The 115,343-nt window shown below is 42.9% G+C and carries 102 protein-coding genes and 1 riboswitch (2 of these 103 running past the window's edge); of the genes, 45 read left to right on the plus strand and 57 right to left on the minus strand.

Annotated elements, in window-relative coordinates; all coding sequences use genetic code 11:
- From ACA086_RS11650 to ACA086_RS11660, 3 genes are all read right to left on the minus strand, one after another.
- Positions 1-246: the 5' portion of a hypothetical protein gene (locus ACA086_RS11650; protein WP_371003491.1), read on the minus strand. Its footprint begins 222 nt before the window's first position; only the first 246 of its 468 coding nucleotides appear in the window; its start codon is at positions 244-246; its stop codon lies off the left edge, out of view.
- A 153-nt stretch (positions 247-399) separates the two neighbouring features.
- Positions 400-819 carry a DUF2141 domain-containing protein gene (locus tag ACA086_RS11655; protein ID WP_371003492.1) on the minus strand — a complete coding sequence of 140 codons (420 nt, stop codon included), beginning with the start codon at positions 817-819 and terminating at the stop codon, positions 400-402.
- A 101-nt stretch (positions 820-920) separates the two neighbouring features.
- Positions 921-2,270, minus strand: a complete 1,350-nt coding sequence (locus ACA086_RS11660) for an MFS transporter (protein ID WP_371003493.1) — start codon at positions 2,268-2,270, stop codon at positions 921-923.
- A gap of 383 nt (positions 2,271-2,653) precedes the next feature.
- Here ACA086_RS11660 and ACA086_RS11665 point away from each other — a divergent pair, with 383 nt between their 5' ends.
- The gene (locus ACA086_RS11665; protein WP_371003494.1) at positions 2,654-4,348 is read left to right on the plus strand and encodes a PorP/SprF family type IX secretion system membrane protein; all 1,695 of its coding nucleotides are present in this window, start codon (positions 2,654-2,656) and stop codon (positions 4,346-4,348) included.
- Positions 4,349-4,409: 61 nt separating this feature from the next.
- Here the strand turns inward: ACA086_RS11665 and ACA086_RS11670 are convergent, their stop codons facing one another.
- The 3 genes from ACA086_RS11670 to ACA086_RS11680 all read right to left on the minus strand — a co-directional run bounded on the left by ACA086_RS11670 (position 4,410) and on the right by ACA086_RS11680 (position 6,243).
- Positions 4,410-4,793: a hypothetical protein gene (locus ACA086_RS11670; protein ID WP_371003496.1), complete on the minus strand. Its 384-nt coding sequence runs from the start codon at positions 4,791-4,793 to the stop codon at positions 4,410-4,412.
- A gap of 122 nt (positions 4,794-4,915) precedes the next feature.
- Positions 4,916-5,686, minus strand: a complete 771-nt coding sequence (locus tag ACA086_RS11675) for a hypothetical protein (protein WP_371003497.1) — start codon at positions 5,684-5,686, stop codon at positions 4,916-4,918.
- Between the two features lie 44 nt (positions 5,687-5,730).
- Positions 5,731-6,243 (minus strand): ester cyclase, encoded by a 513-nt coding sequence (locus tag ACA086_RS11680; RefSeq protein ID WP_371003498.1) that lies wholly within the window; start codon positions 6,241-6,243, stop codon positions 5,731-5,733.
- A 202-nt stretch (positions 6,244-6,445) separates the two neighbouring features.
- Here ACA086_RS11680 and ACA086_RS11685 point away from each other — a divergent pair, with 202 nt between their 5' ends.
- Positions 6,446-8,407, plus strand: coding sequence for a histidine kinase dimerization/phosphoacceptor domain -containing protein (locus tag ACA086_RS11685; protein ID WP_371003499.1), 1,962 nt, complete (start codon positions 6,446-6,448; stop codon positions 8,405-8,407).
- Positions 8,408-8,409: 2 nt separating this feature from the next.
- Positions 8,410-9,144: a LytR/AlgR family response regulator transcription factor gene (locus ACA086_RS11690; protein WP_371003500.1), complete on the plus strand. Its 735-nt coding sequence runs from the start codon at positions 8,410-8,412 to the stop codon at positions 9,142-9,144.
- A gap of 14 nt (positions 9,145-9,158) precedes the next feature.
- Here the strand turns inward: ACA086_RS11690 and ACA086_RS11695 are convergent, their stop codons facing one another.
- Positions 9,159-9,791, minus strand: coding sequence for an FMN-binding negative transcriptional regulator (locus ACA086_RS11695; RefSeq protein WP_371003501.1), 633 nt, complete (start codon positions 9,789-9,791; stop codon positions 9,159-9,161).
- A 253-nt stretch (positions 9,792-10,044) separates the two neighbouring features.
- Here ACA086_RS11695 and ACA086_RS11700 point away from each other — a divergent pair, with 253 nt between their 5' ends.
- From ACA086_RS11700 to ACA086_RS11720, 5 genes are all read left to right on the plus strand, one after another.
- Positions 10,045-11,367, plus strand: a complete 1,323-nt coding sequence (locus tag ACA086_RS11700; RefSeq protein ID WP_371003502.1) for a 2TM domain-containing protein — start codon at positions 10,045-10,047, stop codon at positions 11,365-11,367.
- Between the two features lie 139 nt (positions 11,368-11,506).
- Positions 11,507-11,809, plus strand: coding sequence for a 2TM domain-containing protein (locus tag ACA086_RS11705; RefSeq protein WP_371003503.1), 303 nt, complete (start codon positions 11,507-11,509; stop codon positions 11,807-11,809).
- Between the two features lie 18 nt (positions 11,810-11,827).
- On the plus strand, positions 11,828-12,148 hold the full coding sequence (locus ACA086_RS11710) for a 2TM domain-containing protein (RefSeq protein ID WP_371003504.1): 321 nt from the start codon (positions 11,828-11,830) through the stop codon (positions 12,146-12,148).
- 2 nt (positions 12,149-12,150) lie between these two features.
- Entirely contained in the window at positions 12,151-12,501 is a 351-nt protein-coding gene (locus tag ACA086_RS11715; protein WP_371003505.1) for a 2TM domain-containing protein, read from the plus strand.
- Between the two features lie 46 nt (positions 12,502-12,547).
- Positions 12,548-13,306, plus strand: coding sequence for a LytR/AlgR family response regulator transcription factor (locus ACA086_RS11720; RefSeq protein ID WP_371003506.1), 759 nt, complete (start codon positions 12,548-12,550; stop codon positions 13,304-13,306).
- A gap of 39 nt (positions 13,307-13,345) precedes the next feature.
- On the opposite strand, the gene ACA086_RS11725 is transcribed toward ACA086_RS11720, so the two are convergent.
- Positions 13,346-14,575 (minus strand): LETM1-related biofilm-associated protein, encoded by a 1,230-nt coding sequence (locus ACA086_RS11725; RefSeq protein ID WP_371003507.1) that lies wholly within the window; start codon positions 14,573-14,575, stop codon positions 13,346-13,348.
- A 169-nt stretch (positions 14,576-14,744) separates the two neighbouring features.
- Here ACA086_RS11725 and ACA086_RS11730 point away from each other — a divergent pair, with 169 nt between their 5' ends.
- The 3 genes from ACA086_RS11730 to ACA086_RS11740 all read left to right on the plus strand — a co-directional run bounded on the left by ACA086_RS11730 (position 14,745) and on the right by ACA086_RS11740 (position 17,628).
- On the plus strand, positions 14,745-15,431 hold the full coding sequence (locus ACA086_RS11730) for a DUF4331 family protein (protein WP_371003508.1): 687 nt from the start codon (positions 14,745-14,747) through the stop codon (positions 15,429-15,431).
- Between the two features lie 24 nt (positions 15,432-15,455).
- Complete coding sequence (locus tag ACA086_RS11735) at positions 15,456-16,232, plus strand: hypothetical protein (RefSeq protein ID WP_371003509.1); 777 nt, start codon at positions 15,456-15,458, stop codon at positions 16,230-16,232.
- A 115-nt stretch (positions 16,233-16,347) separates the two neighbouring features.
- Entirely contained in the window at positions 16,348-17,628 is a 1,281-nt protein-coding gene (locus ACA086_RS11740) for a tetratricopeptide repeat protein (protein WP_371003510.1), read from the plus strand.
- A 500-nt stretch (positions 17,629-18,128) separates the two neighbouring features.
- Here the strand turns inward: ACA086_RS11740 and ACA086_RS11745 are convergent, their stop codons facing one another.
- From ACA086_RS11745 to ACA086_RS11800, 12 genes are all read right to left on the minus strand, one after another.
- Complete coding sequence (locus tag ACA086_RS11745; RefSeq protein ID WP_371003512.1) at positions 18,129-18,716, minus strand: superoxide dismutase family protein; 588 nt, start codon at positions 18,714-18,716, stop codon at positions 18,129-18,131.
- A 127-nt stretch (positions 18,717-18,843) separates the two neighbouring features.
- Positions 18,844-19,530 carry a DUF2490 domain-containing protein gene (locus ACA086_RS11750; protein ID WP_371003513.1) on the minus strand — a complete coding sequence of 229 codons (687 nt, stop codon included), beginning with the start codon at positions 19,528-19,530 and terminating at the stop codon, positions 18,844-18,846.
- A complete protein-coding gene (locus ACA086_RS11755; RefSeq protein WP_371003514.1) occupies positions 19,527-21,470 on the minus strand; it encodes an alpha/beta fold hydrolase in 1,944 nt (647 codons plus the stop codon). The genes ACA086_RS11750 and ACA086_RS11755 overlap by 4 nt, the downstream gene beginning before the upstream one ends.
- Positions 21,471-21,519: 49 nt before the next feature.
- The gene (locus ACA086_RS11760; RefSeq protein WP_371003515.1) at positions 21,520-24,732 is read right to left on the minus strand and encodes a WD40/YVTN/BNR-like repeat-containing protein; all 3,213 of its coding nucleotides are present in this window, start codon (positions 24,730-24,732) and stop codon (positions 21,520-21,522) included.
- 124 nt (positions 24,733-24,856) lie between these two features.
- Entirely contained in the window at positions 24,857-26,119 is a 1,263-nt protein-coding gene (locus ACA086_RS11765) for an amidohydrolase family protein (RefSeq protein WP_371003516.1), read from the minus strand.
- 37 nt (positions 26,120-26,156) lie between these two features.
- A complete protein-coding gene (locus tag ACA086_RS11770; RefSeq protein ID WP_371003517.1) occupies positions 26,157-27,533 on the minus strand; it encodes an amidohydrolase family protein in 1,377 nt (458 codons plus the stop codon).
- A gap of 103 nt (positions 27,534-27,636) precedes the next feature.
- Complete coding sequence (locus ACA086_RS11775) at positions 27,637-29,265, minus strand: M1 family metallopeptidase (RefSeq protein WP_371003518.1); 1,629 nt, start codon at positions 29,263-29,265, stop codon at positions 27,637-27,639.
- Between the two features lie 10 nt (positions 29,266-29,275).
- Positions 29,276-30,607, minus strand: coding sequence for a DUF2268 domain-containing putative Zn-dependent protease (locus tag ACA086_RS11780; protein ID WP_371003519.1), 1,332 nt, complete (start codon positions 30,605-30,607; stop codon positions 29,276-29,278).
- Positions 30,608-30,612: 5 nt separating this feature from the next.
- Positions 30,613-31,947: a M28 family peptidase gene (locus tag ACA086_RS11785; RefSeq protein ID WP_371003520.1), complete on the minus strand. Its 1,335-nt coding sequence runs from the start codon at positions 31,945-31,947 to the stop codon at positions 30,613-30,615.
- Positions 31,944-32,573 carry a TMEM175 family protein gene (locus ACA086_RS11790; protein ID WP_371003521.1) on the minus strand — a complete coding sequence of 210 codons (630 nt, stop codon included), beginning with the start codon at positions 32,571-32,573 and terminating at the stop codon, positions 31,944-31,946. The genes ACA086_RS11785 and ACA086_RS11790 overlap by 4 nt, the downstream gene beginning before the upstream one ends.
- Before the next feature lies 1 nt (position 32,574).
- A complete protein-coding gene (locus tag ACA086_RS11795) occupies positions 32,575-33,489 on the minus strand; it encodes a hypothetical protein (RefSeq protein ID WP_371003522.1) in 915 nt (304 codons plus the stop codon).
- The gene (locus ACA086_RS11800) at positions 33,452-35,662 is read right to left on the minus strand and encodes a bifunctional alpha,alpha-trehalose-phosphate synthase (UDP-forming)/trehalose-phosphatase (RefSeq protein WP_371003523.1); all 2,211 of its coding nucleotides are present in this window, start codon (positions 35,660-35,662) and stop codon (positions 33,452-33,454) included. The genes ACA086_RS11795 and ACA086_RS11800 overlap by 38 nt, the downstream gene beginning before the upstream one ends.
- 101 nt (positions 35,663-35,763) lie before the next feature.
- Here ACA086_RS11800 and ACA086_RS11805 point away from each other — a divergent pair, with 101 nt between their 5' ends.
- Positions 35,764-37,563, plus strand: coding sequence for a glycoside hydrolase family 15 protein (locus ACA086_RS11805; RefSeq protein ID WP_371003524.1), 1,800 nt, complete (start codon positions 35,764-35,766; stop codon positions 37,561-37,563).
- Here ACA086_RS11805 and ACA086_RS11810 read toward each other — a convergent pair.
- Entirely contained in the window at positions 37,553-38,989 is a 1,437-nt protein-coding gene (locus ACA086_RS11810; protein WP_371003525.1) for an aspartate aminotransferase family protein, read from the minus strand. The two genes, ACA086_RS11805 and ACA086_RS11810, sit on opposite strands and share 11 nt — an antisense overlap.
- A 160-nt stretch (positions 38,990-39,149) precedes the next feature.
- Here ACA086_RS11810 and ACA086_RS11815 point away from each other — a divergent pair, with 160 nt between their 5' ends.
- Positions 39,150-41,171, plus strand: coding sequence for a dihydrofolate reductase (locus ACA086_RS11815; RefSeq protein ID WP_371003526.1), 2,022 nt, complete (start codon positions 39,150-39,152; stop codon positions 41,169-41,171).
- A gap of 67 nt (positions 41,172-41,238) precedes the next feature.
- On the opposite strand, the gene ACA086_RS11820 is transcribed toward ACA086_RS11815, so the two are convergent.
- The 8 genes from ACA086_RS11820 to ACA086_RS11855 all read right to left on the minus strand — a co-directional run bounded on the left by ACA086_RS11820 (position 41,239) and on the right by ACA086_RS11855 (position 54,958).
- Positions 41,239-43,053: an acyl-CoA dehydrogenase family protein gene (locus ACA086_RS11820; RefSeq protein ID WP_371003527.1), complete on the minus strand. Its 1,815-nt coding sequence runs from the start codon at positions 43,051-43,053 to the stop codon at positions 41,239-41,241.
- Positions 43,054-43,077: 24 nt separating this feature from the next.
- A complete protein-coding gene (locus ACA086_RS11825) occupies positions 43,078-44,268 on the minus strand; it encodes an acetyl-CoA C-acyltransferase (protein ID WP_371003528.1) in 1,191 nt (396 codons plus the stop codon).
- A 2-nt stretch (positions 44,269-44,270) separates the two neighbouring features.
- Entirely contained in the window at positions 44,271-46,676 is a 2,406-nt protein-coding gene (locus ACA086_RS11830) for a 3-hydroxyacyl-CoA dehydrogenase NAD-binding domain-containing protein (protein ID WP_371003529.1), read from the minus strand.
- A 14-nt stretch (positions 46,677-46,690) separates the two neighbouring features.
- Complete coding sequence (locus ACA086_RS11835) at positions 46,691-47,143, minus strand: MarR family winged helix-turn-helix transcriptional regulator (protein WP_371003530.1); 453 nt, start codon at positions 47,141-47,143, stop codon at positions 46,691-46,693.
- Between the two features lie 165 nt (positions 47,144-47,308).
- Entirely contained in the window at positions 47,309-49,087 is a 1,779-nt protein-coding gene (locus tag ACA086_RS11840; protein WP_371003531.1) for a long-chain fatty acid--CoA ligase, read from the minus strand.
- A gap of 148 nt (positions 49,088-49,235) precedes the next feature.
- Positions 49,236-49,994, minus strand: a complete 759-nt coding sequence (locus ACA086_RS11845) for a hypothetical protein (RefSeq protein WP_371003533.1) — start codon at positions 49,992-49,994, stop codon at positions 49,236-49,238.
- A complete protein-coding gene (gene purL, locus ACA086_RS11850; RefSeq protein ID WP_371003534.1) occupies positions 49,963-53,619 on the minus strand; it encodes a phosphoribosylformylglycinamidine synthase in 3,657 nt (1,218 codons plus the stop codon). Before purL ends, ACA086_RS11845 begins: the two co-directional genes overlap by 32 nt.
- A gap of 127 nt (positions 53,620-53,746) precedes the next feature.
- Positions 53,747-54,958, minus strand: a complete 1,212-nt coding sequence (locus ACA086_RS11855) for an RsmB/NOP family class I SAM-dependent RNA methyltransferase (protein ID WP_371003535.1) — start codon at positions 54,956-54,958, stop codon at positions 53,747-53,749.
- Between the two features lie 70 nt (positions 54,959-55,028).
- Here ACA086_RS11855 and ACA086_RS11860 point away from each other — a divergent pair, with 70 nt between their 5' ends.
- Positions 55,029-56,057: a WD40/YVTN/BNR-like repeat-containing protein gene (locus tag ACA086_RS11860; protein ID WP_371003537.1), complete on the plus strand. Its 1,029-nt coding sequence runs from the start codon at positions 55,029-55,031 to the stop codon at positions 56,055-56,057.
- A gap of 73 nt (positions 56,058-56,130) precedes the next feature.
- Here the strand turns inward: ACA086_RS11860 and ACA086_RS11865 are convergent, their stop codons facing one another.
- The 8 genes from ACA086_RS11865 to ACA086_RS11900 all read right to left on the minus strand — a co-directional run bounded on the left by ACA086_RS11865 (position 56,131) and on the right by ACA086_RS11900 (position 63,326).
- Positions 56,131-56,484 carry a DUF6515 family protein gene (locus ACA086_RS11865; RefSeq protein ID WP_371003538.1) on the minus strand — a complete coding sequence of 118 codons (354 nt, stop codon included), beginning with the start codon at positions 56,482-56,484 and terminating at the stop codon, positions 56,131-56,133.
- A 105-nt stretch (positions 56,485-56,589) separates the two neighbouring features.
- The gene (locus ACA086_RS11870) at positions 56,590-57,030 is read right to left on the minus strand and encodes a hypothetical protein (protein ID WP_371003539.1); all 441 of its coding nucleotides are present in this window, start codon (positions 57,028-57,030) and stop codon (positions 56,590-56,592) included.
- Positions 57,017-57,538 (minus strand): hypothetical protein, encoded by a 522-nt coding sequence (locus tag ACA086_RS11875; protein ID WP_371003541.1) that lies wholly within the window; start codon positions 57,536-57,538, stop codon positions 57,017-57,019. Before ACA086_RS11875 ends, ACA086_RS11870 begins: the two co-directional genes overlap by 14 nt.
- A 31-nt stretch (positions 57,539-57,569) precedes the next feature.
- Positions 57,570-58,112: an RNA polymerase sigma factor gene (locus tag ACA086_RS11880; RefSeq protein ID WP_371003597.1), complete on the minus strand. Its 543-nt coding sequence runs from the start codon at positions 58,110-58,112 to the stop codon at positions 57,570-57,572.
- Between the two features lie 117 nt (positions 58,113-58,229).
- Entirely contained in the window at positions 58,230-60,053 is a 1,824-nt protein-coding gene (locus tag ACA086_RS11885; RefSeq protein WP_371003542.1) for an ABC transporter ATP-binding protein, read from the minus strand.
- Positions 60,053-61,762, minus strand: coding sequence for a phospho-sugar mutase (locus ACA086_RS11890; protein WP_371003543.1), 1,710 nt, complete (start codon positions 61,760-61,762; stop codon positions 60,053-60,055). Before ACA086_RS11890 ends, ACA086_RS11885 begins: the two co-directional genes overlap by 1 nt.
- 27 nt (positions 61,763-61,789) lie before the next feature.
- Positions 61,790-62,764, minus strand: coding sequence for a glycosyltransferase family 2 protein (locus ACA086_RS11895; RefSeq protein ID WP_371003544.1), 975 nt, complete (start codon positions 62,762-62,764; stop codon positions 61,790-61,792).
- Between the two features lie 46 nt (positions 62,765-62,810).
- A complete protein-coding gene (locus ACA086_RS11900) occupies positions 62,811-63,326 on the minus strand; it encodes a DUF4199 domain-containing protein (RefSeq protein ID WP_371003545.1) in 516 nt (171 codons plus the stop codon).
- A gap of 163 nt (positions 63,327-63,489) precedes the next feature.
- Between ACA086_RS11900 and ACA086_RS11905 the strand changes: the two genes are divergently transcribed.
- The 3 genes from ACA086_RS11905 to mtaB all read left to right on the plus strand — a co-directional run bounded on the left by ACA086_RS11905 (position 63,490) and on the right by mtaB (position 66,440).
- The gene (locus ACA086_RS11905) at positions 63,490-63,741 is read left to right on the plus strand and encodes a type B 50S ribosomal protein L31 (protein ID WP_369748537.1); all 252 of its coding nucleotides are present in this window, start codon (positions 63,490-63,492) and stop codon (positions 63,739-63,741) included.
- Positions 63,742-63,851: 110 nt separating this feature from the next.
- Positions 63,852-65,027, plus strand: coding sequence for a GlmU family protein (locus ACA086_RS11910; protein ID WP_371003546.1), 1,176 nt, complete (start codon positions 63,852-63,854; stop codon positions 65,025-65,027).
- Positions 65,028-65,111: 84 nt separating this feature from the next.
- On the plus strand, positions 65,112-66,440 hold the full coding sequence (gene mtaB, locus ACA086_RS11915; protein ID WP_371003547.1) for a tRNA (N(6)-L-threonylcarbamoyladenosine(37)-C(2))-methylthiotransferase MtaB: 1,329 nt from the start codon (positions 65,112-65,114) through the stop codon (positions 66,438-66,440).
- A gap of 43 nt (positions 66,441-66,483) precedes the next feature.
- Here mtaB and ACA086_RS11920 read toward each other — a convergent pair whose 3' ends face one another.
- Positions 66,484-66,777 carry a GNAT family N-acetyltransferase gene (locus ACA086_RS11920; protein WP_369748534.1) on the minus strand — a complete coding sequence of 98 codons (294 nt, stop codon included), beginning with the start codon at positions 66,775-66,777 and terminating at the stop codon, positions 66,484-66,486.
- Positions 66,778-66,953: 176 nt separating this feature from the next.
- On the opposite strand from ACA086_RS11920, the gene ACA086_RS11925 reads away from it, so the two are divergent.
- Together ACA086_RS11925 and ACA086_RS11930 are read left to right on the plus strand one after the other, a co-directional pair.
- Complete coding sequence (locus ACA086_RS11925) at positions 66,954-67,616, plus strand: alpha/beta hydrolase (protein WP_371003548.1); 663 nt, start codon at positions 66,954-66,956, stop codon at positions 67,614-67,616.
- 45 nt (positions 67,617-67,661) lie between these two features.
- A complete protein-coding gene (locus ACA086_RS11930; protein WP_371003550.1) occupies positions 67,662-68,621 on the plus strand; it encodes a lytic transglycosylase domain-containing protein in 960 nt (319 codons plus the stop codon).
- Positions 68,622-68,663: 42 nt separating this feature from the next.
- Here ACA086_RS11930 and ACA086_RS11935 read toward each other — a convergent pair whose 3' ends face one another.
- Positions 68,664-69,179: a DUF2892 domain-containing protein gene (locus ACA086_RS11935; protein ID WP_371003551.1), complete on the minus strand. Its 516-nt coding sequence runs from the start codon at positions 69,177-69,179 to the stop codon at positions 68,664-68,666.
- Positions 69,180-69,183: 4 nt separating this feature from the next.
- Positions 69,184-70,044, minus strand: a complete 861-nt coding sequence (locus tag ACA086_RS11940) for a DUF6263 family protein (protein ID WP_371003598.1) — start codon at positions 70,042-70,044, stop codon at positions 69,184-69,186.
- Between the two features lie 181 nt (positions 70,045-70,225).
- On the opposite strand from ACA086_RS11940, the gene rpmH reads away from it, so the two are divergent.
- Together rpmH and carB are read left to right on the plus strand one after the other, a co-directional pair.
- A complete protein-coding gene (rpmH, locus tag ACA086_RS11945) occupies positions 70,226-70,384 on the plus strand; it encodes a 50S ribosomal protein L34 (RefSeq protein ID WP_369748529.1) in 159 nt (52 codons plus the stop codon).
- Positions 70,385-70,484: 100 nt separating this feature from the next.
- Positions 70,485-73,337 carry a carbamoyl-phosphate synthase large subunit gene (gene carB, locus ACA086_RS11950; RefSeq protein WP_371003552.1) on the plus strand — a complete coding sequence of 951 codons (2,853 nt, stop codon included), beginning with the start codon at positions 70,485-70,487 and terminating at the stop codon, positions 73,335-73,337.
- Positions 73,338-73,368: 31 nt separating this feature from the next.
- On the opposite strand, the gene ACA086_RS11955 is transcribed toward carB, so the two are convergent.
- The gene (locus ACA086_RS11955; protein ID WP_371003553.1) at positions 73,369-73,920 is read right to left on the minus strand and encodes a YceI family protein; all 552 of its coding nucleotides are present in this window, start codon (positions 73,918-73,920) and stop codon (positions 73,369-73,371) included.
- Positions 73,917-74,288 (minus strand): hypothetical protein, encoded by a 372-nt coding sequence (locus tag ACA086_RS11960; protein WP_371003554.1) that lies wholly within the window; start codon positions 74,286-74,288, stop codon positions 73,917-73,919. The genes ACA086_RS11955 and ACA086_RS11960 overlap by 4 nt, the downstream gene beginning before the upstream one ends.
- A gap of 205 nt (positions 74,289-74,493) precedes the next feature.
- On the opposite strand from ACA086_RS11960, the gene ACA086_RS11965 reads away from it, so the two are divergent.
- Entirely contained in the window at positions 74,494-75,351 is an 858-nt protein-coding gene (locus ACA086_RS11965; protein ID WP_371003555.1) for a DUF5777 family beta-barrel protein, read from the plus strand.
- Positions 75,352-75,361: 10 nt separating this feature from the next.
- Here the strand turns inward: ACA086_RS11965 and gndA are convergent, their stop codons facing one another.
- Positions 75,362-76,774, minus strand: coding sequence for an NADP-dependent phosphogluconate dehydrogenase (gndA, locus tag ACA086_RS11970; RefSeq protein WP_371003556.1), 1,413 nt, complete (start codon positions 76,772-76,774; stop codon positions 75,362-75,364).
- 177 nt (positions 76,775-76,951) lie between these two features.
- Between gndA and zwf the strand changes: the two genes are divergently transcribed.
- On the plus strand, positions 76,952-78,484 hold the full coding sequence (gene zwf / locus ACA086_RS11975) for a glucose-6-phosphate dehydrogenase (RefSeq protein WP_371003557.1): 1,533 nt from the start codon (positions 76,952-76,954) through the stop codon (positions 78,482-78,484).
- 5 nt (positions 78,485-78,489) lie between these two features.
- A complete protein-coding gene (gene pgl, locus ACA086_RS11980; protein WP_371003559.1) occupies positions 78,490-79,221 on the plus strand; it encodes a 6-phosphogluconolactonase in 732 nt (243 codons plus the stop codon).
- Here pgl and rmuC read toward each other — a convergent pair.
- The 4 genes from rmuC to ACA086_RS12000 all read right to left on the minus strand — a co-directional run bounded on the left by rmuC (position 79,205) and on the right by ACA086_RS12000 (position 83,646).
- Entirely contained in the window at positions 79,205-80,557 is a 1,353-nt protein-coding gene (gene rmuC, locus ACA086_RS11985) for a DNA recombination protein RmuC (RefSeq protein ID WP_371003560.1), read from the minus strand. The two genes, pgl and rmuC, sit on opposite strands and share 17 nt — an antisense overlap.
- A 61-nt stretch (positions 80,558-80,618) precedes the next feature.
- A complete protein-coding gene (locus ACA086_RS11990; RefSeq protein ID WP_371003561.1) occupies positions 80,619-81,401 on the minus strand; it encodes an ABC transporter ATP-binding protein in 783 nt (260 codons plus the stop codon).
- A gap of 73 nt (positions 81,402-81,474) precedes the next feature.
- A complete protein-coding gene (locus ACA086_RS11995; RefSeq protein WP_371003562.1) occupies positions 81,475-82,494 on the minus strand; it encodes a FecCD family ABC transporter permease in 1,020 nt (339 codons plus the stop codon).
- Positions 82,495-83,646 carry an ABC transporter substrate-binding protein gene (locus ACA086_RS12000; RefSeq protein WP_371003563.1) on the minus strand — a complete coding sequence of 384 codons (1,152 nt, stop codon included), beginning with the start codon at positions 83,644-83,646 and terminating at the stop codon, positions 82,495-82,497. It lies immediately after the preceding gene.
- 69 nt (positions 83,647-83,715) lie between these two features.
- Positions 83,716-83,926, plus strand: a riboswitch (cobalamin riboswitch).
- Between the two features lie 68 nt (positions 83,927-83,994).
- Here ACA086_RS12000 and ACA086_RS12005 point away from each other — a divergent pair.
- Positions 83,995-85,860: a TonB-dependent receptor plug domain-containing protein gene (locus ACA086_RS12005; RefSeq protein ID WP_371003564.1), complete on the plus strand. Its 1,866-nt coding sequence runs from the start codon at positions 83,995-83,997 to the stop codon at positions 85,858-85,860.
- A gap of 24 nt (positions 85,861-85,884) precedes the next feature.
- On the opposite strand, the gene ACA086_RS12010 is transcribed toward ACA086_RS12005, so the two are convergent.
- A complete protein-coding gene (locus ACA086_RS12010) occupies positions 85,885-87,339 on the minus strand; it encodes a S41 family peptidase (RefSeq protein WP_371003565.1) in 1,455 nt (484 codons plus the stop codon).
- Between the two features lie 223 nt (positions 87,340-87,562).
- Between ACA086_RS12010 and ACA086_RS12015 the strand changes: the two genes are divergently transcribed.
- The 5 genes from ACA086_RS12015 (at position 87,563) to ACA086_RS12035 (ending at position 90,600) form a co-directional block, all read left to right on the plus strand.
- A complete protein-coding gene (locus ACA086_RS12015; protein ID WP_371003599.1) occupies positions 87,563-88,072 on the plus strand; it encodes an RNA polymerase sigma factor in 510 nt (169 codons plus the stop codon).
- Positions 88,059-88,478: a hypothetical protein gene (locus ACA086_RS12020; RefSeq protein WP_371003566.1), complete on the plus strand. Its 420-nt coding sequence runs from the start codon at positions 88,059-88,061 to the stop codon at positions 88,476-88,478. The genes ACA086_RS12015 and ACA086_RS12020 overlap by 14 nt, the downstream gene beginning before the upstream one ends.
- A gap of 11 nt (positions 88,479-88,489) precedes the next feature.
- Positions 88,490-89,038 (plus strand): DUF4252 domain-containing protein, encoded by a 549-nt coding sequence (locus ACA086_RS12025; protein ID WP_371003567.1) that lies wholly within the window; start codon positions 88,490-88,492, stop codon positions 89,036-89,038.
- A 73-nt stretch (positions 89,039-89,111) separates the two neighbouring features.
- Positions 89,112-89,651, plus strand: a complete 540-nt coding sequence (locus ACA086_RS12030) for a DUF4252 domain-containing protein (RefSeq protein ID WP_371003569.1) — start codon at positions 89,112-89,114, stop codon at positions 89,649-89,651.
- A gap of 133 nt (positions 89,652-89,784) precedes the next feature.
- A complete protein-coding gene (locus ACA086_RS12035; protein WP_371003570.1) occupies positions 89,785-90,600 on the plus strand; it encodes a mechanosensitive ion channel family protein in 816 nt (271 codons plus the stop codon).
- Between the two features lie 46 nt (positions 90,601-90,646).
- Here the strand turns inward: ACA086_RS12035 and purB are convergent, their stop codons facing one another.
- A complete protein-coding gene (gene purB / locus ACA086_RS12040) occupies positions 90,647-92,005 on the minus strand; it encodes an adenylosuccinate lyase (protein ID WP_371003571.1) in 1,359 nt (452 codons plus the stop codon).
- An 85-nt stretch (positions 92,006-92,090) separates the two neighbouring features.
- Entirely contained in the window at positions 92,091-92,777 is a 687-nt protein-coding gene (locus ACA086_RS12045) for an NAD-dependent deacylase (protein WP_371003572.1), read from the minus strand.
- Between the two features lie 44 nt (positions 92,778-92,821).
- Between ACA086_RS12045 and ACA086_RS12050 the strand changes: the two genes are divergently transcribed.
- The 3 genes from ACA086_RS12050 to ACA086_RS12060 are packed head-to-tail and all read left to right on the plus strand — an operon-like array spanning position 92,822 to position 94,440.
- Positions 92,822-93,478: a TrmH family RNA methyltransferase gene (locus ACA086_RS12050; protein WP_371003573.1), complete on the plus strand. Its 657-nt coding sequence runs from the start codon at positions 92,822-92,824 to the stop codon at positions 93,476-93,478.
- Positions 93,479-93,522: 44 nt separating this feature from the next.
- Positions 93,523-94,050 carry an SRPBCC family protein gene (locus ACA086_RS12055; RefSeq protein ID WP_371003574.1) on the plus strand — a complete coding sequence of 176 codons (528 nt, stop codon included), beginning with the start codon at positions 93,523-93,525 and terminating at the stop codon, positions 94,048-94,050.
- 9 nt (positions 94,051-94,059) lie between these two features.
- Positions 94,060-94,440, plus strand: coding sequence for a VOC family protein (locus ACA086_RS12060; RefSeq protein ID WP_371003575.1), 381 nt, complete (start codon positions 94,060-94,062; stop codon positions 94,438-94,440).
- Positions 94,441-94,542: 102 nt separating this feature from the next.
- Here ACA086_RS12060 and ACA086_RS12065 read toward each other — a convergent pair whose 3' ends face one another.
- The 4 genes from ACA086_RS12065 to ACA086_RS12080 all read right to left on the minus strand — a co-directional run bounded on the left by ACA086_RS12065 (position 94,543) and on the right by ACA086_RS12080 (position 99,772).
- Positions 94,543-96,231, minus strand: coding sequence for an alpha-amylase family glycosyl hydrolase (locus tag ACA086_RS12065; RefSeq protein ID WP_371003576.1), 1,689 nt, complete (start codon positions 96,229-96,231; stop codon positions 94,543-94,545).
- Between the two features lie 164 nt (positions 96,232-96,395).
- Positions 96,396-97,136, minus strand: coding sequence for a carboxypeptidase-like regulatory domain-containing protein (locus tag ACA086_RS12070; protein WP_371003600.1), 741 nt, complete (start codon positions 97,134-97,136; stop codon positions 96,396-96,398).
- Between the two features lie 110 nt (positions 97,137-97,246).
- Positions 97,247-99,013 (minus strand): DEAD/DEAH box helicase, encoded by a 1,767-nt coding sequence (locus ACA086_RS12075; protein ID WP_371003577.1) that lies wholly within the window; start codon positions 99,011-99,013, stop codon positions 97,247-97,249.
- Positions 99,014-99,193: 180 nt separating this feature from the next.
- Entirely contained in the window at positions 99,194-99,772 is a 579-nt protein-coding gene (locus tag ACA086_RS12080; protein ID WP_371003578.1) for a non-canonical purine NTP diphosphatase, read from the minus strand.
- Between the two features lie 75 nt (positions 99,773-99,847).
- Here ACA086_RS12080 and ACA086_RS12085 point away from each other — a divergent pair, with 75 nt between their 5' ends.
- The 3 genes from ACA086_RS12085 to ACA086_RS12095 all read left to right on the plus strand — a co-directional run bounded on the left by ACA086_RS12085 (position 99,848) and on the right by ACA086_RS12095 (position 101,718).
- Positions 99,848-100,300 (plus strand): isoprenylcysteine carboxylmethyltransferase family protein, encoded by a 453-nt coding sequence (locus ACA086_RS12085; protein ID WP_371003579.1) that lies wholly within the window; start codon positions 99,848-99,850, stop codon positions 100,298-100,300.
- A 108-nt stretch (positions 100,301-100,408) separates the two neighbouring features.
- On the plus strand, positions 100,409-101,017 hold the full coding sequence (locus tag ACA086_RS12090; protein ID WP_371003580.1) for a SatD family protein: 609 nt from the start codon (positions 100,409-100,411) through the stop codon (positions 101,015-101,017).
- The gene (locus ACA086_RS12095; protein WP_371003581.1) at positions 101,017-101,718 is read left to right on the plus strand and encodes a DUF3307 domain-containing protein; all 702 of its coding nucleotides are present in this window, start codon (positions 101,017-101,019) and stop codon (positions 101,716-101,718) included. Before ACA086_RS12090 ends, ACA086_RS12095 begins: the two co-directional genes overlap by 1 nt.
- 2 nt (positions 101,719-101,720) lie before the next feature.
- Here ACA086_RS12095 and ACA086_RS12100 read toward each other — a convergent pair whose 3' ends face one another.
- Positions 101,721-103,679, minus strand: coding sequence for a glycoside hydrolase family 3 N-terminal domain-containing protein (locus ACA086_RS12100; RefSeq protein WP_371003582.1), 1,959 nt, complete (start codon positions 103,677-103,679; stop codon positions 101,721-101,723).
- Between the two features lie 182 nt (positions 103,680-103,861).
- Between ACA086_RS12100 and serA the strand changes: the two genes are divergently transcribed.
- Positions 103,862-105,754: a phosphoglycerate dehydrogenase gene (gene serA, locus ACA086_RS12105; RefSeq protein WP_371003583.1), complete on the plus strand. Its 1,893-nt coding sequence runs from the start codon at positions 103,862-103,864 to the stop codon at positions 105,752-105,754.
- On the opposite strand, the gene rlmH is transcribed toward serA, so the two are convergent.
- On the minus strand, positions 105,748-106,221 hold the full coding sequence (gene rlmH / locus ACA086_RS12110) for a 23S rRNA (pseudouridine(1915)-N(3))-methyltransferase RlmH (RefSeq protein ID WP_371003584.1): 474 nt from the start codon (positions 106,219-106,221) through the stop codon (positions 105,748-105,750). The two genes, serA and rlmH, sit on opposite strands and share 7 nt — an antisense overlap.
- An 82-nt stretch (positions 106,222-106,303) precedes the next feature.
- Between rlmH and nadC the strand changes: the two genes are divergently transcribed.
- The 4 genes from nadC (at position 106,304) to priA (ending at position 110,914) form a co-directional block, all read left to right on the plus strand.
- Entirely contained in the window at positions 106,304-107,161 is an 858-nt protein-coding gene (nadC, locus tag ACA086_RS12115; RefSeq protein WP_371003585.1) for a carboxylating nicotinate-nucleotide diphosphorylase, read from the plus strand.
- On the plus strand, positions 107,162-108,139 hold the full coding sequence (locus ACA086_RS12120) for a YihY/virulence factor BrkB family protein (protein ID WP_371003586.1): 978 nt from the start codon (positions 107,162-107,164) through the stop codon (positions 108,137-108,139). It abuts the gene before it with no gap.
- The gene (locus tag ACA086_RS12125; protein WP_371003587.1) at positions 108,129-108,260 is read left to right on the plus strand and encodes a hypothetical protein; all 132 of its coding nucleotides are present in this window, start codon (positions 108,129-108,131) and stop codon (positions 108,258-108,260) included. Before ACA086_RS12120 ends, ACA086_RS12125 begins: the two co-directional genes overlap by 11 nt.
- A gap of 197 nt (positions 108,261-108,457) precedes the next feature.
- Positions 108,458-110,914: a primosomal protein N' gene (gene priA / locus ACA086_RS12130; RefSeq protein WP_371003588.1), complete on the plus strand. Its 2,457-nt coding sequence runs from the start codon at positions 108,458-108,460 to the stop codon at positions 110,912-110,914.
- On the opposite strand, the gene ACA086_RS12135 is transcribed toward priA, so the two are convergent.
- A complete protein-coding gene (locus ACA086_RS12135; protein ID WP_129604542.1) occupies positions 110,915-111,607 on the minus strand; it encodes a LytTR family DNA-binding domain-containing protein in 693 nt (230 codons plus the stop codon).
- A gap of 233 nt (positions 111,608-111,840) precedes the next feature.
- Between ACA086_RS12135 and rpsF the strand changes: the two genes are divergently transcribed.
- The 4 genes from rpsF to ACA086_RS12155 all read left to right on the plus strand — a co-directional run.
- The gene (gene rpsF / locus ACA086_RS12140) at positions 111,841-112,179 is read left to right on the plus strand and encodes a 30S ribosomal protein S6 (protein ID WP_369748495.1); all 339 of its coding nucleotides are present in this window, start codon (positions 111,841-111,843) and stop codon (positions 112,177-112,179) included.
- 4 nt (positions 112,180-112,183) lie between these two features.
- The gene (gene rpsR / locus ACA086_RS12145; protein ID WP_129604536.1) at positions 112,184-112,480 is read left to right on the plus strand and encodes a 30S ribosomal protein S18; all 297 of its coding nucleotides are present in this window, start codon (positions 112,184-112,186) and stop codon (positions 112,478-112,480) included.
- 13 nt (positions 112,481-112,493) lie between these two features.
- Positions 112,494-112,946 (plus strand): 50S ribosomal protein L9, encoded by a 453-nt coding sequence (rplI, locus tag ACA086_RS12150; protein ID WP_371003589.1) that lies wholly within the window; start codon positions 112,494-112,496, stop codon positions 112,944-112,946.
- 92 nt (positions 112,947-113,038) lie between these two features.
- A protein-coding gene (locus ACA086_RS12155) for a carboxypeptidase regulatory-like domain-containing protein (RefSeq protein ID WP_371003590.1) crosses the window boundary here: on the plus strand, positions 113,039-115,343 show its 5' portion. 872 nt of this gene lie beyond the right edge of the window; 2,305 of the gene's 3,177 nt are visible here — the first part of the coding sequence; it begins with the start codon at positions 113,039-113,041; the stop codon falls past the right edge of the window.

A 115,343-nucleotide genomic window follows, 5' to 3' on the forward strand; every position in this document is an offset into this window, starting at 1 on the left:
AGCGGTACTCAGGTTATTATTCCAAATAAACGAACGTGTGACTGAGCCGCTGTTTCCAACAAAGCTGGCATCTATGTCTCCATTAAAATCGGATACATCCTCAAACAGGACATCCCCGTTAACGGTTACCCGTGCAAATGAGTCATCATCATTGCTGCAGGCCATAAATAACACAAAAAATGGTAATAGCATCACCAATTTTATTTCACCTGAAAAGCCGAAATTTTTAAAGGCTTTGAATTTCATAATTTTTATCTTTTAGTTCTTATATACAACAAGTACAACGACCTGATTCCTGATTCATTGCCAAAAAATTATTTGGATTGAGCACATGAGATCATATTAAAGATAAGAGTTTATTGAAAGAAAAAGCCCACCAAAGTGGGCTTTTTCTTTAAGTTAAAATCTGATATTCAGCTCCAGATCTTCCCCCGTAACCTCAAACTTGGCTGCGTCAAAGGTAGGTGGGCCCATATGCATATCATTGCCCGACATGCCGTAGCTTTCTTGGGGCATACCATTGTTGTCGAAATCCATTTGGTTGTTGCCATTCAGGTCGTGCATCACCATAACAGCATAGGTTCCGGGTTTCACTCCTTTGAAATTCAAGCGAAGAGTCCCTTTTTTGCCTTCAGCTACATCAAAATCAATTCCGTTACTTTGCATAAAGGTTTCAGCGGTGTGCAATGCGGCATAAACCTGTCCTCCGTCTGTTAATACATTTTCAATGGTGACGACGATATTAGCGCCCTGAGTTTCCTGTGCAAAGCTGAATTGAGAGAGAAGTGCAAAAGCAAATACTAACGATAAATTTTTCATAATTCCGGGTTTATTGTTTAACATGCATCAAAGGTGTGCATACTCCCTGGCCCGGCTAAAAAAGACCTACTGAATTGTAAAAACTCCTGTCCGAATTGTAATTATTGGTCGCTTTTTTCGGTAGTAACGGCTACATCCCTGTCCTCAACGATCAGGCAAAGCAAGCCTGCGAGTATCATGGAAACCCCACCTATGATTAAGGCATAGATGGAAACATTTCCAAAGAAGGTCTTTAACATATAGCCCAGTATACCTGCTGCGACGATCTGGGGGATAACAATAAAGAAGTTAAACACTCCCATATAATACCCCATTTTATTGGCAGGCAGGATACTAGATAGCATGGCATAGGGCATAGACAGGATACTGGCCCATGCAATACCAACGCCTATCATGGCCACCAACAACATATTGGGATCTGTGATAAAATAAATAGATAACAAACTGATTCCTCCACAGACAAGAGCCAGCAAATGGGTAACGCGCCTGCTTACCTTTTTAGCGATGACGGGAAGCAGAAAGGCCACAAGGGCAGCAATCCCATTATAAATAGCAAAGCAAATTCCTACCCAGTCGGCGCCTTCATTGTAAAGCACCGAACTCGTATCTGATGTGCCATAGACGTGGCTGGTTACGGCTGAGGTGGTGTAAATCCACATGGCAAATAGCGAGAACCAGGAGAAGAATTGTACAAAAGCCAGTTGTACCATGGTCTTCGGCATTTTAAAAATCCCAAGAAAAGATTCCATCAAACCACCAAAAATTCCCTTACTGGCGTTCTCTGCCTTCAGTTGTTCCAGATCATCAGGAGGATATTCAGTGGTTTTCAATACCGTCCACATGACTGCGCAGAAATACGCAATACCTCCCAGATAGAAAGACCACTTTACCGAATCGGGTATTCCACCATCTGCAGCAATATTACTGATGCCGAACCAATTGGTAAAGATCCAGGGCAGGGCAGAAGCGATAATGGCCCCCAGACCGATAAAAAAGCTTTGCATGGCAAAGCCACTGGTTCGTTGCTCATTGGGGAGCATGTCACCCACAAATGCCCGAAAAGGTTCCATACTGATATTGATAGAGGCATCCAATAGCCACAGCATAATTACAGCCATCCAGAGCGCTGTGGAATTGGGCATGAGAAACAAGGCCAGGGTGGCCAGAATGGCCCCTATTGCAAAGAAAGGTCGTCGCCTTCCCCATTTTTTATGCCAGGTACGGTCGCTGTAGTACCCAATGATTGGTTGTACCAACAAACCTGTCACGGGCGCAGCGAGCCATAGGATGGGAAGTTCATCCTTGGAAGCACCCAGAGTTTCAAAAATTCGGCTGACATTGGCATTTTGCAGGGCAAATCCAAATTGTATCCCCAGAAAACCAAAGCTCATATTCCAAATCTGCCAAAATGATAGTCGCGGTTTTACCGAACTGATTGAGATATGTTCCATTTTTAAAATAAAATTGTTGATCCCGATAAATGTAGGCCTTTTTAGCGAAGTATCGCCGATATCCCTGATACAGGGCGATTAGAAGAACCTATGAAAAAATAACAGGGGTGTTTTAAGAAATTAAATATCAGATTCTCGATGAATAACCTCTTTCTTTAACAATTATGCAGTCGTTCATCGAATTCTTAATCAAAGCACTGCATTTTGCCGAAAAAAGTTGCCTAGTTATCGACCATTCTTCAACTTGGTAATCCAAATCTGTACGAAAATATTAACCTATGTACTAAAAATTACTCCTTCTTAATTTGAGTTTTTTATTCTTGGCTAAAGGTGTTCCCACCTTGTGAAAGGAGCTTTGATTTAGTGCAGATAATACTTGTGCCATGTTCTGCAATAATCTATCTATTTTCAAGGATTCTGTTAGTGTTGTCCATTTTAGGTTTTGGGCATTGATTATGTTGAGTCTTTCATTTTCGGGACACCTTTTTAGCCAGGAAGAAACCCCTTATGTTTCCTACAACGTACCTTTTCAAAATCTTTTAAAATTCAATCGATTTCTGATCAACCCTACATTTTCCACCGTCAGGGAAGACAAATCATATATCAACTTCTTTCACCGCAGCCAGTCGGCCTACTTTCAGGATAACTTCCAGAACTATTTTCTGAGTTACAGCGGGAGGATTAATGACCGTACGGGCTTGGGAATAAGTGTATATAATCAGCAGGAAGGTTTGGTCTCAAATATCGGCCTGCTCACCAATTATGCCTATGGGGTGCGTTTGTCACCAAAGAGTAACCTCACTTTCGGATTCAATATTCCCTATTACCGCAGCAGTTTTGACGAGAGCAGGGCTGTAACCAATGAGGAAGATCCCCTCTTGGCCACCTTTAATGAAAATTCTATTATCGCCTTCCAACCGGGACTTAATGTTTCCTTTGGAAGTTTTGACGTTGGGGTATTTGCAGAAAACCTCTTTGATTTTAACCTTAAAACGGGAGAGGCGCTTACCACTTTCAATGAAAAATCATTTTCTGCCCATTTGCAGTACACCAAAAATTTTGAATATGCCCAGGGCGTATTTACCCAGGGAAGGATAATGCCCTTAGCCCGGCTGAGAAAGGTTGGAGAAGAAAATCTGGTCTTTGGAGGAGGAATCATCCTTGATTTGCCCCGACTCGGTTGGCTTCAGGCAGGTTACGATAGTTTTTACGGAGGATCTGCAGGCGTGGGGTTCAATATAAATAAGCGAGTCTCCCTGGGGTATAATTTTGAAAAAGGCTTTGCCCAGGATATCGAAAATTTTGGGGTTACCCATGAGATCTCTGTGGCATATAATTTCATTCCTAATTTAACCGAAGACATGGTTCAAGTGGATGTGGATGATGAGAAGGCAACAGACTGGCTCGACAGGAAGCGTAGGATCAAAAAGAATAAAAATCCCTTATATCTGGAAATCGATAAATTACGCAGGCTGAATCGGGCAAATTACGCTGTTATCAATGAATTGGTTTATAAGGTAGATTCCTTGGAGAGCCATATCAATTCAGAAATGGAGCGTCGTTATGAGCTCGCCATAAGAAACACCCGAAGAGAACTCGATGCGATGAAGGATGCAATGGGATATGAGAAACCGGCCCTGGTAGCACAGAATGAAGAAAGTAGTACTCCGGTTCGCCTGAATGAATCGATCAAACTTCAGATGGAGAAAAACTTAGACTCCCTAAAACGACTAAGTCAGATGACCCTGGCACCAAATTATAAGGCAGACGAGACCATTTTGCTGGAGAATCTCGTAGGCGTTCCTGAAGGTCATTACGTCATTGCGAATGTCTTTGAAACCGAAGAGTATCTTAAATTATTCCTGGCCGCACTTGAGGAAAAAGGGATAGAAGCCGGTTATTTCACTAATCCGATCAATGGCCTTAATTATGTCTACCTGGCCCATTATGAAGACCAGGAGGAAGATCTGGAAGAGATAAAAACGGATTTCCGTTCCAAATACGGGAATGAACTATGGATTATGAGTGTGCAAAAAGCTTCGAACACCAGGATGGCTACGCTGAATTTCGATGACTAAAAATTATTAGCACTTTTAATAGTAAAAGACAAAGCCCGGGAATGATTACCCGGGCTTAACTTTAGCCCGGTATAATTTCCTTATCCCTTTTGTTGACGATCTCTATGATCCAGTAAATGAGTTGACCAATGCCATTGGCGAAAATAAACAGGAGTATCCACACCAGCAGCATATTATTTTCCCGTAGATTCGGATTATTAGCTGCGTGTACAATGTAGAAAACCAGACTTCCTATGGAGATTAAAACCGCCAGGAAGATGAATATCAAAAACACACTCAGGTTCCCCATAATCCATGCCGCGGAGTAGTTGCCAGAACTGTGATCGAGCTCATCCATATTGCTAAGGATGAAAAAGAGGAAGATAAAATATGCAATCATACCCAGGAACAGCATGGCAATTGGGCCTATTGCGAAAAGCGCCTGCCAGAATTTATTTCGTAACATAGTTTGTTGAAATTAAAGGTTGTCCCCTAAGTTAGCAGTTTTTCACAAGCTTCACAACGAAGAAAGACCCGAAGTTATTCGGGTCTTTCTGCAAGGTTGGATAGTTGAGAGTTTGCGCTGCTTTAATTCATTGGGCTAAATGCCATATCGGGTCTCATTCTCCCCGTATATTCTTCATAACTCAGGAGATCGGCAAAGAGATCCCACATAACTTTGTTGCCATCTTCCCCAATTAGCTGGTCGTTTGCCATGGCTTTCTGTGCATAATCTACTTCGTCTTTTGCAGCCACGGCCACCATATAGAACTCACCCCTGGTTCCGAATCCACTTCGATAAACACGATAGTGCATTTTAGACCCTTTACTGGCAAACATATTTTTAACCGCCATCATTTTCTCCTTTACCTTGGCCCGGTTGGCTGGGGTGACATAGAGATAGTGGAATTTTCGGTAATCTTCCCCTTCGGGTGTTTGATTAATTCCACCCGGTTGATAAGAAAGATTCATGTCTAAAGTAATAATGTAATCGTGTTCCACATCGTAGCACTTGTCCATTCTGTTGAATAGTGCGCCCATGGCTTCCTTCCCCATTTTTTCTGATAGGGATGCAAAAACAGGTTTATCGAGATCAGCCATATTCTCTACCGGACTCACATACAGATAGCGATTGTCGGTTGTATTGGTCACAATAAATGCAGCTTCCTCAATACTGTGTTTTTTCAAATTGCTAATCAATTCTTTACAGGTTGCCTCATATTCGGCAATCATTCCCGGTTTCACCACGTCTTCATGGACCCAGAAAGACTGTGTCGTTTTCGATTCCTGCGCCATTAGGGAGAAGGGTAAAAAGCTCAGTAAGACGATAATTAATAAATCTTTGAATTTTGTTTTCATGATTGTTTAGATTAGGTTTAGCTATAGATTCAAATTGATTATTCTTATTTTAAATTAGGCGGATTTAGAGTGAAACCCAATTGTTGTAGCAAATACAGTTCATTGTAATAAGTGTTTTCCTGGATCATTTTTCCTTCCGAATCAAAGGTGATTAGCGTCACTCCGTTTACAATGGCTTTTTTTCCCGTAGCGATAAATTCTGCAAATTCCCCTGTATTGGTTCCACTGAACGACCATTCTAGTATTACCTTATCATCTTTTTCAATGAATTTATTGACAGTGATTCGGAGGTTGGGAAACGCCCTTATATAATTTTGGATGTAAGCCTCGAGTTCCATGGGTCCATTAGCCACTTCCAGTCCATTCAGATTCCTGACAAATCCTTTACCTACAATACTGTCCAATGCGGAAAAATCTCCCGTATTCCAGCACGAATCGACATAGGTGATAACCACCTTCTCTACGTTTGAAGTGCTTTCGGGCCCTTTTTTTTCTACAGTTTGACAACCTATCAGTGCTATCGCTAGCAGGATTGTAAATGGGGTAGCACGTTTCATTCTCTTTGATTAGCATTTCAGATCAGGTGCTTATCGCCAAATCAGGATTTAATAAAAACAATTAAATGTAACTATGGGAGGTCCTGCGGACGAATACCCACAACGAGTGTCCGAACAACTGTCTTTTTTTACCCTCCGGGTGCTAATGGATTATTTTGTATCTTTCATTGCCTCATTTCCCCTCAGTGAGCCATAAATAGAAATGAGAACACTTTGTTTCAGAGTTGTTTGTACCGGCCTCTTCACAATAATAAGCGGATACCACGCTACGTCTCAGATTATTGACTTCAGCAAAGAAAACTCCTACAAACAGGTATTTCGGCAAACCGATAATTTTGGTTTGTCCTACCTCGATACACTTGAGGTTGGGTATAAAAGTGCACCTACCGATTCACTCAGGTTTACTATTTTAAATGATCTTGCTTACTACTGGCATACGCGCGATCTCGTAAAAGCCTATGAGTTTACCCAATTGGGATTAAAGGAGGCGCTGGTCAGTGGCCGGAATGAATGGGTGGGGAGATTTCAGATCACCCAGGGGGCAATCCTTTTGCGGGACGAAAAACTAGACAGTGCCAGAATTGTCCTCAGACAGGCAATCGGAGTCCTGGATCAAAAAGAACTCCCCTTCCTCTATACCCAGTTGGGCTATGTTCATGAGCGGGAAGGTGATCTTACCACTGCAGCTGAATACGCGATGCGATCACTGCGTCTTGGGGAACAATTCAATGATCTTCACGCACAGGCACTGGCTTACAGCGACCTGAGTAATTTATTCTGGAAACAGGAAAAATACGATAAGGGGCTGGAACATGGCCTGCAGGCCCTCCGTCTTTTTGAAGCTTATGGAATGAACGATCTCGATTACGATTTTACACTCTATGTGGTTGGGAACCAATATCTGGCATTGGAAGATCTCGACAATGCCTTAAAATATTATAATCATGCTATCTCCATAGGGGAGCGATATGGATTTTACAATAACCTGAGTGATATTTATATTTCCCTGGCCGATCTCTACGGTGGTTCGTTTCGCTACACAGAGGCAGAATCCGCAGCACTTAACGCTATTCAGTACAGTGAACGCCTTAACAATAATTTTATGCTGATGCGCTCATGGCTTTCCCTCGGAAAATTGCAAAATCTTCAGGGGAAATTCCTATCGGCAATTTCCAGCCTGGAAACAAGTATTAAAATTGCTACTGAGGATTTTGGTGATGCTTTTTTTCTCAGTGAAGCTTACCAAAATCTGGGAAAGGCTTATGCAGGTAGCCGTAATTATAAAGATGCCTATCATGCCTTCGAAGTATATGATCAATTGCAGAAAGAGGTTTTTACCGAAGAAGCGGCCGAACGCATGTCTCAGATTCAAACCGAATTGGAGGTGGCAGAAAAAGAAAGTACGATACAGCTTCAGGGAATCCAGCTAAAGAAGCAACGCATTATTCAGACTTTGGGGATGATCGTGATCCTTCTGCTCTTCCTCTATCTTCTTTTAATATTTAAATCAGTAAGAAGAAACAAGAGGAACAATGAGATGCTGCAGCTCCAGAATGAGGAAAAGGAATTTCTGCTGAAAGAAATACATCACAGGGTGAAGAACAATTTAGAGATAGTATCGAGTCTGCTCACCCTTCAGTCTGAACAAATCAGTGATGAAAAAGTCAGAAATGCCATGGTGAAGAGTCAGCAGCGTGTGCACAGTATGAGTATGATCCATCAGAAACTTTATCAGGGAAACAGCCTTTCCAATATTGAGATGAAGGACTACTTTAAAAATTTAGGGAATCATGTAATTAATTCATACGGCATGGAAGACAGGGTGGAACTCGAATGTTCTATGAAACCACTTTCCGTAGATATCGATCACGCTATCCCCATTGGCCTTATCGTTAATGAACTCCTTTCGAATGCTTTAAAATATGCATTTCCGGGAAATCGGAGAGGTATTATCCGTGTCTCCCTGGAGCAACACGAATCTGTTTTGCACCTGGAAGTTTCGGATAACGGGGTAGGGAAGGTAATGTCTGAAGAGCCCAATGGCACAGGCTTCGGCACCCAGCTTATCGAATTATTAACCACTCAGCTCGATGGCGAAATGAAGTTAGTGGTAGACAAAGGAACAAGCGTGTCATTTGATTTTCAACGTATAAAAGCCGCATAAGTATGGACAATAAAATCCGGGTTCTCATTGTGGAGGACGATATGATCATTGCTGCAAATATCTCACTGCAACTAACAAAAGCAGGGTATGAGATAACCGGGATCGAATCCAGGGGTGAGGAAGCCGTGATCCATTCCCGACTGAACACTCCTGATATCATCTTGATGGATATCAACTTAAAAGGCGCATTAAACGGCATAGATACGGTAAAGAAGATTCAGGAACTTTCCGATGTCCCTGTTATCTATATCACAGCCAACAATGATGAACCGACCTTTGAGGAGGCAAGACAGACCCATCCATTTGCCTTTATTGCGAAGCCTATTACCAAAAGTAATATGCTCAGATCCCTGGCATTGGCCACTGAACAGATAAAAAACAAAACTAAATCCACTCCCGCAGAAGAGGATTATATGGCCCTTCTCAATGATCGTATATTTATCAGGCATCACGGACAGATGGTGAAATTACTGCTCCAGGAAATACTTTATGTTGAGGCCGACCGAAACTACTGTCATGTTGTGACGCCCAAAAAGGAATACGTGCTCACCACTACCTTAAAAGACATGCAAAATAAATTACCCGCAGACATTTTCGTAAGAGTCCACCGGTCATTTCTAGTTAATATCTCCAAATTAGATGTAGTAGCCGAAAGTCATGTTGAGATCAACAGGAAGGCTATTCCTCTGAGCAAGTCGCACCGTGAAGGATTGCTGAGGCACCTGCAAACAATATAGGGAATGTCCAAGGGCTATTCTGATTTTTCTGAGTGACCGTCCTTCTTTTTTTTCATAATATCAGCTATATGCCTTCTTCCGGGCTCATCTTTCGCTTTCAACTCCCTGATAATCCGCTCATGGTCTTCCTCTCGTCCCTGAGAAAGTTTAAATGCGGCCTGTATCTCATCTATCTGAATACGAAATCCCACAACCCCTCTTACCTGTTTCAGGGTAGCCGGGGACATGTGTTCAAGGGAAACCGGATTTTTTTCCTCCTTTTCATAATGATCTACTAAACCGTGGAGCCATTGCAATACTTCTTGAGTACTCAAAACGGTCACCCTTCCATAAATATGCACCGCAATATAGTTCCAGGTGGGTACTTCTTCCTCTTTGTACCAGGAAGATGAGATGTAGGAATGCGGTCCGTGAAAGATGCATAGAACCCTGGGGTTGTTCTCAAATGCTTTCCATTGGGGGTTGGCCTTGGCTATATGGCCGATTAGGATATCCTTTCCCTCATCATCTTTTCCCAATTCCAGTGGAGTATGGGTGGCCCATGGTTTTCCTTCCGACTGATTTATCAGGATTGCAAAGGAGTGGGCCTTAATAAAGTCTCTTACCTCGGAAATGTTTTCGTTTTTATACTGTGGTGGAATATACATAAGGAGATAACTGAGGTTAAAAATAGATAAATTAAATCAGGTATTGGGGCTGCTCGGCTGACAACTGAGAAAGCGTATTTCACAATTCAGTCATACTTTTTTCCAAAGCAATAATCGTCATCTGATATTTGTAGAGAATAATTATTCCCTTAGAAACACATTTACAAACACAAGCAGATCTATTTACAAAATAGACTTTTTGCTACCTTTAAACAAAGGAATTCGAGTTCACGGAGCTTTAAGAAACACAAAAATGAAAGAATTTAATACCGTATTAAAGGTGTCGCTTATACTTACAATAGTGATTGTGCTATTGAATCTCCTTGTGAATTTTGGCGAACCTATCCTGATGATGGATTTGTTTGAAATGGCGGGGATATCTTTTATTTACTGTTTCGTCCTCACGGCCGTCGGATCTTCCTTTCACAATTATGCGAGCAGGAAATACAGCTGGGAAACACAAGCTGTAAAAAGGCTGTGGTTTGGGGCAATAGGCTCGGTTATTTTAACGGTAATAGCTTTTGGTTTGGTAAGATGGTTTATAAAAGTGATCATCTATAACAATACTTTTGAGGAGTTTGTTGAAAACGAAAGTGTGATCAACTATATCGTTGCCCTGGTCATTACCCTGGTCATTTCCCTGTTTATCCATGCCTTTTATTTCTGGAAAGCGCTTCAGGATACCAAGATCAAAGAGCAAAAGATTATTGCCGGGACGGCTTCGGCCAAATTCGACGCCCTAAAAAACCAGCTTGACCCACACTTTCTCTTTAACAGTCTCAATGTGCTTACAAGCCTGATAGAGGAGGATCCCCAGCAAGCCCAGCGCTTTACTACGGCCTTATCTAAGGTGTATAGATATGTGTTAGAGCAAAAGAACAAAGACCTGGTGCCTGTAAACGAGGAACTCGATTTTGCCAGGACCTATGTGAAGCTCCTGACTATGCGTTTCGAGGACGGGATAGCTTTCGAAATACCGGAAACCTCCAGTATTCCCGATGCTAAGATCGTGCCTCTTTCTTTACAACTCTTGCTTGAAAATGCAGTAAAACACAATGTGGTGACTTCTTCAAAGCCATTGAGAATTAAGGTATTTGAGAATAATGGAAAATTGGTTGTGCAGAACAACCTGCAGGAAAAACCTGTGGTAAAGAGAAGCAGTGGGGTAGGTCTGCGAAATATACAGCAGCGCTACTCTATCTTGTCAAATAAAGAAGTCAACATTATTAAAACGGCATCAGATTTTATGGTTCAACTACCGATGCTGACTAAACAAATTGGAAGTATGGAAACACAAAAAGCTTTTATAGAAGACAAGCGTTATGAAAAAGCAAAAGAAAGGGTGCAGGAAATCAAGGGGTTTTTTGGAAACCTGCTGGCCTACTGTATAGTGATCCCCTTTCTTGCCTGGCTAAATTACCGGACGACTGATTTCCCCTGGGTATTATTCCCTGCTTTGGGTTGGGGTATAGGTCTGATTACCCACGGAATGGAAGCCTATGGATACAATCCATTATGGGGAAAGCGCTGGGAAGAGCGTAAGATCAAGGAGTTTATGGAGCAGGACGACCTTTAAATTGTTTTTGTATAAGGTACTCTCCCTTTCCCCAGGGAGACAGTTCATCATTAAAAAATTACAATTGGGTTAAATGGTTTTTTAAATCAATGAATAAAAAAGGAAATTTGAAGTAATCAATAATATTTAAACACTAGTCATGGAAGATTTAAGTAAAGAGAATAAGTACCTCCGGGCCAAAGAACGCGTAGACCGATTAAAGAAATTTTATACAAACCTCACCTCATATGTGCTGGTAATATCAGCCCTGGCGTTGATCAATTATGCTACTAACGAATGGCGCTATATGTGGTTTTTGTGGGCAGCCTTTGGATGGGGTATAGGTATTCTGTTTCACGCCATTGGCACCTTCGACCTCAATCCTTTCTTTGGAAAAGGATGGGAGGAGAGGAAAATAAAGGAATTGATGCGTGATGATGATGAGTTAAAAAGATGGGAATAAGAAATAAACAGGAAAAAAATGGAAAAGGAATTTGAAAGCGAAAAATTAAAAAAAGCCAAAAAAAGAGTAGAAGAACTCAAGGGTTTTTATATCCACCTAAGTATATACATCGTAATCAATGCTTTTATTATGGTGAATATTTTGGTAAGAGCATTGGATGACGGAGATACTTTCTGGCAGTTTGGTACCTTCTTTACTCCTTTTTTCTGGGGAATTGGCCTGGCTTTTCACGCGGCCAAAGTGTTTCAGTTTAATCCTATTCTGGGAAAGAACTGGGAAGAAAGGCAGATCAGAAAATACATCGAAAAGGACAAACGCGACGCTGCTAAATTTAAATAGTCATGGACAACAAATCAATTAAGGCTTATAAGAGGGCTCAGGCAAGGGTAAAGAAGATAAAAGGATTCTACAGGCATCTTACCATTTATCTTGTGGTAAACGCTATTATCGTAATTGAAGGGCTGTGGGGAATCAATTTCATAGAAATGAATACAGCGAATATAGACCCTACATTTGTAGAATGGCTCATCTGGAACGTCTTAAGTGTCCCGATTCTGTGGGGAATAGGATTGTTTGTTCATGGTATCCGGGTATTCTCACCTCAAATCCCGATTATAAAGCAATGGGAAGAAAATCAAATCAGAAGATATATGGAACAGGAGGAGAATCAGAAGAATAATACGGTGGTGTAACTCAAATTCTATTTAATCCCCGTTCAAGTTAATGATCGTTGAAAATATGAATGTAATTATAATTGAAGATGAAAAACCGGCTGCAAGAAGATTGGCGAGGATGCTGTCAGAGCTCGGACTTGAGGCCAAAAAAACCCTGCACTCTGTTGAAGAATCGTTACAATGGTTTCAGAATAATCCCCATCCCGACCTGATTTTCCTTGATATCCAGCTGTCTGATGGTCTTTCTTTTGAGATTTTTGAACTACTTGAGATAAAAAGTTCGATCATCTTTACGACGGCATTTGACGAATACGCTTTGCAAGCATTTAAACTGAATAGTGTAGATTACCTCCTTAAGCCTATTGATGAGGAAGAATTGGAAAAAGCAGTTGCTCAGTACAAATCCCAGAACGCAGTCTCCAGTTCCAGGATGGCGGTCGACTTTGAAGATATCAAAAAATTATTGGTGAACCCGATCGACCGGGAATACAAAAAAAGATTTACTGTCAGGGTAGGGCAGCACCTCAAGATTATACATGCCGATGATGTGGAGTGTTTTTACAGTGAGAACAAAGGCACCTATGCGGCAACTACCGAAGGAAGAGCATACCTGCTCGACAATACTCTCGAGCAGTTAGAGTCTGAACTTACTCCTAAAATTTTTTTCAGGGTGAGCAGGAAATACGTAATCAATATCAACCATATCCGCGACATAATTTCCTATACAAATTCGAGGTTACAAATCAAGCTGAATAAGACTTCAGATCAGGAAATCATCGTCAGCAGGGAGCGCGTAAGAGATTTTAAGTTATGGTTGGAATAAGTTAATTCAAATATCTGAAATACAGATAGGTAATATCCACTATAGATTTTTCTTATAGTCGGTTTTCTGAGTATTTTCTTCCTTTTTTGCAACCCGGTTTTCGTCAAAGGAAGAAGGCAGCAAAGCGGGGATCAATTTTATGAATATGGGCAAGAGTACCGCCCCTCCGGGTAAGAGAAAAATGGCCAGGGAGGGAACACTTTTAAAGACGTCCACAAGCTGGTCCTGCACTTTTTTCTTTTCATCAGCACTAAGATCTTTTACGGCTCCTTTCGAAATAAGAAAAACCAGTTCCTTACTTTCGGCAAGTTCCTTTTGAAGGCGTTTACTATTTCTCAGTATCAGTTTGTTCACCACCCTCGACATGCTGTCATAGAACTGGACGGCCATATTGGTATCCTTTAAAAAGGAGATCTTTTTAATGTTCTTTTTAAAAAAGATGGTGATGTCTTCCAGGGATGTGGCAATCTGCTTATCGGTAAATCCCATGTCTTTTCCAATGCCATAAATGAATTGTGACTCTTTGTAATCAAGGGAATAATCTTCCCATACTGTAAGACAGGCTACATCCAGAAAATACTGATTCTCCCAGGGAGAACAATTGTTTAGTAAGATTTCCCGATAGGAGCCATCAAACCTTTCCTTATCCTCATCGATAAAAGTGAGAGAAGCGGCAAATAATTGGGACAATTTTTCGTCGGCCTTGTTTTTCTCTTTGGCATTCAGGGCGTGATAAGTAATGTTAATAGCTAAATACTCCAGTTTTTGCGCCTCCTTAACGATTTCCTTTCCGTCCCTTAAGAAGTACCTGAAAGTGAGGACATCAATAAACAACAGAGAATTCGTGATAATACTATTAAAGGTCCTGCTGATAACATTATCATCGAGGTAGACCCTTGATTCAATCAGTTTTTCGAGTTGTGCTGATGTTTTACTGCCAGTAAGGATTTTGTTTAATAAAGAGATCTGACTCACTTTGAGTTCCTTGTAAAACTCAAAGATAGTTTCCAGAAAATCATCAAAACTATGCTCCTGTCTTTCCAGGGCAAAGGTGAAGTACAAAGCCGTAAGCAGATTTATTTTTGCCCGTTCATCCTCAGACGGGGAATGTTCTATGCTTATATAAGAAGGTGTTTCCACATTCATCCCATAGACAAAGCCGTATTCTTTCAGGCTGGTGTACAAGGTTGAGAAGTCGGAATAAATCCCGGCCTTATTTCTTACAACCTCTCCAAATTTATTGATCCAGCCCGGTCCCGAGGGATTCATATCCTGAGAATTTGATTCTAAAGTACGGGAAAAATGACTTTTCTAAGAACACAATGCGTCATAATGAAAAAGAAATCATTTCTAATTAAGAAGAAATTAACATTTAAGACCAAACCCCGCCATTTACTTTCCGTAGGTAGGGTAACAATAATCTTTAAAATCATAAACAATGAGTAAAACAAAATTTTTCGCGGGAATTGCAGTACTGGCCTTTGCTGGTGCTTTTCTGATCGCTGCAGATCACCTAGACGCACCTTCATCAGGGGGTACAACGGCTGATATTGCAGATTTCTTTGCATTTGAACCCACATTGGGGTCAGACAACACCACTTTTGTGGTTGACCTCCAATCCAGTGTATTACCTGATCTGGCCTATGGGACATTTGATGAAGATGTACTTACTGAAATTAACATCGATACCGATGGAGACCTTGTTGAAGACTACGTAATTCAGGCGTATCCACAGGGAGGAATCATGTATTTCTTTGCCGGCACACCAATTCAGACAGGATTAAACAGTCAGATTTTGGTAGACAATCCACTTGGTGAAGTAGCTATTTCAGGATCAACGGCAGTAGTAGCTGAAGGAATGGGAGGCACAAAATTATTTGCCGGACCAAGACAGGATCCTTTCTTTTTCGATTTCTTTCAGTTCAATGCGGTAATCAATCCGGATGTGAATTCGGCACCTATGGGTTTTAAAACAGCCGCCGAAGCTGAGGATACCTTTGACGGGGCCAACACCATGTCAATTGTTGTGGAGATCCCAAATAGTATGCTGGGTACCACAACTGCAACTAATGCCTTAGGAATTCCGGTTTACAAGACCTGGGTAACTACAAATAGAAAACAATAATATTCAATCTAAAAACAAGAAAAGATGATATTCAAAAAATTTAAATATTCGATATTAACGCTCCTCGCCGCTACCGTACTTATGGCCTGTAACAATGACGACATGGATATGGAGCCAATGGCCATGGCTACCTGTAGTGACGGAATAATGAATGGGGATGAAGAAGGTGTAGACTGTGGAGGTTCAGTATGTGAGCCATGCGCAGACAGTACTGGTCCCGATTTTACAGGAACATTTGCCCAGGCAGACCATATGGGTAGGCCGGGGATCAATACGACCCTGAGTTTTGATATGGACGGAATGCCTAGTGTAAAGGACGCGCACAATGTAACCATACCTTCAGAAATGACTGCAAGTTTTCAGGCAGGATTTCAGGCTCGTTTAGAACAATACCACGACGTGTATGCCAACAAGCTTGGTCTGGACCCGATGGATGTGAATTATGAGAACAACATTCTGGGATTAGATGCAGCCACTTTGACTACAGTTCTTGCGGCGGATGCGCTTGATGTGGCACCGGATGCCCCAACCACCTATTTCGATCCCGGAACTGATGCCGATAATGACGGAAATATCCTGGTGCCTGATGGGGATGAAGTAGCCCTTACCGGCCGGGCCCTGCAAGACGACATCATAGATGTTTCATTAATCCTCTTTTTTGGAGGGATGAACGGAGATCGTTTTAGCGGACAGGATCTCGACAATGATGGAATGGCCGATTTACCCCGTCTCACTTCTGACGGAGTTGGACTAACGGCTACTATCAATTCGGAGTTTCCTTATCTCAGCGCACCTGAATAGGTTCAAGGACTCATGAATACTCCCTGGATTGGGAAAAGAATTGCTAATCAGTACGGAAGAGGGAGGATTTACCCTCCCTCTTCTTTGTTTATTCAACAACTAAAATTATCACAACATGAAACAATATATACTATGCGGTGTTTTGCTTTTTCTCCTCAATTCCTGTGAATTATGGGAGAATGGCAAGGTAACCGATCCGCAGGACTACAATGCGTACCTTCAAACAGGTCCATCAGAAACATCATCAAAATACTTCAGGCTCTGGAATTCCAAGATAAAACCCGATAGCCTTCAACTAACCAGTTTTGGCATTGTAGCAGGACAGTACAATTCATTCTTTCAGGCAACAGGAGAGATCACATATCTAAAAAAAGCAGAAACAGCCCTTAAGAAGGCCGTAGATATTGCTGCCATTGGTAAATCGGGTTATCTAAGGGCATTAGCCAGAAATTATATTTCCCAGCATCGCTTTAAAGAGGCCCTGCCTCTGGCTCTTGAAGCCAGGAAGTTAGGCAGCGGTTTACTTGAAACCCAATATTTACTTTTTGATCTGTATATGGAACTTGGGGAGTTTAACAAGGCCGAACAATACCTGGACAGTACCAGAAATATGTCTGCCTTTGGTTCTTTAATCCGACTTGCAAAATGGAATGATCACCAGGGGAATCTGGACACGACTATCCGACTTATGGAAAAGGCTGCAAAGAAAGCAGAACAAGCTACCAATCGAGCCACTATGCTCTGGTCTTACACCAATTTGGCCGATTATTATGGTCATGCAGGACGAATTGAATATTCTTATCAGTACTATCTGAAAGCCCTTTCGTTAGACCCTCAAAATGCCTATGCTAAAAAGGGGATTGCCTGGATCGCATACTCTCATGAAGGAGAAATCACGGAGGCCATGCGAATTCTCGAGAGTATAGACGACCATTACCAATCGCCCGACCTTTATCTGCTAAAAGCTGAGATTGCTGAATATTCTGGAGATACTGCAGAATATATAAAGAGCATGAACGCTTTCTTTAAAATGAGCGAAAATCCATTATACGGTGAGATGTACAATGCTTACAAAATTGAATTGTATTTAAATAGTACCATGCAGTATGACAAGGCAGTTGCCCTGGCATTAAGGGATGTGAAGAACCGTCCTACCCCCTCGGCATACGCCTTACTGGCCTATAGCTACTTCAAGGCAGGTGAAAAGGACACTGCTTATAAATTGGTAGAGGATTACGTTCTTGGTAAATCAGAGGAACCGCTGGTATTACTGCAACTCGCTGAGATCTTAAAAGACAGAGGTGACCTGGCCAGAGTAAAACAAATAAGGAATTCTTTGGAAGAGGCTGCATTTGAACTTGGACCATTGACCAGAATGCGGGTCGATGCCCTTTAAGAAATATCAGAAAATAATAAGATATCTATGGCATTTCGTCGAAAAGAGCTGTGCTATTGCTCGATTTTCCTACATTTCTTTAGGAAAACATAGACGAAATGCCTATTTTTATCGTTTAAGTTCATATTATAATGCCCCAAGTATTACAATAGAACGATAGTAAACTTAAAATTGAGTATTAACCGACCCCGAATCACCTACGTTATGGAATACTTCCTTTTTGTCAGCTGGACCGTAGCTATGCTCCTTGTGTTTATTAAAATTTGGATGGCTAACCGATCTTTGCAAAATCTGCTTCGCAAATAGTCTATTTCTACATCAACCTAAGTAACGTAATCCTGATTTTTTGGGATTCGTAATTCCATTTTTATACCCTAATCCGACAAAGTCATAGCGAGGATTTTGTAACTATGGATCGTTTAATGTGAATAAATCCATGGGTAAAGGCCACAAAAAAAGGCTACCTATGAGGCAGCCTGGTCTGTAATTATTTATAACTTTTATTTTATAATTCCCGTGCAGCTGATCCGGGCTCCTGCAGCACCACTTGGCTGGGAGGTAAAATCATCAACCCCCTGATGCACGATCACGGCCTTACCTACTATATTCTTAGTTTCATCCTCACAACTCAGGCACCAGAGATCGGTGGAAAACTCCACTGTTGCATTTCCATCGGCATCAGCTACAAAATTTCCAATGTCCCCTCTGTGATAGCCCGTATCATCTCCCCATTTCCCGTGAGGTTCTGCCGTTGGATTCCAGTGGCCTCCAGTTGAGGTTCCGTCGTCCGCCGAGCAGTCGGCTTTTTCATGAATGTGAATAGCATGCTCGCCCGGGGTAAGTCCGGAAAAACTGGCTTCCATGGTTACTTTTCCATCTTCCTCAGTAAATTTGACTTCCCCCGCCACATTGCTATCGCTTTTAGGTTCCATCTTAAAAGCAACGGCTTCTACCGTTATCTCTTCCTTTACCATTTCCATCTTCTCTTCCATTTCTTCTGCGGCCTCGCCGGCTTCCTTTTTAGCTTCTTTGCAACTAAAAGTTAGTGCAAGAAGAAGACTTAGGATTGATATTTTCGTAATTTTCATTTTTATATTTTTTTAAATTATCCCTAAAGTTACACAATAATCCGGGCGATGTCAATTTGATTTTACCCTATCTGAGGAGGTCATCTCTCCTGATTGTAAACTTTTGTACTTTTCAAGGATTGATATTTTAATCGGTTGCTTTCGACCTTTTCCGCAAATCGGGATTAAAGAAAATAGCCAGCTGAAACCGATCAAAATTGATCTGATTAAAATGGTTCTTCAGATAGCCCACCTGCAGGCTTGCATTCTCGGTAATATGAACCCCAAAGGCAAAGTACAATCGGTTTTGGCCGAAGATATCGTCCTGTAAATTCAGAAATACCTCGTCGTAGGCGTTCAGGAAAAAGGTGTCAGTTAGAGGCAGCGTTACTTGCAGCCGATACCTTGCCCTGTGCTGGGTATCTGTAAAGGAACCGAAATCGATAAAACGCTGTTCAAGCCGGTAGCGATGCTCAAAATTAAACTCCCCAACCTTATTTTTAAGGATGAATTGCTGGAATATCCTGTTCTCCTTAAAATTTACCTCATTTTCAAACTCCTCAAAGGTGTTGTCAGTATTGATATAAGCATATCCAAAAGTGGCTATGGCATTTGAGTTTATATGATAATTCAATCCGGTACGAAGTAATAGCTGGTTGAAATTACCCGCGGTTTCATAATAGCGAAATTGCGCTTCAGAATGAATACTGAATTTCTCAGCTATTTGGTTGGTGCCAAAATACATATACCAGGCTCCCCAGTCGTCTTCTCCGGTATCCTGGGCCTGAACCATTCCGAAGTGCATCAGGGCTAAAGCTAGAAATATTTTTCTCATTCAGTTTCTGTTTGAAGTTCCATTGTGCTCCCGTCCTGTATAGGTTCCCCTTTATCTTCTTTTAGATGTACATCCAGGAATTCGAGTATTTTACTATAAGCGGTGATCTGATTCTCTTTTTTGACAAAGCCATGGCCTTCATCCTCAAATAAGACGTATTCTACGGGGACACCATTTTTCCGAACTCCGGCGACGATCTCATCCGACTCTACCTGTAGTACTCTTGGATCTTTTGAGCCTTGAAGTACGATCAGAGGTTTGGTAACTTTATCTGTGTGAAACAAGGGAGAAATTGCGCGCAGTCTCAGTGAATCCTGACTGTTAGGATCTCCCAGTTCCTTGTAAAGTGCATCTTTAAAGGATTCCCACCAGGGTGGAATGCTGCGAAGGGTCCTGATCCAGTTGGTCACTCCAAAAAGATTAACTCCTACTGCAAATTCTTCAGGGGTGTAGGTGAGTGCAGCCATGGTCATATAGCCACCGTAAGAACCGCCGATAATACCTATTTTTTCCGAATCGATTTCCGGCTGAGAAGCAAGCCAGTTTTTGCCTTCTACGCAGTCTTTGAGATCTTTGTCGCCATGATTTAGATCATCCATCTGGTAGAATGTTTTTCCGTACCCACTGCTTCCCCTGTTATTTACGGCTAAAACTGCATATCCGTGATTCACCAGGTATTGAATAAAGGAACTAAAATTTTGCCTGCTTTGCCCACCTGGTCCTCCGTGAACCCATACCAGAGCCGGCACCTTGTTACTTTCAGATGCCTGATGAGGTTTGTAGTAGATCGCAGGGATCTCAAGGCCGTCAAATGATTGATACCGGATAACTTCTGCCTGTACCAGATCCTGAGCCTGGATTTCTTTATTTAAAACATCGGTCAGTTTTGTCTGCTCCCCACTAGCAATATCGTAAACATAGAGGTTGGAAGGAGTATGCGAACCACCTGCGTAAAATCTCATCAAACTGTCATCATCCGAAAAGGCCACACTGGTAATATCCATGTCCCCTATGGCAGGCAAGCTCATCATTTCGCCCGTATCAACCTCCACTACTTCAATGGTGTTCTTGGCATCTTCGTTAATATAACTTACCCGGTACTTCCCGGTTTCGGTGAAATACGTCCCCACAATATCCCAGTCGCGCTGCATCACTTTTTGCCTTGAACCATCTGCAATATTGAATTGCATCACATATGAAAATTCACTCCCGTCATCCGTAGTATACAGGAACCCGTTGCTGTCAGGAGTAAAATCCTGAGCACTGTTGGCACTTTGATTTTCATTTATCTGGGTAAGGGTGCCCTCATCCAGATTATAGAGAAACAGATCGCTGTCGTTGGTATTGATCGATTTGCTAAGGGCCAGTAATTTTTCATTATTTGAGATCGCTTCCAGATTGTACCCCTCATCGTTCTGATACACAAGGGTAGGGGTCAGGGTCGCAAGATCCATTTTATACAAATCGATATACCGATTATCGCGCTGATTTGAACCAAAGTAAAAACCTTTGTCATCTTTTGCCCAGCGATAGAAGAGTGATCTCGCTCCTTCATAGGGCGTTAAATCTTTATGGGTTCCATCATTATCCCTGAGGAAAATATGGTAGATCTCGTCACCGTTGTTATCCATCCGAAAGAGCATCCGCTCATCTTCAGGAAAATACGAGATCGCAAAGACCGAAGAACTGTCCGATTCGGAAATCGCTTGGAAAGCTCCCCCTTTGACTGGCACCGTGTACATGTTATAAATACCCGACCTGTTGCTGGTGACCAGCAATTTGGAAAGATCTGGAGAAAAACTTCCTCCCCCTACATTCTCATTGTCCATCATCTGCTCTATAGTGTAGGTTTTCAGATTTTCTGCGATGGTGTCTGTGGCTTCTTTTTCCTTGCAATTCCATAAAATTGCCAGGAATAACAGTAGTGCTACCTTTTTCATTTGTCTTTGAAATTTATCGGTTATCATTTTACTTCCATTCACTAGCGGGTTACTCCAGGCTAATGTCTGCTGTTTCTTTAAACATTGAAATACTAAGCGGTTCAATGGATTCCCTGTAAGATTTCCACTCCTCCTTAAAGAAGGTGTTTGTTTTGTCGAGGGCTTCTTTCAGATCTGCCTCAGCAAATTCCATAAGTCGGTTTTCAGTTGGTGTAATTCCCGATTTTCTGGAACGCACGTATTGGTACGCTGTACCGATTCTCCTCATCACAGTGAGTTCTGGATTTCGGGTAATACCCTGGCGTTTATCAACCTTCCCTACATAGATATCGATAAGGCTATCAATCTTTTTTGAGATTTCTTTCGAAGCCTTTATGGCCTCCTCGAATTTTTCCTTGTCCAGTTCTTTAAGATCTTTTTGATATCCATCGGCAATTTTTTTACTCTGCGCCAGCTGTTCTACGGCATCTGCAGCGGTTTGGGTAAACTTCTCAAGCTTTTTGCTCGCAGTGTAAACCTCGCCTATCGCTGGCTGAGGCACATTTAGTCTTGGATCTGAAGCGACCGTGATCATGGTCTCGTCCTCTTCTTCCCCATAGGAAACTACTACCCTATACATTCCCGGCTTCACGTCTACACCGCCTGGTTCCCTGTTTCTTTTCCGAATCGTTCTCGAAGGTCGGTCAGGTCCTTTTTCATCCATATTCCAATAGATCCGATGGAAACCGGCCTTTTCAGGTGTTTTGTATTTAAGGGTTCGAATCTGTTCCTGGCCCTTGAAGATTTTTACAAAGATCGAATCCTTGGTTATTTCTGATTTATCACTGCCATCTTCGTCCCCGGATTCATCGTTTTTCTCTTCGGAATCGCTTTTCTTCCCCTCCTTTTTATGTCCTTCTTTCAGATAATAGGTGATCATCGCCCCGTCTTCCCGGTTACTTGCATTGAACAGGGCATCTGCTCCAAACCGACTCCCCGTGGGCTGTTGATAGGCAGCCTGATAAGCTGTAGGAGGATCGAATACCGCAATAGGATTATTAAGGACTCCGGGATCTGCTGCCACTGCCCTTAAGGGTCTGATGTCGTCCAATACCCAGGCTGCGCGGCCGAATGTGCCGATAACCAAATCATTTTCTCGGGGATGGATGGTTAGATCCTTGGTAGAAACAGTGGGAAACCCTTCAGTCCATTTCTGCCACTTTCCTGCTCCGTCAAAGGAGACATATAAACCGTCATCAGTACCGAGGAATAGCAAATTCTGGTTTTCGGGATCCTCAACGATAGACAAGGTGTAACTCTTCACATCTGAGGCATCGACGATCCTTTCCCATGATTTACCATAATCTCTGGTTCTGTAAGCGTAGGGTGTATAGTTAAATCTTCGGTAATCATTAGCTATAAGAAGTGCTTCTCCACGGCTGCTGGGGGAGGCTTTAATTTGTGAGATCCAACTTCCTTTGGGGAGGCCTTTGATATTCTGCGTGACTTCCGTCCAGTTGGCTCCTCCGTTTTGTGTGATGTGCACCCTTCCATCGTCAGTACCCACCCATAACATATCTTTTTCCACAGCGGAAGGTTCAATCACCAGGATAGTACAATGGTTTTCTGCACCAGTCGCATCCATGGTAAGTCCGCCGCTCTCACTTTGCTTCAGCTTCTCAGGATCATTGGTTGTAAGGTCGGGGGAGATCACCTCCCAGGTCAGACCTTTGTCTGTACTTTTATGAACAAACTGACTGCCAAAATAGACTGTACCGTTATCAAAAGGATCCTGGCCAATCCCGGCATTCCAATTAAAACGAAGTTTTGTTTCCGCGTCAGGAGGCGTGGGTCGAACCGTATAATTGTTACCTGTGATGTGGTCATATCGGCGCACGTTCCCTTGCTGACTCATGGCGTAGCCAAAGCGGGAATCATCTTTATCCGGTACTACATCAAATCCGTCTCCAAAGGCGATTTCCTGCCAGTAGCTATTCCTGATCCCCTGTGCCTTCCATACATAGGCCGGGCCACGCCAGGAGCCATTGTCCTGCATTCCGCCATAGACATTGTAGGGAAATTCATTGTCAGTACTGATGTGATAGAACTGTCCTACAGGGAGATTTCCAATAAATCGCCAGCTCTCGCCCCGGTCTCTGGTAATATTCATTCCTCCATCATTCCCGTCAATCATAAAATTACCATCCTCCGGATGGATCCACCAGGCGTGATGATCGGGGTGTACCCCGTTGGGTACTCCATATGCCGGCATTAATTCGGAAAAGTTTTTTCCTCCGTCTTCCGAAACATTGACATAGGTAAAGACCGAATATACCCTGTTCTCATTCTGCGGATCTACATAGATCTCAGAGTAGTAAAAAGGTCGGTTTCCAATATCACTTTTATCGTTGATCTTTTTCCATTTAAAACCGCCGTCTTCTGATTTATACAAGGCATTTTTCTTGGCTTCCACCAGGGCGTAAACAATATTCGGCTTGCTCCTGGCTACCGCTATCCCAATTCTCCCCAATTCTCCTTTGGGCAGACCATCGTCTTCCGTAATCTGCTTCCAGTTGGCACCCCCATCATGTGTCATATACAAACCACTGCCGGGGCCTCCCGACTTAAAAAACCAGGGGTCTCTTTTGTGTTCCCACATCGCAACAAAGAGTTTATTGGGATTAGTGGGATCCATCACCATATCGGCTACTCCTGTACGATTGTTTGTAAACAGGATTTTACTCCAGGTCGTTCCTCCGTCTGTGGTTTTAAATACTCCGCGTTCGGGATGTTCTCCCCAGGGGGAACCAATTGCACCCACATACACCGTATTGGGATCAGTGGGGTCTATGATAATACGATGGATATGCCTCGTTTTTTCTAGTCCGACAGACATCCAGTTCTTCCCTCCATCCAGGGATTTATATACCCCGTATCCGCCATTTAGGCTGTTTCTCGGGTTTCCTTCGCCTGTACCTACCCAGATAACGGATGGATTGCTTTGTTGTATGGCAACGGCTCCTATCGATGCCGTTACTTCCTTGTCGAAGACAGGATTCCATTTTATTCCTCCCGAATTAGATTTCCAAAGTCCTCCTGAAGCTGTTCCCACAAACATCACATCGGGATCACTTTGCACCACATCAATAGCGGTTACCCTTCCGCTCATCCCTCCGGGACCAATGTTTCGCGGTTTAAGGTCCTGTATCAGGTCCATTTTAAATTCTTGAGAGAGCAGGGAAAAAGATGCGAAAAGCATCAGGGAGAGTAGTGTTTTTTTCATTAGGTGTTAGTTTCGTTAAGGTCAGCTAAATATACCAAAAAGGGTATGAGTATTTCTTAAAGAGTTGTTAATGCGATCTCCTCAAACCTATGTTCTTTGGGTCTTATTCAGGAAGAAAGTATAGCTATTGGTTTTTGTACACTACACCGTTCTGCATAACGAAAGCAACGTTTCTCATGACGCTGATGTCCTTTGTGGGATCACCTTCTACAGCGATCAGATCTGCCAGAAACCCTTTTTTAATTCGGCCCAGGTGGTTGAGGTGAAAGACCCTGGCATTTACACTGGTGGCAGCACTGAGTACTGCATTTGGAGTCATTCCGTAATCGACCATCAGTCCCATTTCCCTGTAGTTTTCTCCGTGCGGATAGACACCCACATCACCCCCAAAGACGATTGTCACACCGGTTTCCAGAGCCAATTTAAAAGAAGCTTTTTTACTGCGGATACGGTCGGTATCAGGCTCGCTACCCGGATCCCATCCCCGATAGCGCTCTATGGCATGGCCTGCTGCCAGGGTAGGGCATAGGGCTACATTTTTGGATTTCATCAATTGGAATACCTCCCGGGTTCCTCCGTCCCCATGTTCTATGGTTTCAACCCCGGCCAGGACCGCCCTGCGCATGCCTTCAGGTGTACTGGCATGGGCAACCACATAGCTCCCGGTACTGGTGGCAGCATCCACCATGTTTTTCAACTCTGAGGGAAGAAAAGTAGGTTGGGAAGCTGCTCCCGGTGTCCAGCGATAGTCGGCATATACCTTGACAAAATCTGCCCCCTTGCCCAATTGTCTGCGTACCACCTTGATTACTTCGTCCATTCCGCTTGCTTCTTCCGCACCCAAGGGAACTTCCACCTTGTCATGAAATCCTTTCGGACCATAAGCTCCTGTAGCCACAATGGCCGGGCCGGCCACCAGTAAGCGGGGTCCCGGAATGAGTCCGGATGATATCAACTCTTTTAAAGCAACATCGGCGTAGCCAGCTCCTTCGGATCCCAGATCACGCATGCTGGTAATTCCTGCCAAAAGGGATTTTTCGGCGTGTATGGCCCCTCTAATAGCCCGTTCTTCTGAGGATTCCTTTAATACCTGATCATTCCAGGAGGTTTCGTTATAAGGGTGCAGAAGCAGGTGGGAATGACCTTCGATAATTCCGGGTAACAATGTTTTCCCGGCTAAGTTTATAACCTCAGTCCCTTCCGGGATTTCCACATTCGAATCAGGGCCGGCATAAACGATCTGCTCCCCTTCAATCAAAACAACCCATCCCCGGTGAAGTGAATCTCCGTCAAAGACGCGTTCTGGTTTTAACAGAAGTTGAGCTAATCCCTGGTTATAAATTAATATGAGCAGGAGAATACAAAAGAAATGAAGACGTGAATTCACAGCTGGATGATTACTTGAGATAGTTGTAATTCTATGTTTATTGGTCTTTAACATGAGAGGCCAGAACCTTGAGCTTTTTATCGATGGTTTTTTTATCTAACCACTGGCCCCTCACCATAACACCTTTCAGCTGTTTTAAAGCATCCAGATCCTCAAGTGGATTTTCCCCGAGCAGCAACAGGTCTGCCGCCAAACCTTCCTTGATCTGGCCAAAGGAATCTTCCTCCCCAAAAAAGATAGCCGGGTTTATGGTGCCGCTTTGTAAAATGTCGAGATTATTCATCCCTGCCGCTTCCATTCCATCGATTTCATGGTGGATGGAAAAGCCAGGGACATTAAAGAGTTGAGGAGCATCCGATCCCAGGAGCATCCCATAGCCTCCTTCGTTTAAAGCCCTGATTAATTGTTGCCTGATCCTGTGAAATTGGTCCCACTGTGCTTCGTTAAAACCTGTTCCTTGTCCTGTGGACTGTTCTTTCCTGATCTTCCAGTTTGAGAGTGTGGTAACCGGCATGTAGGCCATTTCTGGTTCATTGAGCAGTCTGTCTGCGGAAACAGGGGCAAACCAGCGCTCAAACAGGCTTTGGGTGGGAACTATCCAAACCTTGTTTTTTCTGGCCTGTTCTACAAGGGCAGGAATCAAACTGGTGTCTGCCAGAGGTGTAAAATTATAACCAAAAAACCCATTGTTTCTGGGATCCACTTTCTTGTTTTCAGGTACCAAACCTTCCAGAAATCCATCGACATGGTCAATAGTGGCATATCCACTTTCCAGGGCATGATGAATTCCCACGTCTACCGGGACATGTCCGGCAAAAGGGATTTCCACTTCCCTGGCGGTTTCAACCAGGGCATCGAAAACCGGTCTTTGTATTCCTGGGTGTATTTTAAGGAAGTCGTACCCATCTTTTTGGTACTGCCTCACTTTGGATATGGCTTCCTCCGGGGTCCTCACCGTGCTTCCATTCAGGGATGGACTGGAGGTATAAATCCTCGGACTCAGGACTTCAGAGCGGGAAACGAGTTTTTTCAATTCGAGGTGTGAGGGATGGCCAAGCATGCCGCGAATGGTAGTAATTCCATTGGAGAGGTACAGGAAGAGGGTCTCTTCCAGGGATTCCTTTGATACAGGAGGGGAAGGGATATGGGCGTGCATTTCCGCCAGTCCAGGTAGTAGGTACATTCCTTTTCCATCGATAGTTGTTTTAAAAACGATGCCTTCGGGGATCTCTGATGAAATGCTACTGATTATTCCGGAATCAATTTTTACATACTGATTTTCCCTGAGCGTTCCGTTTACCACATCCACAATGGTGACATCTGCAATTAAAAAACTTTCTTTAGGCTGTGGCTCCTCTACTTGTTTGCAGCCCAGGGCCATGGTAGTCAGTAATAGAAGGAAGCTAAGTTTCATGCTCAGGATTTTGAAATTGAAGGCTCATTACTCAACAATGAAAACTAAAGATAAGGTAAAAAGAATTGAGTTTACCGATTCAAATTTTCACGAATAAGTGAGCTTATTCAACTATTGCCATGGGTAGCACATAGATATTCTGGTCGAAAACCAATTGATCAGCGTTTTCAAGTTTTTCTGTTTTCCAATTGTCTTTGGGAAAAAGCCAATGTTCCTGTTCCCCTATATAAATTCGAACGGGCATGTCGAAATCAGAAACAATATTGGTATACCTGTAAGTGATAGAGTCATCAGAAATCCGGTATTCTAAAACAGGTATTTGAGTAGTCCTGAGGTATTGTTCAAAAAACGCTGTCAGGTCAATTCCTGTTTTCTCACTCAGGTAATTCTCAATCTCGCCGGTAGTTACTGTTTGATGGTAAAACCTGCTGTTAAGGCCCCTTAGGATCTGTCTCCACTTTTCATCATCCTCCAATAATTGTCTGAGTGTATGGAGTATGTTGGCTCCTTTGTAATACATGTCAGAAGATCCTGCTTTATTTACCCCATAGGGTCCTATGATAGGTCGGTCGTTCTGTATTCTGCGCCTGGTTCCAAGCACGTATTCTTCTGAGGCTTTTGTCCCATAATTATAATCCAGATAAAGATTTTCGGAATAAGCGGTAAATCCTTCGTGAATCCACATATCAGCGATGTCTTTATAGGTGATATTATTGGCAAACCACTCGTGCCCGGATTCATGGATAATAATAAAATCGAATTTCAGGCCCCATCCAGTGCCGGAGAGATCAACACCCAGATACCCGTTTTGATATCCATTGCCATAGGTAATGGAACTTTGATGTTCCATCCCCAGGTAGGGGACTTCCACCAGTTTAAAGCTGTCTTCGTAAAAGGGATAAGGACCAAACCAGTGTTCAAAGGCATTCAGCATAGGCGGAACCTGTTCAAATTGCTTTTTAGCCTTTTCCACGTTATCGCGAAGAACATAGTAAGTTAGATCAAGTTCTCCTTTTTCACCCTGATAGGTATCCTCAAAAAGAACATAATCTCCAATATTGATATTTACACCATAATTGTTTATCGGATTGGTAACATACCAGTCGAAAGTTGTCGTAGTTGAGGTTTCTTCTTTATTTATTAACCTTCCGTTTGCCACGGCCACAAGATCTTTTGGCACCGTAACACGAATAGCCATACTGTCAACTTCATCGTACATATGGTCTTTATTGGGCCACCAGACACTTGCTCCGAGTCCCTGGCATGAAGTGGCGATAAAATGTTTTCCGTTTTTGTCTTTCTTCCACGAAAACCCTCCATCCCAGGGGGCATTGACAGCCTCTTTGGGAGTACCGGCATATGATATTTCAATTTCTCCAATTTCTCCAATGTGCTGTTTCTCTTTCAGCTCAATAAAATGGGCAAAGCCCTTAGAGGTAAATGAGAGGGGCTTCCCCTTTTGCTTAACACTGGTAATCCTGAGAGGCTCCTGCAGGTCGATCTGCATGAGTTGATTTTCATCTAACACCTTATACCTGATCAGATTGGTACCCTCAATATATTTTTCTTTGGGATTCACGCTTACATCCAGATCGTAAAAAAGCAAGTCCCACCATTCCCTTTCAGGAGTTATACTGCCCCTTAAGCTGTCCTGAAGGGTAAACGCCTGTTGTTGAGCGTACGATGCAGAGAGAAAAAGCAGGCATAATATTAAAGAGACAATACTTTTCATAAGTCAAGTTTTATAAATCAGGTTGTTTTTCCAGGATATAGCCGTATTCACTACCTTTTAAGATAGCAGTCATATCGTTTGTATTCAAAAGGTCTGCCAGGCATTGTTTTTTGTCGTTGCAATTGCGGTAATACGATTTGGTGATAAGATATCCCATGGCATAGCCGAGGTCGGCGGGTCTGTCTTCTATTGATCCTCCATTGTACATCCAGAGTGAAAGATCCTCAGTATAAAGGTCGCGTTTAAATTCCTTCAGGATGCTATCTAAATTGGAGTCATCATTCAAATATTCAAGTTGGGCTGATTCTATGGGTACACCTGAGGATAGTTCGCTAAGAAAATCGCACACCCCTTCCTCGATAACCTTATACAAGACGGTGTCTTCGTGCTCCCGGTCTGTATAATTCTGCTGAAAATGCATCAATTCGTGCAGGATTAGCTGAGGCAGGTCTTCCATATTCATAATGGCTCCTTTTTGCCAGTCGTTGAGTTCCTGCAGCGGCATGGCTGGGGATCTTCCGTACATATCCCCTCCTATAAAAAGTCCCATTTCCGTTGCAGTTCCCCCTGAATTCAACAGGCCGGGGACAATATAGACTTTGGGAAATACTGCATCGGGATACAGTGTTTTAAAAGTTTTCATGGCACTGGCGGCTTTATTTTTCAGGCCTTCCAGACTATCATTGCTCATATGAGACATTAAATAGGTGTAATATTCAGGCGCACCATTGATCATTTGCCCGTACATATTGTCGAGGTTATAGTAGCGAATTGCATAATAATCCCGGATTTCGGGAGGGCCTTCAAGAATATAATCCTTAAGAATTACACGCGCGCTGTCTGGATTTGCCTTTGCCTTTTTAAAATAGGGCCAAAACTGGTCCATGGCTCGTGTTTCCAGGGCAAAATTTGAGATTTTATGCAGGACTTGCTTCAAGGAATCGAGTCGGAGGTTTAATGGTTGTATCTGGGTGTTTTTAAGGTTCTCCAGGCCCGGGAATTTTCTCAGGATGGTTGGATTCGCCATCCCGTGATCTATCGCCTTATGGAGCAAGATTATAGCTGAATCATTTTTATTCGCCAAATGATATAAAGTGGCTGCTTCAACATATATTTGAGAAGATTGAAGGTCTGCGTTCACTTCGATGAGCCTGGCTGCCAATTCAGCGTGCTTTCCACTTTTCTCCAGGCGTTCATAGTCGTCAAATACCGTGTTCAGATCCTTTAATTCCTTTGGAGGTGACAAAGACTTCTTGTCTTCAACTATCTGACGACAGTTAAAAAGCAGAAATGCCAGGGCTGCAAGGCCAGCCAGATAATAGGTCTGATTGAAAATTTTCATTTCTGTTAATTCCTGAAAATGGCATTGGGAAAAACAACAGGACTCTCAAATCCGTCCTCACTAACTGCCGATACACCAAAGAAATAATTATCGATCACGATACCTTCAAGGGTATATTCTGTAACGTCACCTACATGCCGACTATGATCCCAGGTAGGGGAGGTGGTATCCCTCCAATAGATTTTATAACCCTTTGCACCATCAGACCTGCTCCATTTTAGGATAGCTGAAGGCTTTACAATACCGCCGATCTGAACTTCTGCAGGGGAGGGTGGTGCCCAGGCAATAGAGGCCAGATTAATGGCATTGACCGCTGTTAGTTTAGCAGCATAGTCGAAATTAACATGCTCCAATACATCCCCATAGGCGATGCCATCTTCTATGCGGATATCCTGATGCTGCTGGGTGTAGTTTTCATGGGCTTCCATAATTCGGATTCCCGCAAAACCCTGATCGTTAAAGGGTCTGTGATGGCCGCCTCTGCCAAAGCGATCGAGACGATAGATCATCATAGGATTCATCTCCGGCATGTAGGTCTTAGTAGTCTTGTGGACATAACGGGCCAATTGCCTGGAAATTCCATCAACTTCTCCCCCGTATAACCTGCGGGATCTTCTCTGCCTTTCGGTTTCTGTAGGCGGAACAGGTTCAGAAAATATCCTAAAGTCCCTGTTGCTTACCACTCCGTCAACTCCTTTGATATTTCCGATCATATCATTGTTGAGAACACCTATAATATTCCATCCCTTTTCTTTGGCATATGCAGCAAGAGATTTACCCCCGAATAATCCCTGTTCTTCTCCCGAGAGCCCAACATAGATCACGCTGTTCTCAAATTTGTATTTGGATAATACCCTGGCAGCTTCTATGGTGCCTGCCATTCCGCTGGCATTGTCATTAGCCCCCGGGGAATCATCGGTGAAGTTGGTGGGATCGCTCACCCTGGAGTCAATGTCACCACTCATGATGATATATCTATTGGGGTATTTGGTTCCTTTTTGGACAGCGACAACATTCACCACCATAACGTCCTTGACAATACGCTTGTTCTCTCCTTTTTTTACTAATTCCTTTTGATAAAAAACATCAAGACAATTTTCGCACTGAGAGGAAATTTTTTCAAATTCACTTTTTATCCATCGCCGGGCAGCCCCAATCCCTCTTGTTGCTGAGGTGGTATCACTTAGCGTATGCCTGGTGCCAAATCCGACTAAAGTAGTAATATCAGCTTCAATTCTGTCGGCAGAAACCGCATCGATAATGTTGTAGATGTCGCCGGATGATTGCGCAAAAGAGCCAAAGGTCATCAAACATAAAAGGGAAAAGAACAAATGTTTCATAATAGTTTTTTTCTGTATTTTTTATCAAACCAGACTGCGTGGAAATAACACAAGGGCCCCAAGAGGGCATAAAAGAAACCTGGTGTCCCAAAGGTAATACCTACTTTTAAAATACCGAGCAGAATGGAGAGAATTGCCGTAAAAACGTATAAAGAAAAATGCTGGGCGGAAAAGAGGAGTTCAACAGACTTGCCGAGTGTCCTGGTTTTTTGGTAAGCGCGATAATACATAAGGGTATAACAAAGGAAGATCAGAGCAAAACCAAACCCATACATAACAAAAAGGGCGCTGAGTTCATCAGCAGTTATGGATTTCACCCCCATCCAGGAATTGATCAGCGATTTTAATGGGAACACATAATACAGTACCACAAAAAGCAGGATCGAATTAAAAGTTATGATCCAATTGTCGATATAAGAGGTTTTCCTGAAAAAATTATAATGGACTTTCCAGAGGATTACCAAAACAAAGAAACTCACTCCGAAACTGATAAAATTTGTTGCCTTAGCTCCGATGAGTTGGAGGCTCTCGTCCATATCGAGGGTCACAACCATAAGTGTAGCTGCAAAGGCAAAAACGCCATCGCTAAAAGCCTCAACCCTATCCGAATTATGCAGGAATTTCATTTTAATTATTTGGAATTTCTGCCACCATCAATAAAAGACTGGAAATCGCGTTTGTTGCCAGGCGCGTAATAGTTCCAATTTCCCCTTCCGGAAAATCAGCGAAGAGTTGCCAGGATTTGTCCTTCCCAGGGGTGTAACGGAACAACTGATTTCCTTGTCCGGCAAGAACCGAACCATCGATCAGCCAGCAAATATCTTGCACGCCCTCCGGCAAAGCTGTAATTATCTGCGTTGCCCCCGAAACCGGATCCATCGATTTTAGAATCAACTCATCATCTTCTTTACTGATAAAACTTATCAATGCAGTGTTGGGAATTTTGTGCAGCGACCTCCCCACATTCTTCTGAAAAGTATAGTTGGTCTGATCCCGTAGGTTGGAGACTACCAGATCCATACGGTTCTCGACCAGCACTGTTGATACCAGGATATCCTCATTAAACCAGAGGTGGTACCCCACTTTGAGGTCTTTTACCACAGGCTGTGAACGCCCTGTTTTCCATTTATAATCATAGAGTAACTGTTTTCCGTCTAGGTCAAGCCGAATGGCGCTGAAATTCTGACTACCTGGAATTTTTAATGGGGAGTATTCACTGCCTTTGGGGGTATTGGTTTTCCAGATAATACTGTCTTTATTAAGGGCATATGCCGCAACATCTGTTTGTTCGTTTCGTGTAGAAGAAAAAAGCACCAGATTGTCATTGTAAAACGAAGGCTGGTTATCATATCCGGGATTGTTGGAGATATTTACGGGATTACCCAGGCGAAGTGCATCTTCAGTTTGTTCGAGCTTTATCAGAAAAACTTCGGTATTGGCCTGTGAATTGACTTTTGTTGCAGTTAATATCAGGAGGATACCAAGCAGGTAAGGCCAGCTATTCTTATTTTTTAATAAAGCGGGATAAAAGATCGCGTACATTCTTTATACTATCTAGATAATATTTTGCCTGAGTTTTTTGTCTGCCAACCTTGACAGTTACCGCCGTATCGGGTAATTCCTGGAACATAAACTCATCGGTCCAGTCATCACCAATGGCAAATACAAAGTCGTAGTCGTTTCTTGTAAAAATACGCATTGCAGCCCGTCCCTTATTTACATTACTGCTTTTAATTTCCATCACCTTATTGCCGTTCAATACACTGAGGTCGTCATTGGCAATCAGACTTCGCAGTACGGTGTTGAGCTCAGAAGCTCGCTTCTGGCCGAAATCGGGATCGGTATTGCGATAATGCCAGGCCAGGGAGTAATTTTTTTCCTCTATAAAACTTCCGGGGGTTCGATCAACAAAAGACTCCAGTACAGGGAGGATCTTCTCCATCCAGTCTTTTTTGACATTCTCGAGCATCGTAAATTCATTACCTCCCTCAGAGAGCCAAACCCCGTGCTCGACGATCATATTGTATTTCTTTTTTAAAAACCACTTACTAAAAGTCTCTTTGTCCCGCCCGCTTATGAGATAGACATCGGTATTGGGCAGGTCATTTAACTGGTCTAGTAATTTATAAAGGTCCTTATCAGGGGAAGCTTTCTGCGGATCGTTGTGGAATCCCGCCAGGGTCCCGTCATAATCCAGAAACAGTAGTCGGTGTTTCGCATCCCGGTATTCTTTGATAAGAGTGTTGGTAAGATCTACCGATAATCTTTGTGCGACATAGGTTGGGTCTTTGTCTCTTTGTTCGGTAAGTGAACGCATAAAATCATTGGCCCATTTCTCTACATTATATCGTTCCAGTCTTTTTTGTAAGACCTTGTTCCTGGCCTTTTGTTCTTTCTCGGGCATTTGTATGGCCTTATGGATGGTGTCGGCGATCTGTTCAAAATTATTCGGATTAATCAGCAGGGATTCATTCATTTCATTTGCTGAACCAGCCATTTCACTTAAAATAAGGACACCTGTCTTATCTGTTCGGGTTGCAATGTATTCTTTGGCTACCAGATTCATCCCGTCACGGATAGGAGTCAGCCAGGCTATATCACAGGAGGTATACAGATCGATAAGGTTATCAAAAGGAAGGGAGCGGTAAAAATACCAGATCGGGGTCCAGCTCACTGTAGCCAGTTCACCGTTAATCCTTCCTACCAATTCATCAATTTCCCTTTTCAGTAATTGGTACTGGGGCACATTACTCCTTGAGGGAACAGCCAGGATGATGAGTCGAACTTTCTCCTTGTACTGGGGATATTTATTTAGAAAGTATTCATAGGCATTCAGACGTTTTGCAATTCCCTTGGAATAGTCTAAGCGGTCTATAGACAAGAGAAATTTAGCATCGGGGGTCGACTCTTTATGTGCATTGAGCCTGCGCTGCAGATCTGACTGTGCCTTTTTAGGGAGGTCACCGTGTTGTTTGGCCGCATTGTGAAATTTGGCGTAATCAATTCCCATTGGAAATGAATCAACTTTTACGATTCGGTCTTCGAGATAAATATCATTAAAACTTACGTCAAGGCCCAGGATACGTCTGATAGAACTTAAAAAATGCCTTTCGTAATCATAGGTATGAAAACCAATAAGGTCTGAACCCAGCAGGCCCATAAGAACCTCTTCCCTCCAGGGGAGTGTTCTGAAGATCTCAAAGGAGGGAAATGGAATATGAAGAAAAAATCCGATGGAGATGTCAGGTCTTTTTTCCCGAACCATTTGAGGAACTAGCATCAGTTGGTAATCATGAACCCAGATAATGTCCTCTTCCTCTGCTTCTTTGATAATGGCATCCGCGAATTTCTGATTTACCTCCCGGTAGATATTCCAACTGGAGAGTTCAAACTCGGAGTATTCCAGGAAGTAATGGAATAGGGGCCAGATGGTTCGGTTACTGAAGCCGTAGTAAAATCCATCTACTTCTTCTTCGGTGAGTTTTACTTTGGACGAACCGTGTTTTGCGAGTGCTTTGTCAATATCACTTTCAAGTTCTTCAGGAATTTCCTCTTCAGTTAGGCCGCTCCATCCTATCCATAGGCTTTGCCCTTCTGAATGCACCGATTTCATTCCGGTTGCCAGGCCTCCTACACTGGGTATGGCTTTGATGGTACCGTTGTCAATTTGCAATTGTACAGGCAGTCTGTTTGAGATTATGATAGTTTTGGCCATAAATTCAATGTTTTTAACCCTTTTTCTCTTTTGTTTCTCTAAATTTCGTCAAATTGAGGCGCAATTGCAATGAAACCAGAATTTTTACAGCATTCTTATTTATGGACAACTTAGATTATGGAATTATAGGGAACTGCAGGAGTGCTGCACTCGTTTCGAAAACAGGCTCTATTGACTGGTGTTGTTTGCCGGAGTTTGACTCATCTTCTGTTTTTGCGAAACTGCTGGATGATGAAATAGGGGGGTGTTTTGGTATCAAGGTTGAATCCTCCTATACGATTAAACAGCGCTATAAAAAACATACAGCAGTTTTAATAACCGAGTTTAAAGAAGGGGATAATATCTTTGAGATTCACGACTTTATGCCTCGGTATTTAAATAATCAAAACCACTACTATGCACCTCCGGAATTGGTGCGATATATTAAACATATCTCCGGAAAACCAAAATTTAGTGTCCACTATGAACCTAAACTCGCTTATGCAATTGGTGAAACGAATACTTTTATTAAAAAGAATTTTATTGCGAGTTTAACCAAAGGGGAGAATTTCGAGACTGTTTTCCTGTATACTTCATTTAACAAAAATGCCGTCATTGAAGGCAGGGAGTTAGAGGTTTCTGAAAACGGGTATTTTCTGATCGCCTACAATGAGAAAATTTTTCAACCCAGCACACGCAAGATTTATTTAGAACTGGAAAGAACCAAAGTGTATTGGTTGAATTGGAGCAATAAAACACCTAATTACAAAAAATACAACGCACAGATCAACAGAAGTGCCATCACACTTAAATTACTCACCTATAATAAAACGGGTGCCGTATTGGCTGCTGCAACGACCTCCCTTCCTGAAACCATTGGAGAAGTTAGAAACTGGGACTATCGCTTTTGTTGGATTCGTGATGCATCTATGGTGATTAAGGTGATGGTGGATCTGGGTCATATAAATGTAGCGAGACGTTATCTACAATTTATTGTTGATCTAATTCCTGACAAAGGGGAAAAACTCCAGATCATGTATGGGATTAACAAGGAAAAGAAACTCACTGAAAGAACGCTCGACCACTTAAAGGGATACAAAGGATCAAAGCCGGTCAGGGTTGGGAATGCCGCTTATAAGCAAAGACAAAATGATATATACGGTATCCTGATGGATGCCATTTATGCTCAGTTGAATATATTCAGTACGAATATTGAAAATGCAGAGGAACTCTGGGGTATTACGAAAGGGATTGCATGGATCGTATCTGAACACTGGCAGGAACCCGATAAAGGAATTTGGGAATTCAGACATGAAGACAGGCATTTTACCTTTTCAAAAGTCCTTTGCTGGGTGGCTATTGATCGGGCGATCAAGGTGGCCAGAATCTTTCGGAAATGGAGGAAGATAGAAAAATGGAGCTTGCTGGAACAGGAGATTAAAAAGGACATCATGGACAAGGCCTGGAACGATGAAGTACAGGCATTTACCCAGTCTTATGGTAGTACCAATCTCGACGCTTCGGTATTGCTTATGGAATCTTATGGGTTTATTCCAGCCAGGGATCCGAAATTTGTCAGTACCGTTAAAGCTATTGAGAAAGAACTGAGTAACGACGGACTTTTATATCGCTATAAAAATGAGGATGATTTTGGCTTGCCTTCTTCTTCATTTACCATTTGTACTTTCTGGTTTATCAACAGCCTTTTTAAAATTGGAGAAGAAGAAAAAGCCCAGGAGCTTTTCGACCGTGTTCTAAGTTATAGTAATCACCTGGGGCTTTTTAGTGAGGATATCGATTTTAAAACCAAAAGATTACTGGGTAATTTTCCTCAGGCATATTCGCATCTCGCACTAATTGAGTGTGCAATAAACTTTTCTCAGAAAGCCACAGAACAACGTGTCCTGGAATCTATGCGGTAAGGCCTCGCCTCCCTATAGTTTTAATCAGCGAAAGCAATTCTTTTAAGTGCTCTGCAGTCGTGAAAGGATTCATGATTGTACAGCGAAGGTATTGTATTCCTCTGATGCGGGTTTGAACTATATAAAACCTGCCTTCCTGTAGTAATTCCTGCCTGATTCTTTTGTTGACCTCGTTCATCTCATTAAGGGATAATCCTTGTGAGAGATAGCGAAAACAGACGATATTAGACTCCGGAATAACTGCCAGTTCCATATCAGGATCTTCCATGACCATCTTTCCAAAGTGTTGCCCCAGATCATATAGAGTAGTTACATTATCATCAAAAACTTTCTCTCCATAGGTTTTTAAGAGGAGGAACCATTGCAGGCTCATCATGGTTTTGGTGCATTCAAAAGTGCGTTTTGCCAGATTAAACCAATCCTCATCGTCTGAATGCTGCAAGAGGTATTCTGCTTCCTGACTGAAAATTGTATGAGAGTGGATGCCTTCACGAAAGATGAGCGCGGTGGTAATGGTAGACATCAGCATCATTTTATGTCCGTCAATTACCAAAGAATCGGCAAGGTGAATTCCTTTTACTGTCCCCTTGTATTTTTCGGAGAATACTGCGGCCCCACCGTGAGCTCCGTCAACATGAAACCATAGATTATGCCTTCTTGAGAAAGCAGCAAGGGCTTCAAGGTCGTCGTAAATTCCTGTGGCCGTTGAAGGGGCACTCCCAACCACGGCAAAGACTTCCAATCCTTTTTCTTTTGCCTCCTGAAAACTCGACTCCAGTTCTGAGCTGTCTATCTCAAAACCCTCTGTCACCGGCACTTTGATAATCCCTTCGCTTCCCAGACCCATGATCCGGGCCGCCCTGTCTACACAGTAATGTGCTTCTTCTGAAACCATTATTGCCAGGGGATTAGAACTTCCTTCCTTCCAGACATCACTCTTCACTTTTGCCTTTCTGGCCGCCAGCAGGGCAGTGAGGTTCGCAAGGGTGCCTCCGGAGGTTAATATGCCTCTGGAGTCTTTATCAAAACCTATTTTGCTGGCAATCAAATCTGTTATGATTCGCTCTATGGCTGTAGGAGCCATTCCCATTTCATAAACAGCCATACCATTGTTGAGGATTGAACTTACCAATCCCGACAAGGCAGCAAGCGGTGCAGGGGCACAAACCTGATGGCCGATATACCGTGGATTATGGACGTGGGTAGTATGGGAAAGCACTTCCTTAAAAAAATCCTTTTCTGATCCTTGCTGAAGAAATTCCTCCCAAAAAGCTTTTTCATCCTCGGGCAGGTTCCAGTTGATCACTTTTTTATCTTCCTGTTGTTGACAAGATTCCATATGATTCGCCAGCAGGTTGATGAGGGCATGTCCCTGTTCCCGAAAAAGTTCGGGCTGATAAACTTGCTTTAATAAGGTGGATTTCATAAGAATGGATAGATGAGGTAGTTTCGCCTAAAGATAAATCTATGTTTTAAATTAAAAGCCTTACTTATACATTATTCATACGATGATATTATAGAAAAAATCACCAGAATCTTGTCCTAAATATTTACTTTTGAGAGAGAACGAAAACAGAACTAAAATCATGAAATTACGACATTTTTTAATCGCCTTGCTGGCGATTGGACTCATTTGGTCTTGCAAGGAAAAGGAAACTGCTGAAGCAATTGCGACTAATGAATCCAACTCTTTTGAATATTTTGTAGATCAGTTTGCGGATATCCAAATCCTGAGATATCAGATTCCCAGTTTTGACGAACTGACTCTGGACCAAAAGAAACTCGTGTACTACCTCACCCAGGCCGGTCTTGCAGGAAGAGATATCATCTGGGACCAGAATTACAGGTATAACCTGGAAATAAGAAGAGCTCTCGAAAATGTATACCAGAACTATTCAGGAGATAAATCCACAAATGAATGGGCGGCATTTGAAACTTATCTGAAACGGGTATGGTTTTCCAATGGGATTCACCATCATTATTCAAACGATAAATTAAAACCTGCCTTCAGCCCTGAATACCTTAAAGGCTTACTTGAAGAAACGGATTCGAATCTGGAGGGTGAAGCGTTTGAAGTGATTTTCAATGAAGCAGATGCCAAGAAAGTGAATAAGAAGAAAGGCGTTGATAACGTGGCGGCATCAGCTGTTAATTTTTATGACCCAAGTCTGACCGATGCCGAGGTAGAAGCGTTCTACGCCAGTGCCTACAAAGGTCCGGAAGAAAGACCTGTTGAAACGGGCTTAAACTCCAGGCTTTCAAAAATAAATGGTAAAATCACAGAGGAGGTTTATATGTCGGGCGGACTCTACGGTGAGGCTATTGATGAGATCATCAAATGGCTTGAAAAAGCAAAAGGAGTCGCTGAGAATGAACAGCAGGCAAATACTCTGGGAATCCTCATTGAATACTATAAAACAGGTAGCCTGGATACCTGGGATGAATATGCAATTTCCTGGGTAAATTCCAGGGATGGGGATATCGACTGGATCAATGGATTTATTGAGGTGTATAACGACCCGAAGGGATACAAAGGATCGTATGAAACTATTGTACAGCTCAAGGATTTTGAAATGTCAAGACAGATGGCAGTCCTTTCTGAAAAGGCCCAGTGGTTTGAAGATGAGTCTCCGTTGATGGAAGCGCATAAAAAGAAAAATGTGGTAGGGGTTTCCTATAAGACCGTTAATGTGGCCGGGGAGGCAGGAGATGCATCTCCCAGTACCCCAATTGGGGTAAACCTGCCTAATAACAACTGGATAAGGCAGGAACACGGAAGTAAATCGGTATCTCTTGGTAATATCATTGAGGCCTATAGCAATGCCGGCGGTACTGGCCGGTTAAAGGAATACGCTCATGATGAAGAAGAAATAGCCAGAGAGACTAAATATGGGAAGACCGCTTCCAAACTGCTTACGGCATTACACGAGGTAGTAGGTCATGCTTCGGGTCAGCTCAATGAAGGGGTAGGTCAGCCTAAAGAAACCCTGAAGAATTATTCCTCTACAATGGAAGAGGGGAGGGCAGACCTGGTTGGATTGTATTATTTAATGGATCCTAAATTGCAGGAACTGGGCCTTACGGATGACTGGAAGGAATTGGGAATGACAGCCTTTGATCGCTATATCAGAAATGGCCTAGTTACCCAGTTGATCAGGATTGAATTAGGGGATGACATTGAAGAAGACCATATGGTGAACAGGCAATGGGTATCTGCCTGGGTATTCGAAAAAGGAAAAGATGACAATGTTATAGAAAAGGTAGTTCGGGAAGGTAAAACGTATTACAACATTAACGACTATTCTAAACTCAGGGAACTTTTTGGGCAGTTGCTTAAGGAAACCCAGCGAATTAAGTCGGAAGGTGATTTTAAAGCTGCTCAGGATCTTGTTGAAGGGTATGGGGTGAAGGTAGATCAGGAATTGCACGCTGAGGTACTGGAGCGGAATAAGGCCTTTAAAACGCCTCCCTACAGCGGATTCGTCAATCCGGTTCTGCTTCCTGAGACCAATGCGGCCGGGGAGATTACAGATATAAAACTACTGCAACCCGAAAGCTTTGTAGAGCAGATGCTTTCCTATTCCGGCACCTATAGTTTTTTAAACTAGTAAGCTCACAAAAAAGTAACAAAAAACCGCCCTTTTGAGGCGGTTTTTTTATTGAGAATGACTTCGATTATGCGTCAAAGGTATACGCATTATCCGCTGCAACTTTGTCTGCAATTTTATTCCGCAGGGCAACAACATTAGGCAGATTAGTGTACTTGGTAAACCTTTTTAAGCCCATCAGCATCATTCGCTGTTCGTCTCCTTCGGCAAATGATACGATCGCCTCTTTTCCTTTCTTAATGATAATGTCCACAGCTTCGTATAAATACAACTGGGTCATGGCAATTTCGATTTCCTGTGATGCCTCCCCATTCCGCTTGGCGTTCTTTTCGGTACGTAGCAGGGTTGATTCGGCCATATAGATTTCGATCAGAATATCCGCCGCAGCGAGCAGTAATTGTTGGTGTGATTCCAGATCCGGTCCAAATTTTTGAACGGCACTTCCGGCCACCATGAGGAAAACTTTTTTCAATCTGGCGATCAGGTCTTTTTCTTCAGCAAAGAGTTCAGAAAAATCAGGAGTATCGAAAGAAGGAATACCCATCAATTCTTCGCCTACAGCTGTTGCAGGTCCGAGTAGATCTACATGTCCTTTCATCGCCTTTTTAACCAGCATACCCACAGCGAGCATACGGTTAATTTCATTGGTCCCTTCGTAAATCCTGGAAATTCGCGCATCCCTCCAGGCCTTTTCCATAGGAGTATCGGCACTAAAGCCCATTCCTCCAAAGATCTGAATACCTTCGTCTGTTGTATTCTGTACATCTTCGGAAACAGCTACCTTTAGTATAGAACATTCGATAGCGTACTCTTCAACACCTTTGAGTTCTGCTTCCTGATGTGTATTTCCTTCAGCCTCTCTAATTGCGATTCTGTCTTCGATATTCTTCGCAGCCCGATAAGAGGCCGATTCTCCCGCATAGGCATTGATGGCCATTTGAGCGATCTTGGCTTTGATGGCTCCAAAGTTGATTATAGGGGTTTTAAACTGAACACGTTCATTGGCGTAGTTCACTGCTTCGTTAAGCACACGACGCTGAGCTTCAAGACAGGCAGCCGCTAGTTTTATCCTTCCAACATTAAGGGCATTCATGGCAATCTTAAACCCATTGCCTCTTTCGGAGAGCATATTTTCAACAGGCACTTTCGTTTCGTTGAAGAACACCTGGCGGGTGGAAGACGAATGTATTCCCAGTTTCTTTTCTTCCTCTCCCATAGAAATTCCGTTTTCCGGATCGTTTTCTACAATAAAGCCTGTGATATTCTTATCGTCTTCAATTCGGGCAAAGACGATAAACAGATTACAGAATCCGGCATTGGAGATCCACATTTTCTGGCCGGTGATGCTGTAGGATTTTCCATCTTTTGAGAGAACGGCCTTTGTTTTTCCAGAATTGGCATCTGAACCGGCCCCAGGTTCTGTAAGACAATAGGCACCAAACCATTCTCCGGTGGCCAGTTTAGGCACGTATTTTTTCTTTTGCTCTTCGGTTCCGTATAAGGTGATAGGCAGTGTGCCAATACCTGTATGTGCCCCGAAGGCTGTGCTGAAAGAGCCTGTGGCTCCGGAGATATAATCGCATACCAGCATAGTGGAGACAAAGCCCATGCCCATTCCGCCGTAGGCTTCAGGAACAGCAATACTCAGAAATCCGAGCTCCCCTGCCTTAAGCATGCATTCTTTGGTGAATTCATAGTCTTTGTTTTCAAATCGCTCCCAATGGGCCCAAAGTTCGCGATCAACAAACTCCTTGGTGCTTTCACGCATCATCTTTTGTTCCTCATTGAGGTCCTCCAGCGTAAAAACGTCTTCACATTTGGTTTCCTTGACGAGGAATTGGCCTCCTCTTAAAATATCTTTGTTTACTGTTTCGGTACTCATGGTTGTAAATATTTTGTAGGTGTTTTAATTCAAAAATTCAAAAATTCCTGCTGCTCCCTGTCCGGTTCCGACGCACATGGTGACCAGGCCGTGTTTTCCTTTCATATTACGCTTGCGCATTTCGTCAAACAATTGAACCGATAATTTAGCACCGGTACAACCAAGGGGGTGACCCAGGGCAATAGCGCCTCCGTTCACGTTCACAATTTCCTGGTTGAGATCTAATTCCCGGATCACAGCCAGTGACTGGGAAGCAAAGGCTTCGTTTAGTTCGATCAACTCGAGTTGCGATTGCTTCATTCCCGCCTGCTTAAGAGCCTTGGGAATAGCCTTAACAGGTCCGATTCCCATAATTCTGGGTTCCACACCGGCGGCTGCGTAATTCACCAATCGTGCGATGGGTTCTAAATTAAGTTCCTTCACCATTTCCTCACTCATGACCAGAACAAATGCTGCTCCATCACTCATCTGGGAAGAATTTCCTGCTGTTACGCTGCCTCCTGCCGCAAATACAGGTCGGAGTTTGGCCAAAACCTCTTTTGAAGTGTCGGCACGGGGACCTTCATCCTTTTTAACAGTATAAGTAGTGCTTTCTTTTTTCCCTCCAGCATTGACGAAGGTGTGTTCTACTTCTATAGGCACGATCTGATCGTCAAACTTACCTTCCTTTTGAGCTTTTAGGGCTTTCATATGAGAATTGTAAGCAAACTCATCCTGATCTTCCCGGGACACTTTAAATTGCTCTGCAACGGCCTCGGCTGTTAACCCCATGCCCCAGTAATAATCTTCATTCCCTTCCTTGGCAACTGAATAATCGGGCGTTGGTTTGTATCCTCCCATGGGGATATAACTCATACTTTCGGCCCCTCCGGCAATGATACAATCGGCCATTCCCGATTGAATTTTTGCCGTGGCAATACCAATAGTTTCCAATCCGGATGCACAATAACGGTTTACAGTTACTCCGGGGACATCTTCGATCTTCAATCCCATGAGGGAAATAAGTCGTGCCACATTAAGACCTTGTTCTGCCTCCGGCATGGCGTTCCCAACAATGACATCATCAATTCTCTTTTTATCCAGCTGAGGTACTTCCTTCATCAGGTACTCAATGGTCTCAGCAGCCAGTTCATCCGGCCGTTTAAATCGGAAAAGTCCTTTGGGGGCTTTCCCAACGGCGGTTCTATAGGCTTTTACTATATATGCAGTTTTCATGTTTAGTTTCTTAGGGGTTTACCAGTTTTTAGCATGTGTTGTATTCTCTCCAGTGTTTTTCTTTCGGTACAAAGCGATAAAAAAGCTTCCCGTTCAATATCGAGCAGGTATTGCTCACTTACATAACTTGTTTCAGAAAGATCTCCCCCTGCCATCACATAAGCGAGTTTGTTCGCAATCTTTTTATCGTGTTCAGAAATGTAATGTCCGGCCTCCATGGAGTCAGTTCCAACAAGGAACATTCCCAGGGCCTGTTTTCCGAGCACTTTTACATCCATTCTTCGGATAGGCTGGGTATAACCCGATTCAGCCATGAGTTTGGCATAGGCTTTCGCCGTGGCGATCTGACGATCTTTATTTACAACAACTACGTCTTTACCTTTCTGTAAAATTCCCAGGTCAAAGGCTTCGTAGGCAGAGGTGGAAACTTTTGCCATGCCTATAGTTAAAAAGTATTCCTGCAGTACATTGAGTTCCACGTCATTCTTTCTAAAAGTATCAGAAGCTCTAAGTGCCATTTCTTTTGACCCCCCTCCACCGGGGATGACACCGACGCCGAATTCTACAAGACCGATATATGTCTCGGCAGCGGCTACAACTTTATCTGCATGCAGGGAAAGTTCACAGCCTCCTCCCAGGCACATCCCATGAGGTGCTGAAATAGTAGGGATAGATGAATAACGCATCCGCATCATGGTATCCTGGAACATTTTTACGGCCATATTAAGCTCATCGTATTCCTGTTCAACGGCCATCATAAAAATCATACCGATGTTGGCTCCAACTGAAAAGTTCGCAGCCTGATTTCCAACAACCAGCCCCTGAAAGTCTTTTTCCGCAAGGTCGATTCCCTTATTGATGCCGGCCAGGACATCGCCTCCTATGGTGTTCATTTTAGACTGAAATTCCACATTGAGTATTCCATCTCCGAGGTCTTCAATGACAACTCCGCTATTTTTGTAAACCTCCTTGGTTTTCCGGATGTTGTCGAGTATAATAAAAGCATCCTGCCCGGGTACTTTCAACATGGATTTCTTCTGTACATCATAGAAATAGGTAGCTCCGTCGTTTACTTCGTAGAACGACTTTACACCGGCTGATTTCATTTCCTCTACCCAGGCTGCTGCCTTCTGTCCTTCAGCGGCTATGAGTTCCAGGCCCTTGTCTAACCCGATGGCATCCCATATCTGGAATGGCCCGTGTTCCCAGCCAAAGCCGGCTTTCATAGCATCATCAATCTTGTAGAGTTCGTCTGAAATTTCAGGAATTCGGTGGGTTACATAAGCGAAGAGTACTCCAAAACTCTTTCGGTAGAATTCACCTGCTTTGTCTTTCCCTCCGACAAGGATATTAAAGCGGTCGATTACCTTGTCTACAGATTTAGTCAGCTCAAGAGTTCCAAATTTTGCACTCTTTTTTGAGCGGTAGTCCATGGAGTTAAGATCTAAGGTTAAGATCTCACTCTTGCCTTTGTCATTTTTTACTTTCTTATAGAAACCCTGACCCGATTTGCTTCCATACCATTTGTTCTCTGCCATGGTCTCAATAAACTCAGGAAGTTTAAAGAGTTCATGACGCTCGTCTTTTGGGCAATTTTCGTGAATTCCATTCGCCACGTGAACAAGGGTGTCGAGACCAACGACGTCCACGGTACGGAAAGTAGCAGATTTGGGCCTTCCGATTACGGGACCTGTAAGTTTGTCTACTTCTTCCACAGTAAGGTCTAGTTCCTTCACGGCGTGGAAAAGGCTCATAATACTGAAGATCCCGATCCTGTTTCCTATAAAGGCAGGTGTATCTTTGGCAACCACTGAGGTTTTGCCCAGGAACTTCTCCCCGTAACTATTGAGAAAGTCAAGTACCTCCGGCTTCGTTTTTGGTCCGGGAATGATCTCGAAGAGTTTGAGATATCTCGCCGGATTAAAAAAGTGGGTTCCGCAGAAATGTTGTTGAAAGTCTTCTGATCTTCCCTCACTCATAAAGTTGATTGGAATCCCGGAAGTGTTTGATGTGATCAGGGTACCCGGAGTCCTGTGTTTTTCCAAACTTTCGAAGACTTGTTTTTTGATGTCGAGGCGTTCCACTACCACTTCAATGATCCAGTCGACCCCGGCTACTTTGGCGATATCATCCTCGAGATTTCCCGTCCTAATCCTTTTGGAAAAATCCTGATGATAGATGGGGGAGGGTTTCGATTTTAGAGCTGCGATGAGGGAATCATTTACCAGGCGATTCCTCACGGCTGTATCTTTAAGACTGAGTCCTTTGGCTTTTTCTTTGTCTGTCAGTTCGCGCGGAACAATATCGAGTAACAGGACTTCGACCCCGATATTGGCAAAATGACAGGCAATGCCACTTCCCATGATCCCGGATCCGATAACTGCTACTTTCTTAATGTGCTTGTTCATTGATGAGAATTGAGTTATTTAGTTGTTGTTTCCGTATTGAAAATTTTCTTTTCGGCGACGATGTGATTAATTGTGTCCATCACTTGAAAGAAACTGCTGAGCTGTTCCTGAGATAATTGTTCTTTCACCACTTCATTGAACTTTAGTACCACATCCTTAGAATCCTTTCGTTTTTCTAATCCAAACGGGGTCAGATAAATGAGTACACCTCTTCCGTCATCAGGATTTGGCCTGCGTTCAATCAGTCCTTTCTCTTCCATGCTCTTGAGGATTCGCGACAAACTTGTGGCTTCCATCCCCATTTTTGGGCCCAGGGAAGTTGAAGGTGTTCCCTTCTTCGGGTCAATACTCAACAGCGTAAAACCTACCGCCATAGTTGAACCAAACTTCTTGGCCTCTTCATTGTACATTCTCGCCACGGATTGCCATGTGGCCCTCAGGGCGTAATCAATTGTTATCTCTTGCATAAGTCATCTAAACCAGTCAAAGATATAAAAAATTTATTATGCATGCATAATAAATTAGTTAAAAAATGCTGATAGAGAGCAACGTTCCTTCCTTTTAATAGATAAAGGAATGCAATTGCTTTAGTTCCCGGATGGAAACCGGAAAGAAAGAAATACTAATAGGATTTATGAATCTGAGTGGCCGTAGATGTCGTTGTAGAGATCGCGATATTTCTCCTTTACAATCTTCCGTTTGAGTTTCATGGTAGGGGTGAGGTGTCCTCCTTCAACCGTCCATGCATCAGGAGTTAATCTAAAAGCCTTCACTTTTTCCCACTTGGCAAATTGTTCATTTGCCTCATCCACTTCTTTCTGAATTCTATTCTGGATTTCCTGGTCCCTGACAATTTCTTCAGGACTGCTCAGATCTTTATGGTGTCTTTTAATCCATTCACCCAAAAACTCGAAATTAGGTTGAATAAGGGCAGCCGGCATTTTCTCTCCTTCACCTACTACCATTACCTGCTCTATAAACCTGCTTTGTTTAAGTCGGTTCTCCAGCAACTGCGGGGCAACGTATTTCCCCCCTGAAGTCTTAAACATTTCTTTTTTGCGGTCTGTAATCTTTAAAAAGCCCTCTTCGTCAATTTCGCCTATATCTCCAGTGTGAAAATATCCATCTTGTAATACCTCTTTGGTCTTTTCAGGATCTTTGTAGTACCCCATCATAACGTTAGGGCCTTTGCACAAGATTTCCCCATCAGATGCGATTTTGATCTCCACATCCTCAATGATCTTCCCTACAGTTCCTATTTTCCAGCCCCGGTTTCGCTGATCGTTGACTGATATTACGGGGGAGGTTTCTGTAAGGCCGTATCCTTCCATCACGGGGATACCGGCTGCGCCGAATATCCGACTTAACCTTGTTTGCAGGGCAGCACTTCCGGAAACCATAGTTTCAAGATTCCCACCCAGTCCTTCCTTCCATTTACTGAAAATGAGTTTCCTGGCGATTCCCAGTTTTTTTTCATACCACCAGCCATTCGCGCCATAGGGTTCGTACTTCAATCCCAGTTCAACAGCCCAGAAGAAGAGTTTTTTCTTTATTCCGGACAAATCGGCACCCTTGGCTATGATCTTGTCGTAGACCTTCTCCAGTAACCTGGGTACCACGGTCATGACATTGGGTTTTATCTCCTTCAGATTGTCACTGATCTTATCCAGACCCTCAGCAAAGTATACAGTGATACCACAATACTGATACAGATACAGTATCATCCTCTCAAAAATATGGCAGACGGGGAGAAAACTGAGGGAGGTGCTTCCCTGATTAAAGGGAACCCTCGGTTTGCTGGCCAGGACGTTTGAGACTATATTATTGTGGGATAGCATTACTCCCTTAGGCCTACCCGTAGTACCTGAAGTGTAGATAAGGGTGGCAAGGTCTTCAGGCTGAACTTTTTCTTTCCGTGCTTCAACTTCTGCCTGCAGACTCTCATCCTCCCCAAGGCGGAGTAATTCCGTCCAATGGTTACAGCTATCAATCTCATCAAAAGAATAGACGTTTTTCAATCCCGGAACATCGGCTTTTATGCTATTCACTTTCTCCAGTACCTCCGTACAGGAGACAAAACAGTAAGTGGCTTCAGAATGATTCAGGATATAGGCGTAATCCTCTTCTGAAATGGTAGGATAAATAGGAACATTTTGCGCCCCGATCTGCAATACGGCTATGTCCATGATATTCCACTCCGTTCGGTTCGTCATGGAGATAACGGCGATCTTCTCCCCAGCCTTTACCCCAAGTTTTAAAAGGGCGCGACTCGCAGTATTCGCTTTCGCTATATAGTCTTTAGTAGAGGTGGCCACCCACTCCCCTTTGTACTTGCTTACAAAGGCTTTTTCAAGAGGAAAATTTTCATTTTGGTAATGTGGGATGTCGAAAAGACGGGTGACTGTTTGCATACTTCGGAATTATGATCTTTGCAAAGTAAGAAAAGGGAGCGGGATTATAAAACGGGATTGTCAAAAATCTATCATGATATCTGATCAATTGATAATTTTAAGACGGTATCTTGATCAATTTCAATATTCTTGACGAAAATAAGTTACACTAAGGGTTTAGTTTTTTAAACTGCTTTTGGAACTTTTTTTTGAACTTGCTATATTTTAAAGGGTCTGCCAACTGATTCCATATCCGATAGTCTAGTTCCGCGTTACGCAATGCAAATTCTCCGGAAGGATGGATAATGAGTGCCCAGTTCCTCCTCGATTCTCTACCATTTCCGAAAGTATTCTTCAACAAAAGCAGATTGTCCTTATACCATTCTTGTCCTTCAAAGGAGAGTGGATGCCCTTTATTTTCAGAAAAAAAATGATAGACTTTGGTATTCTTTCTTTCGGTACTGTTGCACTTTTTATGCCCTTCAATAAAGGTTTTATGGGAAATTAAATGCGAATGGGTGCCGTTTTTATAATAAACAATGGTGTCGTTCTTTGGGAAATTTTCAATCCCTTTTAGTTCATTTTCGTAATGAATCAGTATGGTCTTTGTAGTGTCAACATTATTTCGTTGTGCCAGAAGTTTAAATAGTTGTTCCTTAGGCTTTCTTTTGATCTTGTCAAAATAGTATGAAAGGTACAACACGTTGTAAATGATACTGTCGTTTGCATACCGTTGTCCATAATAAAGACCGGAACGCACCTTTTTATTATAAATGCGCTTGGAAATCTCAATTTTACCCTCATCCAGAAATAGTTCCTTCCTGACTTGTCCATTTGCGGAGGTAACAAGGACCAAAAACAATACAATATAAATACTATTATACCTGATCAATGCCCTAGTTTCTACTTTCCAGCCACTTTCTAGCATTTACAAAAGCTTCAAGCCAGGGCGACACTTCGTCTTTACCTGAAGGATAATGCGCCCAGTTCCACGGAAAAATACTCCGCTCAATGTGGGGCATGGTTACCAAATGCCTTCCGGAAGGATCGCAGAGCATTGCGACATTGTAATCACTGCCATTGGGGTTGGCCGGATATTGGTCATATCCGTAGGTCGCGACAATGCCATATCGGTTTGCAGGGTAGGGCAGGGAAAATTTACCTTCTCCATGCGAAATCCAGACTCCCAACGTGCTCCCTTCGAGAGAAGCTAACATTACCGAATTGTTCTTTTCAATACAGACGGAGGTAAAATTGCTTTCGTGTTTATGTGAATCGTTGTAGGTCATTTTTCCATGTACCTCATGCTCCGGATTGATCAGCTCCAATTCCATAAACAGCTGGCAGCCGTTACAAATACCTACAGAGAGCGTATCCGGTCTGGAAAAAAACCTTTGCAGCGCAAGTTGCGCCTTTTCATTGTACTTAAAAGCCCCGGCCCAGCCCTTGGCACTGCCTAAAACATCCGAATTGGAGAAACCTCCTACTGCCCCTATAAACTGAATATCCTCAAGGGTTTCCCGCCCACTGATCAAGTCGGTCATATGCACGTCCTTTACATCGAATCCGGCAAGAAACATAGCGTTGGCCATTTCCCTTTCTGAATTGCTGCCTTTTTCCCTTAAGATGGCAGCCTTGGGTCTGGATCCCTGAAAAACGGGTAATTTTCCTTCAAAATGTTCAGGGAAGCGGTAGATCAAAGGCTGATTCTTATAATTCTCATACCGCTGCCTGGCAAGGTCTCCCGAGGTCTGTTTCTGATCGAGCAGATAGGATGTTTTAAACCACAGATCCCGCTGTTCATATATATTCAAAACAACCCGGTCTTCACCGTTTATAATGGCAAGTTCTGGTTTTTCAACAACTGAACCTATACGATAAAACTCGATCTTGTTTTTCTCAAAAGCCTTTTCAACCGCAGAACTTCTGGCCTGAATAACCACTGCTGCATTTTCAGCAAACAAGAGCTTTGTTGTATCCTTTTCATCGAGGGATGAAAGGTCGAGCTGTGCCCCCAGTTGATTGTCCGCAAAGCACATTTCAAGCAAGGTGGTGATAAGTCCGCCCGAAGCCACATCATGACCAGCCACTATTTCTCCTTCCTTTATAAGTTCCTGCAGTGTATTGAAAGTCTTTTTGAAATTTTCAGTATCTCTAATGGTAGGTGCATTATCGCCCACCTTGTTTAAACTCTGCGCAAAGGAAGATCCACCAAGGGCAAATTTAACCTGTGAGAAATTAATGTAGTAGATGCTGCCGTTTCTTTTCTTAAAAACTGGTTCTACTACCTTATTCACATCACTACAATGGGCTGCCGCAGAAATAATCACGGTTCCGGGAGAGAGTACTTCCTGGTCTTTGTATTTCTGTTTCATGGAAAGTGAATCCTTTCCTGTGGGAACATTGATACCCAGTGCTATAGAAAAATCGGAAACAGCGCTTACGGCTTCAAACAGGCGGGCATCTTCTCCCTCGTTACGGCAGGGCCACATCCAGTTAGCCGATAAGGAAACTGAAGCGAGTCCGTCCTCAAGGGGTGCCCAGACTAAATTTGTAAGTGCTTCGGCAATACTGTTAAGACTTCCCGCAGTCGGATCGATCAGGCCGGAAACAGGGGAGTGGCCAATACTTGTCGCTATACCTTCTTTTCCCTTATAATCGAGCGCCATCACCCCTACGTTGTTTAGAGGTAACTGCAAAGGTCCTGCACATTGCTGTTTAGCCACTCTGCCACCTACACACCTGTCGACTTTATTGGTGAGCCAGTCTTTACACGCCACGGCTTCGAGCTGCAAAACATCTCCCAGATATTTTTTGAACTGCCCGAAGGCATATTCGGGAGCCTCATATGTCCTGATCACAGATGTATCGGTCATAATTGTTTTGGGAGAACTTCCAAACATGTCTGCAAGGTCCAGGTCCATCGGTTTTTCATTCCGCTTAATCGATTCAAAGGTAAAGCGGTTGTCTCCGGTGGCGACGCCCACCTTATACATGGGAGCCCGTTCTCTGGATGCGATACGTTCAAGAAAGGCGCAATCTTTTTCCCCGATCACCAATCCCATACGTTCCTGAGATTCGTTTCCGATAATTTCTTTTGCAGAGAGGGTAGGATCTCCAATAGGCAGCTTGTCCATATCTATTTTCCCACCGGTTTCCTCCACGAGCTCAGACAAGCAATTGAGATGGCCACCTGCCCCATGATCGTGAATAGATACTACGGGGTTGTGATCATTTTCTACCAGGCCACGGATAGCATTGGCAGCCCTTTTCTGCATTTCCGGGTTGGATCTTTGTACGGCATTGAGTTCTATGGCAGAACTGAATTCTCCGGTATCTGCACTGGATACGGCAGCTCCACCCATCCCGATACGGTAATTATCCCCGCCTAAAATCACGATCTTATCTCCCTTATTGGGCTTGTCTTTCAGGGCCTGATCTGCTTTGCCATACCCGATTCCACCGGCTAACATGATCACTTTGTCATACCCCAGCATACGCTGATGTTCCTGGTGCTCAAAAGTAAGTACTGAACCTGCGATCAGTGGCTGACCGAATTTATTTCCAAAATCAGAAGCCCCGTTCGAGGCCTTGATCAAAATATCCATAGGGGTTTGATATAACCACGGTCTGGCTGCATTCGCCTGTTCCCAGGGCCGATCTTCTTCCAGACGGGAGTAAGATGTCATATAGACAGCGGTTCCGGCCAGGGGAAGCGATCCTTTCCCACCTGCTAGTCGATCTCTGATTTCCCCTCCTGAGCCTGTTGCAGCCCCATTGAAGGGTTCTACGGTTGTGGGAAAATTATGTGTCTCTGCCTTAAGAGAAAGAACCGACTCAAATTTAGTTTCCTTGTAATAATCCGGTTTATCCGGTGTAGCCGGGGCAAACTGAACGGCTTGCGGACCTTTGATAAAAGCCACATTATCTTTATAGGCTGATACTATGTTATTCGGATTTTTTTCTGAGGTCTTTCTGATCAGTTTAAAAAGGGAGGAAGATTTCTCTTCTCCATCGATGACAAATACCCCATTGAAGATCTTATGACGGCAGTGTTCTGAATTTACCTGACTAAAGCCGAAGACTTCAGAATCAGTAAGTGGCCTTCCCAGTTTCTCTGCAAGATTTTCAAGGTAGGCTACCTCTTCTGCACTCAGGGCCAGGCCTTCCTTCTGGTTATAGGCAGCGATATCTGATATAGGCAAAATAGTTTCTATCTCCACTGCAATGGTAAAGATATCCTGCGTTAGAGAACTGTATTTCTGGGAAAGCATAGGATCGTAATCCTTGTAGCCTTCAGCTACAGCCTGAAATTCTTCAATCCTGCTTATCCCGGTGATCCCCATGTTCTGGGTGATCTCAGTGGCATTGGTACTCCAGGGAGTGATCATTGCTGCCCTTGGTCCAATAAAAAAAGCGTCGACAGACGCTGAAGATATCAGATGCTGATTGCCGAACAGCCAGCTTAGTTTCCCCATGTCGGGTTCGCTTAGTTCCTTTTGCGATTCTACCGCGTATACTTTATCAGAAGGATCCCCGAAAAAATAGATCATAAACCAGGTTTAAACAGGATTTTAAGAGCCCAAATTTACATTAAATCTGTCGCTTTTTAACATCGACCTATCAACAGTTTTCAAGGGTCATTGTTCATTACTTTACCCTTTTCAGCTAACAGAAATGTTAATCCCTTTGCAATAAAGCTATATAAAAGCCATCGTATCCTGATTTATGAGCATAGATACGTCGCTCTTCTGCAAGGGAAAACAATTTACCTTCTTCAGAGTCCAAAAAGTGTTTTATTTGCTGGTCATTTTCCTGAGGAAGCACTGAACAGGTGGCATATACCAATTTACCCTTTGGTTTCACCATCTTACTGTAGTCTTTCAATAGCTCCCTCTGGGTGGTAATTAGCTTTTCCAGGTTCTCCGGCTGGATTTTCCATTTGGTATCCGGGTTTCTTCTGAGAACACCAAGACCTGAACAGGGAGCGTCTATAAGCACCCTGTCTGCCTTCTGATGAAGTTTTTTAATCACCTTTGAAGAGTCGATCAACCTGGTTTCCAGATTATGAGCCCCGTTTCTTCGGGCACGACGCTTTAGCTCATGAAGTTTTTTTGGATAGATATCCAGGGCGATTAGTTGTCCCTTATTTTCCATCAGGGCTGCCAGATGCAGCGATTTACCTCCGGCCCCGGCACATGCATCTACAACTCTCAGCCCAGGAGCAACATCCAGCATGGGAGCAACGAGCTGGGAAGAAGCATCCTGTACCTCGAACCACCCGTCCTTAAATGCCTGGGTTGTAAAGACATTTGTTCTCTCTCTTAAAACCAGGGCATACGGGTATCCTGAAATAAGATCTGTAGCGATTCCTTCCTCCTCTAATCGCTGTCTCAGGTACGGCATGGAGGTTTTAAGAGTATTGGTTCTTAACACTACCGGTGCCAGCTGATTCAGCGCATGTAATTCCTTTTCCCAGAATTTTTCACCAAAGGCTTTAAGTCCCACATTATCTATCCAGTCAGGGATAGATTCCCTGTATTTCCTCACTTTTGACAATTCATCAAAGCGTCCTTTGATCCTCCTTGTGGGGGTGTCTTCCAGTTGCTTCCAATTAGGAAGTGGTATACCGCGAAGGACCGCCCAGACAGAAAATAGCCTGAAAAAATTAGCCCGGCTGTATGGTTCTTTTACCTCTGCTATTTCTGCATATAATCGTTTCCATCGCACGATATCGTATATAGTTTCAGCGATAAAACCCCTGTCTCTGGAGCCCCAGCGTTTGTCTCTTTTTAACGTTTGTTCAACCGCCTTGGAAGCGTAGACTCCTTCATTGAAAATCAGCTGTAGTCCGTCTACTACGGCAAATACCAGATTCCTGTGTAAGCGCATTGGAAAATTTTAGGTTGCAAAGGTACCGTTTTAAGCAGGAAAGACTATATTTTAGAATAAATTAAATCAGATGCGCAAATTAGTATCCTTTTGTCTTTTTATCGTCATTCTAAGTTGTTCTGATCACTCATCTCCACGATATTTCAGCAGTGTTGAAATTGAGGATCTTTTTACTGATTCTGTCAGTATAAGGGCATTGGAAGTCATGGATGGGAGCGTTGCTTTTGCCGGAACCGGGGGAGTTTTCGGAACAGTTGATTTGTCAACGGGGCAAATTAGAGCAAAACAGCAACGGTACGATACACTATATCCTGAATTCAGGGCTGTAGGGCATACTCAAACAGACTTTTTTATGTTGTCTGCAGGCAGGCCTGCCTTGTTGTTTAAAACGGGAAATCAGGGCTTGATGGAATTGGTCTACAAGGAAGATAAGGAAGGGGTGTTTTACGATTCGATGGCCTTCTGGAATAACAATGAAGGCCTTGCCATAGGAGATGAGATGGGCGGGTGCCTGTCTTTACTTGTTACGCGTGATGGGGGTTCCAGCTGGAGGAAAATACCCTGTTCAGAATTACCTGAGGCCATTCCCGGGGAGGGGGCCTTTGCTGCCAGTAACACAAATATTGCGCTTTTTAAGGACAAGGTCTGGATTGGGACTACTGAAGGCAGGATTTTTTATTCGCCTGATAAGGGCAATACCTGGGAAGTTTTTGAAACGCCTATCAATAGCAAGGAACCTACTCAGGGAATATATAGCCTGCATTTTACATCGGGCAAAAAGGGTATTGCCATGGGAGGAGATTACACAGAACCAGAAGGTAAGACAGGGAATAAAGCCCTTACTCTTGATGGTGGAAAAACCTGGAGCCTTGTGGCGGATGGAGATATTCCCGGTTATACGAGTTGTGTTCAGTTTGTTCCCGGCAGTAGGGGCAATGGGATTATAGCGGTCTCTTACTCAGGAGTTAGTTATTCAGCTAATACAGGAGAACAATGGATAAAGCTCTCTGAAGAACCTTTTTACACCCTGCGGTTTGTAAATGATTCAACTGCTTACGCTGCGGGTAAATTCAGGATTTCAAGGCTTACCTTTAAATAGAGAAAAGGGCAGACAATGTCTACCCTTTTCTGACTAACATACGACTCCTGTTAAAAAGTCAACCCAAATCTAATTATACATAAACAACTTTGTAAGTTCTGCCTATCCTCTTATAGTGTATTCCTTTATAGGCAAAATATTTCCTTCCTTTGATAAATACCACCTTATGACCTCTTGGCAGGGTTTTAATTACAATACCTCTTGGAGCGGCAGTAACTACATATTTTCTTCCTCTGGTCTTGTACCAAACACCAGCCGCAATATGATACCGGATCCCTTTGTGGATTACCAGCCTCGGTTTGTTAACAGTGGTTACCACTGTCCCGTGTTTGGGATATACTTTTACTTTAACAACTCTCTGTGCATTGGAAGCGCTTAAGGCTCCAAAAAATGCAATAACGACCAAAACAATTTTAAACTTTTTCATAACGGTTTTTTTAGGGTTATACTTCTAAGACTGTAGAAACAGACAAGGGTTTAAAACAAAAGGAGGCTACTAGCCCCCTTTTTATTGCGTTTTATCGAATTTCCCCTATTGTCGCCTTTTCTGTATTTGCTGTAATAACCTTTTTTTGAAATCATCTTCAGCCTTGATTAACAGAAAGGTCTTTCTTGCCGAGATAAGATTGGTCATTCGGTTGAGGAAGGCTATGTTTCTGTCATTTCTCTCTTTCTGAAGGGCGAGAAACTCACCCATCAACTGCTCAATCTGCGAGTCAGACATATTCTGAAAATTCCTTAGTCGGCCTCTGATGTCATTTCGTTCTTTAAGGCGCAGGGCTTCCAGGGTGGCTTCATGTTCATTATAAACAGGCCAGAAAATAGTGGCTTCTTCACTACTGAGATTCAGTCGTTCTGTGATAAAAGCGATCTTCAGGGATTTTATCTTGTCCATACCTTCACCAGTCTGTGCAAAGGTTGTGCTGCAGATTAGGAAAAGAGCAATTACGAGGAGTTTATTAAAATTCTTCATCTAAATCGATATTTAATTCATCTAAATCATCTATGGTTTCTTCCAGGTAGTCCATGATTTGCTCATTATCTACCGAACTATCCATAAAATCGTCTAATTCGAGGCTGGCCAGCGGAACAACTTCCGCGATCTCAGAACTACTTAGCTCAAGATCTTCTGATTCTATGTAGCTGGTAATATCGGCAGCGGCAAGGTCGTCGAAAGAAAGGGCTTGAGTATTGTTCCATTCTATTCCAATTACCAGAACAAAAAGCACAGCTATTGCTGCTGCCGCATAGAAATAGGATTTGTACGGCCTGAGTTTAATTACCCGACCCTCTTTTTGAACTGTTTTGGTGAGAATGTCTTTTTCTACCTTATCAAAATAATCATCAGGTACAGCAAACCCTTCCATTTCAGGTAGTCCTTCAGCATCTTCTTCCTGTAATTTACTCAGGATCTGATCTGAAAGCCCCTCGAAATAGCCGGGTGGCGTTTTAAAACTGTTCTTTTTTGATATATTTTTCATGGTTTAGGTATGATTTTGCTTTCTGTACAGCTCACTCTTGTTTTAGAAAGGCTTCAATTTTTTTCACTGCCAGATGGTATGAGGCTTTTAATCCTCCTACCGAGACATCTAATATTTCCGCGATCTCGCCGTATTTCATTTCTTCATAGTATTTCATATTAAAGACCAGTTTCTGCTTTTCAGGCAGGCTGGCAATAGCTTGTTGTAATTTAAGTTGAATGGCGTCCCCTTCAAAATAAACATCCGCTTCAAGCGTACTGGCCTTTCTTTCTATTAATTCATCACTGCTTACTCCCAGTTTCTTCGACTTTGTCTTCAGGAAGGTGATTGCTTCATTGGTACCTATCCGGTACATCCATGAGTACAATTTACTGTCTCCCTTGAATTTTTCAATATTTCTGAAAACCTTAATAAAGGTATTCTGTAAGACATCATCTGCATCATCATGATCTAACACAATCCTCCTGATATGCCAGTACAATCGCTCTTTATAGGTGTTGATAAGCACCTCAAAAGCTTTTGCCTGGGTTTCCTTTTGCTTTAGTTCTTTTACTAAGGTTTCTTCAGCAATCAAAGTTAGTGTGTTATGCACTTAAGACGGAATTTTACCGTAAAGGTTTAATCCGCAGGTATTTCCTCTATAAAATTACCTTTTTTTCAGACCAATGGAAGTAAATGCATCAGGATGATCTTAATCAAAGGATTGCATGGCCACCAGTTTGAAGTAGACTCCTTTTTGTTTTAACAGCACATCATGGGTCCCTGTTTCCAGGATTTTTCCTTTTTCCATGACCACAATGGAATCAGCCTTCTGGATGGTGGAAAGCCGGTGGGCAATGACTAGGGATGTCCTGTTTTGCATCAGTTTTTCAAGGGCTTCCTGTACCAGGCGTTCACTTTCTGTATCAAGGGCAGAGGTGGCTTCATCAAGGATCATTATGGGCGGATTCTTTAATACTGCCCTTGCGATCGAGAGCCTTTGTTTCTGTCCGCCACTGAGTTTATTCCCACTGTCACCAATATTGGTGTCGTAACCTTTTGGGAGTTGGGTAATAAAATCATGTGCATTGGCAATTTTTGCAGCCTCAATGATCTCTTCATCAGAGGCATCTTCCTTTCCCAGTGAGATATTATTGCGGACCGAATCATTGAATAGTATGGATTCCTGTGTAACCAGTCCCATCAGACCCCTCAGAGAGCGTTTCGAAAGTTGCCTGATATCCGTGCCGTCAATGGTAATTTCCCCCTGGTCTACATCGTAGAAACGCGTTACTAGGTTGGCGACCGTACTTTTACCACTGCCGGACTGGCCAACCAAAGCCACTGTTTTACCCTTAGGAAGGTCTAGGGTGAAATTCTCCAGGACCCAGTCATCTTCGTATTTAAAGGCGATGTTATTTAAGCTAAGGGAGCTGGTAAAATCATGTACTTGTACAGGGTTGTCCGACTCTTTGATCGGATTTTCAGTTTCGAGGATTTCAAGCACCCTTTCCGCTGCTGCATTTCCTTTTTTAACTCCGTAGGACGCCTTACTTATGGCCTTGGCAGGAGTTAAGATATTATAGGCCAGCCCCATATAGGCTATAAATGAAGCGGCATCTAGTGTTTTATCTATAAGCACCATCTTTCCTCCAAACCAAAGCAATACCCCTATGACTACTATACCCAGAAATTCTCCTGTAGGAGAGGCGAGATTTTGTCGGTTAAGGAGTTTATTGGAAAAATGGAAGAAACGATCCGTAGAGCTACTAAATATCTTATAGAAATGTGATTCGGAATTAAAAGCTTTGATTACCCTCAATCCACCGAGGGTTTCTTCAACAATAGACAAAAATTCCCCTTGTTCCTTCTGTACCCTGTCTGATTTCTTTTTAAGTGATTTACCGATCCGTGAAATTATCATTCCCGCCAGGGGTATAAAAATAAAGACAAAGAGTGTAAGTTTAAAACTAAGAAAGAACATAAACGCAATAGTGAACAGGATAGTTAGGGGTTCCCTTACGATAAGCTCCAAAATAGACAAAAAGGAATGCTGGATTTCCAGCACATCTGAGGTAATCCTGGCGATGACATCCCCTTTTTTCTTTTCAGAATAAAATGAAATGGGTAACTCCACGATTTTTTGATACATACGGTTCCTTATGTCCTTTAAAACACCATTCCTTAAAAAGGTGATAAAGTACATAGCCAAATAATTAAATACATTTTTAAGAAGAAATAGAATTAAAACTAAGCCAATTACTAAAACTAAGGCCTTCATCTCATCTTCTCCAGAATAGGCTGTAACGCGGTAACTTATATACTCCTGAAAATAATCTTCTAGAGACCCAATACCTTGATAAACAGGTTTTTCAAATACCTTTTTATTTTGGTCAAAAAGCACCTTAAGCATTGGGATCAACGCCACGAAAGAAAGAGCACTGAAAAGGGCATAAAGGATATTAAAAAAGATATTTAAAAAAGCGTATTTCTTGTAGGGCGCTGCAAACCGCAGGATTTTTTTAAAGTAATTCATCAATCCAGTTTCAGTTCGCTGACAATGCTATTTAACTTTGCGTCCAGGGCATCATTTACTTCCTTAAAATTCTTTACCTCGTCCAGGGGAGCGTTTACACTGAAGTAGAATTTGATCTTTGGCTCAGTACCACTGGGTCTGGCCGCCATTCGTGTTCCATCTTCTGTGGTATAGATCAGGACATTGGATTTTGGCAGGTCAATATCAGATACTTTCCCTGTTCTGATGTCTGTTGAGGTAGAGCTATTGTAGTCGTCAACGGTGATTACCTTTGATCCGTCAATGGATTTCACCGGATTTTCCTTGTAGTCCTGCATCATTTTTTTAATCTCTTCAGCCCCGGAAATTCCTTTTTTTGTCAGGGAAATCAATTTTTCCTTATAGAAGCCGTAGTCTGCGTAACATTGGATTAATTCCTTGTAAAATGAACTTCCATTCGCTTTGGCCGTTGCACCGATCTCACAAGCGAGCAGGGTGGAAGTGACGGCGTCCTTATCACGGACAAAATCCCCAACCATAAATCCAAAACTCTCTTCCCCTCCTCCCACGAAATGTTGATCCGGATGGTCCACGATCATCTTTGCTATCCATTTAAAGCCTGTAAGGGAGGTCTTGCATTCCACACCATAGGCGGAAGCCAGACTTTGCATCATGGGGGTTGAAACGATGGTGGAGGCAATAAATTCATTGCCTTTAAAGCCTTTTTCCTTTTGTTGATCGAGCAGGAATTTTGTCATTAGGACCATGGTCTGGTTCCCGTTTAAAAGTTCCATTTTGCCTTCGGGATTTCGCACTGCAATTCCCAGCCTGTCGCTATCGGGATCAGTCCCCACTACCATGTCTGCTCCAATTTCCTCTGCCTTTTTCATGGCCAGTGTCAACGCCTCAGGTTCCTCCGGATTAGGGGAAACAACAGTAGGAAAATCCCCGTCTGGTTCTGCTTGTTCTTCGATGATAGTAACCTTGTTATACCCGGCTCTTTTGAGCACCTCCGGGATGGCGGTAATCGAGGTTCCGTGCAGAGAAGTGAAAACTATGGAATAATCGGTTTTTCCGGGGGCGTTGAAATCCCCATTTTGAACAGATGCATTAATGAATGCTTCATCTACCTGATGATCAATAAGCTCTATGAAACTGTCATTGGCTTTAAAGCGCACATCCTCTACTGATAGTTTATTGATTTCGGCTATGATTTCACCGTCCTGAGGAGGAACGATCTGCCCACCGTCTGTCCAGTACACTTTGTAACCGTTATATTCAGGGGGATTATGGGAAGCGGTGAGAACTACACCGGCCTGACAACCCAGATATCTTACAGCAAAGGAAAGTTCGGGGGTAGTCCTGAGTTCAGAAAAGAGATATACTTTAATGTTATTGGCTGAGAATACTTCGGCCACCGTTCTGGCCAGGGTATCACTGTTGTGCCGGCAATCATAGGCAATTACTACTTTCAGTTCGGTATCGGGATATACTTTATGGAGGTAGTTACTCAGTCCCTGCGTACTCTTACCAAGGGTATATTTATTGATTCTGTTTGTTCCCACTCCCATGATCCCGCGCATTCCCCCTGTGCCGAATTCCATATTCTTGTAAAAACGATCTTTGAGTTCCTCCGGATCATTTTCTATAAGATGCTGAATCTCTTTTTTAACGGCCGGATCAAAAAAGTCGGTTAGCCAGCTTTTGGCGGTTGTAAGTATGTCATTCATGAAATATACGTTGGTATAAAGATAAAATTACGAAGAATATTCCTTTACCCTATGAGTGAGGTTAATTTCATGGGAAATTTTATACCTGGGCTCACTTTTTCTCGATCTAACCATGATTTCTCCTAAAAAGCCGGCCAGAAAGAACTGGGTTCCTATGATCATAGCGGTAAGGGCAATATAGAACTGGGGACGCTGACTCAACAGACGCCCCGTCGGGTTAATAAATAACTTATCAATGCCGAGATAGAGGGCGAACCCCGAGCCGATGACAAACATTAGTACGCCCAGAGCTCCAAATAGATGCATGGGTCTCTTGCCAAATTTGGAGACAAACCAGATGGTAATCAGGTCGAGGAATCCGTTGATAAATCGATCAGCACCAAATTTGGTCTTGCCAAATTTCCTGGCCTGGTGCTGCACTACTTTTTCACCTATTTTGGAAAAGCCGGCGTTTTTTACTAGTACAGGAATATACCGGTGCATCTCTCCTGATACTTCTATATTTTTTATCACTTCTTTTCTGAAGGCCTTTAGTCCGCAATTAAAATCGTGAAGTTTTACCCCGGAGGTTTTTCGCGCTGCCCAGTTAAAGAGTTTTGAAGGGATGTTTTTTGTGAGGGCGTGGTCATAGCGCTTCTTTTTCCAGCCGGAGATTAAATCGTAGTTCTCATCTTCAATCATCCTGATCAAATCAGGAATTTCTTCCGGATTATCCTGCAAATCGGCATCCATGGTGACGACGATATCGCCTGAGGCTTCCCTGAAACCCGCATGAAGGGCCTGTGATTTTCCGAAATTTTTCAGAAATCGTATTCCTTTTACATTTTCATTGCGGGATGCCAGTTCGGTAATCACCTCCCAGGAGTTATCCGTACTGCCGTCATCAATAAACAGGATTTCGTATAAATAATGATTGGATTGCATCACAGACACAATCCAATCATGAAGTTCTTTTAAGGATTCTTCTTCGTTAAGTAAAGGAATGACAATAGATAAGCTCATGGAGAATCGTTGCTTCTTCCTTTCAAAAGTACAATAATCCTTTCAATTACTGCGGCCTTGCTTTTTTCAGAATCAGTCCACCAATCAGTCCGATTATAAGTCCCATAATTACATTGAAGATCAGGATAAAGGGATAGGAAATCCAGAAGTAATTAAGAGTACCCTCGTATTGTTGCTCAATTTGGGCAGCAGATAAAGTTCCTTCGGCTTCCATTGCGGCTTTTTGGTTCTCTGCGATGGTGGTGATGAAATTGGTGTCGAGTACATTGACCATGAATAGCATATAAACAATCCAGATCAGACCAGAAACAAGGGCTATCATAATAGCTAGTTTGATGGCCTGCCCAAGGCTTAAATAACCTTCATTGGCCTTGCGGAAATTAAAAATTGCCAGCATGATTATAGCGACGGCGATTACTATACTAATAATGGTATTACTGGTATCCTGAGAAGTGTGGGCGTCCATGGAATAGAGCATAAGGCCGAAAACTACACTGATTGCACCCAGAATTAATCCGTAAGTAAGGGAGAACTTCCCGATTGTTGGTTGATTTTGTTCCATTTTGTTGTTCAGTTTTACGTTAATTGTCTAGTTAGTGGTGATAACATGGAAAATGTTACAAAACCAAGATACAATTTTTAAGACGGAATTTTGAAATTCTTCTTGGGGAATGCTAAAAAAAATAATTACATTTGCAGCCTGAAAAAAGAATACCCCTAAGACGATGAGAAAAGGTATACATCCTGAAAATTACAGATTAGTTGCTTTTAAGGACATGTCTAATGACGATGTTTTTATCACAAAGTCAACCGCAGAGACGAAAGAGACCCTTGAAGTAGAAGGAGTGGAGTACCCACTTATTAAACTTGAAATCTCAAGGACATCACATCCATTTTATACCGGGAAGGCCAAATTGGTTGATACCGCAGGTAGGATCGATAAGTTCAAGAACAAATATCAGAAATTCAAGAAGTAAGAAGATATATTCCCCCGGATATCTAAAATTTGGGGAGAACAACGCAAACCAACGCCTCCGATATGCATCGGGGGCGTTATTTTTTTACTTTTGGGTTAAATTCATACTTCATGAACTACATACTGTTCGACAGTGAGGTCAGGACTTCACTACTTCCCTTTACATTTACCCGGCCAGTTGGGGAGATCAGAGTAGGCATCCTCACCTTAAAGGAAAAGTGGGAAGACTATCTAAAGACTGAACTGTCCTATGAAACAGAATCCTATCTGGAGATTAAATACTCGCTCGTTCTCAGGGAGGACAATTTATTTATAGACCCCTCATTTTTACCCTCCCCTGAACTCTTAGCTGAAATTCAGGCGATAGCACCGGAGACGGCTCTTTTTAGCAATTCAACCCTGGTGGCTTATCGCTCGGCTCAGCCAAAATCAGAAGAAATGGTAAGGGAACTGCAGAGAAAAGAAACAGGACTCGATCTTATCAGGATACAAAATACCTGGGATATTTTCTCCAAAAACGGAGTGGCCCTTCAGCTGGATTATAAACGAATAACAGAAGGGCGAAAAAGTGCACCTATTCCGGCTTCCAACAGGGTGATTTGCCCGGAAAACATTTTTCTGGAAGAGGGAGCCAAAGTGGAGTACAGTATTCTGAATGCTACCGAAGGCCCCATTTACCTTGGGAAGGACTCAGAAGTTATGGAAGGGAACATGATCCGGGGTGGATTTGCCCTATGTGAACGGGCAGTGGTAAAAATGGGAGCTAAAATCTATGGTCCAACTACCATAGGACCCTACGGGAAAGTTTGCGGAGAAATCAACAACTCAGTGATCTTTGGATATTCAAGTAAGGGTCATGACGGCTACCTGGGCAACTCGGTCCTGGGAGAATGGTGTAATATTGGGGCAGATTCAAATAATTCGAATCTTAAAAATAACTACGCCAAGGTTCGCCTCTGGAATTACGCCACCGAAAGTTTCGATCAGACAGGGCTGCAATTCTGTGGACTGATGATGGGGGATCACAGTAAGACGGCGATCAATACCATGTTTAATACCGGTACGGTGATTGGAGTAAACTGCAATATCTATGTCCCCGGATTCCCTCGTAATTTTATTCCCAGTTTCAGCTGGGGTGGGGCCAGTGGATTTTCAACCTACCATACCAGAAAAGCCTTTGAGGCAGCCGAAGTAATGATGGCGAGAAGGGGAAAGACCTTCGATGAAAAAGAAGCAGCCATCCTGGAGCACGTTTTTGAAATCACCAAAAAGTGGCGAAAGTACTAGGCATTCACATCAAGAGAAACAGCTGTATTTTTAAGACCCGTAACAAAATAGTATCTTTGCGCCCCGATGATCAGGAACGAATTCATGAAAAAGAAAGTTGCTTTTTACACCCTGGGATGTAAACTGAATTATTCCGAAACTTCCACTATTGCGAGGAGTTTCACTAATTCGGGCTATGAAAGTGTCGACTTTGAACAATGGGCCGATATCTACGTGATCAATACCTGTTCTGTTACGGAAAATGCAGATAAGCGTTTTAAGACCATTGTAAAAAAAGCGCAGAAATCGAATCCGGAAGCCTTCCTGATTGCCATTGGTTGTTATGCACAACTTAAACCTGAAGAACTGGCTGCCGTAGATGGGGTGGATCTTGTCCTCGGTGCTACGGAGAAATTCAAGATCACAGACTACCTCAATGACCTGAGTAAAAATGACCATGGGGAAGTGCATTCCTGTGAGATACAGGAAGCAGATTTTTATGTGGGAAGTTATTCGCTTGGAGACAGGACAAGGGCTTTTCTCAAGGTACAGGACGGGTGCGATTACAAATGTACTTACTGTACCATTCCTTTGGCCAGGGGGATATCGCGAAGCGATACCTTAAGTAACGTACTTGATAATGCGAAGGAGATTTCCGCTCAGGGGATAAAAGAAATCGTTCTTACGGGTGTTAATATCGGGGATTATGGCAAAGGAGAGTTCGGGAATAAAAGGCATGAACATACCTTCCTGGAACTGGTTCAGGCTTTGGATAAGGTTGAAGGTGTTGAACGGCTGCGTATTTCGTCTATTGAACCGAATCTTTTAAAAGATGAGACCATCCGGTTCGTGTCAAAATCCAATTCCTTTGTACCTCATTTTCATATCCCATTACAGAGTGGAAGTAATGAAATTTTAAAAAGAATGCGCCGCAGGTATATGCGGGAATTATATTGCGATCGTGTGGCATCTATTAAGAAATCTATGCCCCATGCCTGTATAGGAGTGGATGTGATCGTTGGATTTCCCGGTGAGACTGAAGAACAATTTTTAGAGACCTATAACTTCCTGAATGAGCTGGAGATTTCTTACCTCCACGTATTTACCTATTCAGAACGAGCAAATACTGAAGCTGCTCAAATGCAAGATCCTGTTCCACTTAAGATAAGACAAAAAAGAAGCAAGATGCTCAGGGGCTTATCGGTTAAAAAACGCAGGGCCTTTTATGAGAGTCAGCTCGGGACTATCAGAACGGTACTATTCGAAAGGGAAAATAAAGAAGGTTATATCCACGGCTTTACCGAGAATTATGTAAAAGTAAGAATGCCCTGGGATCCCAGACTATGCAATACCCTGCATGAAGTGGAGCTTAAAGAAATTGATGAAGAAGGATTGGTGCGATTCGATTTTGTACCCGAAGAAATCAGGGTATAAAAAAACCTCTCGGCTGAGAGGTTATATAAATTCAGATTCAGATTCAGATTCGGATTCCGACCGGCAGCATTTCCTTGTACTGCCTGTTTTTTCTTAAGAATCCGGCTATTTGCGGACTCGTAGGGACCACCCTGAGGTTTTGTTCCTGTATATGGTGAAGGACAGATTTTATGAATTCTTCTTTAAACCCATCGGCGGTAATTTCCTCCGGAATGACCAGTTTTGTAAGGAACACCTTTCGTTCCTGAGAAGAATACTCGATCTTAGCCAAATGACCATCAACCTTAGTCTCGAACTGCCGTAAGAAACTATTATCATTAATTACTAATTGATTCATATAGTTAGTTTTAATTGTGGTTTCAGACAAAAAAATTACGATGAAATCGTAATCTTTAATTTTTGCAATTCTGACTTTTTATATAATATCAGTTCAACGCTGTTATTATGTTGAGCGGGATACAAAAGTAGTGAAAAAAATGCTAAATTCCTAAATAAAACCCTGCTTCAGGCAAGATGATGCAAAAGAAGATACATGTTTATTTAATGCCGGGTATGGCCGCCAACAGCTCTATCTTCAAGAATATCAAACTCCCCGGTGACCGATTTGAGATCCATCGCCTCGAATGGTTCGTTCCCGATAAGGGAATGTCACTGGAAGCATACGCCCGAAAAATGAATACGATGGTCGAGTACGATAATCCGGTTCTGATTGGAGTATCGTTTGGAGGAATGCTTATTCAGGAAATGGCAAAGCATAAGTCAGTAAGAAAACTGATAATTATTTCAAGCGTGAAGCAACGTTCGGAAATGCCCAAACGACTCATCTTTGCAAATTATACCAAATTCCACAAATTGCTCCCCACAGGGCTGGTCAATAATCTCGATCTCCTGGCCAAATACGCCTTCGGGGAAACGGTTACCCAACGCCTTGAATTATATAAGGAATACCTTTCCATCAAAGACAAATACTACCTGGATTGGTCTATCGATCAGATTGTAAAATGGCAACAAAAGGAATACAATCCTGATATTATTCATATCCATGGAGATAAGGATGTGGTATTTCCTTTTCAGTACATAAAGGGCTGCATTCCAGTGAAAAATGGTACGCATACCATGATCATTCATAGATATAAATGGTTCAATGAACGTTTACCGGCAATTATTTTGGATTAAGGGAGTTCTTATTTATACCTTTGGATACCTTTCAAAAACAAAGTGATGAAAATCTTAAAAACAATATTGATGATATTCGGTGTAATTTTTATCGGGTCTACCTTGATATTCGCCGTACAACAAGGACATCTTTCTTCTGATGCTGACCAAAAGACTATTGCAGTTGAACAAGCTGACAAAAGTGTAGCAGATGAATACAGAATAACCTCTATTGAAATTCCCGAGGATCTGAACTTTGCCGGGGAAAAAGTACCGCAGAATGACCCTGAAATTATGGAGCGAATAGACAGGGAATTCCTTGTGAATACCTATTGGCAGTCGAATGCTGTTCTGCTGATGAAAAGGGCCAATAAGTACTTTCCAATCATCGAACCCATTCTGGCTAAAAACGGAATACCCGACGATTTTAAATACCTGGCTGTAGCCGAAAGCGGACTTCAAAATGTAGTTTCTCCTGCCGGTGCTGCCGGTTTCTGGCAGATTATGAAGGCAACGGGGAAAGAGTACGGGCTTGAAGTAAATTCAAATGTGGATGAGCGTTATAATCTAAGCCTGGCTACTCAACTCGCCTGTGAGTATCTGAAAAAGAATAAAGAGAAATTCGGAAGCTGGACCCTGGCAGCCGCTTCTTACAATGCCGGAGCCGGAGCCATAAACAAATATATGGGTATACAGCAAGCCACAGATTATTACGACCTCCTTCTAGGTCAGGAAACCGGACGTTACGTGTTCAGAATTATGGCTATCAAAGAAATCCTTTCTCATCCTGAAAAATACGGATTTGAATTATCCAAGAAGGATCTCTATGCCACTGTTCCCACATTTACCGTGGAAATTGATAAGCCCGTTGAAGATTTTGCAACCTTCGCCAAAGAATATGAGATCAATTATAAGATCCTCAAAAGGCACAATCCATGGCTGAGGGAGCCGCATCTTAACAATGCTTCCGGGAAGAAGTATACTATTGAAATACCGCATAAAGGGTATTACACTTCAGCGAAGTAAAAAAGAAGAGATACAAGACCTTTATTGACGTAACAGGAAGACCTAGATCTTCTTCATCTGTGTCTGCATCATTTTGATCTGCTCCGTAAGCATATTATTCTTATCTAGCTTCTTTGCTTCCTGAAGCAGGGTTGTAGCTTCTCTTTTTCTTCTTTTTTGCATGGCTATTCCTGCGAGGCTAAGTTTCGCCATGGCTACATCATAGTCCATATTTAATCCCAGCTTTAAGGCTTTCTTAAAATACTTCTCAGCCTGGGTGAGGTTCTTTTGAGAAAAAATGATCCCGTATAAATAATTGTAATACCCCTGCTGCTTAGTGGTTAAAGCCGCCTTTGGATTTTTGATTCTCTCCAGCCATTTTTCAGTGCCGTCCATATCCTGTTTCCGCATCCTTAAGAAGGCCAGCAGGATCATCTCGTTTCTAAAATAAAGAAATACGAAGATCAGGGAAAGTAGAATAAGGAAAATCCCATTCCCAATATAGCCTTCAATAAATTGATAAATAGCATAGGCTATAATCAGGGCGGTAATAACTAGTTTGATATTTTTATTAAACATATTTCTATTGTATTAATTCATATGTGACTAAAGAGGTAATGGTGGTGGGAATCTTCTTCCCGTTCATTTGCGCCAGTGTTGAATAGCCTTCTGAAAATCCCTTTACTTCCATGTTCAGAATAAAACCTGTATTAAGATCAGTGGTGATTAGGGTGTTTTGTGTTCCATCGAGAACCATGGTTGTGGCGGGTTCTTCAATCTTCATCATAACAGTAGCATTACCCCTTATGATTGCTTTCCCTTCTGACATGGAATCGAGCTGCCAGGAATTTTTAGCAGATAATTTGCCAGAATAATTGTTTTCCCATGTATCTCCAATAGCTACTTCTATCTCAGGGTAAATAAAGGTCATTTGCTTATAACTGTCTGACAAGGCTTCAGTTCCAAATTCACTCTTGAGGGAAGAAGTAAGCATGTTAACTGCAAAGGCTTCTTTCAGGCCCGAGGCTTTAACCATTCCGGCAACTAAACTATCTCCTCCTTTTACCTCTAGGATATCCCCGTTCTTCCTCATTACCATATGAACTGGTTTGTTGAGCAGGCTGTTAAATATTCGGGATTGCACATTAGCAGTGTCAATTTTAGCGGCGTTTACATCCATAATGACGCCTTGCAGGCTTGAAGTCATGGTCATAAGCAGATCCCTGATGACAATGTCTATAGCATAGGTGTCATCTGTTTTGTCGGTTACCTTAAACTCCAAGATGCCTCTGATATCGTTGGTGAGTTCATGTGTTGCGCCCTCTAGTTCCTGAGTAATATCCTGCCTGGCTATCTGTTTAACCTTGTAAACATCACCTTTGCTGAGATTGTATTCGAGTTTTTCCTGCCCATATCCAAGGGCTGAAATCCCGAAAAAAAACATCAAGAAAAATAAATCCTTCAACCGCATTTGTCGACATCTGTTTCTAGCGGCAAAAGTACTAAAAACTATCCTAAATATTTTTCAAATCGATTTGGCAAAGCAAAAACTCTTCGTATATTTGCGCCCAGAATTTGAAAAGTAGTCGGGATTATAAAATGCTTCCGGCACAAATTTAAAAAGCATGAAAAGAACATATCAGCCGTCAAAACGTAAGCGCAGAAACAAACATGGATTTAGAGAGCGTATGGCTTCAGCCAACGGAAGAAAAGTTCTTGCCAGGAGGAGAGCCAAGGGAAGAAGAAAATTATCTGTATCCTCTGAGCCGCGTCACAAAAAATAAATGATTGAAAATCAACAATATAAAGGTGTTACTTTTTTAAAGTAGCACCTTTTTTTTATGCTATTATCACCAATTTAAAATTCAAAAGAATAACAGTATTATGCCAAAAAGAGAAGATCTAAAATCGATATTGATCATAGGTTCGGGCCCTATTATTATCGGACAGGCCTGCGAGTTTGATTATTCCGGATCACAGGCGTTGCGTTCCCTGCGGGAAGATGGGATTGAAACCATCCTGATCAACAGCAACCCGGCCACTATAATGACCGATCCCTCCATGGCTGATCATATTTATCTTCTCCCCCTCACCACTAAATCGATCATTGAGATCCTGAAAAAACATCCCAATATTGATGCAGTGCTTCCTACCATGGGTGGCCAAACAGCACTTAACCTCTGTATTGAAGCTGGTGATAAAGGGATTTGGGACGACTTTAATGTTGAGATTATCGGGGTGGATATTGATGCCATCAATATCACCGAAGACCGGGAGAAATTCCGGAAGCTCATGCTTGAGATAGGGATTGGAATGGCACCACAGTCTACTGCCACCTCTTTCCTGAAAGGGAAGGAGATCGCCCAGGAGTTTGGATTCCCGCTGGTGATCAGGGCTTCCTATACCCTTGGAGGGGCAGGAGCGTCCATTGTATACAAACCCGAGGACTTTGATGAATTGCTGAGCAGAGGCCTGGAAATTTCTCCTATCCATGAAGTGATGATCGATAAGGCCCTTATGGGGTGGAAGGAATACGAACTTGAATTACTACGGGATCAGAATGACAATGTGGTCATTATCTGTACCATTGAGAATATGGACCCGATGGGAATTCACACCGGAGATTCGATTACAGTAGCCCCAGCGATGACCCTCTCAGACCGCACCTTTCAGCGCATGAGAGATATGGCCATAAAGATGATGCGCAGTATCGGGGACTTTGCCGGAGGATGTAATGTGCAATTTGCGGTAAGTCCGGATGAAAAAGAAGATATTATTGCTATTGAAATTAATCCGAGGGTATCGAGATCTTCTGCACTTGCCTCAAAAGCTACCGGGTATCCCATCGCAAAGATTGCGGCTAAACTGGCCATAGGATACACCCTTGACGAGTTGGAAAACCAGATCACAAAGTCGACGTCAGCCCTTTTCGAACCCACCCTGGATTACGTGATCGTCAAGATTCCCAGGTGGAATTTTGACAAGTTTGAAGGATCAGACAGGACACTCGGACTCCAGATGAAATCGGTAGGGGAGGTCATGGGAATCGGGCGCTCCTTCCAGGAAGCGCTGCACAAGGCCACCCAGTCATTGGAGATTAAACGTAACGGTCTGGGTGCCGACGGCAAAGGCTATACCAATTACGATCAGATTATTAGTAAACTTACCATCCCAAGCTGGGACCGTGTCTTTGTCATCTACGATGCAATTCAACTGGGTATCCCCCTCAGCAGGATACACGAGATTACTAAAATTGACATGTGGTTCCTGAGGCAATACGAAGAGCTGCATTTTCTTGAAATGGAAATCTCTAAATACACTGTGGAAAGTCTGCCCAAAGAACTGCTTCTGGAAGCAAAACAAAAAGGCTTCGCCGACAGGCAGATCGCCCATATGCTCGATTGCTATGAAAGTGAAGTTCATAAGAAGAGAAGTAACCTCGGGATAAACCGGGTATATAAATTAGTTGATACCTGTGCTGCCGAGTTTAAGGCAATGACGCCTTATTATTATTCCACTTTCGAAGAAGAAGTTGAAACACCAGAAGGTAAACGGTATGTAACCAACGACAGCGAAGTAACAGAAAGGAAGAAAATTGTTGTGTTAGGATCAGGACCAAACCGGATCGGGCAGGGGATTGAATTCGATTACTGTTGTGTGCACGGCGTACTGGCCGCCGCAGAGTGTGGATATGAAACCATCATGATCAATTGTAACCCCGAAACGGTTTCAACAGACTTTGATACGGCCGATAAACTTTATTTTGAACCTGTTTTCTGGGAACATATCTACGACATAATCCTTCACGAAAAGCCGGAAGGGGTGATCGTACAGCTCGGAGGACAGACCGCCTTGAAGCTGGCCGAGAAACTCGACAAATACGGGATAAAAATAATGGGAACCAGTTTTAAATCGCTCGACCTTGCAGAAGATCGCGGTAGCTTTTCCCGACTTCTGAAAAAGAACGATATTCCTTATCCGCAATTTGGAGTAGCCGAGAGTGCCGATGAAGCCCTTGAGCTGGCCAAAGAACTGAAATTTCCCCTACTGGTAAGGCCATCCTACGTATTGGGAGGGCAGGGAATGAAGATTGTAATCAACAAAGAAGAGCTCGAGGCCCATGTGGTAGACCTGCTGCATAAGATACCCAATAACAAATTACTCTTAGATCATTATCTCGACGGAGCTATTGAAGCTGAAGCAGATGCGATCTGCGACGGGAAAGATGTTTATATCATTGGGATTATGGAGCATATAGAGCCTTGCGGAATCCACTCCGGGGATTCCAATGCGACTTTGCCTCCTTTTAACCTGGGGGAATTCGTAATGCAACAGATAAAGGATCACACCCGAAAGATTGCGCTTGCGCTCAATACAGTAGGCCTGATCAATATCCAATTTGCGATCAAGGACGATATGGTGTACATCATTGAGGCCAATCCAAGAGCCTCAAGAACAGTTCCATTTATTTCCAAGGCTTATGGGGAGCCCTATGTAAATTATGCCACCAAGGTCATGCTTGGAGAAAATAAGCTGAAGGATTTTAAATTCAATCCTAAACTTGAAGGGTTTGCGATAAAGCAACCTGTATTTTCTTTTAACAAGTTCCCGAATGTAAATAAGAATTTAGGACCCGAAATGAAAAGTACAGGCGAGAGTATCCTCTTTATCGACAGTTTAAAGGACGATGAATTTTACGAGCTGTATACGCGGAGAAAGATGTACCTGAGCAAATAATGAAGGAGCAGGAAAAGTAGGAACTGGAAAATTATTCAGCTTCTTTTGTTTCCATTAACCGGGCAAGAACACGAACCCGTACTTCTTTGGCCACCTTTTTAAACAGAATCCTGGGAACCTTTATTTTGTGGTCCTCTGTCTTTATGGGAAACTCTGTTTGAAGGAGCAAAAAACTTCCTTCCCTGTTAATGGTCAGTTCTGTATCAATGGGCCGTGTAACCCCATGAAGTGTAAGATCACCGTTTAGAGCATAAGTTCTCGATTCTTCAGAAATGTCATCAGGATCAAAATTGACCAGATTTCCCGTCAGGTATGCTTTTGGGTATTTATCAGACTCAATATAGTTTTCATTAAAGTGCTCCTGCATCAGTTTTCTTTTAAAATCAAATTCCTTGACTAAAAGTAAAACTGCTATTTCTCCCTTAGCTGTAAGGGCAAAATTTACCTTCCTGTTTACTGCATAAATGTCTTCCAGGGGTGTTGATGCGTCAAACTGTATCTCGCCTGTTTCGGTTCGAAATGTAGTTTGTGCCATCCCCAGGCATCCCCAGGAAATTAAAAATATAAAGAGGTATTTTTTCATTCGGGAAATCCTTGGTTGGCCCAGTCTGCAATTAATTGTCGCGCACTTTGAGGCATAAGCCCGTCTGGTGGCATAGGATTGGTAGTATTGTTAATTCTGGATAGCAGGTTCCTGTTTTCTATTGCACTTTGCACGAGGCTTAGGGAGGTCAAAGACATAGGCGCGTTGTTAGTAGGTGGGTTTCCATGGCAAGATAAACAGTTTCCCTGAATTATCGGACGAACATCATTTTGATAACTGAGCGTAGTTGGGTCAGGATCTTCACTATTGGGATCACCCATGTCAACCCCTTCGGAATTATCACTCTTCGAACATGCGAATACAAGAAAAAGTAATGCAAACAGTAATCCAATTCCAGAAGTTTTCATAGCTTAAATATTAAATTACTAACTGATTATCAACAACTTATTGATAAGATGGTAAATATTCACTTAGGTTGCGTCCTTGCTTATTTTCAGTTTTCATCCGGCAACAAGGGGCAATATTCAGCTGTAGGAAATGGGAAATAATTCGTAAGTTTAAGAAAAAAGGCCCCGTTTCTTTTCGCAAACGAGGTCACTAAAACCATAAGCCATGAAAAGAAAAAATTTAGTTGCCTGTATGTTTCTGTTTCCGTTCTTGCTATTCTCGCAAAACGACCTGCTTTCTTCCATTGATAAATCGGATACCACTGGTATTACTGAAGCTGCTTTTAAAGGTTTAAAAATCGTCAACTTTGAGTCGACCAAGATGGTCAATGAAAAGGAGTTCTATTTTATCGTTTTTCACCGTTTTGGGAGTATAAAAACCGGCCTGGACGGATTTTTTGGTCTGGACTTTGCCAATACCCGCCTTCATTTTATCTATGGTTTTTCAGATGGTTTCAATCTTTCCATAGCCCGGAGTTCGTTTAATAAAACTTATGATATTTCAGGGAAATATCGCTTTATGCAGCAAAGTGATGACAATCCGGTTACCGTTGTGGGCTATAGCCAGATCGCATTTAATACGCTTTTAGACGAACCTGTACTGCAAAGAGAAGTTGATTTGGGTGACCGTACTTCATTTACTCAGCAAATTCTCATCAGTAGAAAATTAAGCGACAAGGTTTCAGTACAACTGATGCCTACCTATTTTTATGAAGGATATGTAAATTATGCCCCTCAGGACAATTCTCAGTTTGCACTGGGCTTCGGTGGGCGTGTAAAACTTTCTCAGCGATTTAGTCTTAATATGGATTATGGTTGGCACCTAAACCGCGCAGATGGTTCCCCTTTTGTAAATCCCCTGTCTATAGGGGTAGATATTGAAACCGGAGGACATGTTTTCCAATTGCATTTTACCAATGCCCAGCCCACTTTCGAAAGCGGCTTCCTGGGCAATGCTGTGGGCGATTGGGGTGATGGGAATATCTACTTCGGCTTTAATCTCAGCAGGGTGTTTAATTTCTGATATTCAATTATCATCCCTCCCATTCCGTATGAAATGTACCTGATTTATCAGTGCGTTCATAGGTATGTGAGCCAAAGTAATCGCGCTGTGCCTGTATAAGGTTTAGCGGCAGGCGTCCGGAGGTATAAGCATCAAAATAAGTCAGTGAATTGGAAAGCCCTGGAAGTGGGATACCATTCTCGGCTCCATAAGCCACCAAAGTACGTACAGAGGAAATAGTTCCTTTGATCTCTTTTGAAAAAGAAGGATCGAGTAGCAAATTTGGCAAGTTGGGCTTTGCCTGATAGGCTTTGGTAATATCGGCCAGTAAACCTGCCCGGATAATACAACCTGCCCTCCAGATTTTGGCGATAGTGCCCAGATTCAGATTGTATTCGTACTCCTTAGAGGCTTCGGATAATTGGTGCAGGCCCTGAGCATAGGTAATTATAAAAGAAAAGTACAGGGCTTCTTCTGCCATTTTTGTCAACTTCTTTTTTTCTATCAAAATAGGTTTAGGTCTGTCATAGACTTCATCTGCTTTTACCCTGTCATTCTTTAGTGCGGAAATTTCTCGCATACTTACCGCGATATCGATACTTGGGACCGGAATCCCCAGATCCATGGCATTTTGTGAAGTCCATTTTCCCGTTCCTTTTTGTTTGGCCTTGTCGAGGATCTTATCGATTAGTTCACCGTCGCCGTGCTCATCATCCTGTGCCAGGATATCCGCAGTAATCTCTACCAGAAAAGACTGAAGTCGGCCCTTGTTCCACTGATCGAAAGCCTGATGCATTTCATGATTCGACATTTCCCCGGCTTTGCCAAGGAGGTCGTAAATTTCTGAAGTGAGTTGCATTAGGCCGTATTCGATACCATTGTGGACCATTTTCACGTAGTTCCCGGCCGATTTAGGTCCGAGGTAAGCCACGCAGGGTTCTCCCTTATATTTAGCCGAAACCGCTTCAAAAATAGGTTTCACTTCTTTGTAGGCATCACGTGAGCCTCCCGGCATGATGCTGGGACCTTTTCGGGCTCCCTTTGCGCCTCCTGATACCCCTGCTCCAAAAAAATGGATTCCTTTTTCCCTGAGATAGGCCTCCCTGCGATCTGTATCGGTAAAGAGGGAATTTCCACCATCAATTATAAGATCTCCTTTATCTAAATGTGGGAGGAGGTTTTCAATCACCTGATCTACAATTTTCCCAGCCGGGACCAGGAGCATGATTTTTCTGGGAAGTTGCAAAGCTCTGAGGAAAGTTTCCTGATCTGTACTGGCATTCACTTTTTCCAGACCTCCGCCTTCCTTTTTCAGGGCATCGACTTTCTCAGCATCAAGGTCAAACCCAAAGGCTTTAAATCCATTATCCGCGACATTGAGGATAAAGTTTCTTCCCATCACTCCCAGGCCTATCAAGCCAAAATCATATGTTTGTTGATTCATTATTCTAATTTATTATTTGCAAAACCACAGTCATTTTTACCCACAAACTACCCATCGATGGCAGGAAAATGCTGCTATATCGGGCGCTACAATCAAAAGTAATTGAAAATATTAACTTTTAGTACGTACTTTGGGCATTTAAAGAAGGAGGTCGTTCCTTCTTAATTTTGATAGAAAATGGACAGAACTGAAAGTCAAATGTTAATCATTTTCGGGGCCTCCGGTGATCTTACCGCCCGGAAACTAATCCCCGCCTTGTACCATCTGCATTGTGGAGGTCACCTCCCGAAAAAATTTCTCGTTTTGGGGGTAAGCAGATCTCCTTTGTCTGATGATGATTTCAGAGACAGGGTGGCTTATAATAGCAGCTATCTCAATGGGGGAGATAATGAAATTGATCCGGAGCAATTATCACATTTTGCTGATAAATTATTCTACCACGATATAGGGAATTCCTATGAAGATTCATATGAGTCTCTCGCTGATAGGATATACTCCCTCAACACAGAATTCAATACCTTACATAATTTTATCTTCTATTTATCTACGCCCCCGAGTATTTATGAGGTTATTGCCAAAAATCTTTCCGACCAGGGCCTTACACAGCAAAACAAAGGTTGGAAGCGTATGATCGTAGAAAAGCCATTTGGTTATGATCTCGCTTCCGCCAGGGAATTGAATAATAGCCTTCATCAATATTTTAATGAAGAGCAGATCTTCAGGATCGACCATTACCTGGGGAAAGAAACAGTACAGAATCTCCTGGTGACCCGCTTTGCCAATAGTATTTTTGAACCTCTGTGGAATAGAAATTACATTCAGCATGTCGAAATCACTAATGCCGAAAGTGTAGGGGTAGAGAAAAGAGGGGGATATTATGACAGTTCGGGTGCTTTACGCGATATGTTCCAGAATCATTTGTTGCAGATCGTTTCCCTTGTTGTAATGGAGCCCCCCATCGGCGCTAAGGCGGAGGAGATCAGGAATGAAAAGGTGAAGGCACTTAAGTCGATGAGGATATTATCAGACGACAAAAGTCTGAAGGAAAATACTATCAGGGGCCAGTATTTGTCGGCGGATATCAACGGAGAGAAAGTGAAAGGCTACAGGGAGGAAGATGGGGTAAACACTGATTCGACCACTGAGACATACGTAGCGATTAATTTTTTTGTGGATAACTGGCGATGGAAGGACGTCCCTTTTTATGTCAGGACTGCCAAGCGGATGCCTACAAAGGTGACCGAAATTGTCATTCATTTTAAACCCCCTCACCATAAGATATTTACTGATTCAGGGGTGTTCAACAAGGACAATAAGCTCATTATCAGAATACAACCCGACGAAGGTATCCTGATCAAATTTGGGGTAAAAGTACCCGGCCAGGGCTTTAAAGTAGAGCGGGCAAATCTGGATTTCTATTACGACAGCCTTGCTGAGACAAACCTTATGGCGGCCTATGAGAGATTACTTCTCGATGCCATGCAGGGCGATGCGACCCTCTATGCCCGTGCCGATGAGGTGGAAGCTGCATGGGAGTTTGTAGATCCCATCTTAAAGTATTGGAAAACAAGCAAAGAGGCCATGATCTACGGGTATTCTGCAGGTGTATGGGGCCCACAAAACGCGGATGATCTGTTAGAGGGTGACAACACCTGGCGAAATCCTGGTTCAAATCTGGCAGATGATCCCGGATTCTGTGTAATAAAATAAGGCAAATGGAACTGAATATTTACCCGACTAAAAATGAGGTAGCCATAGAATTTTGCATTTTTCTGGCCGAGTGGCTTAAGGATAAAAAAAGTGTACATATTGCGCTATCAGGGGGAAGTACACCCAAAATCATTTTTGAAGAACTTTCTATACCTGGAAAGTACGCCATCAACTGGAAAGAAGTACATCTTTACTGGGGCGATGAGCGATGTGTTCCTCCTGACGATGATCAGAGTAATTACAAGATGACCAAAGATTTCTTGTTGGATAACATCGATATCCCAGAGGATAACATCCATCGAATCCTCGGCGAAAACGATCCCAGGGAAGAGGCCCACCGCTATGGCCAAGAATTACAGCGTAATCTGCCTGTTCAGGACGGTATTCCAAAATTCGATATGGTCCTTCTCGGAATGGGGGAAGACGGCCATACGGCCTCTGTATTTCCCTATGAGATCCACTTGTGGGATTCAGATCAGAATTGTGAACTGGCTGTACATCCCGATTCGGGCCAGAAACGCATCACGATTACTGGAAGAATCATAAATCACAGCAAAAATGTCGTTTTTCTGGTTACCGGAGCCGCAAAGAAGGAAAAAGTCGCGGAAATTCTGGGTAAGAAAAGTAACTACAAGCAATATCCGGCAGCTCTTGTTCGTCCTCAAGATGGAAACTTATACTGGTTTCTCGATGAGGAAGCCGCCTCGGGCATCAGGAATCTTAATTCAGGTTCATAGGGGAGGGCTCTTCATTAAAGTCGTCTTCTTCAGCCCTCTTTAATATAGAATCAGGGAGGGATTTTTTCGCTTTGGCGCCCATTTTTTTCAGTTTTTGTATACTGGTAATGATATTGCCTCTTCCTTCAACCAATTTGTTCATAGCCCCCCGGTATTCGTTTTTCGCTTCATCCATTTTCTTCCCCACCTTGGTAAGATCGGTCACAAATCCTTCAAATTTGTCATATAGTGCTCCTGCCTGCCTCGCAATTTCTATAGCATTCCGCTGTTGTTTCTCATTATTCCACATAGTGTCTATGGTACGCAGGGTAGCCAGTAAAGTGGAAGGGGTTACGATCACTATATTCTTGTCAAAAGCATTGTTGTAGAGGCTTGAGTCTTTGTTGATAGCTGCGGAAAACGCCGTTTCAATAGGCACGAACATCAGTACAAAGTCGGGACTTTCCATGTCGTACAGGTCCTCGTATTTTTTAGCCGATAACTGTTCTACGTGTTTCTTAAGTGAAGTTATATGATCTTTGAGATACTTCTCCTGTTCTTCTTCCTCTGCATTAACAAATCGCTCATAGTCGGTTAATGAAACCTTGGAATCAATGACCATTTTTTTACTATCAGGCAGATTGATGACCACATCGGGGAGTACCCGACTGCCGTCTTTCCTGGTAAAACTTTGTTGAACAGTGTATTCCCGGTCTTTTTCCAGGCCAGATTTTTCCAGCACACGTTCCAGAACAAGTTCTCCCCAATTCCCCTGCATTTTACTATCTCCTTTCAGTGCTTTGGTAAGGTTTTCGGCTTCTTTTGTGATTTTAAGGTTCTGATTCTGCAGGTTGAGCAACTGTTCCCTCAGGGCGGAATGGATACTTATGTTTTCTTTCTGACTCTCTTCAACCTTTTTTTCAAACAACAGTATCTTTTCCTGCAGCGGATTCAGGATATGCTTTATATTTTTCTGATTCTGTTCGGTAAATTTCAGACTTTTTTCATCCAGGATCTTATTGGCCAGATTCTCAAACTCCTTTGTAAATTTTTCCTGTAATTGTTCTACCTCTTCTTTTTGTTCTCCCAGTTTTTGTCTCAGATTTTCCAGATCGGCTTCATTTCTGGTGATCTGTTGTGAAAGGCTGGTATTCTCTGTTCGCAGTTCTTCTGTGGCAGATCTCTCATTGTTAAGTCGAGTTTCCAATTCTTCCCGACTTCCTCTGAGTTGCCTTTCCCTTTCTTCCAAGGTGCTCTGGATCGACTTTCTTTTTAATTGTTCGATATAATTTCCGAGGAAAAACCCCAGAACTCCCACCAGAAGTGCAACAGCCACTATGGTAATCTCCGTACTCATCTCGTCATCAATTTAAAGTAAAGATAGGGGTTCTGACTTAAAATTCTGCAGGGAAACACCCTCAGTTTTTGATCTTAAAAGTCCCGGTTCCGGGATCAAAATGAATAAGATCAGAAGGGAATAGATTCTGAAAATTCTTATTTTCTATATGTTCACAGGGAGAGCCGAAAAAATAATCAGAAGAATCAAGGATCAACATCTTGTCGCAAAGCTGAATGGCAAGGTCGATCTCGTGAGTAGTGTAGATTACCGTTTTATCGAATTCACGGGCAATTTGTTTCATGGTCTTCAGAACCTGCACTTTGTGGTATAGGTCGAGATGTGTAGTGGGTTCATCGAGCATCATAATAGGGGTGTCCTGAGCCAGGGCCCTTGCGATGAGTACTTTCTGCAACTGCCCATCACTCAGCTCATAACACTTTCGATGTTCGAGAGATTCAAGACCTATAGTCCGGATAGCATTGTGAATTGCTTTCTTATCGTTTTCGGTGAGACTCCCCAACCAATTGGTGTATGGTTGCCGACCCAGGGAGATAAGCTCAGAAACTGTCAGATTTTTAGTTGCCAGGGGTTCGGTTAGAACAATACTAAGACTGGCAGCCAGCTGCTGAGTTGGAATCGATTCCATCCGCTGGCCATCAATTAATACTTCCCCTGATAATTTTTCCTGAACTCCGGCCAGGGTTCTCAACAGGGTTGATTTACCAATCCCGTTAGCCCCCACAATAGCAACAAACTCTCCTTTCTTTAAATAAAAATTCAGATTTTGAGCTACCTGCAATGGCTTCCCTTTTTTACCGGGGTAACCGATACTCAAATTTTGAATTTCGAGGGTTTTAGTCATTTCTGGAAATAGGATTTCAAAGTTAGCTATTCTGTTATTAAAAATCGTGAAACACTGCCAGGGTGCCTGATACCTAAAAGATCATATTGCGTTTTCTCAACAACAACCAGATCACCACAGGAGCACCGATTATAGAGGTGATGGCATTGATAGGGAGTACATAGGAAGAAGAAGGAAGCTGGGCAATGGTGTCACAGATCAGTAGCAGAATACCTCCATAGAGCATTACCCCGGGAATGAGAACCTTATGGTCTGTTGTATTCAACAATTGCCTGGTGAGATGGGGAACTGCCAGGCCTATAAACGCAATTGGTCCGGCAAATGCGGTAACCGATCCTGCAAGAAGTCCGGTAGCGACAATGATAAGGTTACGCGACCTGCCAATCTTTACCCCAAGGCTACGGGCGTAATTTTCTCCCAGGAGAAGGGCATTGAGCGACTTCACAGTTCCAAAGCTCAGAAGAAATCCGACACTTATAATGGATGCCAGGATCAGGACCTGACTGTTACTTAGGTTTCCTACAGTCCCAAAGGTCCAGAAGATATATTGCTGAAGTTCGTCTGCCCTCGCGAAATAGGATAATACTGTTACTACTGCCGCTGTTATGCTTGCAAACATCAGTCCGATGATCAACAAGGCCATAGTATCTTTTACTTTCCTGGCGATAGCTACCACAATAAGAAGGACCAGAATACTTCCCAGGCTGGATGCAATGGAGAGTGAAAAATCGTTTACCAGGGAGTAGCCCATAGTGAATAATCCGCCACCCATTATTAGTAAGGCGGCACCCAAACTGGCTCCGGAGCTGATACCCAGAACAAAAGGTCCGGCCAGGGGATTTCGGAAAAGGGTTTGCATCAGAAGTCCGCTCAGGGAAAGCCCACTACCCACAAGAATTGCAGTAAATGCTTTGGGAATTCGGTAATCCCAGATGATATATCCATAAGAATCATTGGAGTTTCCAAAACCAAAAAGTTCATTGATAGTTGCTGAAAGGGGGATGTCGACAGAACCAAAGCTGATGTTCATACCAAAACACAGGACCAACAAAACGGCCAGCAGGAAGAATTGATATGGAATCTTTTTTTTCAACTATTGTAAGGGCTTGAAAAAGTACAGGCTATGGTTGGGTAATAGCTCCGGGTGAAAGATATGGATAAGGTCTTTTAAGATCAAATCGGGACGGTTGGGGCCCAGTTCAAAAAAGGTGAGTCCACCTGTCTCCCCTTTACTCAGAGCATAGGTAAATATTTTTTGTTTTCTGAAGGGATTAAACTGCCGATAATGACGATTGGCCTGTTCCATTTCCTCGTATGTTGTGAATTGGGAAGGAGAGATCCATATATCGGCTTCCGATGCCTTTGACAGAACACTTTCCAGGCTTAAGGACAGACTTCCTACTTCTTCAGTATCTTCCCAGAGGTAGCTGCCATTTGCATCACGGATAAACTGCGCTGCCCAGCTTTTCCCTCCAGGGACATACCAAACATCTTTGTAAAGGGCCCCACTCATTACGGTTGGCGAATTTTCTGCTTTAAGAGCAAGATCTCTGGCCTGTAAGTAAGCCTCGGAAATAGAATAAAAAAGCGCATTCGCCTTTCCTTCTAACTGGAAAAAAGGGGCAAAAAACTTAATCCATTCCGCCTTTCCCAAAGGAGTTTGTTCTGTCCAATCCCCATTGTAAACAACAGGGATACCAGCCCTTTCCAGTGTTTCATAGGCTTTGTTTTCGGAGGAAATACTAAAACCAACAACGAGATCGGGTTGAAGTTTTAGGGTCATTTCAGTATTAATTGTCTCATTATTCCCCAGGTTCACTACTGCCCCTTCTGAAATTCTTTTTCTTGTAAATTCAGAAGATATATAATCTGTTCCCGGAAAGCCTATGAGTCGGTTAGCCACCCCCAGTACTTCCAGGGCGGGGATATGAGTCGTTGAGGTCACGACGATTCGATCTACAGGTACCGGTACAACGGCATCGTATTTTTCGTAATCTATAGAGACGTTAGAAAGGCTGTCCCTGTTTACCAGGGCATAAGTAAAGGGTTTAGAGGCATTGGGCCAGGGCTGAAGTACCTTTAGCACAGTAATCCCGTCATCGCTACTTTGTAATTGAAATCCTTTGGCAAAATGAACCGCGGAATTAATGTTTTCGGAAGGGGTGTTATTACTCTGACCAGTATCGGAGGATTTCCCTCTGCAACCCAGCAGGCATAATAGTACCAGACATAGATAGATTCTCATGGATAGCATATCATATGCCTCAAAAGTAAGCTTTATAGTCCTTTGCCAAAAGGATTGGAGAATTTGATTATCTTCACCCCGAATTTAGGTGATCAGCCATCAATGGCTGGTATTAAAAGGGAATCTGGTGTGAATCCGGAACTGTACCCGCAACTGTAAGCTCAGTAGCTCCGTAAAAGGCAGCTATGTTTAACTTCTCTTCAATTGCCACTGTCCTCAGGATGGGAAGGTAGGGGTTAAAACGCAAGTCAGGAGACCTGCCAGATTCGAAAAACGATGTATAACTTTCGGGATAAAAGTTTTCGTATGTAACCTCATACGCGATTCCGAGTATAGGAAGAGAACAAATTGAAAAAATATTTTTGGAGTACCGGTATTCTAATGAGTATCGGACTGGCCGGTTGGGCACAGGTAGCAACTTCGGACACCTTAAAAATAAGGGAACTGGAGGAGGTGGTCGTCAGCGACACCCGATTCCCCATTAGGAGGGAAAATTCAGGTAAGACCGTAATCAGAATTGGTGCTGAAGAACTGAGCCGTAATCAGGGAAGATCCTTGCCTGAACTGATAAATACTAAAAGCGGGATTGAGATTTCGGGAAGCAGGGGCAGGGCCGGGGAAATACTTGGCACCTTTGTACGTGGAGGAAGGGGCCGGCAGGTTATTGTGTTGATAGACGGGATAAGAGTCTCGGACCCATCTTCATTTTCCCAGGAATTTGATCTTCGACTTCTACCTCTCTCCAACATTGCCTCGGTGGAAATCATCAAAGGCGCTTCAAGCACGCTCTATGGTGCAAATGCCGCAACTGCCGTGATCAATATCAGCACAAAAGAGGCTCCGCTGAGAGGAATATCAGGGAATTTTCAATCTTCTATGGGTAGCAATCAGTCTGTTACTGATCAGAAATACCAGCTGAACGCATTTGAAAATTCTGCCAGGATAGCCGGTACTTCAGGGAGATGGGACTATTCCCTGGGGTTTGGGCAACGATATATGGACGGGCTGTCTTCCATTATTACCGAGACTGATGAACCCGACCCGTTTTCTGCCATTAATATGGATATAAAACTAGGTATTAGGATCAGTGACAGATTAAAAACAAGGATCTATGCCAGTGAGGCCAAAGTGAAAACTTCTTATGATGAATCATTTGGTCTAATGGATGCTCCTTATGAATTTCAAAGCAATCAACATCGAATAGGCGCCAATACCGTCTACGCTTATAAGTCGGGTTCAACCCATGTAAATCTGGCGTATGCCACCTACGATTCTGAAAATATCAGTGCCTTTCCAGGAGTATTTAAAGGGCAAAATGTGATCGGAGACGTATTTAATAAATATCAAATCGGAAATCTCAGGACGATCGCAGGGATCAATTATAATCTGGAGCGGACAGAATTTGAAGAGAAGAAAGACTTTAATTTTACCGATCCATATCTTTCTCTGGTATACCTAAGTAAGCAGGGATTTCAGCTTGCTACCGGTGGTAGATTAAATCTCCATTCGGAATACGGCTCACAATTCGTTTACAATATCAACCCAAGCTTTACTTTCAAAAAAGAGCAGGGGTACATAAAATTGATGGGGAGCTACGCTACGGCCTATATTACCCCCTCACTGACGCAGCTTTTTGGCCAATTTGGAGCAAATCCCGATCTCAGACCTGAATCTAACCAGACACTGGAATTGGGTCTGGAATACGCCTCTTCCCAAAATCTTAGGTTGAGTTCTGTATTTTTTACCAGACGGGAAGAGGACTTTGTATTTTTTGACAATTCGGCCTTCCAGTACAGCAATGCGACAAATACCATCAATGCCACAGGCCTTGAACTGGAAGTAAACTGGCAGCCGGTAGAAAAACTGTCTTTCGAAGTGAATTATACGTTTACTGAACGCAAAGGAGATGCCGCGATAAGAATTCCAAAACACAAACTATTTGCCGGACTGGGGTTGCAATTCTCCGAGGCCCTGTATTTTTCCCTCAATTACGCCTATACCGGAACGAGGTTGGATACCGATTTTAATACGTTTGAAGAGGTAGGCCTGGAACCCTTCAGCCTGGTAGGATTGTATTCGAGCTATAGACTTATACCCGATAAGCTGACAGTCTTTGTCAGGGGGGAGAATTTGTTAAATGAATCCTTTACAGAGGTTATCGGATTTAATACAAGGGGAAGAAATATCCACCTGGGCTTTTCCCTGAATTTATAAAGGCACTGAAGACTGCAACAGGACTTATTTTTGTTCTATCCCCGAAGGTACACCTCCGATCATCACATCTCTGACAGGATCAAACGTATCCGAATCAGCAAAGGCCTTTGCAGGCATCCTGACCGTAAAATCCCGTTTTCCGCTTACTCCGGTAATATCCTCTATGGCACGGGCAAGAAGGGGTTCATTGATGTCTCCGAGGGCACCGAGATTGAGTACGTCTTCTTCAAGTTCTATTTCCGGAACGAGTCCTGTAGTAAAATCAGAAAATCCAACCGAGTTCTCATACCGGCCGCAAAGCATCTGAATGGCCCAGGAATTATTGGGGTTGATAAAAGATTCCCTGGCCGGATCATAGGTATAGGGAAAATTATTGCCGGGATCATCGACCATGGTAAGCGAGAATTCATTTTTCCCGGTGGTGGTGGTACCTACCTGAATAACATTCATATAAGGATCGAGACCATTGATCAATAATTCACTGGCGGATGCAGATCTCTCGGTTGTAAGCACGTAAATCCTGCTCAAGCCCAATGAATTAATGGCTTCCCCTCCTTCTATCTGATTAATAAAATTTTCCTCCAGGGAAGACGCACTGAAACCGGCTTGTCGTTTTGGATTCCAACGTTGTTTTACAAAAAGCTCATTGGTATTTGTACCATAGATCATACTTGCCAGGGCTACAGCAGATGAAACCCTGCCTCCTGGATTATATCTGAGGTCAAGAACCAGTTCGGTGATTCCCTGAGCTTGTAATTGGCCAAAGGCGGCATTGAGTTCGTCTTCAAAACCATCTGTAAACCTCCTGTAAAATATATAACCAATTTTAGTACCATTAACGTCTAACGTATTGGTAATGTAGACTGGGTTTTCCTGAAAATTCTCTTCTTTTGTAAGCATTACCTCCAGGCCGTTTGGGGTAAATTCATCATTGACATAATCGGCCATGGAAAGCGTATAAGTATCATTCTCTCCGAAAAGCAAGTCTATATAGTTGTTTGTATCCAGACGTTGTCCATCGACTTCGGTAAAATAATTACCTCTGAAAATCTGCTTGGATGCCGCATCTGAATCCGGAATTATATATCTTACATATCCCACGAGCAAATCACCTTCCAGCAATATCAGCCCGAAATTCAGCCCATTGTTTTTTGTGATACCAGAAAGTATTTTAGTGAACTCTTCATAGTCAGGGCTATAGAAGGTAAATCGATCTTCTGTAAAACGCAGTTGATTGTCAAAAAAATCACCGGCATCTGCATCAGACTCCAAAAAGGCTGTATACTCCTCATCACTGGCAAAGCGGTCGTCTGCCAGGTTGGGTACGTCATCCTGCCAGAAATACCAATAATTAGATGCTTTCCACATGAAATCCTGGGATGCTAGATCCTGAGGGGGAGAAAAGATGTTATCATCGTCCTTGCTGCATCCAATGAACAATAAAGCCGTCCACAGGAGTAAGATTAAATTCTTTTTCATTTTCTTTTTTTTTAAGCAATACTTATTCCAACACAGTTTGTACCTAAGGCATTTTCTTACCTTAGGGGATTACTGGCATTATCATGTGTAGGGAAGGTTACTAGCAGCTAAAATAAAGAGATATTGGCGAAGAAAAAAAGAATTGTAACAAAATTCGATATAGGTCGTCTAGCTATTGTAACACGGCAGGAAAATGCTCAATACAACAACCGATCAACCTATAATGACACAAAGTGAGTTTTTAAATGTGGTAATGCCCTTTAAAGACAAGCTATACAGGCTTGCCAAGAGGTTACTGGTGTCCTCGGAGGAGGCTGAAGATGCAACTCAGGAGATACTGTTGAAATTGTGGTCAAAGAAAAAGAGGATTGGAACCTATCGCAATGTAGAGGCTTTTGCGATGACGATGACTAAGAATTTTTGTCTTGACCGGCTGAAATCGAAACAATCGGCGAATCTGAAACTGGTACACAGTAATTATGCCGACAATAGTAGCTCATTGCAGAATGAGGTGGAAACACACGACAGTGTGGAATGGGTGGGTAAGATCATGGAGACATTGCCCGATCAGCAGAAAATGGTGCTGCAACTGAGGGACATAGAAGCCTATAGTTATGAAGAAATATCTGAAATGCTGGATATGAAACCGACAGCAGTGAGAGTAGCCTTATCCAGAGCACGTAAGGCCGTAAGAGAAAAATTAGTAGAAAAACACAGCTATGGAATTAGTTAGAATAGAAAAGTTAATAGAGAAGTATTTCGAGGCCCGAACCACGGAGGTCGAGGAGCTTGAATTAAGGGAGTTTTTTACCGGAGATGGCGTAGAGCCACATCTGGAACAATATCGACCGATGTTCACTTACTTCTCAAATGCCAAACAGGAGCGATATACGCAGCAGGTTCCATTAAAACCTAGAAGAAACGTATATAAGTGGATTTCCGTTGCAGCGGTAGTCGTTTTAGTAGCTGGCATATTTTTTGGAAGGCAGTATCAGGAGCAAAAAGAAGCTGAATACGCCTATCTCCAGACTAAAAAGGCCCTTGGGTTACTGGCTGCAAATCTGGACCGTGGCACACAAAAAGTGGCCTATTTGAATGAATTTGAAGAAACAAAAGAAAAAATTTACAAAAACAATTAAAAAACAACAGAATGAAAAAGTATGTCTTAATAATCGCTTTAGCCTTATTACCCTTTGCAGGCTTCTCACAGTCGATCTTTGATAAATTTGAGGATATGGACGAGGTGAGTTCGGTAATCGTCAACAAAAACATGTTCGATCTCCTGGTAAAAATGGATGTCAACGTGGATGAACCCGAAGCCAGGGAGGCCATGGAGATTGCAAAAAGTCTGAATGGCTTAAAGGTCTTTGTTACCGAAAACAAGGGGATATCTGCTGATATGAAGTCAACGGTAGACCGATATCTAAAAAATGCTTCTCTTGAAGAACTCATGAGGGTAAAGGACAAAGACGCCAATGTAAAGTTCTATATCCGCAAGGGGAAGGACGAGGATCACGTAAGTGAACTCCTGATGTTCGTCACCGGTATAAAAAATGCCGATGTTGAAATTAACGACCGCAAGATTGAAACGGTATTACTCACCCTCACCGGAGATATTGATCTTACGAAAATCGGGGCGTTAACCAAGAAAATGAACCTCCCTAAGGAGTTGAATCAGATAGAGAAACAAAAAAAATAACCGAGTGAGTAAAGCTGCGGGCCTGCTGACAGAGCGGGTCTGCATCTTTGTTCCTTAAAGAAGCAAAAGCACCATGAAAAAATTACATACAATCCTTCCGATTATTGGACTGTTCCTGTTATTAGGTTGTTCTTCAACTCAGAGCCTGCAGGAGTATTACGTAGACAGTGCAGAGAATCCTAATTTTATTTCTCTTGACCTGCCTGCGAGTATTTTAAACCTCGATGAAGTGGATCTTTCAGAAGAACAACGCAACGCGGTGGAATCCTTGAGGAAACTGAATATCCTGGCTTTTAGAAAGACAGCTTCGAATGCAGCGGAATATGAAGTGGAAAAGGGGAAGGTAAATGCCATCATGAAAAATTCAGAGTTTAAAGAATTGATGAAGCTGAACTCTTCCTATGGGAAAGGATTTGTAAAATATCTGGGGGAAGATGATGCCATTGATGAAGTAATCATATATGGAAACAGTAACGAGAAGGGATTTGCCCTGGTTCGTGTTTTGGGAAATGATATGAATCCGGCACATCTGGTTCAGTTAATGCAAGCTATCCAAAAATCTGATTACAAGGGAGAAGGACTTGGAGAAATAGGTCAGTTTCTTAAAGGATAGTAATATCCCCACTAATACATTCAACCTGCTCCGGCAATGCCTGGAGCAGGTTTTTTTGTTACATAATGTCTTCGCTTGTTTTTGAACTGTAATTCATATATTCCCGGATGCATTAAACCTAATTTAAAATTTAATGGAAAAAGCAGAAGAGTGGTTCAAATACGCGATTGAACTGGCTAAGGAATTTGGTCCTAAACTGATCACGGCGATCATTATCTATATTGTTGGGGCCTGGATAATTAAAAAAGTAATAGGCACCTCCAGGAAAATGATGTCAAGGAGTAAGTACGACGAATCTTTACAACGTTTTTTACTCAATTTGGTCTCGTGGATCCTGAAGGTATTCCTGATTTTATTGGTTATTTCCCAACTTGGGGTGGATGTTACAACTTTTGCAGCGGTCATTGCAGCCGCTGGGCTTGCAATTGGTTTAGCCTTGCAGGGATCCCTGGGTAATTTTGCCGGTGGAGTGCTGATTATGATATTTAAACCCTATAGAATAGGTGATCTTATAGAGGCGCAGGGAGTATTGGGAACAGTTAAGGAAATAGAGATTTTCACAACCAAGTTAGTTACTCCTCAAAATAAATTGGCGATTGTACCTAATGGAGCCATGGCGAATGGGAATATCATTAATTATACAGCAGAAGGGAAAATACGGGTAGACACCACTGTAGGAATTGGTTATGGAGAAGACATTAAGAAAGCAAAAGATGTGTTACTCGAGGTTTTAACGTCCAACCCATTAGTACTAGAGGAGCCTGCTCCTTCTGTGAATGTATCAGAACTGGGAGATAGCTCTGTTAACTTAGCGGTGAGGCCTTATTGTAAACCAGAGGATTACTGGTCCGTATTTTTTGCAGCTGTAGAAGGGTCAAAACTAGCCTTGGATAAGGCAGGAATAGAGATTCCTTATCCACACCAGGTTAATATTCGCAAAGAGGAGTAATATCCTGAGTTTGCGAAGAATTAAACACCCGTCAGTTTCCGGGTTTTCATATTCCGGTATAATTGGTGGGAGTTATTTCCTTTAATTCCTGCTTGATAGTTTCGGAGACCTTAAGGGTATCTATAAAGTTAGCAATAGCTTCCCGGTTAATTTTTGAATTTGTCCTTGTAAGCCCTTTTAGTGCTTCATAGGGGTTGGGATAGCCTTCGCGTCTCAGGATCGTCTGAATGGCCTCTGCCACCACTGCCCAGTTGTTTTCCAGGTCTGATTCAATCTTCTCCGCATTGAGCAACAGTTTTCCAAACCCTTTTAAGGTGGATTGCATTGCGATCAGCGTATGTGCAAGGGGAACCCCGATATTCCTCAAAACTGTACTATCTGTTAAATCGCGTTGTAGCCTGGAAACCGGTAATTTGGAAGAGAGATGTTCAAAAATCGCATTTGCCAGCCCTAAATTCCCCTCCGCATTCTCAAAGTCGATAGGATTTACCTTATGTGGCATGGCCGATGAGCCTACTTCCCCTTTTTTGATCTGCTGTTTAAAGTAATCCATGGAAATATAGGTCCAGAGGTCCCTGTTGAGGTCGATCAGAATCGTATTGATCCGTTTCAGGCAGTCGAACAACGAAGCCATATGATCATAATGTTCTATCTGAGTGGTGGGAAAAGAATGGTGGAGTCCTAATTCTCCTTCCACAAAGGATTTTCCAAAGGCTCTCCAGTCCATTTCCCGATAGGCCACCTTATGGGCGTTGAAATTTCCGGTAGCACCTCCAAATTTACTGGCGTGAGGAATCATTTCCAGAAATTTTAATTGCTCCTTTAACCGTGTGGCAAAGACTTCAAATTCTTTTCCAAGTCGGGTTGGAGAAGCTGCCTGTCCATGGGTTCGGGCCAGCATAGGAACTTTTGCCCACTCCTGTGCTTTGTGCTCAATTGCCTTGAGAAGTTCGCTGCATTGGGGCATATACACTTCTTTCACTGCTTCCTTCAGCGATAAGGGAATTGCCGTATTGTTGATGTCCTGTGAGGTCAGTCCAAAATGTATAAATTCTTTGTATTCGGATAAACCCAGGGAATCGAATTTTGATTTAATAAAATATTCGACTGCCTTCACATCGTGATTTGTGGTGCGTTCTATCTCTTTGATCTCAAGAGCATCCGCTGTATTAAAGGAACTGTAAATTTCTCTGAGTTCTTCGTATTTTGAGGAAGCTAAAGATTGCAATTGTGGCAGGGGAATTCGGCAAAGGGCGATAAAATATTCTATCTCAACGCGTACTCGGTATTTCATCAGGGCTTCCTCTGAAAAATATGAAATCAGGGGGAGTACTTTATTTTTATAACGTCCGTCAACCGGGGAAATCGCTTGTATTTCTGTAGAGATATTAGTGTTTGAGCTCATAGGTAAAGGAAAGGGCAAAGATAGCCATAAGTTTTTAGTTTTTAGGGGGGGTGATTGGGTATCAGACCGAGGAATTGCCTGATATTTATTGCAAGAGTGAAGAGACCAGTTCAGGGACTCCTTCTGAGGCTTTTTGGGCAATCAAATAAAGGTTGAGTTCTCCTGAATTTGTCAGCGATGGTCTGGGATCTACAAAGTAGATGGGTATACCGGGTCTGGCATAATACATCAATGAGGCTGCAGGATACACCTGGAGGGAAGTCCCCACGATGATGAGGATCTCGGCCTGAGAAGTGAGTTCTGCTGCATGTGGAAGGAGAGGTACCTCTTCCCCAAACCAGACAATATGGGGCCTAAGCTGATTTCCCAAGTCACAGCAATCTCCGAGATTAAGGTCTTTTCTCCAGTCGTATACAGTGTAGGGAGGGACTGTGCTCCTCGCTTTAAACAATTCTCCATGCAGATGGAGCACATTTTGACTCCCTGCCCTTTCGTGCAGATCGTCTACATTTTGGGTAATAATCTGTACTTCAAATTTTTCCTCCAGTTCTACAAGTGCTTTATGTCCGTCATTTGGCTGAACCTCAAGTAATTGCCGCCTTCTTTCATTATAAAATTCTAAGACCAGTTCGGGGTGTGCCCTGAACCCCTGTGGGGAAGCAACTTCCATTACATCGTGGCCTTCCCAGAGTCCGTCTGCATCCCGAAACGTCTTTAAGCCACTATCTGCACTCATCCCTGCCCCTGTAAGCACAGCCACCTTTTTCTTCATCTCTGCTCTTTTACCTAAAGATACGTTTTTCTTATATTCGATCTATGGAGGATCCCAACCTGATCAACTATCTGGAGACCTTCGTTTCCGGTAAGCGCCTTCAGCGATTTGAGGAGGTGTTGAATTTGCGTACCAGATATATTACCGTGGTTATGGAAGATATATACCACCTCCACAATGCCAGTGCAGTTATAAGATCTGCAGATATTTTTGGGATTCAGGATGTGTACATCATCGAACAAAGGTTTTCTGACAGGCTGGATAAAAAAATTGCACTTGGGGCAGAAAAATGGACCGATATTCATCGCTATGGCGGAACAAAAGAATGTATCGATAACTTAAGAGCAAAAGGATATAAGATTTTTGTGACGACACCCAGGAGTGATGCCTGTACCCTGGATCAGATCTCAGTAAACCAGAAGATGGCTATTGTTTTCGGAGCAGAAAAAGAGGGGGTATCAGAAAGTGCCCTTGCAGCTGCTGATGAACAAATTCACATACCTATGGTGGGTTTTACCGAAAGTCTTAATGTTTCTGTTGCTGCAGCTATTGTGCTGTATCAGATGACCAAAAAATTGCGTTCCTCAGAGCATAACTGGAAACTTCAGGAGGAGGAAAAAGCTAAAATCAGGCTCGAATGGATTAAGAAATCTATCAAGAATATCGACAAAATACTAGCGCGTTACCAGGAAGGGATATAGAAAGATTTTGTACCTTACCTTGTAACTAACTAATTGATAAACATATGTATACTGCACTCTATATTGTATTGGTATTGGTAGCTGTTATTCTGATACTTGCCCTTATCGCTCCCAAATCTTATGATGTGAATCGCTCTGTGGTGATTTCAAAACCGAGAAACGAAGTATTTGATTACCTCAAATACCTTAAAAATATGGACCACTGGTCTCCATGGGCGAAAAAAGATCCTAATATGGAAAAAAAATTCACGGGAACCGATGGGGAAGTAGGTGCAATAAGTTATTGGAATGGAAATAAGGAAGTAGGAGAAGGAGAACAGGAGATCACGAATATCGTTCCGGGGGAACGTATCGATGGAGAACTTCGTTTTATGAAACCCTGGAAGTCCCAATCAGATTGTTACCTGGTGCTTGAAGATACAGATGGGAAAGACACTAAAGTCACATGGGGCTTTAAAGGAAAGAACAAATTTCCCATGAGTATCATGATGCTTTTTATGAGCATGGACAAAATGGTGGGGAAAGATTTTGAAGAAGGATTATCCTCCTTAAAAACACAACTGGAAAATTAAAGAAATCAAATGGAATCAAATATGATTGGATGGTTTGAGATTCCGGTTACGGATATGGATCGGGCCAGGAAATTCTATGAAACAGTATTTGGTATTAAAATAGAAGTTGAAAATTTCCACGGTCTCAAGATGGGGCTATTTCCCTTTGCCGAAGGGAAGCAGGGTGCCTCCGGGGCTTTAGTGAGTCACCCCGATTTCTACAGGCCCAGTGAAACTGAAGGTCCGTTGCTATATTTTTCAAGCAGGGATGTGAAAGAGCAGGTCGATAAAATCGAAGGAGCAGGGGGGAAGGTACTTCAGCCCAAAAAGATGATCAGTGAAGATGTGGGGTATATGGCATTATTTGTAGATACTGAAGGCAACCGACTCGCCTTGCATTCCAGGCAGTAATTATCTCAATAGTAAGAAATAGTTTCGCCTGTCTCTGTCTATGGCCATATTTTATTCTGGATTCCCTTATCAGGAATTAAATCATCTGTATCCGTAGAGTATTTATTTGGCCAGTTCCAGAAGCGCCACAGAAAAGGGATTATCCAGAGTGACTTTGCCTTTCTTCACTTCTACGGTGGTCTCAGAATAAGTGTCGTACAGTTGGGTTCCATCCCCGAAAAACCCTTTTACCCATAGCGATTTTTTCCCTTTGGGCAGGTCGAGGCCAACTACTACCTTATCCTTGTAGTCACCATCCGTATAGGTTCTGCTAAAGACATAGGGTTTCTTTGCCAGCCTTTTGTGTCTGCCAGCACCAACAGCGGGATGCCGGTTTCTGAACTTGCCTAATTTTTGCCAATGGGTAAGTACTTCCCTGGTCTTCAAACTATCCAGTTCATTCCAATTCATAAAAGATCTCAGGGTGGCATCGCCTACTGTACCTTCAATAGTAAGGTCCCTAGCTGTTTCGTCACCGTAATATACTTGTGAAGTCCCAGGGGTAAGCAGTAAGACGTTCGCCGAATAAAATGGTTTTTTCCTTTCCTTATCAAAGGGACTTCCATCGTCATGTGAGGTCAGGTAATTCATGACACTTGCTCCTTTTAATTTGGAGTGAAGCAGGGAATTGTACTTTCTAAAAATTTGCTCATAACTCTTTTGGGCATCTGTCTTGAGTTCAAAGTTGATCAGGCTATTAAATCCGTGAGCAAAATAATCTACCTTTTTATCCCCAAAATCAAACTCCCTGCCCCCTGATATTCCGTAGTTATACACTTCGCCAACCATATAAAAGGGAGTGTCATCCAAAACCCGGTCCTGGTGTTTCTTTTTCCAGTTTTCAAAAGCATAAGAGGCTTCTTTGTACAATTCTGCCCAGGCTTTTTCATCGGCGTGTTTCACTGTATCTACCCTAAAACCGTCAATCCCAAGGTCATTTACATAGTCGGTCAGCCATTTAATAATATAGAATCGAGGTGCTCTGGGATAGCCGGTTCTGTCAAAGAAAAGCTGTAACTCATCGAGTTCCATACTCAGTCGGCCTTCTTCCTTCCATTTGGCAAGAAGGGTATCTGGCAGATCCACAGGGGTATCTGCAGCTGTCCTGATATCCGGAAGGTTTTCAACCAGGGTACAGGCCGTGGTAGTTTCGTAGTTTTCAAAGGTACATTTAGGTTCGGTAATCACCCATTCAGCAGGCCATGCCGGATCTTTTTCCGTTACTGGCCCTGTGTGATTTAACACTACATCCATCAGGATCCTTATCCCTTTTTCATGGGCTTTCCTGACCATGATTTCCAGGTCCTTCCGGGTTCCGAAATTAGGGTCGAGTGCCGTCCAGTCCTTCGTCCAATACCCGTGATAGGCATAAGTGTTTCCAGTACCTTCGTCAGTATCTCCATGTACCTGTTCCACAACAGGGGTAAACCAAATCGCGTTGATACCCAGATCCGTAAAATATCCTTCTTCAATTTTCTGAGTAATCCCCTGGATGTCTCCACCCATAAATCCTCTTAGGGGTCCTGTTTCATTAGTTCTCTCGTAGTTGATGTCGTTTTCTGGGTTTCCGTTGTTAAAACGATCTGTGAGGAGAAAATATACATTGGCAGCTTCCCAGCGAAATGGAACGACCTCTTCTTTTGTGTCAGCCGCAACCTCTTCCCGGAGGGCGGTCTTGTCGGTAGTGTCAGATTTAGGTTTACAGGAAACCATCAGGCTGACGAAACAGACTAAGGCCAGTAATTTTTTCATGAAGCAGTATTTGAGGAAGACCCTTCGCACACATCAGATCCATAAAAAAGGGTAATACCCGGCGGTTCTGATAGTTTGAAAAGGCTTTTTTTATTTTGCCTAAAACTATAAAATGATCTTGGATTAGGAAAATTTATTTAAGGTCCTATATTGAAAGAAGATTCCTAATTTTTCCTGTTCAGAACCTTGTATTCCTCATAACAACTGCTGATGGCATCGAGAATTTGAAGATCGTTGGCGGTAGTTATAAAGGATTTGGAAAAATTACAATTGGATAGAATATCCTCAATATCCACTTTTTCAAGTTGCAGGAGTTCGGTAAGTGTTTCCCGGTCGAATTTGGAAGCCAAAAGGTCTCTGATCTCGTCATCCTCCTTAATCAGACGGAGTTTCCTCATCTGGTTGGGCCTTTTCCCAAACAGATTCCTGAGCAGGTCCGCCGGATTCAGTATGGCACCCAGAACCTTTGTCACGGCACTTGGGTTTTTGTTTCCGGCCTCATAGCTTTTGGAAAGCCCTGAAATACTGTATTGATAGGCAGTATTGATCGGCAGGTTTTTTACGTCGATTTCGAGATAGCCTGTGAGTTGATAAGGCCGCACGATCACTTCCTCAAGAGCATATGCCAGCTCGGTAAGGGCAATCTCGGTATCCATGAATTTAAACATGTCATTGGTGACCCTTATTTTTTGAGATTTAAAGCCCAGATAGGAAAAATACAGGGTATCATTGACGGCAGCCTGAATGGTAAATTCACCTTCGGCATTGGTAATCGTTCCTTTCACCTGATTGAGGTTGACCACATGGACACTTTCCAGGGCCTCATTGGTCTGTGCATTCACCACACGAGCTTTGAACTCCTGTAAAACTACCTCAGAGGGCGGTTCCTGAGCGAAGATCAGCATACTGCCCAAAAGGAATAAAAATGAAAAGTGTTTAATTTTCAGAACCATTCTTAATATCGCGAATAAACCAAAAAAACCTGTTTAATAAAGTCCTTTTAATATAGAATTAACTAATAAAAGCCATCCCGTTTTTTACTTCTTCTTTTCCCGCTTCTCTGTCCTCCGCTTTTCTTGTGGGAGCGATCTTTATAATCACTCTTTCTTTTGTCTTTATTCCTGCGCCTTCCTTTGTCCTTTCCTTTACGGCCTCCGCCTTCTGGACTTTTGGACACTTCAACATTTACGAATCTGCCATCCACTTTAAAGTCCTTGAATGTATTGAGGATCTGATCTGTTAAGGCAGCATCCGTATTAAAAAAAGAAAAGCTGTCCTTCACATCCACCCGATACACATCATCTTTCCCAACACTGAGCGTGTCTTTGAGGAAATCTTTTAAAGACATCCAGTCGTAACCGTCCCTTTCCCCTACATTAATAAAATAGCGAACTGAGCCATTGTCACTAAAATTACCTCCCCTTGAGTCGGAAGCGGTTTTACCCTGCCCGGAACTATCGCTGCTATTGAGGTCTTTCACCTTACTGTAGTAAGCATAGAATCGGGTAAACTCTACGGAAACAATTTTTTTTATCAGCTCCTCACGATCAATTCCCTCCAGAACGTCGTGTATCGCGGGAAGATAATTGTCAACGGCATTATTGATTTTAGTATCCCTTATTTTGCTGGCAAGATGATACAATTGTATTTCACAGATCTCCATTCCTGATGGTATCTGTTTAGCATCAAATTTCTGTTTGATGATATTTTCAATGGTTTTGATCTTCCTCAGTTCACTTCTGGTGATAATCACCATAGAAATTCCGGATTTTCCTGCTCTTCCGGTTCTTCCACTTCTATGAGTATATGTTTCGATCTCGTCGGGAAGTTGATAGTTGATGACATGAGAAATATCATCTACATCAATGCCCCTGGCAGCTACGTCTGTCGCTACCAGCATTTGAATTTGCTTTTTCCTGAAAGAGTTCATGACCAGGTCTCGCTGGTTCTGACTCAGATCGCCGTGAAGGGCCCCGGCATTGTAGCCGTCCTCGATGAGTTTTTCGGCAACTCGCTGTGTATCCCGCTTTGTCCTGCAAAATACTACCGAGAAAATCCCCGGATTAGCATCCGCAAGGCGTTTAAGCGCCTCGTATCGATCCCTGCCACCTACCACGTAGTATTCGTGCTGAACGGTATCCACACCCGAATTTTTTGCCCCCACCGTAACTTCTTTGGGCTGATGCATAAACTTTTTGGCGATTGTGGCAACCTCTTTGGGCATAGTAGCCGAAAACAACCAGGTCGATTTCTCTTTGGGAGTGGTTGACAAAATGTCCTTAATATCCTCATAAAAGCCCATATTGAGCATCTCATCAGCTTCATCGAGAATACAATAGTCTATCTTACTGATATCGATCATACCCCGACCTATCATATCTTTCATCCTTCCGGGAGTTGCTACTATGATCTGAGCACCTCTCTTGATTTGCCTGGCCTGGTCCGTTATACTCGCACCCCCGTAAATGGCCACAATATTCAGGCCTTTTACATATTTGGAATAGAGTTGCATTTCATTGGTGATCTGAAGACAGAGTTCACGTGTCGGGGATAGGATTACACCCTGAGTGGTCCTGCTTTCACTTTCAATTTTCTGAATTAAAGGAAAACCAAAGGCAGCAGTCTTCCCTGTGCCCGTCTGTGCCAAGGCAACCAGATCGGCTTCATCTTCTAATAAAATGGGAATTGTTTTTTCCTGGACTTCGGAAGGAGTTTCAAATCCGAGATCCTCAATAGCTTGCAGTAGGGCATTGTTGAGCCCCAGCGCTTTAAATGAATTCATTGTATGTTATTTTACGTAATCGCAAATATGGATGTTGCATAGAGCGATAATCGAAATAACTTTTTGATCCTCAGCGCAACACATGCTATACCAGCGGCTATAATTAAGCGGCAAAGGTACTGCTATTTATTGATTCGCAGTGAGATATGTGTTTAATTATAGCAAATAGTGCTGAGCCAGTTAGCTCTGGGTTTTGAGTGACTCCAGTAATTTGGCTAATGCCCTGGCTCTGTGACTGATCTTATTCTTTTCCTGAAGCGAAAGTTCTGCAAAGGTCCGCTCAAATCCTTCCGGCTGGAAAATCGGATCATATCCAAATCCATTTGTTCCCCTGGGGGATCTGGTGATCAGGCCCTTAACTACACCCCGGAATACCCGGGTTTCATTTTCCAGACAAAGGGCGATTACCGTGGTAAACTGAGCTCTTCTGTCTTGTTGATCTTTCATCTCCTCCAGAAGTTTGGCAATATTCGCCTCTTCATTTTTCGGCTCTCCGGCATAGCGTGCAGAATACACCCCTGGCGCCCCATTAAGAGCGACCACTTCCAGGCCCGTGTCATCGGCAAAGCAGGAAAGTCCAAATTTATTCTGAACAAAGGAGGCTTTGATAATTGCATTGCCTTCCAAAGTGGGTGCCGTTTCTGGAATTTCTTCAACACAGCCTATATCGCTCAAGGTCCTGAGTTCTATATGGGGAGGTAATTCCGGGAGAATTTCCTTTGCTTTGTTCAGGTTATGGGTGGCAAATACCAATTCCATTGAATACTTATATCTAGTGATTGATCAGAATGCGGCCAAAAATAGTAATTTTGATTTCCTCAAGGAATTCACGCTATGAAAATAAAGCTGCCGCCCGCAATCATTTTTGTATTTACTGGCTTGCTGATGTACCTTCTGGCTACTTTCCTTCCTGTGGGCTATTTTGATTTCTTTGGCCGGCGCCTTTTGATGAAGGTCCTTGCCGGTTTGGGGGTGGTCATAGCTTTTATAGCCATATTTCAGTTCCTGAGAGCTCGTACAACGGCCGATCCTATAAACCCTTCAAAGGCAAATAAGCTTGTGACCGGCGGGTTGTATTCCTTTTCGAGGAACCCTATGTACCTGGCCATGTTGCTTATTCTTTTGGCTTGGGGTTTAGCCCTGGGGAATGCTTTTAACACGCTTTTGGCGGCAGGTTTTGTTTCTGTGATGAACAGATTCCAGATAAAGCGTGAAGAGGTAGCACTTCTGGAGAAATTCGGAAAGGAATACGCTCAGTACTGTATAAAAGTAAGACGCTGGTTTTAAAAACTTCGCTTCTTTTGTATAGCGGTTTACAATAAAGTATTCAACTTATAGTTTAATATATTAGCATATATACTTATAATTTTATATATTAGCTTTTAAACTAATAATATGATGGCAATTGTTACCGGCGATATTGTAAATTCAGGGCAATATTCCTCGGCAGCCTGGTTGCCAGCTCTGAAAGAAGTCCTGTCAGAGAAAGGACAACAACCGGAAGCGTGGGATATTTACAGGGGAGATGAATTTCAATTCAAAACTACAGTCAATCAAGCACTGGAGGAGGCTATTCTTATAAAATCCGTTATAAAATCATATAAAAACCTCGATGTAAGAATGGCCATTGGAATAGGGGATGAGTCATATTCCGGTGGCAGGATCACAGAGGCCAACGGAACGGCCTACCAGCATTCCGGCAGGCTACTGGAGGAGTTAAAATCCGGGAAGCAAACCCTGGCCATCCGCAGCGGCCTGAAAGAAAAGGATGAAGTTTGTAACCTACTGCTCCGTTTGGCCCTGAGCTTTATGGATGAATGGACGACGGTTTCTGCTGAAACAATTGCCTGGACTCTGAGAAATCCCGGGGCTTCACAACAGCAAATGGCTGAATCCTTCAACATTCAGCAATCTGCCGTAAGCCAGCGACAAAAAAGAGCCCGGACAGATCTGGTTATTGATTTGCTGGTATTTTATAAAGAAACATTTAAAGAATTGATCTGATGATTCTATTTATTAAACTCCTTCTGGCTCACCTCCTGGGTGACTTCCTCTTTCAACCCACCAAGTGGGTCATCCATAAGTCGGCTCATAAAATAAGCTCCCGCTATTTGTACTTTCATGTTTTGATCCACTTCGTTCTGGTACTGCTGCTACTTGGTAATTACACGCATTGGCGCATCGCCCTTGTGATCGCCCTTTCACATTTTGTGATCGATCTCGGAAAGTTATATTCAGAACCGCGATTTAAGAATAGGAGTGTTCCCTTTTTTATCGACCAGTTTTTACATATCATGATACTCTTCGGATGTGCCTATTACGGTAATATCATTGGGCAAATCGACTATCTCCTGGGGCTAATCGACTGGGGATTGGTGACGGCAATTTTCTTTCTTACGTTTCCATCGGCTATCCTGATGAATGTTTTGCTGGAGAAAATGTCAAAGCAGATCTCCCTGGATCACAAGTCGCTGCCTAATGCTGGAAAATATATAGGTATGATAGAACGCCTTTTCGTTCTGGTATTTATAATTACCGGAAGGTGGGAAGGCATAGGACTTTTAATTACTGCTAAATCAGTATTTCGATTTAACGACCTGAAGGAAAGTAATAGCCGGAAGCTGACAGAATACATCCTGATCGGTACGCTGCTCAGTTTTGGCCTTGCTATCATTACCGGCCTGATTTACCTATCCTTTGGATAAACTTAGTAATCTAATCCATACCCATAAGGGTACAGGGGGTTTTCAGAGTCCCGGGGTACGTCTTCTTTCTGTTTGAGGACGGCTTCCCAACTCGATGGCAATTCAAAGGGTAGTTTCCCCTGCGGTTTCATTTTACCAAAGAGCAGTTGTGCGAGGATTTCATCACTCGTTCCAAATTCAGCCATCACCGCGCTGCTCAAAGCATCAATTTCAGTAATGATCGCCGGCCTTTCAAGATTGACAATAGTGATGGACGGTTTCTGGGTGATGAGGTCCAGGATTTCCTCGGATTCTTCCTCAGTAAAATACAACCTGCCCTGATGAAAATAGCTCTCAATAAAGGAATCTGACCTGGGTTCAAACGGAGTTGCCAGGCGTTTCACTATCACATCAGCATCTTTCGGAGAATTTACCAGGTATCCATAATTTTCCAGAAAATGGGTCTCTTTTATCCCTTCGGCGTAGATTTTGGTGCCTTCGGTAAGGGGTAACAGATCTTTATTCTTAAGCAAAATGGTCGATTTCGCCTGTGCCAGTTTGCCTTGTTCCCTGAATTCCGCCTTGCCTGCAATTTTTACCGCTTTGTTTTCGTCCACATAGGGATCGTCAAATAGACCTAAAGTAAATTTATCCCGCAAAACTCTTTTTACCGAGGTGTCGAGTCGTTCTATACTTATTCCTCCTTCCTTTACCAGTTCTACGATGACCTCCGGGATACTTTCACCTCCAAATTGGTCACAGCCTGCATCAAAGACCTTTTTAACTCGTTCTTTTACACTCAGGTGCTCAACACCCCAGGCCCTTCCTTCAGATATCCGGGAATCTGTAATAATATTCCAGTCGGTGCAGACCACCCCCTGAAAATTCAGAGAATCACGCAGCAAACCTGTAATAATGTCTTTGTTAAAACCGAAAGCCACATTCTCACTGGTTTGGTCCATCGGAATGCCATAGTAAGGCATGATCTGGGCAGTATTTGCAGGGAAAGCGCCTTCGGTGAAGGGAATTAGGTGGTAGTCAAAGTTATCCCCGGGATACACCTGTTCCTTCCCATAGGGAAAATGAGCATCTTCCCCGTCTTTTTGAGGGCCTCCGCCCGAAAAATGCTTTGTCATACATGCTACGCTGCTATGGTGAAGCGTATCGCCCTGAAATCCGAGTATATAAGCTTTGGTCATCATCGCGGACAGCTCGGCATCTTCTCCAAAAGTGCCATTGGTCCTTGCCCATCGCGGTTCAGTGGCCAGATCGGCCATCGGATGGAGCGCAAGGCGTATTCCTACTGCCAGGTATTCCTGTCTGGCAATGTCGCCAAACTTCTTTACCAGCAACGTATCCCGTGTAGCGGCAAGCCCCAGGGAGGTAGGCCATTGTGAAAAAGCCGGCGTGTAAAGGGCTGCCCCCGGATTATTTTCAGTACCATGTCTCGGATCGGTAGCAATGGTAATGGGTATTCCCAGGCGGGTCTTCTCTGCCATCTTTTGAATCTTGTTATTGTATTTGGCCAGGGCATCGGCATCGGGGGATGTCAGGATATTAACACTATTTATTTTCTTTTTTACGATTAATTCCGAATTGGACGGGAGGTACATAGACATCATTGTCATCAGCGGGTCTAAAGACAACACCGGGGTTTCCAGGGGCTCTCCGTCAGGAGTGGTGCCAATCATTGTCACAAAAAGTAAGCCCGCCTTCTCTTCCAGGGTCATTTGATTTACCAAATCCTCCACACGCTCCTCAACTGTGTGTTCAGGATTTTCATAGATATCGACCTGCCCATTTTTATTCAGGTCCCTTATCGGCTGACCTTCTATATTAAGTACAGTAGCTTCAGGACCTAAGAGCGCAAAATTGGCTCTGGAATCCATTTTCATTTTCAAATAGATCACCCCATACGCAAGTAAGAGTATTACAACAAGAGAGAGGAAAATCAGTTTTAAGGCCTTTAAAATTTTTTTCATAAATCCATACTGTAGTTAAAATCGGTCACGCCCGGAAAGAATTAATATTTCACAACAAAGTCCATAAAAATAAGAGAATATTTTATCATTACAGGCTTTAAAACAGTGATCTCGTACTTTTAACACGATTTCATGTTTCCATCTTCAATTATTTCTACTTTTGCATCTTTGAACACCTTTATATGATCACAGTGGCGAGGAAGTATGTTTTTGATTTTGATAGTACGTTAACCCGGGTGGAAGCACTTGATGTTTTAGCTGAAATGACCCTGAGTAACCGCGAAGACAGGGATGAGGTCATCAAAGAGATTCAACACATTACCAATTTGGGGATCGACGGGGATATATCTTTTACAGAGTCTCTGGAAAGGAGAATCAGGCTGTTACAGGCAAATAAAAAACATCTTGATCCTCTTGTGGAAGAGCTCAGAAAAAAGATTTCCAAATCGATTGCTTCCAACAAGGAATTTTTTGAAAAATATTCTGAGGATATCTATGTGATTTCCTGTGGTTTTAAAGAGTTTATAGATCCTATCGTTGAGGAGTACAATATTCCATCAGACAGGGTTTACGCCAATACATTCACTTTTGACGAGGATGGAAATATAACCGGATTTGACGAGGAGAATGTGCTGGCTAGCCATAACGGGAAGATCGCCTGTTTAAAAGAACTGAACCTCGAAGGGGAAGTCCAGGTGATTGGTGACGGGTATAGTGACTACGTAATGAGGGAGGCAGGAATCGCTCACAAATTTTTTGCCTATACAGAGAACGTACATAGGGAAAAAGCAGCGTCAAACGCTGATCATGTAGCACCTAATCTGGATGAATTCCTTTTTGTAAATGATCTCCCGCGTAACCTCTCTTATCCCAAAAACCGGATCAAAATACTTTTGCTTGAAAACGTACATCCAGTTGCCTTTGACAATCTTTCGGAAGATGGTTTTTCTGTAGAATTAATAGATAGGAGCCTTACGGAAGAAGAATTGATCGAGAAGATCAAAGGAGTGCATGTACTTGGTATTCGTTCTAAGACCCAGATCACCCCCAGGGTTCTTGATGCTGCAAATAAACTTCTGGTTGTCGGGGCTTTTTGTATAGGGACAACACAAATCGACCTCAATTACTGCCTGAAAAAGGGGGTAGTGGTCTTTAATGCACCCTACAGCAATACTCGCTCTGTAGTCGAAATGGCTATAGGACAGATCATTATGCTGATGCGGAACATATTCCCCCGAAGTGTGGAAATCCATAATAGGCAATGGAATAAGACTGCAGCAAATTCCACTGAAGTCAGAGGAAAGAATCTGGGTATCGTTGGATATGGAAATATTGGCAAACAGCTCTCTGTCCTGGCGGAAGCCATGGGGATGAGAGTGTATTATTACGACCTCGAGGATCGTTTAGCGCTGGGAAATGCGAAAAGGTGTAACACCCTTGAAGACCTGCTCAATGTATCCGATGTTGTATCCCTTCATATCGATGACAATAAGGCGAATAAAAATTTTATCGGTGATCGGGAATTACACCAGATGCGAGACGGAGCCTATCTCATTAACCTCTCAAGGGGTTTTGTTGTGGATATTCCTGCCCTTGTTAAAGCGTTAAAGGAAAAGAAAATAGCCGGAGCTGCCATCGATGTTTTTCCTGAAGAACCCAGAAAAAATGGACCTTTTAAAACTCCCTTACAAGGATTACCAAACGTAATCCTTACGCCTCATATAGGCGGGAGCACTCAGGAGGCCCAGATGAACATCGCTGATTTTGTGCCGAACAAGATCATGGATTATATCAATACAGGAAATACGAAAGATGCGTTGAATTTCCCCAACATCCGGTTACCTAAACAGAATAATGCCCACCGTTTCCTGCATATCCACAGAAACCTGCCTGGTGTAATGGCAAGGATTAATGAGGTTCTGGCACATTATGAGATGAACATATCAGGGCAGTATCTTTCTACAAATGATGATCTGGGATATGTAATTACGGATCTCGACAAGGATTACAACAGAGATGTAATCAAAGCCCTGAAAAAGGTTGAACATACCATCAAGTTCAGAGTGCTTTATTGATGATGATATGACTCGTTTCGTAGGATTGTAAAAGCGCGGTATAGTTGTTCGGTGAAAAATAGTCGGATCATCTGATGAGAAAAAGTCATACGTGAAAGACTGATTTTCTTTTTTGCCCTGCCGTACACTTCCTCACTAAAACCATAGGGCCCGCCAATAACAAAAATCAATTGCCTTGTCCCTGCATTCATATACTTCTGCAATTCCTTTGCAAAGCCGACGGAACTGAAGGTGCTGCCATTCTCATCAAGCAGTATTAGGGTGTCAGAAGGTTCAAGACGTGCGAGGATAGCCTGTCCTTCCAGCTGTTTTTGTTCTGCAATCGATCTATTTTTGGCTCCTTTTAGTGAGGGGATCACTTCCATCTGAAACCTGATATAGTGAGCTAATCTTTTTTGATAATCCCCTATAAGAGATTGCAAATCCCGATCGTCTGTTTTGCCTACAACCAACAGTTTAATTTTCATAACCCAAAGGTAAAATTTTCAGCAGATCCAGATTCTTGGATGGCATTTGTTTTTAGTAATTTTAGCTCTTTAAAATAAACATATGATTTCGGAAGAAGCTTTGGCCGTGGAAATTGAACAGATCATTAAGAACGGAATCAGGGAAGATGTAGGCGATGGTGATCATAGTTCGCTGGCCTGTATACCTTCAGATGCAAAGGGAAAGGCAAAGTTGCTGGTAAAGGAGGAGTGTGTGATCGCTGGCGTAGAATTTGCCCGCCAGGTATTTAACTATGTTGATAAGGATCTGAAAATAGAACTAAAAGTACCCGATGGGCAAGCTGTTAGGTACGGGGATGTGGTTTTTTATGTAAGTGGATCATCTCAAAGTATACTCAAGGCAGAACGATTGGTTCTAAACGCCATGCAGCGGATGAGTGCCATTGCGACAAAAACGGCAAAATTTGTGGCTTTGCTCGAAGGGACAAAGACTAAAATTCTCGATACAAGAAAAACAACCCCAGGAATCAGGGCTATTGAAAAATGGGCCGTCAGGATTGGCGGGGGCGAGAATCATCGTTTTGCACTCTACGATATGATCATGTTGAAAGATAATCATATCGATTTTGCGGGGGGAATTACCAAGGCGATTGAACTCACTCAGGCCTATTTACGGGAACACCAGAAAGACCTTAAGATCATTGTAGAGGCCAGAAACCTTAAGGAAGTGGAAGAAATACTCAGATCGGATGGCATTTACCGCATTTTACTTGATAATTTCAGTTTTGAGGATACCAGAAAGGCCGTAGAAATCATTGGTGACAGATGCCTGACAGAATCCTCAGGAGGAATCAATGAACAGACCTTGCGAAAATACGCGGAATGCGGGGTCGACTACATTTCTTCGGGAGCCTTAACACATTCAGTGAGTAATAAAGACCTCAGCCTTAAAGCCGTATAGATGTCAAAGGAAATTGAGGAAAAACTGGAAAAAATACCTGTGATCAACTGGCTGGTTGCACTGCTTAAAAAGATCAGACTGATTGGCCTGGAGGGCCTTTCCCTTTACGATCTAATGGAGATGTACATCAGGGGAATTGTGGAGGGAGCACTCTCTACAAGGGCCAGTTCCATTGCTTTTAGCTTATTTATGGCCCTGTTTCCACTTCTCATATTTCTCGTTACCCTTATTCCATTTGTGATTCCCCTTGTCAGCGTTGGAAGTCAGGATTTTGACACTCAGTTCCTCAGATTTCTCGAATCTTTCCTTCCTACAGCAACCGGGGAGTATTTCGGGGAAATCTATACCCAGATTAAGGATCAGAAACAAGGCGGACTTCTTTCCTCGGCATTTGTTCTTTCCATCTTCTTAATGACCAATGGGGTAAGTGCAATATTCGGTGGCTTTGAAACCTCCTATCATATTAACCTGACACGCAATTTTTTTAAACAGTATGCCTACGCCCTTATGGTCGGAATTATTCTGTCCCTCCTCCTTATCGTAGGCGCCATTGCTTTCGTTTACTTCGAGTACTCCCTGGAGTATTTAAATGTTTGGGCCGCAGAATCGAGTGGAGTGGCCATGGACCCTAATGAGCTTGTTGGTGCCCGGGCTGGAAAAATCCTTTTCTTTGCTGTCCTCTCATATTTTACTACCGCCATTCTTTATTATTTCGGGACCAGGGAAGGAAAGCAGGCCCGTTTTTTTTCTTACGGAGCCCTGATGACTACCTTACTCATCCTGCTTACTTCATATTTATTTGGGGTGTATATTGAAAAGTTTGCGCGTTATAATGAACTCTACGGTGCTTTGGGAGGGCTCTTAATATTAATGGTTTATATCTGGTTGAATTCGAATATTCTGCTCCTGGGCTTTGAGTTGAATGCAACATTGAACAGGCTTAGGCAAAACGTAAGTGCAAAAGCAAATGATGAATAAAACACTTACACCATCAATTATATTTTATGCTCTGATGTCAGAGCTCAATATCCAGACCGTACTGGGATTTGGGAAAACTATTGACGATGTAACAGAAAAAACCAACCAATCAGGTCTATGATTGTTTTATGCAGACAAATAAAAATCGGGAAAAATGAACCAGGAAAGGGGTCTGTCCTCGATCCCTTATCCGACGGGGAATACCTTTGCAAAATCTTGATGTATTTCATAAAACGAGATCGGTTAAAGTTAAGGGACAACATGGTTCTCTCTTATCCCACCCGGCTCTGGGAAAGAGCATCTTCTTAAAGCTTGCCTATGGATCAGTACGTCGATGTTGTGTTGCCTATTCCTCTGGAGAAACTCTTTACCTACAGGGTCAGTGCAGAGATTGCTTCCACTTTGAAGCAGGGAATGCGAATTGCGGTACCATTTGGTAAGTCGAAAATATACACAGCTCTGGTCTATCGCCTTCACAACAATCCTCCTCAGGCTTATGAGGCCAAAGATATCCATGAGGTTATCGACACCCTTCCGCTGGTCACTGAACTTCAGCTGCAGCACTGGCAGTGGATTGCCGAATATTATATGTGTACCCTGGGGGAGGTATTCAGGTCAGCTGTCCCAGGGGCATTTTTATTGGAAAGCGAAACCCTTGTTCTGAAAAATACGAGTCGGGATATTGAAGAACAGTTGCTCAACAATCAGGAGTTTATGATCCTTGAAGCATTAGAAAACAAAGGATCCCTCAGGATCAGGGAGGTGAGTGAGATCCTGGATAAAAAAACTGTGTTGCCCATATTGAATCGAATGATGGAGAAGGGTTATATCGAACTACAGGAAACGCTTCACAGTATGTATAAACCCAAGCAAATACGTACAGTAAGGATACATCCGAAATATAAATCCGAAGAAGCGCTTGTCAGCCTACTCGATGAATTAAGCAGAGCTCCGAAACAGCGGGAAGTCCTCCTGACACTGTTTCAAGTCCAGGCTGAGACAAAAAAGCCTATGAGCACTGTTGAATTGCAGAAGAAAAGTGGCACAACCGCCGGAATAATCAGGACTTTGCTCGACAAAGGAATTTTGGAAGAGGAGATGATCAGAACCGACAGGATTTCCTTTCAAGGAGAATCCGATTTGTTAGAAACCCCTGAATTAAGTGACTTTCAGAGGAAAAGCCTGGATGAAATCAGGGGAGCTTTCAAGGAGAAAGATGTTGTACTTCTGCACGGCGTAACCTCTTCCGGTAAAACAGAAGTTTACATGAAACTTATGGAATCTGTTCTCTCTGAGGGAAAACAGGTATTGTACCTTCTTCCGGAAATTGCACTTACTACACAGCTGATATCGCGACTACAGCAATGTTTTGGAGGGAAAGTATCGGTTTTTCATTCAAAATTCAGCCTGAATGAAAGGGTAGAAGTATGGAATAATGTTCGCAAGGGAGCTGAAAAGGCACGGGTAGTGATCGGGGCAAGGTCGTCCCTCTTTCTGCCATTTTCCCAACTTGGACTTGTGGTTGTGGATGAGGAGCACGAGAATTCTTTTAAGCAATACGATCCAGCTCCCAGGTACCACGCCAGGGATACGGCTGTGGTCTTAGCCAGCTTGCACAGGGCGAAAGTTTTACTGGGTTCCGCCACCCCGAGTCTGGAAAGTTTTTATAATGTGAAGTCGGGTAAATACGGATATTCTAAAATGGATCAGCGATATGGCGGGGTGCTTCTGCCCGAGGTGCATTTAGTTGACATTCGCGATGCATCGCGAAGAAAAAAGATGACAGGGCATTTTTCTGATACGCTGAAGAAACAGATAGAGAATACACTAAACCTGGGGGAACAGGTCATCCTTTTTCAAAACCGCAGGGGATATGCCCCCATAGTAGAGTGCACTACTTGCGGGCACGCACCCCAATGTCCCAATTGTGATGTAAGTCTTACTTATCACCAGGGCAGAAATCAATTGCGCTGCCATTATTGCGGCTTTCACGAACTGATGCAGTCCCAATGCAAGGCTTGTGGCAGTTCCACCCTTGATACCAAAGGATTTGGAACCGAGCAGATAGAAAAAGAACTGGAAGGGATGTTCCCCGAAGCTAGAGTAGGGCGTATGGACCTTGATACTACCCGTGGCAAATACGCTTACGAAAAGATTATCACTGCTTTTGCCAAGCAGGAATTTGATATACTCGTAGGAACACAAATGGTTACCAAAGGTCTAGATTTCAGGCATGTAAACCTTGTAGGAATCATGAATGCAGATTCCCTTTTAAATTTTCCAGATTTCAGAGCTCACGAACGCAGCTTTCAATTGCTTACCCAGGTAGCGGGCAGGGCAGGAAGAACCGAAAAAAGGGGTACGGTGCTAATCCAGACCTATAATCCCGGTCACAATGTATTGCAACAGGTGGTAGCAGGAGATTATCTGGAGTTGTACAGGGAGCAAATGGAACAAAGGAGGGAATATCATTATCCTCCTGTGAACAGGATCATCAAGATCAGTTTTAAACACAGGGAGTACAATACTTTAAATGAAGCCGCCAGCTGGTTTGGAAAAGCGATGCGAAATGTGTTTGGCGAGCATGTTCTCGGGCCAGAATTTCCACCGGTCGCAAGGATCAGGAACCAGTATATCAAGCAACTTTTGCTGAAGATTCCCAGGGAGCAATCCCTGTCCAAAACAAAAAATAGCATTAAAAGAATTGAAAATTCCTTCAATGCTATCTCCTGGTACAGAAGTGTGCGGGTAATCTACGACGTAGATTACTTCTGATCAGACGTTACTTAACGCCTCGGCCAGTTCTGTTTTCTTATTTCGACTAAGTGGAATAGATCGGCCACTCACTTCGACATTCTTACTGTTAAATTTTTCGATCTTCTCCAGGTTCACAATATAGGATTTGTGAATTCTGAGGAACTTTTCGGCTGGCAATTGCTTTTCGAAAGCCTTCATGGTTGAAAGGATAACGATATTGGCCTCATCGGTAACTAATTTAATATAGTCACCCAGTGCTTCAATCCATTTGATATCATTGAGGATTACCTTTCGTTTTTTCAGGTTGCTCTTAACAAAGATATGTTCTTCGTCCTCAGCTACCTGGTTCATTTGCTCGTACTTGGCCACGGCTCTTTTAACAGAAGCGTCAAAACGGGCCATTGTAATTGGCTTGTGCAAATAATCGGTTACATCATAATCAAATGCTTTAAGAGCATAATCAGGTTTTCCGGTGATTAGGATGACTTGCGGACTGTTTTCTAGAGACTCCAACAGATCAAAACCGCTGATAATCGGCATTTCTACATCGAGAAAGATCAGGTCGATCTCGTTGTTCTTGATGCCGTTCTTGGCTTCAATAGCGTTGCTGTACTCCGCAACCAGGGCTAAATTCGGATGATTATTCACCAGCTTTGCAACTGCCATTCGCTGCATAGATGAATCGTCAACAACTATACTTCTTAATTTCATAAAGGGTTGATTTGTGGGGTTAAATCATCGACAAATTACATAAAAAAACGGTTCAAAAGCAATTAAAGTTGTGAACATTCAATTAAGTAAGGATGTCGATAATGCGCATAATTTAGGTTTATAGGTTAAGTTCAATTTGAGTGATTATAGTACCAATAACGAAGAAATATTTAATTTCTTGTAAATAGAGGGAAGAATTATTACTTTTGCGCTCCTAAAAATAGTATAACAATATGAATCATTACGAAACTGTTTTCATTTTAAATCCCGTTCTATCTGATGTTCAGATAGAGGAAACAGTTAAGAAATTTGAGGATTTCTTAATTAAGAATGATGCCAAAATGGTGTCAAAGGAAAATTGGGGCCTGAAAAAACTGGCATATCCCATACAACACAAGAAAAGTGGCTTTTACCATTTGTTCGAATTTACCGCTCCCGGTGCAGTAATTGCTCCCTATGAGCAGGAATTCCGCAGGGATGAGCGCATTATGCGTTTTTTGACGGTAAAATTAGACAAGCACGCGATTGAGTGGGCTGAAAAAAGAAGAACTAGATTAAAAGCTAAAGCGTAAGGATATGGCAACATTACAGCAACAGGCAAAAGGTAAGAAAGACGGAGAGATCAGATATCTCACGCCTTTGAACATCGAAACCAATAAACAAAAGAAATACTGCCGATTTAAAAAGTCGGGTATAAAGTATATCGATTATAAGGATCCAGATTTCCTTATGAAACTTGTTAATGAACAGGGCAAATTACTTCCAAGGAGGTTAACCGGCACCTCTCTGAAATATCAGAGAAAGGTGGCTCAGGCAGTAAAAAGAGCCAGGCATCTGGCACTAATGCCGTACGTTGGAGATTTATTAAAATAAAAAGGGAGAGAGCATGGAACTTATTTTAAAGGAAGACGTACAGAATCTTGGATTCAAAGACGATGTGGTAACTGTTAAGAATGGTTACGGCAGAAATTACCTCATTCCAAAAGGATTGGCTACAATGGCTACTCCCTCCGCCAAAAAAGTATTGGCAGAGAACCTGAGGCAAAAGGCACACAAAGAGAAAAAGGCAGTTGACGCAGCTAACAAAACTGCTGAGGGAATAAAGCAACTCGAAGTGAAAATTCAGGCGAAGGTAGGTGCAGGAGACAAATTATTTGGCTCTGTGACCAACGGTGACCTGGCAGACGCACTGGCTAAGGAAGGACATGAGATAGATAAGAAATATATAATGATCAAAGGAGGTTCTATCAAAAGAGCCGGGCCCTATGAGGCTCAAATACGCCTGCACCGCGAGGTAATGGTCGATTTAAACTTTGAAGTGATTGCCGAGCAGAAGTAAGGCGATTCTTATAGAAATATTTTCTAAAGAGCTATGTTTTTCATAGCTCTTTTTTTGTTTATCTTGTGTACTTCAATAACTAACTCTTTATCATGAAAAAATTACTTTTAGGTGGCATCCTTTTGATCGCCATGACCTTCACTTCCTGGGCACAGGTTACAACATCAGCGATCAGGGGAACCGTTTTCGAAGGCGACAATGAACCCCTATTCGGCGCAAATGTTGTCGCAGTTCATACTCCTACAGGAACAAAGTATGGGGCAATCAGTAACCAGGATGGCCGCTATAATCTTCCCAACCTTCGGATTGGGGGGCCTTATGAAATCACTGTTTCTTACGTGGGGTACAAATCACAGGTCCAGACAGACGTTTTCCTTACTCTGGGTAAAACGACCATACTCGAATTTAATCTGATTTCTGAAAGTCAGGCTTTGGATGAAGTTGTGGTGGTCTATGATCAAACCGGAACTTTTGGGAGTGACCGTACAGGTGCTGAAACAAGTGTAGGCAGGAGGGAACTTACCCGGCTACCCACTATTTCAAGGTCTGCCAGTGACTTTATCAGGCTCGACCCTCAGGCATCTTCCGGTGCATCCGGTTTATCATTTGGAGGGCGAAATGACCAGTACAATAACTTTTCACTGGATGGGGCCATTTTTAACAACCCTTTTGGCCTTGATGCCGCCACTCCTGGCGGACAGACCAATGCACAGCCGATTTCTCTCGATGCTATCGATCAGATACAGGTTACCACCGCACCTTATGACGTAACCCAATCAGGATTTACAGGAGCATCGGTCAACGCCGTTACCAAGAGTGGTACCAATGAGTTCTACGGTACGGCTTACGGATTTTTCAGAAATGACGATCTAACTGGTGGGAAGATCAATGGAGACGATGTTTTTAAAACCGGACTCGAACAGACCCAATACGGTTTCAGCTTAGGCGGACCGATCGTTAAAAACAAACTGTTCTTCTTTGTCAACTTTGAGCGTGACGAACTTACAGAACTGGGAACCGATGGTTTTGTACCCAATACAGGTACAGGAGATATAAACGAAAGTCGGGTATCTCTTTCCGATTTTCAACTGGTAGATAACCTACTGCGGCAGGTCGTGATCGGCCAGGATGCACAGGGGAATGACCTTTTTTATAACCCTGGTAGATTCCAGGATTTTAACTTCGATCAGGAGTCGACAAAAGGAATCATCAAACTCGACTGGAACATTAACGACAACAATCGTCTGGCGATTATCTACAACTTCCTGGATGCTTCCAAAGGCAAACCCGCCAACAGGGATGCAATCACGTTCAGGGGGCCAAATACCCAGACCCTGCAGTTTGAAAATGCAGGTTATGAGATCAATAACAAAATAAAGTCATTGCAACTCGAATTAAACTCGACGCTCTCAGATGAGGCGACCAACAAGCTCCAGATCGGATATACCCATTTTGATGATTTCAGGAATCCGTTCTCAACTCCGGCACCGAGTATCGTCATTCTCGATGATACGGGAAGTTCAAATTATATCATAGCTGGTCACGAGCCCTTTTCGATCAACAACCGATTAGATCAGAAAGTATTTCAAATTACAAACAACCTAAATATTTTTAAAGGAGACCATACCTATACAATAGGTTTCTCCTTTGAGAAATTTCAGTTTGATAACTCTTTCAACCTGGGAGCTTATGGGGCTCAGGGAGTCTTTTTTCCGACCACAACGATTACGGATTTTCCAAATTTCGCAAGTTCGGGAGCTCTTCAATCAGCATTTGACGATGCTATAGCCGCAGATCGGGCATTTAATGCCAATGGTACAGGAAACTCCGGAGGTTGGTCACTTGCAGAAACGAATGTGGGCCAGTTGTCTTTTTATGTACAGGACGAATGGGATGCAACAGAAAACTTCAAACTCACCTATGGGGTTAGGTTCGACAAGCCCCTTTATTTCGATACAGCTGAAAAGGTTGCTGAAAATATTGAGAGAAAGGGAGGAGCTTCGGGAACTTATATCCCGTCAATCCAATATTTCGACCCGGAAACTGGGGAAGCAGTATTCCTGGATTCAGAAACACTTCCCAATAACAACTTTCTGGTCTCCCCAAGGGTTGGATTTAACTGGGATGTTAAAAACGATAATTCGCTTCAGCTCAGAGGTGGATCCGGTCTCTTCACAGGTCGTTTTCCCTTTGTATGGCTTGGGAATCAGGTGCAGGGAGTCGACTTTTTCTTCTATCAGATTGTGGATCCGGATTTTCAATGGCCACAGGTATGGAGGACGAATGTTGGGGTAGATAAGAAGTTCGATAACGGACTCATCTTAACTGCAGATGTGTCCTATACCAAGGATGTGAATGCTGCGCATGTACAGAATTGGGGACTAGACACACCTTCAG

The organism is Muriicola sp. E247 (genome assembly GCF_041358175.1).
Taxonomy (GTDB): Bacteria; Bacteroidota; Bacteroidia; order Flavobacteriales; family Flavobacteriaceae; genus Muriicola.

Excerpts from the sequence above, each read along its gene's own strand:
- ACA086_RS11655 (WP_371003492.1), bottom strand. The coding sequence starts at position 819 with ATGAAAAATTTATCGTTAGTATTTGCTTTTGCACTTCTCTCTCAATTC.
- ACA086_RS11660 (WP_371003493.1), bottom strand. The coding sequence starts at position 2,270 with ATGGAACATATCTCAATCAGTTCGGTAAAACCGCGACTATCATTTTGG.
- ACA086_RS11665 (WP_371003494.1), top strand. The coding sequence starts at position 2,654 with ATGTTCTGCAATAATCTATCTATTTTCAAGGATTCTGTTAGTGTTGTC.
- ACA086_RS11670 (WP_371003496.1), bottom strand. The coding sequence starts at position 4,793 with ATGTTACGAAATAAATTCTGGCAGGCGCTTTTCGCAATAGGCCCAATT.
- ACA086_RS11675 (WP_371003497.1), bottom strand. The coding sequence starts at position 5,686 with ATGAAAACAAAATTCAAAGATTTATTAATTATCGTCTTACTGAGCTTT.
- ACA086_RS11680 (WP_371003498.1), bottom strand. The coding sequence starts at position 6,243 with ATGAAACGTGCTACCCCATTTACAATCCTGCTAGCGATAGCACTGATA.
- ACA086_RS11685 (WP_371003499.1), top strand. The coding sequence starts at position 6,446 with ATGAGAACACTTTGTTTCAGAGTTGTTTGTACCGGCCTCTTCACAATA.
- ACA086_RS11690 (WP_371003500.1), top strand. The coding sequence starts at position 8,410 with ATGGACAATAAAATCCGGGTTCTCATTGTGGAGGACGATATGATCATT.
- ACA086_RS11695 (WP_371003501.1), bottom strand. The coding sequence starts at position 9,791 with ATGTATATTCCACCACAGTATAAAAACGAAAACATTTCCGAGGTAAGA.
- ACA086_RS11700 (WP_371003502.1), top strand. The coding sequence starts at position 10,045 with ATGAAAGAATTTAATACCGTATTAAAGGTGTCGCTTATACTTACAATA.
- ACA086_RS11705 (WP_371003503.1), top strand. The coding sequence starts at position 11,507 with ATGGAAGATTTAAGTAAAGAGAATAAGTACCTCCGGGCCAAAGAACGC.
- ACA086_RS11710 (WP_371003504.1), top strand. The coding sequence starts at position 11,828 with ATGGAAAAGGAATTTGAAAGCGAAAAATTAAAAAAAGCCAAAAAAAGA.
- ACA086_RS11715 (WP_371003505.1), top strand. The coding sequence starts at position 12,151 with ATGGACAACAAATCAATTAAGGCTTATAAGAGGGCTCAGGCAAGGGTA.
- ACA086_RS11720 (WP_371003506.1), top strand. The coding sequence starts at position 12,548 with ATGAATGTAATTATAATTGAAGATGAAAAACCGGCTGCAAGAAGATTG.
- ACA086_RS11725 (WP_371003507.1), bottom strand. The coding sequence starts at position 14,575 with ATGAATCCCTCGGGACCGGGCTGGATCAATAAATTTGGAGAGGTTGTA.
- ACA086_RS11730 (WP_371003508.1), top strand. The coding sequence starts at position 14,745 with ATGAGTAAAACAAAATTTTTCGCGGGAATTGCAGTACTGGCCTTTGCT.
- ACA086_RS11735 (WP_371003509.1), top strand. The coding sequence starts at position 15,456 with ATGATATTCAAAAAATTTAAATATTCGATATTAACGCTCCTCGCCGCT.
- ACA086_RS11740 (WP_371003510.1), top strand. The coding sequence starts at position 16,348 with ATGAAACAATATATACTATGCGGTGTTTTGCTTTTTCTCCTCAATTCC.
- ACA086_RS11745 (WP_371003512.1), bottom strand. The coding sequence starts at position 18,716 with ATGAAAATTACGAAAATATCAATCCTAAGTCTTCTTCTTGCACTAACT.
- ACA086_RS11750 (WP_371003513.1), bottom strand. The coding sequence starts at position 19,530 with ATGAGAAAAATATTTCTAGCTTTAGCCCTGATGCACTTCGGAATGGTT.
- ACA086_RS11755 (WP_371003514.1), bottom strand. The coding sequence starts at position 21,470 with ATGAAAAAGGTAGCACTACTGTTATTCCTGGCAATTTTATGGAATTGC.
- ACA086_RS11760 (WP_371003515.1), bottom strand. The coding sequence starts at position 24,732 with ATGAAAAAAACACTACTCTCCCTGATGCTTTTCGCATCTTTTTCCCTG.
- ACA086_RS11770 (WP_371003517.1), bottom strand. The coding sequence starts at position 27,533 with ATGAAACTTAGCTTCCTTCTATTACTGACTACCATGGCCCTGGGCTGC.
- ACA086_RS11775 (WP_371003518.1), bottom strand. The coding sequence starts at position 29,265 with ATGAAAAGTATTGTCTCTTTAATATTATGCCTGCTTTTTCTCTCTGCA.
- ACA086_RS11780 (WP_371003519.1), bottom strand. The coding sequence starts at position 30,607 with ATGAAAATTTTCAATCAGACCTATTATCTGGCTGGCCTTGCAGCCCTG.
- ACA086_RS11785 (WP_371003520.1), bottom strand. The coding sequence starts at position 31,947 with ATGAAACATTTGTTCTTTTCCCTTTTATGTTTGATGACCTTTGGCTCT.
- ACA086_RS11790 (WP_371003521.1), bottom strand. The coding sequence starts at position 32,573 with ATGAAATTCCTGCATAATTCGGATAGGGTTGAGGCTTTTAGCGATGGC.
- ACA086_RS11795 (WP_371003522.1), bottom strand. The coding sequence starts at position 33,489 with ATGTACGCGATCTTTTATCCCGCTTTATTAAAAAATAAGAATAGCTGG.
- ACA086_RS11800 (WP_371003523.1), bottom strand. The coding sequence starts at position 35,662 with ATGGCCAAAACTATCATAATCTCAAACAGACTGCCTGTACAATTGCAA.
- ACA086_RS11805 (WP_371003524.1), top strand. The coding sequence starts at position 35,764 with ATGGACAACTTAGATTATGGAATTATAGGGAACTGCAGGAGTGCTGCA.
- ACA086_RS11810 (WP_371003525.1), bottom strand. The coding sequence starts at position 38,989 with ATGAAATCCACCTTATTAAAGCAAGTTTATCAGCCCGAACTTTTTCGG.
- ACA086_RS11815 (WP_371003526.1), top strand. The coding sequence starts at position 39,150 with ATGAAATTACGACATTTTTTAATCGCCTTGCTGGCGATTGGACTCATT.
- ACA086_RS11820 (WP_371003527.1), bottom strand. The coding sequence starts at position 43,053 with ATGAGTACCGAAACAGTAAACAAAGATATTTTAAGAGGAGGCCAATTC.
- ACA086_RS11825 (WP_371003528.1), bottom strand. The coding sequence starts at position 44,268 with ATGAAAACTGCATATATAGTAAAAGCCTATAGAACCGCCGTTGGGAAA.
- ACA086_RS11830 (WP_371003529.1), bottom strand. The coding sequence starts at position 46,676 with ATGAACAAGCACATTAAGAAAGTAGCAGTTATCGGATCCGGGATCATG.
- ACA086_RS11835 (WP_371003530.1), bottom strand. The coding sequence starts at position 47,143 with ATGCAAGAGATAACAATTGATTACGCCCTGAGGGCCACATGGCAATCC.
- ACA086_RS11840 (WP_371003531.1), bottom strand. The coding sequence starts at position 49,087 with ATGCAAACAGTCACCCGTCTTTTCGACATCCCACATTACCAAAATGAA.
- ACA086_RS11845 (WP_371003533.1), bottom strand. The coding sequence starts at position 49,994 with ATGCTAGAAAGTGGCTGGAAAGTAGAAACTAGGGCATTGATCAGGTAT.
- purL (WP_371003534.1), bottom strand. The coding sequence starts at position 53,619 with ATGATCTATTTTTTCGGGGATCCTTCTGATAAAGTATACGCGGTAGAA.
- ACA086_RS11855 (WP_371003535.1), bottom strand. The coding sequence starts at position 54,958 with ATGCGCTTACACAGGAATCTGGTATTTGCCGTAGTAGACGGACTACAG.
- ACA086_RS11860 (WP_371003537.1), top strand. The coding sequence starts at position 55,029 with ATGCGCAAATTAGTATCCTTTTGTCTTTTTATCGTCATTCTAAGTTGT.
- ACA086_RS11865 (WP_371003538.1), bottom strand. The coding sequence starts at position 56,484 with ATGAAAAAGTTTAAAATTGTTTTGGTCGTTATTGCATTTTTTGGAGCC.
- ACA086_RS11870 (WP_371003539.1), bottom strand. The coding sequence starts at position 57,030 with ATGAAGAATTTTAATAAACTCCTCGTAATTGCTCTTTTCCTAATCTGC.
- ACA086_RS11875 (WP_371003541.1), bottom strand. The coding sequence starts at position 57,538 with ATGAAAAATATATCAAAAAAGAACAGTTTTAAAACGCCACCCGGCTAT.
- ACA086_RS11885 (WP_371003542.1), bottom strand. The coding sequence starts at position 60,053 with ATGAATTACTTTAAAAAAATCCTGCGGTTTGCAGCGCCCTACAAGAAA.
- ACA086_RS11890 (WP_371003543.1), bottom strand. The coding sequence starts at position 61,762 with ATGAATGACATACTTACAACCGCCAAAAGCTGGCTAACCGACTTTTTT.
- ACA086_RS11895 (WP_371003544.1), bottom strand. The coding sequence starts at position 62,764 with ATGAGCTTATCTATTGTCATTCCTTTACTTAACGAAGAAGAATCCTTA.
- ACA086_RS11900 (WP_371003545.1), bottom strand. The coding sequence starts at position 63,326 with ATGGAACAAAATCAACCAACAATCGGGAAGTTCTCCCTTACTTACGGA.
- ACA086_RS11905 (WP_369748537.1), top strand. The coding sequence starts at position 63,490 with ATGAGAAAAGGTATACATCCTGAAAATTACAGATTAGTTGCTTTTAAG.
- ACA086_RS11910 (WP_371003546.1), top strand. The coding sequence starts at position 63,852 with ATGAACTACATACTGTTCGACAGTGAGGTCAGGACTTCACTACTTCCC.
- mtaB (WP_371003547.1), top strand. The coding sequence starts at position 65,112 with ATGAAAAAGAAAGTTGCTTTTTACACCCTGGGATGTAAACTGAATTAT.
- ACA086_RS11920 (WP_369748534.1), bottom strand. The coding sequence starts at position 66,777 with ATGAATCAATTAGTAATTAATGATAATAGTTTCTTACGGCAGTTCGAG.
- ACA086_RS11925 (WP_371003548.1), top strand. The coding sequence starts at position 66,954 with ATGATGCAAAAGAAGATACATGTTTATTTAATGCCGGGTATGGCCGCC.
- ACA086_RS11930 (WP_371003550.1), top strand. The coding sequence starts at position 67,662 with ATGAAAATCTTAAAAACAATATTGATGATATTCGGTGTAATTTTTATC.
- ACA086_RS11935 (WP_371003551.1), bottom strand. The coding sequence starts at position 69,179 with ATGTTTAATAAAAATATCAAACTAGTTATTACCGCCCTGATTATAGCC.
- ACA086_RS11940 (WP_371003598.1), bottom strand. The coding sequence starts at position 70,044 with ATGTTTTTTTTCGGGATTTCAGCCCTTGGATATGGGCAGGAAAAACTC.
- rpmH (WP_369748529.1), top strand. The coding sequence starts at position 70,226 with ATGAAAAGAACATATCAGCCGTCAAAACGTAAGCGCAGAAACAAACAT.
- carB (WP_371003552.1), top strand. The coding sequence starts at position 70,485 with ATGCCAAAAAGAGAAGATCTAAAATCGATATTGATCATAGGTTCGGGC.
- ACA086_RS11955 (WP_371003553.1), bottom strand. The coding sequence starts at position 73,920 with ATGAAAAAATACCTCTTTATATTTTTAATTTCCTGGGGATGCCTGGGG.
- ACA086_RS11960 (WP_371003554.1), bottom strand. The coding sequence starts at position 74,288 with ATGAAAACTTCTGGAATTGGATTACTGTTTGCATTACTTTTTCTTGTA.
- ACA086_RS11965 (WP_371003555.1), top strand. The coding sequence starts at position 74,494 with ATGAAAAGAAAAAATTTAGTTGCCTGTATGTTTCTGTTTCCGTTCTTG.
- gndA (WP_371003556.1), bottom strand. The coding sequence starts at position 76,774 with ATGAATCAACAAACATATGATTTTGGCTTGATAGGCCTGGGAGTGATG.
- zwf (WP_371003557.1), top strand. The coding sequence starts at position 76,952 with ATGGACAGAACTGAAAGTCAAATGTTAATCATTTTCGGGGCCTCCGGT.
- pgl (WP_371003559.1), top strand. The coding sequence starts at position 78,490 with ATGGAACTGAATATTTACCCGACTAAAAATGAGGTAGCCATAGAATTT.
- rmuC (WP_371003560.1), bottom strand. The coding sequence starts at position 80,557 with ATGAGTACGGAGATTACCATAGTGGCTGTTGCACTTCTGGTGGGAGTT.
- ACA086_RS11990 (WP_371003561.1), bottom strand. The coding sequence starts at position 81,401 with ATGACTAAAACCCTCGAAATTCAAAATTTGAGTATCGGTTACCCCGGT.
- ACA086_RS12000 (WP_371003563.1), bottom strand. The coding sequence starts at position 83,646 with ATGAGAATCTATCTATGTCTGGTACTATTATGCCTGCTGGGTTGCAGA.
- ACA086_RS12010 (WP_371003565.1), bottom strand. The coding sequence starts at position 87,339 with ATGAAAAAGAATTTAATCTTACTCCTGTGGACGGCTTTATTGTTCATT.
- ACA086_RS12015 (WP_371003599.1), top strand. The coding sequence starts at position 87,563 with ATGACACAAAGTGAGTTTTTAAATGTGGTAATGCCCTTTAAAGACAAG.
- ACA086_RS12020 (WP_371003566.1), top strand. The coding sequence starts at position 88,059 with ATGGAATTAGTTAGAATAGAAAAGTTAATAGAGAAGTATTTCGAGGCC.
- ACA086_RS12025 (WP_371003567.1), top strand. The coding sequence starts at position 88,490 with ATGAAAAAGTATGTCTTAATAATCGCTTTAGCCTTATTACCCTTTGCA.
- ACA086_RS12030 (WP_371003569.1), top strand. The coding sequence starts at position 89,112 with ATGAAAAAATTACATACAATCCTTCCGATTATTGGACTGTTCCTGTTA.
- ACA086_RS12035 (WP_371003570.1), top strand. The coding sequence starts at position 89,785 with ATGGAAAAAGCAGAAGAGTGGTTCAAATACGCGATTGAACTGGCTAAG.
- purB (WP_371003571.1), bottom strand. The coding sequence starts at position 92,005 with ATGAGCTCAAACACTAATATCTCTACAGAAATACAAGCGATTTCCCCG.
- ACA086_RS12045 (WP_371003572.1), bottom strand. The coding sequence starts at position 92,777 with ATGAAGAAAAAGGTGGCTGTGCTTACAGGGGCAGGGATGAGTGCAGAT.
- ACA086_RS12050 (WP_371003573.1), top strand. The coding sequence starts at position 92,822 with ATGGAGGATCCCAACCTGATCAACTATCTGGAGACCTTCGTTTCCGGT.
- ACA086_RS12055 (WP_371003574.1), top strand. The coding sequence starts at position 93,523 with ATGTATACTGCACTCTATATTGTATTGGTATTGGTAGCTGTTATTCTG.
- ACA086_RS12060 (WP_371003575.1), top strand. The coding sequence starts at position 94,060 with ATGGAATCAAATATGATTGGATGGTTTGAGATTCCGGTTACGGATATG.
- ACA086_RS12065 (WP_371003576.1), bottom strand. The coding sequence starts at position 96,231 with ATGAAAAAATTACTGGCCTTAGTCTGTTTCGTCAGCCTGATGGTTTCC.
- ACA086_RS12070 (WP_371003600.1), bottom strand. The coding sequence starts at position 97,136 with ATGCTGATCTTCGCTCAGGAACCGCCCTCTGAGGTAGTTTTACAGGAG.
- ACA086_RS12075 (WP_371003577.1), bottom strand. The coding sequence starts at position 99,013 with ATGAATTCATTTAAAGCGCTGGGGCTCAACAATGCCCTACTGCAAGCT.
- ACA086_RS12080 (WP_371003578.1), bottom strand. The coding sequence starts at position 99,772 with ATGGAATTGGTATTTGCCACCCATAACCTGAACAAAGCAAAGGAAATT.
- ACA086_RS12085 (WP_371003579.1), top strand. The coding sequence starts at position 99,848 with ATGAAAATAAAGCTGCCGCCCGCAATCATTTTTGTATTTACTGGCTTG.
- ACA086_RS12090 (WP_371003580.1), top strand. The coding sequence starts at position 100,409 with ATGATGGCAATTGTTACCGGCGATATTGTAAATTCAGGGCAATATTCC.
- ACA086_RS12095 (WP_371003581.1), top strand. The coding sequence starts at position 101,017 with ATGATTCTATTTATTAAACTCCTTCTGGCTCACCTCCTGGGTGACTTC.
- ACA086_RS12100 (WP_371003582.1), bottom strand. The coding sequence starts at position 103,679 with ATGAAAAAAATTTTAAAGGCCTTAAAACTGATTTTCCTCTCTCTTGTT.
- serA (WP_371003583.1), top strand. The coding sequence starts at position 103,862 with ATGATCACAGTGGCGAGGAAGTATGTTTTTGATTTTGATAGTACGTTA.
- rlmH (WP_371003584.1), bottom strand. The coding sequence starts at position 106,221 with ATGAAAATTAAACTGTTGGTTGTAGGCAAAACAGACGATCGGGATTTG.
- nadC (WP_371003585.1), top strand. The coding sequence starts at position 106,304 with ATGATTTCGGAAGAAGCTTTGGCCGTGGAAATTGAACAGATCATTAAG.
- ACA086_RS12120 (WP_371003586.1), top strand. The coding sequence starts at position 107,162 with ATGTCAAAGGAAATTGAGGAAAAACTGGAAAAAATACCTGTGATCAAC.
- ACA086_RS12125 (WP_371003587.1), top strand. The coding sequence starts at position 108,129 with ATGATGAATAAAACACTTACACCATCAATTATATTTTATGCTCTGATG.
- priA (WP_371003588.1), top strand. The coding sequence starts at position 108,458 with ATGGATCAGTACGTCGATGTTGTGTTGCCTATTCCTCTGGAGAAACTC.
- ACA086_RS12135 (WP_129604542.1), bottom strand. The coding sequence starts at position 111,607 with ATGAAATTAAGAAGTATAGTTGTTGACGATTCATCTATGCAGCGAATG.
- rpsF (WP_369748495.1), top strand. The coding sequence starts at position 111,841 with ATGAATCATTACGAAACTGTTTTCATTTTAAATCCCGTTCTATCTGAT.
- rpsR (WP_129604536.1), top strand. The coding sequence starts at position 112,184 with ATGGCAACATTACAGCAACAGGCAAAAGGTAAGAAAGACGGAGAGATC.
- rplI (WP_371003589.1), top strand. The coding sequence starts at position 112,494 with ATGGAACTTATTTTAAAGGAAGACGTACAGAATCTTGGATTCAAAGAC.